The 115,343-nt window shown below is 69.3% G+C and carries 91 protein-coding genes, 1 tRNA gene and 2 pseudogenes (2 of these 94 cut by a window edge); 38 read left to right on the top strand and 56 right to left on the bottom strand.

Going from position 1 to position 115,343, the window contains the following annotated elements:
- The 3 genes from truB to pnp all read left to right on the top strand — a co-directional run.
- Nucleotides 1-375: the 3' portion of a tRNA pseudouridine(55) synthase TruB gene (gene truB, locus N799_RS03485; RefSeq protein WP_036207953.1), read on the top strand. Its footprint begins 567 nt before the window's first position; 375 of the gene's 942 nt are visible here — the last part of the coding sequence; its start codon lies beyond the left edge, outside the window; the stop codon is at nucleotides 373-375.
- Nucleotides 376-547: 172 nt separating this feature from the next.
- Entirely contained in the window at nucleotides 548-808 is a 261-nt protein-coding gene (rpsO, locus tag N799_RS03490) for a 30S ribosomal protein S15 (RefSeq protein ID WP_036207956.1), read from the top strand.
- Nucleotides 809-959: 151 nt separating this feature from the next.
- Entirely contained in the window at nucleotides 960-3,068 is a 2,109-nt protein-coding gene (pnp, locus tag N799_RS03495) for a polyribonucleotide nucleotidyltransferase (protein ID WP_036207959.1), read from the top strand.
- Between the two features lie 68 nt (nucleotides 3,069-3,136).
- On the opposite strand, the gene N799_RS03500 is transcribed toward pnp, so the two are convergent.
- From N799_RS03500 to dinB, 8 genes and pseudogenes are all read right to left on the bottom strand, one after another.
- Complete coding sequence (locus N799_RS03500; RefSeq protein WP_036207960.1) at nucleotides 3,137-4,513, bottom strand: aldehyde dehydrogenase family protein; 1,377 nt, start codon at nucleotides 4,511-4,513, stop codon at nucleotides 3,137-3,139.
- On the bottom strand, nucleotides 4,510-5,340 hold the full coding sequence (locus N799_RS03505; RefSeq protein ID WP_036207963.1) for an SDR family NAD(P)-dependent oxidoreductase: 831 nt from the start codon (nucleotides 5,338-5,340) through the stop codon (nucleotides 4,510-4,512). Before N799_RS03505 ends, N799_RS03500 begins: the two co-directional genes overlap by 4 nt.
- Nucleotides 5,341-5,410: 70 nt before the next feature.
- On the bottom strand, nucleotides 5,411-6,157 hold the full coding sequence (locus N799_RS03510; protein WP_036207966.1) for a DUF4336 domain-containing protein: 747 nt from the start codon (nucleotides 6,155-6,157) through the stop codon (nucleotides 5,411-5,413).
- A gap of 108 nt (nucleotides 6,158-6,265) precedes the next feature.
- A complete protein-coding gene (locus N799_RS03515) occupies nucleotides 6,266-9,409 on the bottom strand; it encodes an error-prone DNA polymerase (protein ID WP_036207969.1) in 3,144 nt (1,047 codons plus the stop codon).
- Nucleotides 9,410-9,417: 8 nt separating this feature from the next.
- Nucleotides 9,418-10,842, bottom strand: a complete 1,425-nt coding sequence (locus N799_RS03520; RefSeq protein ID WP_036207972.1) for a Y-family DNA polymerase — start codon at nucleotides 10,840-10,842, stop codon at nucleotides 9,418-9,420.
- A gap of 156 nt (nucleotides 10,843-10,998) precedes the next feature.
- Nucleotides 10,999-11,598 (bottom strand): annotated as a pseudogene (gene imuA / locus N799_RS03525) (translesion DNA synthesis-associated protein ImuA); the annotation flags it as partial.
- Complete coding sequence (gene lexA / locus N799_RS03530; protein ID WP_036207975.1) at nucleotides 11,598-12,272, bottom strand: transcriptional repressor LexA; 675 nt, start codon at nucleotides 12,270-12,272, stop codon at nucleotides 11,598-11,600. The pseudogene imuA and the gene lexA, both read right to left, overlap by 1 nt.
- Nucleotides 12,273-12,610: 338 nt before the next feature.
- Nucleotides 12,611-13,696 (bottom strand): DNA polymerase IV, encoded by a 1,086-nt coding sequence (gene dinB, locus N799_RS03535; RefSeq protein ID WP_275040604.1) that lies wholly within the window; start codon nucleotides 13,694-13,696, stop codon nucleotides 12,611-12,613.
- Between the two features lie 119 nt (nucleotides 13,697-13,815).
- On the opposite strand from dinB, the gene N799_RS03540 reads away from it, so the two are divergent.
- The 10 genes from N799_RS03540 (at nucleotide 13,816) to N799_RS03605 (ending at nucleotide 30,839) form a co-directional block, all read left to right on the top strand.
- The gene (locus N799_RS03540; RefSeq protein ID WP_036207981.1) at nucleotides 13,816-15,981 is read left to right on the top strand and encodes a type I secretion system permease/ATPase; all 2,166 of its coding nucleotides are present in this window, start codon (nucleotides 13,816-13,818) and stop codon (nucleotides 15,979-15,981) included.
- A complete protein-coding gene (locus N799_RS03545; RefSeq protein ID WP_036207983.1) occupies nucleotides 15,978-17,399 on the top strand; it encodes an HlyD family type I secretion periplasmic adaptor subunit in 1,422 nt (473 codons plus the stop codon). Before N799_RS03540 ends, N799_RS03545 begins: the two co-directional genes overlap by 4 nt.
- Nucleotides 17,400-17,467: 68 nt before the next feature.
- Nucleotides 17,468-18,049 (top strand): hypothetical protein, encoded by a 582-nt coding sequence (locus tag N799_RS15125; protein ID WP_152597796.1) that lies wholly within the window; start codon nucleotides 17,468-17,470, stop codon nucleotides 18,047-18,049.
- A gap of 14 nt (nucleotides 18,050-18,063) precedes the next feature.
- Entirely contained in the window at nucleotides 18,064-26,280 is an 8,217-nt protein-coding gene (locus N799_RS14610; RefSeq protein WP_275040605.1) for a calcium-binding protein, read from the top strand.
- A gap of 116 nt (nucleotides 26,281-26,396) precedes the next feature.
- Nucleotides 26,397-27,020 carry a CDP-alcohol phosphatidyltransferase family protein gene (locus N799_RS03580; protein ID WP_036208004.1) on the top strand — a complete coding sequence of 208 codons (624 nt, stop codon included), beginning with the start codon at nucleotides 26,397-26,399 and terminating at the stop codon, nucleotides 27,018-27,020.
- Between the two features lie 78 nt (nucleotides 27,021-27,098).
- Entirely contained in the window at nucleotides 27,099-28,349 is a 1,251-nt protein-coding gene (gene phaE, locus N799_RS03585) for a class III poly(R)-hydroxyalkanoic acid synthase subunit PhaE (protein WP_036208257.1), read from the top strand.
- Between the two features lie 2 nt (nucleotides 28,350-28,351).
- On the top strand, nucleotides 28,352-29,458 hold the full coding sequence (locus N799_RS03590) for a class III poly(R)-hydroxyalkanoic acid synthase subunit PhaC (RefSeq protein WP_036208009.1): 1,107 nt from the start codon (nucleotides 28,352-28,354) through the stop codon (nucleotides 29,456-29,458).
- A gap of 73 nt (nucleotides 29,459-29,531) precedes the next feature.
- On the top strand, nucleotides 29,532-29,741 hold the full coding sequence (locus N799_RS03595; protein WP_036208012.1) for a PspC domain-containing protein: 210 nt from the start codon (nucleotides 29,532-29,534) through the stop codon (nucleotides 29,739-29,741).
- 17 nt (nucleotides 29,742-29,758) lie between these two features.
- Nucleotides 29,759-30,223 (top strand): hypothetical protein, encoded by a 465-nt coding sequence (locus N799_RS03600; protein WP_238978720.1) that lies wholly within the window; start codon nucleotides 29,759-29,761, stop codon nucleotides 30,221-30,223.
- A gap of 112 nt (nucleotides 30,224-30,335) precedes the next feature.
- Complete coding sequence (locus N799_RS03605; RefSeq protein WP_036208019.1) at nucleotides 30,336-30,839, top strand: hypothetical protein; 504 nt, start codon at nucleotides 30,336-30,338, stop codon at nucleotides 30,837-30,839.
- 84 nt (nucleotides 30,840-30,923) lie between these two features.
- Here the strand turns inward: N799_RS03605 and N799_RS03610 are convergent.
- The 13 genes from N799_RS03610 to N799_RS03670 all read right to left on the bottom strand — a co-directional run bounded on the left by N799_RS03610 (nucleotide 30,924) and on the right by N799_RS03670 (nucleotide 40,190).
- Nucleotides 30,924-31,009: transfer RNA gene (locus N799_RS03610), tRNA-Leu, on the bottom strand.
- A 43-nt stretch (nucleotides 31,010-31,052) separates the two neighbouring features.
- Nucleotides 31,053-31,646, bottom strand: coding sequence for a cysteine dioxygenase family protein (locus tag N799_RS03615; RefSeq protein ID WP_036208022.1), 594 nt, complete (start codon nucleotides 31,644-31,646; stop codon nucleotides 31,053-31,055).
- A 21-nt stretch (nucleotides 31,647-31,667) separates the two neighbouring features.
- Entirely contained in the window at nucleotides 31,668-32,801 is a 1,134-nt protein-coding gene (gene metX / locus N799_RS03620) for a homoserine O-acetyltransferase MetX (protein ID WP_036208025.1), read from the bottom strand.
- 4 nt (nucleotides 32,802-32,805) lie between these two features.
- Nucleotides 32,806-33,825, bottom strand: coding sequence for a tetratricopeptide repeat protein (locus tag N799_RS03625; RefSeq protein ID WP_036208027.1), 1,020 nt, complete (start codon nucleotides 33,823-33,825; stop codon nucleotides 32,806-32,808).
- The gene (locus N799_RS03630) at nucleotides 33,819-34,280 is read right to left on the bottom strand and encodes a cytochrome c-type biogenesis protein (protein WP_036208030.1); all 462 of its coding nucleotides are present in this window, start codon (nucleotides 34,278-34,280) and stop codon (nucleotides 33,819-33,821) included. The genes N799_RS03625 and N799_RS03630 overlap by 7 nt, the downstream gene beginning before the upstream one ends.
- Nucleotides 34,280-34,831 carry a DsbE family thiol:disulfide interchange protein gene (locus tag N799_RS03635; protein WP_036208033.1) on the bottom strand — a complete coding sequence of 184 codons (552 nt, stop codon included), beginning with the start codon at nucleotides 34,829-34,831 and terminating at the stop codon, nucleotides 34,280-34,282. Before N799_RS03635 ends, N799_RS03630 begins: the two co-directional genes overlap by 1 nt.
- Nucleotides 34,828-36,789, bottom strand: a complete 1,962-nt coding sequence (locus tag N799_RS03640; protein WP_036208036.1) for a heme lyase CcmF/NrfE family subunit — start codon at nucleotides 36,787-36,789, stop codon at nucleotides 34,828-34,830. The genes N799_RS03635 and N799_RS03640 overlap by 4 nt, the downstream gene beginning before the upstream one ends.
- The gene (gene ccmE / locus N799_RS03645) at nucleotides 36,789-37,277 is read right to left on the bottom strand and encodes a cytochrome c maturation protein CcmE (RefSeq protein WP_036208038.1); all 489 of its coding nucleotides are present in this window, start codon (nucleotides 37,275-37,277) and stop codon (nucleotides 36,789-36,791) included. The genes N799_RS03640 and ccmE overlap by 1 nt, the downstream gene beginning before the upstream one ends.
- Nucleotides 37,274-37,462 (bottom strand): heme exporter protein CcmD, encoded by a 189-nt coding sequence (gene ccmD / locus N799_RS03650; protein ID WP_036208041.1) that lies wholly within the window; start codon nucleotides 37,460-37,462, stop codon nucleotides 37,274-37,276. The genes ccmE and ccmD overlap by 4 nt, the downstream gene beginning before the upstream one ends.
- Nucleotides 37,459-38,208 carry a heme ABC transporter permease CcmC gene (gene ccmC, locus N799_RS03655; protein ID WP_036208042.1) on the bottom strand — a complete coding sequence of 250 codons (750 nt, stop codon included), beginning with the start codon at nucleotides 38,206-38,208 and terminating at the stop codon, nucleotides 37,459-37,461. Before ccmC ends, ccmD begins: the two co-directional genes overlap by 4 nt.
- A gap of 26 nt (nucleotides 38,209-38,234) precedes the next feature.
- A complete protein-coding gene (gene ccmB, locus N799_RS03660) occupies nucleotides 38,235-38,930 on the bottom strand; it encodes a heme exporter protein CcmB (RefSeq protein ID WP_036208045.1) in 696 nt (231 codons plus the stop codon).
- Entirely contained in the window at nucleotides 38,927-39,586 is a 660-nt protein-coding gene (gene ccmA / locus N799_RS03665; protein WP_036208047.1) for a heme ABC exporter ATP-binding protein CcmA, read from the bottom strand. The genes ccmB and ccmA overlap by 4 nt, the downstream gene beginning before the upstream one ends.
- Before the next feature lie 91 nt (nucleotides 39,587-39,677).
- Entirely contained in the window at nucleotides 39,678-40,190 is a 513-nt protein-coding gene (locus tag N799_RS03670) for a DUF3293 domain-containing protein (protein ID WP_052101180.1), read from the bottom strand.
- 103 nt (nucleotides 40,191-40,293) lie between these two features.
- On the opposite strand from N799_RS03670, the gene N799_RS03675 reads away from it, so the two are divergent.
- The 4 genes from N799_RS03675 to N799_RS14280 all read left to right on the top strand — a co-directional run bounded on the left by N799_RS03675 (nucleotide 40,294) and on the right by N799_RS14280 (nucleotide 43,303).
- The gene (locus N799_RS03675; protein WP_036208050.1) at nucleotides 40,294-41,448 is read left to right on the top strand and encodes a pyridoxal phosphate-dependent aminotransferase; all 1,155 of its coding nucleotides are present in this window, start codon (nucleotides 40,294-40,296) and stop codon (nucleotides 41,446-41,448) included.
- 9 nt (nucleotides 41,449-41,457) lie between these two features.
- Nucleotides 41,458-42,258 carry an amidohydrolase gene (locus tag N799_RS03680; RefSeq protein ID WP_036208262.1) on the top strand — a complete coding sequence of 267 codons (801 nt, stop codon included), beginning with the start codon at nucleotides 41,458-41,460 and terminating at the stop codon, nucleotides 42,256-42,258.
- A 98-nt stretch (nucleotides 42,259-42,356) separates the two neighbouring features.
- Nucleotides 42,357-42,695, top strand: a complete 339-nt coding sequence (locus N799_RS03685) for a thioredoxin family protein (protein WP_036208053.1) — start codon at nucleotides 42,357-42,359, stop codon at nucleotides 42,693-42,695.
- Nucleotides 42,692-43,303 (top strand): COG4315 family predicted lipoprotein, encoded by a 612-nt coding sequence (locus tag N799_RS14280; protein WP_081974676.1) that lies wholly within the window; start codon nucleotides 42,692-42,694, stop codon nucleotides 43,301-43,303. The genes N799_RS03685 and N799_RS14280 overlap by 4 nt, the downstream gene beginning before the upstream one ends.
- A 34-nt stretch (nucleotides 43,304-43,337) precedes the next feature.
- Here N799_RS14280 and N799_RS03695 read toward each other — a convergent pair whose 3' ends face one another.
- Nucleotides 43,338-44,741, bottom strand: a complete 1,404-nt coding sequence (locus tag N799_RS03695; RefSeq protein WP_036208056.1) for a GntP family permease — start codon at nucleotides 44,739-44,741, stop codon at nucleotides 43,338-43,340.
- A 162-nt stretch (nucleotides 44,742-44,903) separates the two neighbouring features.
- On the opposite strand from N799_RS03695, the gene N799_RS03700 reads away from it, so the two are divergent.
- Both N799_RS03700 and N799_RS03705 read left to right on the top strand, forming a co-directional pair.
- Complete coding sequence (locus tag N799_RS03700) at nucleotides 44,904-47,126, top strand: TonB-dependent receptor (protein WP_052101184.1); 2,223 nt, start codon at nucleotides 44,904-44,906, stop codon at nucleotides 47,124-47,126.
- Nucleotides 47,127-47,232: 106 nt separating this feature from the next.
- Entirely contained in the window at nucleotides 47,233-50,640 is a 3,408-nt protein-coding gene (locus tag N799_RS03705; protein ID WP_081974677.1) for a hybrid sensor histidine kinase/response regulator, read from the top strand.
- 217 nt (nucleotides 50,641-50,857) lie between these two features.
- Here the strand turns inward: N799_RS03705 and N799_RS03710 are convergent, their stop codons facing one another.
- Nucleotides 50,858-51,547: a response regulator transcription factor gene (locus tag N799_RS03710; RefSeq protein ID WP_036208059.1), complete on the bottom strand. Its 690-nt coding sequence runs from the start codon at nucleotides 51,545-51,547 to the stop codon at nucleotides 50,858-50,860.
- 118 nt (nucleotides 51,548-51,665) lie between these two features.
- On the opposite strand from N799_RS03710, the gene N799_RS03715 reads away from it, so the two are divergent.
- Nucleotides 51,666-53,465, top strand: coding sequence for a 3-hydroxybutyrate oligomer hydrolase family protein (locus tag N799_RS03715; RefSeq protein ID WP_238978722.1), 1,800 nt, complete (start codon nucleotides 51,666-51,668; stop codon nucleotides 53,463-53,465).
- Between the two features lie 311 nt (nucleotides 53,466-53,776).
- Here the strand turns inward: N799_RS03715 and N799_RS03720 are convergent, their stop codons facing one another.
- From N799_RS03720 to N799_RS03730, 3 genes and pseudogenes are all read right to left on the bottom strand, one after another.
- The gene (locus N799_RS03720) at nucleotides 53,777-55,345 is read right to left on the bottom strand and encodes a pseudouridine synthase (protein WP_036208065.1); all 1,569 of its coding nucleotides are present in this window, start codon (nucleotides 55,343-55,345) and stop codon (nucleotides 53,777-53,779) included.
- Nucleotides 55,346-55,395: 50 nt separating this feature from the next.
- Nucleotides 55,396-56,121: pseudogene (scpB, locus tag N799_RS03725) on the bottom strand (SMC-Scp complex subunit ScpB); the annotation flags it as partial.
- 83 nt (nucleotides 56,122-56,204) lie between these two features.
- Nucleotides 56,205-57,137, bottom strand: coding sequence for a segregation and condensation protein A (locus N799_RS03730; RefSeq protein WP_036208069.1), 933 nt, complete (start codon nucleotides 57,135-57,137; stop codon nucleotides 56,205-56,207).
- A gap of 387 nt (nucleotides 57,138-57,524) precedes the next feature.
- Here N799_RS03730 and N799_RS03735 point away from each other — a divergent pair, with 387 nt between their 5' ends.
- The 8 genes from N799_RS03735 (at nucleotide 57,525) to gyrA (ending at nucleotide 70,339) form a co-directional block, all read left to right on the top strand.
- Nucleotides 57,525-57,824 carry a YciI family protein gene (locus tag N799_RS03735; RefSeq protein ID WP_036208072.1) on the top strand — a complete coding sequence of 100 codons (300 nt, stop codon included), beginning with the start codon at nucleotides 57,525-57,527 and terminating at the stop codon, nucleotides 57,822-57,824.
- A gap of 20 nt (nucleotides 57,825-57,844) precedes the next feature.
- Nucleotides 57,845-58,126, top strand: coding sequence for a BolA family protein (locus N799_RS03740; protein WP_036208275.1), 282 nt, complete (start codon nucleotides 57,845-57,847; stop codon nucleotides 58,124-58,126).
- 172 nt (nucleotides 58,127-58,298) lie between these two features.
- On the top strand, nucleotides 58,299-61,802 hold the full coding sequence (gene smc / locus N799_RS03745) for a chromosome segregation protein SMC (protein WP_036208075.1): 3,504 nt from the start codon (nucleotides 58,299-58,301) through the stop codon (nucleotides 61,800-61,802).
- Nucleotides 61,803-61,856: 54 nt separating this feature from the next.
- A complete protein-coding gene (gene zipA, locus N799_RS03750) occupies nucleotides 61,857-62,603 on the top strand; it encodes a cell division protein ZipA (protein ID WP_036208078.1) in 747 nt (248 codons plus the stop codon).
- A 233-nt stretch (nucleotides 62,604-62,836) separates the two neighbouring features.
- Nucleotides 62,837-65,200 (top strand): NAD-dependent DNA ligase LigA, encoded by a 2,364-nt coding sequence (gene ligA / locus N799_RS03755; protein ID WP_036208081.1) that lies wholly within the window; start codon nucleotides 62,837-62,839, stop codon nucleotides 65,198-65,200.
- A gap of 205 nt (nucleotides 65,201-65,405) precedes the next feature.
- Nucleotides 65,406-66,389 (top strand): EF-P lysine aminoacylase EpmA, encoded by a 984-nt coding sequence (gene epmA, locus N799_RS03760; RefSeq protein WP_036208084.1) that lies wholly within the window; start codon nucleotides 65,406-65,408, stop codon nucleotides 66,387-66,389.
- A 31-nt stretch (nucleotides 66,390-66,420) separates the two neighbouring features.
- A complete protein-coding gene (mtnA, locus tag N799_RS03765; RefSeq protein WP_036208089.1) occupies nucleotides 66,421-67,482 on the top strand; it encodes an S-methyl-5-thioribose-1-phosphate isomerase in 1,062 nt (353 codons plus the stop codon).
- 214 nt (nucleotides 67,483-67,696) lie between these two features.
- A complete protein-coding gene (gene gyrA / locus N799_RS03770) occupies nucleotides 67,697-70,339 on the top strand; it encodes a DNA gyrase subunit A (RefSeq protein WP_036208279.1) in 2,643 nt (880 codons plus the stop codon).
- Nucleotides 70,340-70,406: 67 nt separating this feature from the next.
- Here the strand turns inward: gyrA and N799_RS03775 are convergent, their stop codons facing one another.
- Entirely contained in the window at nucleotides 70,407-70,886 is a 480-nt protein-coding gene (locus N799_RS03775; protein WP_036208092.1) for a peroxiredoxin, read from the bottom strand.
- A gap of 175 nt (nucleotides 70,887-71,061) precedes the next feature.
- On the opposite strand from N799_RS03775, the gene N799_RS03780 reads away from it, so the two are divergent.
- A complete protein-coding gene (locus N799_RS03780) occupies nucleotides 71,062-71,970 on the top strand; it encodes a DnaJ C-terminal domain-containing protein (protein ID WP_036208094.1) in 909 nt (302 codons plus the stop codon).
- A gap of 2 nt (nucleotides 71,971-71,972) precedes the next feature.
- Here N799_RS03780 and N799_RS03785 read toward each other — a convergent pair whose 3' ends face one another.
- From N799_RS03785 to purB, 10 genes are all read right to left on the bottom strand, one after another.
- Nucleotides 71,973-72,338 (bottom strand): response regulator, encoded by a 366-nt coding sequence (locus N799_RS03785; RefSeq protein ID WP_036208095.1) that lies wholly within the window; start codon nucleotides 72,336-72,338, stop codon nucleotides 71,973-71,975.
- 86 nt (nucleotides 72,339-72,424) lie between these two features.
- Complete coding sequence (locus N799_RS03790) at nucleotides 72,425-73,417, bottom strand: acrylyl-CoA reductase family protein (RefSeq protein ID WP_036208097.1); 993 nt, start codon at nucleotides 73,415-73,417, stop codon at nucleotides 72,425-72,427.
- 66 nt (nucleotides 73,418-73,483) lie between these two features.
- Nucleotides 73,484-74,077, bottom strand: coding sequence for an LOG family protein (locus N799_RS03795; RefSeq protein ID WP_036208099.1), 594 nt, complete (start codon nucleotides 74,075-74,077; stop codon nucleotides 73,484-73,486).
- Nucleotides 74,078-74,087: 10 nt separating this feature from the next.
- A complete protein-coding gene (locus N799_RS03800) occupies nucleotides 74,088-75,185 on the bottom strand; it encodes a calcium:cation antiporter (RefSeq protein ID WP_036208101.1) in 1,098 nt (365 codons plus the stop codon).
- A 78-nt stretch (nucleotides 75,186-75,263) separates the two neighbouring features.
- Nucleotides 75,264-76,706: a dihydrolipoyl dehydrogenase gene (gene lpdA / locus N799_RS03805; protein ID WP_036208103.1), complete on the bottom strand. Its 1,443-nt coding sequence runs from the start codon at nucleotides 76,704-76,706 to the stop codon at nucleotides 75,264-75,266.
- A gap of 62 nt (nucleotides 76,707-76,768) precedes the next feature.
- Nucleotides 76,769-77,998, bottom strand: coding sequence for a dihydrolipoyllysine-residue succinyltransferase (gene sucB, locus N799_RS03810; RefSeq protein ID WP_036208106.1), 1,230 nt, complete (start codon nucleotides 77,996-77,998; stop codon nucleotides 76,769-76,771).
- Nucleotides 77,999-78,057: 59 nt separating this feature from the next.
- Nucleotides 78,058-80,880, bottom strand: a complete 2,823-nt coding sequence (locus N799_RS03815) for a 2-oxoglutarate dehydrogenase E1 component (protein WP_036208109.1) — start codon at nucleotides 80,878-80,880, stop codon at nucleotides 78,058-78,060.
- Between the two features lie 173 nt (nucleotides 80,881-81,053).
- Nucleotides 81,054-81,956 (bottom strand): GNAT family N-acetyltransferase, encoded by a 903-nt coding sequence (locus N799_RS03820; protein WP_036208111.1) that lies wholly within the window; start codon nucleotides 81,954-81,956, stop codon nucleotides 81,054-81,056.
- Nucleotides 81,953-83,200 carry a cupin domain-containing protein gene (locus tag N799_RS03825; protein ID WP_036208114.1) on the bottom strand — a complete coding sequence of 416 codons (1,248 nt, stop codon included), beginning with the start codon at nucleotides 83,198-83,200 and terminating at the stop codon, nucleotides 81,953-81,955. Before N799_RS03825 ends, N799_RS03820 begins: the two co-directional genes overlap by 4 nt.
- 1 nt (nucleotide 83,201) lies before the next feature.
- Nucleotides 83,202-84,578, bottom strand: coding sequence for an adenylosuccinate lyase (purB, locus tag N799_RS03830; protein WP_036208117.1), 1,377 nt, complete (start codon nucleotides 84,576-84,578; stop codon nucleotides 83,202-83,204).
- A 108-nt stretch (nucleotides 84,579-84,686) separates the two neighbouring features.
- On the opposite strand from purB, the gene N799_RS03835 reads away from it, so the two are divergent.
- Nucleotides 84,687-86,081, top strand: coding sequence for a class II fumarate hydratase (locus tag N799_RS03835; protein ID WP_036208120.1), 1,395 nt, complete (start codon nucleotides 84,687-84,689; stop codon nucleotides 86,079-86,081).
- A gap of 1 nt (nucleotide 86,082) precedes the next feature.
- Here N799_RS03835 and N799_RS03840 read toward each other — a convergent pair whose 3' ends face one another.
- From N799_RS03840 to N799_RS03865, 6 genes are read right to left on the bottom strand one after another with little or no spacing between them, the layout of a single operon-like run.
- Nucleotides 86,083-86,928, bottom strand: a complete 846-nt coding sequence (locus N799_RS03840) for a YggN family protein (protein ID WP_036208123.1) — start codon at nucleotides 86,926-86,928, stop codon at nucleotides 86,083-86,085.
- 16 nt (nucleotides 86,929-86,944) lie between these two features.
- On the bottom strand, nucleotides 86,945-87,601 hold the full coding sequence (locus tag N799_RS03845) for a hypothetical protein (RefSeq protein ID WP_036208126.1): 657 nt from the start codon (nucleotides 87,599-87,601) through the stop codon (nucleotides 86,945-86,947).
- A 25-nt stretch (nucleotides 87,602-87,626) separates the two neighbouring features.
- Complete coding sequence (locus N799_RS03850; RefSeq protein WP_238978725.1) at nucleotides 87,627-88,682, bottom strand: hypothetical protein; 1,056 nt, start codon at nucleotides 88,680-88,682, stop codon at nucleotides 87,627-87,629.
- The gene (locus tag N799_RS03855) at nucleotides 88,679-89,566 is read right to left on the bottom strand and encodes an ABC transporter ATP-binding protein (protein ID WP_036208128.1); all 888 of its coding nucleotides are present in this window, start codon (nucleotides 89,564-89,566) and stop codon (nucleotides 88,679-88,681) included. Before N799_RS03855 ends, N799_RS03850 begins: the two co-directional genes overlap by 4 nt.
- The gene (locus N799_RS03860) at nucleotides 89,563-89,937 is read right to left on the bottom strand and encodes a GntR family transcriptional regulator (RefSeq protein ID WP_036208130.1); all 375 of its coding nucleotides are present in this window, start codon (nucleotides 89,935-89,937) and stop codon (nucleotides 89,563-89,565) included. Before N799_RS03860 ends, N799_RS03855 begins: the two co-directional genes overlap by 4 nt.
- A gap of 4 nt (nucleotides 89,938-89,941) precedes the next feature.
- A complete protein-coding gene (locus N799_RS03865) occupies nucleotides 89,942-90,223 on the bottom strand; it encodes a hypothetical protein (protein ID WP_036208131.1) in 282 nt (93 codons plus the stop codon).
- Between the two features lie 216 nt (nucleotides 90,224-90,439).
- Here N799_RS03865 and N799_RS03870 point away from each other — a divergent pair, with 216 nt between their 5' ends.
- The 4 genes from N799_RS03870 (at nucleotide 90,440) to N799_RS03885 (ending at nucleotide 93,261) form a co-directional block, all read left to right on the top strand.
- Complete coding sequence (locus N799_RS03870; RefSeq protein WP_036208133.1) at nucleotides 90,440-91,390, top strand: FKBP-type peptidyl-prolyl cis-trans isomerase; 951 nt, start codon at nucleotides 90,440-90,442, stop codon at nucleotides 91,388-91,390.
- Nucleotides 91,391-91,517: 127 nt separating this feature from the next.
- On the top strand, nucleotides 91,518-92,303 hold the full coding sequence (locus tag N799_RS03875) for an FKBP-type peptidyl-prolyl cis-trans isomerase (RefSeq protein WP_052101185.1): 786 nt from the start codon (nucleotides 91,518-91,520) through the stop codon (nucleotides 92,301-92,303).
- Between the two features lie 53 nt (nucleotides 92,304-92,356).
- Entirely contained in the window at nucleotides 92,357-92,554 is a 198-nt protein-coding gene (locus tag N799_RS03880; RefSeq protein WP_425476948.1) for a SlyX family protein, read from the top strand.
- 35 nt (nucleotides 92,555-92,589) lie between these two features.
- A complete protein-coding gene (locus N799_RS03885) occupies nucleotides 92,590-93,261 on the top strand; it encodes a DUF2058 domain-containing protein (RefSeq protein WP_036208137.1) in 672 nt (223 codons plus the stop codon).
- 36 nt (nucleotides 93,262-93,297) lie between these two features.
- Here N799_RS03885 and metH read toward each other — a convergent pair whose 3' ends face one another.
- Genes metH through N799_RS03900 form a run of 3 tightly spaced genes read right to left on the bottom strand, consistent with a single transcriptional unit; the run spans nucleotide 93,298 to nucleotide 98,035 of the window.
- A complete protein-coding gene (gene metH, locus N799_RS03890) occupies nucleotides 93,298-95,988 on the bottom strand; it encodes a methionine synthase (RefSeq protein WP_036208140.1) in 2,691 nt (896 codons plus the stop codon).
- Entirely contained in the window at nucleotides 95,985-97,091 is a 1,107-nt protein-coding gene (locus tag N799_RS03895) for a homocysteine S-methyltransferase family protein (RefSeq protein WP_036208142.1), read from the bottom strand. Before N799_RS03895 ends, metH begins: the two co-directional genes overlap by 4 nt.
- Nucleotides 97,088-98,035 (bottom strand): ArsR/SmtB family transcription factor, encoded by a 948-nt coding sequence (locus N799_RS03900; protein WP_036208146.1) that lies wholly within the window; start codon nucleotides 98,033-98,035, stop codon nucleotides 97,088-97,090. Before N799_RS03900 ends, N799_RS03895 begins: the two co-directional genes overlap by 4 nt.
- A 121-nt stretch (nucleotides 98,036-98,156) precedes the next feature.
- On the opposite strand from N799_RS03900, the gene N799_RS03905 reads away from it, so the two are divergent.
- The 4 genes from N799_RS03905 to N799_RS03920 all read left to right on the top strand — a co-directional run bounded on the left by N799_RS03905 (nucleotide 98,157) and on the right by N799_RS03920 (nucleotide 106,512).
- A complete protein-coding gene (locus N799_RS03905; protein WP_425476949.1) occupies nucleotides 98,157-99,365 on the top strand; it encodes an acyl-CoA dehydrogenase family protein in 1,209 nt (402 codons plus the stop codon).
- Nucleotides 99,366-99,566: 201 nt separating this feature from the next.
- Nucleotides 99,567-104,597 (top strand): NAD-glutamate dehydrogenase, encoded by a 5,031-nt coding sequence (locus N799_RS03910; RefSeq protein ID WP_052101186.1) that lies wholly within the window; start codon nucleotides 99,567-99,569, stop codon nucleotides 104,595-104,597.
- A gap of 142 nt (nucleotides 104,598-104,739) precedes the next feature.
- A complete protein-coding gene (locus tag N799_RS03915; protein ID WP_036208151.1) occupies nucleotides 104,740-105,513 on the top strand; it encodes an NAD kinase in 774 nt (257 codons plus the stop codon).
- 66 nt (nucleotides 105,514-105,579) lie between these two features.
- Nucleotides 105,580-106,512, top strand: a complete 933-nt coding sequence (locus N799_RS03920; RefSeq protein WP_036208153.1) for a 5'-nucleotidase — start codon at nucleotides 105,580-105,582, stop codon at nucleotides 106,510-106,512.
- Nucleotides 106,513-106,631: 119 nt separating this feature from the next.
- On the opposite strand, the gene N799_RS03925 is transcribed toward N799_RS03920, so the two are convergent.
- The 10 genes in view from N799_RS03925 to N799_RS03970 are tightly spaced (at most 45 nt apart) and all read right to left on the bottom strand, a layout consistent with a single transcriptional unit that may run on beyond the window.
- On the bottom strand, nucleotides 106,632-107,180 hold the full coding sequence (locus N799_RS03925; protein ID WP_036208155.1) for a DUF2939 domain-containing protein: 549 nt from the start codon (nucleotides 107,178-107,180) through the stop codon (nucleotides 106,632-106,634).
- A 1-nt stretch (nucleotide 107,181) separates the two neighbouring features.
- Nucleotides 107,182-107,868 (bottom strand): DUF2461 domain-containing protein, encoded by a 687-nt coding sequence (locus N799_RS03930; RefSeq protein ID WP_036208158.1) that lies wholly within the window; start codon nucleotides 107,866-107,868, stop codon nucleotides 107,182-107,184.
- Between the two features lie 45 nt (nucleotides 107,869-107,913).
- Nucleotides 107,914-109,356: an exodeoxyribonuclease I gene (sbcB, locus tag N799_RS03935; protein WP_036208161.1), complete on the bottom strand. Its 1,443-nt coding sequence runs from the start codon at nucleotides 109,354-109,356 to the stop codon at nucleotides 107,914-107,916.
- 3 nt (nucleotides 109,357-109,359) lie between these two features.
- Nucleotides 109,360-110,739: an FAD-dependent oxidoreductase gene (locus N799_RS03940; protein WP_036208166.1), complete on the bottom strand. Its 1,380-nt coding sequence runs from the start codon at nucleotides 110,737-110,739 to the stop codon at nucleotides 109,360-109,362.
- A gap of 33 nt (nucleotides 110,740-110,772) precedes the next feature.
- Nucleotides 110,773-112,050 (bottom strand): kynureninase, encoded by a 1,278-nt coding sequence (kynU, locus tag N799_RS03945; RefSeq protein WP_036208170.1) that lies wholly within the window; start codon nucleotides 112,048-112,050, stop codon nucleotides 110,773-110,775.
- 40 nt (nucleotides 112,051-112,090) lie between these two features.
- Nucleotides 112,091-113,116 carry an amidohydrolase family protein gene (locus tag N799_RS03950; RefSeq protein ID WP_036208173.1) on the bottom strand — a complete coding sequence of 342 codons (1,026 nt, stop codon included), beginning with the start codon at nucleotides 113,114-113,116 and terminating at the stop codon, nucleotides 112,091-112,093.
- Nucleotides 113,117-113,141: 25 nt separating this feature from the next.
- On the bottom strand, nucleotides 113,142-113,693 hold the full coding sequence (locus N799_RS03955; protein WP_036208176.1) for a 3-hydroxyanthranilate 3,4-dioxygenase: 552 nt from the start codon (nucleotides 113,691-113,693) through the stop codon (nucleotides 113,142-113,144).
- A 12-nt stretch (nucleotides 113,694-113,705) separates the two neighbouring features.
- Nucleotides 113,706-114,131 (bottom strand): RidA family protein, encoded by a 426-nt coding sequence (locus N799_RS03960; protein ID WP_036208179.1) that lies wholly within the window; start codon nucleotides 114,129-114,131, stop codon nucleotides 113,706-113,708.
- 1 nt (nucleotide 114,132) lies between these two features.
- Nucleotides 114,133-114,795, bottom strand: coding sequence for a carbonate dehydratase (gene can / locus N799_RS03965; RefSeq protein WP_036208182.1), 663 nt, complete (start codon nucleotides 114,793-114,795; stop codon nucleotides 114,133-114,135).
- An 8-nt stretch (nucleotides 114,796-114,803) separates the two neighbouring features.
- Nucleotides 114,804-115,343, bottom strand: the final stretch of a protein-coding gene (locus N799_RS03970) for an aldehyde dehydrogenase (RefSeq protein WP_036208185.1). The gene runs 885 nt beyond the window's last position; 540 of the gene's 1,425 nt are visible here — the last part of the coding sequence; the start codon falls outside the window, past its right edge; the stop codon is at nucleotides 114,804-114,806.

Genomic DNA, 115,343 nt, shown 5'->3' on the forward strand with positions numbered 1-115,343 from the left:
GGCGAAGCCCTGGGATGCGGCGCCCACGTCGAGGTCCTGCGACGGCTCTGGGTGGACCCGTTCAGGCAGCCCGCCATGCACACCCTCGATGCGCTGCAGGCGCTGGCCGGGGCCGGCGGGACCGGCCTGGATGCCTGCCTGCTGCCGGTCGAGGCGGGACTGGTCGATTTCGCCAGCGTGCGGCTGGGACCGGACGAGGCGCGGCGCTTCGGCCAGGGCATCCAGCTGCATCCCGCCGGCCCCGCTGCGCCGGCCGACCCGGTGGCGGTCTACGACGGCGACGGGCGGGTGCTCGGGCTGGGCCGGGTCGACCCTGAAGGGCGGTTGCACCCCCGGCGCCTGTTCACATGGGCCACGCCGCACGCCGGCGGCTGACGGACGGTGCCCGCGCGGCTTGTGACGCCGGTCCCGCGCGGCTACAATTCGCGGGCTTTTTCAAGCAAACCTGCAACATTCTTCCAGCAAGCGGCGGACCGTGCGGTGCGTCGGCGTCGGCATTTCCGGCGACGACTGCGTTCTGCGGGTCGCGCATCACGAGGCAATACAGATGTCCATCGACACCAGCAAGATCATTGAAGACAACAAGCGCGGCGACAAGGACACCGGCTCCCCGGAAGTCCAGGTCGCCCTGCTCACCGCGCGCATCGAGCAGCTCCAGGGTCACTTCAAGGAGCACAAGCAGGACCACCACAGCCGTCGTGGCCTGCTGATGATGGTCAACCGTCGTCGCAGCCTGCTCGACTATCTGCATCGCAAGGACGCCGAGCGCTACAAGGCCCTGATCGCCAAGCTCGGTCTGCGCCGCTGATCGAAGTACCCACCGCGGCGCAGTGATGCGCCGCGGTTGTTTCCGGGGTCGGCCGACACAACGGCCGGCCGTCCCCCAGGTCGCGAGCCGGCGACCGACCGGACAGGGCAAGGGCGCTGTCCGGACCGCACCGAACCGATAGGAACCCAACGTGGCAAAAATTACCAAGACCTTCCAGTACGGCAAGCACCAGGTCACCCTGGAAACCGGCGAGGTCGCCCGCCAGGCCGGCGGCGCCGTCATCGTCAAGGTTGAAGACACCGTGCTGCTGGTCACGGCCGTCGCCAACAGGACCGCGCGCGAGGGCCAGGACTTCTTCCCCCTGACCGTCGACTACCAGGAGAAGTTCTACGCCGGTGGCCGCATCCCGGGTGGCTTCTTCAAGCGCGAGGGCCGTGCGACCGAGAAGGAAACGCTGATCTCGCGCCTGATCGACCGCCCGATCCGCCCGCTGTTCCCCGACGGCTTCCGCAACGAGGTCCAGGTCATCGCCACGGTGATGTCGATGAACCCGGAGATCGACGGCGACATCCCGGCGCTGATCGGCGCCTCGGCCGCCGTCGCCCTGACCGGCGCGCCGTTCGCCGGCCCGATCGGTGCCGCCAAGGTCGGTTACAAGGACGGCCAGTACATCCTCAACCCCAGCAAGACCGAGCTTGAGGATTCCAAGCTGGAGCTGGTCGTCGCCGGTACCGCCGACGCCGTGCTGATGGTCGAGTCCGAAGCCGACGTGCTGTCCGAGGACGTGATGCTCGGCGCGGTGATGTTCGGCCACAAGGAAATGCAGGTCGCGATCAACGCGATCAACGAGCTGGTCGCCGAGGCCGGCAAGCCGAAGTGGGACTGGCAGCAGCCGGCCGCCGAGCAGGCCATCGTCGATGCGCTCAAGGGTGCGATCGGCGGGCGCCTGGCCGAAGCCTTCCAGATCCGCGACAAGCTGGCCCGCCGCGACGCGATCTCCAGCCTGAAGAAGGAAGTGGTCGCTTCGCTGGAGTCGCAGATCGAGGCCAACGGCTGGAACCCGGCCGAAGTGTCCAAGGAGTTCGGCGAGCTCGAATACCAGACCATGCGCAATGCGGTGCTGGAAACCAAGGTCCGCATCGACGGCCGCGCGCTCGACACCGTCCGCCCGATCAGCTCGAAGGTCGGCGTGCTGCCGCGCACCCACGGCTCGGCGCTGTTCACCCGCGGCGAGACCCAGGCGATCGTGGTCGCCACCCTCGGCACCGCGCGCGACGGCCAGATCATCGACGCCGTCTCGGGCGAGTACAAGGAACACTTCCTGTTCCACTACAACTTCCCGCCGTACTCGGTCGGTGAAGCCGGCCGCATGATGGGCCCGAAGCGCCGCGAGATCGGCCACGGCCGCCTCGCCAAGCGCGGCGTGCTCGCCGTGATGCCGACGATGGAGGAGTTCCCGTACACCATCCGCGTGGTGTCGGAGATCACCGAGTCGAACGGCTCGTCCTCGATGGCCTCGGTCTGCGGTTCGTCGCTGGCGCTGATGGATGCCGGCGTGCCGGTCAAGGCGCCGGTCGCGGGCATCGCGATGGGCCTGGTGAAGGAAGGCGACAACTTCGTCGTCCTGTCCGACATCCTCGGTGACGAGGACCACCTCGGCGACATGGACTTCAAGGTCGCCGGCACCAGCGAGGGCATCTCCGCCCTGCAGATGGACATCAAGATCCAGGGCATCACCGAGGAAATCATGAAGACCGCGCTGGCCCAGGCCAAGGCCGGTCGCCTGCACATCCTCGGCGAGATGGCCAACGCGCTGACCGCCCCGCGCGGCGAGCTGAGCGAGTTCGCGCCGCGCCTGCTGACCATGAAGATCCACCCGGACAAGATCCGCGAAGTGATCGGCAAGGGTGGCTCGACCATCCAGGCGATCACCAAGGAGACCGGCACCCAGATCGACATCCAGGACGACGGCACGATTGTCATCGCCTCGGTCAATGCCGCCGCCGCCAACGCCGCCAAGGACCGCATCGAGCAGATCACCTCGGACGTCGAGCCGGGCCGGATCTACGAGGGCAAGGTCGCCAAGATCATGGACTTCGGTGCGTTCGTGACCATCCTGCCGGGCAAGGACGGCCTGGTGCACGTCTCGCAGATCTCCAGCGAGCGCGTCGAGAAGGTGTCCGACAAGCTCAAGGAAGGCGACGTGGTCAAGGTCAAGGTGCTGGAAGTCGACAAGCAGGGCCGCATCCGCCTGTCGATCAAGGCCGTCGAGGAAGGCGAGGGCGCCTCGGCCGAGTAAGCCGGAGCGTTGCATCGCTGGACACGGAAAAGCGGGCTTCGGCCCGCTTTTTCTTTGGCTGGAGCAGGCTAGAGCAGCTTCCGCAGCAGCGCCGCCTTGAACCGCGAATACGGCGGGTAGGCGAACCGAAGCGTGTCCAGCAGCGTGCCTTTCGAGAACACCGGCCGCAGCTGGCTGAAGGTGTCGAACGAATGCCGGCCGTGGTAGCGGCCGATGCCGCTGGCGCCGACGCCGCCGAACGGCAGGCCGGGCACCGCGAGGTGGGCGGCGCACACGTTGACGCCGATCGCGCCGGCGCGGATGCCGCGTTCCACGGCCTCGCGCACCCCGGCGCTCCGGGTGAACACGTAGGCGGCCAGCGGTGGCTCGTCGCGGTTGACCTGCGTGATCGCGGCCGCGAGGTCGGGCACCCGCAGCACCGGCAGGATCGGCCCGAAGATTTCCTCGCGCAGCAGCGGCGAGTCCGCCGGCGGGTCGACCACCACGGTCGGCGCGATATGAAGCCGTTCGCGATCATGGTCGCCGCCGATCGCCACGCGGGCGTCGCCCAGCGCCGCGACCAGCCGGTCGAAATGGCGGTGGTCGACGATCCGGCCGTAGTCGGGGCTGGCCGCCGGATCGGGGCCGAAGAACTCGACCAGCACCGCGCCCAGGTGCCGGACCAGTTCGTCGGCAAGTGGCTCCAGCACCAGCACGTGGTCGGGCGCGACGCAGGTCTGGCCGGCGTTGAGGAACTTGCCGTGGACGATGCGCCGGGCGACCGCGCGCAGGTCGCCGTCGTGGACGATGGCCGGCGACTTGCCACCGAGTTCGAGCGTCACCGGCGTGAGGTGGCGCGCCGCGGCGGCCGCGACGACCCGCGCCACCCGCGCGCCGCCGGTGAAGAAGACATGGTCGAAGCGCTGCTCCAGCAGCGCGGTGGCGGTATCGGCATCGCCTTCGACCACGGCCACCGCGCCGGGGTCGAGGTAATGCGGAATCCATTCGGCGAGCGCGCGCGAGGTGGCCGGCGCCATTTCGCTCGGCTTGAGCAGTGCGCAGTTGCCGGCCGCCAGCGCGCCGCACAGCGGCGCCAGCAGCAACTGCAGCGGGTAGTTCCACGGCGCGATCACCAGCACCACGCCGAGCGGCTGCGGTTCGACCCGGGCGCGCGCCGGCTGCAGCGCCAGCGGCACGGCCACCCGTGCGCCGGCGGCCCAGCGGCGCAGGTGTCGCAGCGCGTGGTCGATTTCGCCGATGGTGAAGCCGATCTCGGTGACGAAGCTTTCCAGTGCCGGCTTGCCAAGGTCGCGCTGCAGCGCCGCGGTGAACTCGTCCTCGCGTTCGACCAGCATCCGCCGCAGGGCCTGCAGCTGCCGGCGACGCCAGGCCAGCGGCCACGTGCGGCCGTCGCGGAAGGTTGCGCGCAGGCGTTCGACCGTGGCGGCCGGCGACTCGGCGATCATCGCTGCACCTGTCGCCCGGTGAAGTGGTCCATCGACGAGTAGACCCGGAACACCCGGCCGGCCAGCCAGTCCCACGCCGGTTGTGGCAGCAGGCCGCGCAGGGCGCCGCTGAGCGCGACGGTCCACGGCAGCATCACCCGCGCGCGGCCGCGCTTCATCGCCGCCCAGGCGGTGTCGACCACGTGGTCCGGTTCCAGCAGCGGTGTCAGCAGGGGCGCGCGCGCACCGTCGAACATGCCGGTCTTGATGTAGCTGGGGATCAGCGTGGTGACCCGGACGTGCCCGTGGCCAGCGCGCAGCAACTCCAGCCGCACCGAATCGCTCCAGCCGATCACCGCCCACTTCGATGCGGTGTAGACACTCATCATCGGCACAGACAGCATCCCCGATGCCGAGGCCACGTTGAGCAGGCGCGACGCGCGGCCGCCGGCGACCATCGCCGGCAGGAACTCGCGGGCGACGTGCATCAGCGCCAGCGTGTTGATGCGGATGACGAACTCGGTGTCGCGCACCGGGTCGTGCTCCCAGAAGTGTTTGCTGCGGACCACGCCGGCGTTGTTGATGACGATGTCGGGGTCGCCGACCTCGCTGCGCACCCGGGCGGCAGCGGTGCCGATGTCGGCCAGCGAGGCGAGGTCGACCACGTGGGCGTGGACGTTGCCGCCGAGCCGGACCAGTTCGTCGCGGGTGGCGGCCAGCGCCTCGCCGTCGACGTCCCACAGCACCACCGCGGCGGCGCGTTCGGCCACGGCGCGTTCGGCGTACAGCCGGCCCATCCCCATGGCCGCCCCGGTAACCAGGACGATCCTGCCTTCGACGGTCCGCATGCGGTTCTCCCCTTGGTGCGATCGATTATGCATCGACCGGGCCGGCCCCATGCGCCGGCGTACTGGAGGGTCAGTCCAGCAGCCAGCGGAAGGCGCGGCGCAGCTCGGCGGCGCCGTCGCGCTCGTACCAGCGGCCGTGGGCGAGGATCACGCGTTCGGGGTTCCACGCGATCATCTGTTCGACGGCGTCCTTCAGCGCGGCCCGCTGCGGCCCACGGAAGGTCAGGCGCATGTCGCGCGGCATCTGGCCGTCGGGGTCGCGCGAACCGGCAAAACGGGTAAGCCAGCGCGCCGGAAGTTCGAGCTTGCCGGGCTCGAAGTTCTCGATGAAATCGGTCAGCACCAGGGTGCGGCTGGGGCGATGGAAGAACTCGACCTCGGTCATGAAGCTGCCGGAGACAGGGAGGGTCGCGACCGTGGCGTCCCAGGGGTAACCGCGGGGGCGGTCGAGCTCGGAGGCGGGAAAGTCGATGCGGCCGTCGGCCTGCTCGCGGATACGCGGGGCGAGGTACACGCGGGCGTCGGGGAAGACTTCGTGCCACTCCGGGATCCACCAGTAGTGGATGCGGTTGGGGCCGACGATCCAGCGCGGCGTGCCGATGGCTTCCACCTCACGCATCAGTCCGCGGGTGAGCGGCGTCGGCGAGTGGATCAGCAGGTCGTCGCCGATGCGCAGCACGGTCATGCGGGTGGGGAAGCGCATCTTCGGCCACGGCATGCCGAACTCGATCGCCGGGCCGTCGACGATCCAGACGTCGTCGGCGACCGGCTTGAGGGTGTCGAGCGGCGGATAGGTGACGGGGTCGTGGCGGGTCACGGGGTCTCCCTTGGCTGGCGCGGCGAGGAGTGTCCGGCGGTTCCGCGGGGCGATGTCGCCGGCCGGACGATTCCATCATGCCATCGACGGGTTACGCAGCCCGCGTCGTCAATGGAAATCGCGCGAGCGTGCATCGAGGCCGCCCAGCAGCGGCGTCAGGTTCTCGAGCCGGTGGGCGACCAGGTGCTGCACGCCGTCGCGGCGTTCCAGCCGGCCCTCGACCGCGAGCAGGCGCGACTCCAGCAGCTCGCGCCGTTGCCGCTCGACGAGGCTGCGCCAGACCACCACGTTGGTCATGCCGTCCTCGTCCTCCAGCGTCATGAAGACCACGCCGCTGGCGGTCTGCGGGCGCTGGCGCAGGGTCACCAGCCCGGCGACGCGCACGGTGCGGCCGTGCGGCAGCTTCGCCACCTCGCCCGAACGCCGGCAGCGCCGTGCCGTCAGGACCTTGCGGAGCATCGCCAGCGGATGCCGGCCGAGTGTGGTGCCGACCATCGCGTAGTCGGCGCGCACGTCCTCCCCGGCGCTGGGCAGCGGCAGCACGACCGGGTCGTTGTCGGCGGCCGGGGGCGCATCGGCGAACAGCGGCAGCTGCGGTTCGACCCCGCCGATCGCCCAGCGCGCCCGGTGGCGATGGCCGGCGAGGCCGCGCAGGGCACCGGCATCGGCCAGCACGGACTGTTCGCGGCGATCGAGGTGGCTCCGCGCGCACAGGTCGGCAACGTCGGTGAACGGATGGCGCGCGCGGGCGGCTTCGATGCGTGTCGCGGCTTCGGGCGGCAGGCCGCGGACCATGCGCAGGCCGAGACGGATGGCCGGTTGATCACGCCGGTTCCCGATCGCGAGTGAAACCGCTCCTACGGAACGCGACGGCGCATCGTCTTCGAGGCTGCAGTCCCAGTGGCTGTAGCGCACGTCGACCGGCAGCGTGCGGATACCGTGCCGGCGGGCGTCCTGCAGGATCTGGTCGGGCGAATAGAAGCCCATCGGCCAGGAGTTGATCAGCGCGCAGGCGAACGCGGCCGGCTCGTGGCACTTCAGCCAGCTGCTGGTGTAGGCGACGAGGGCGAAGCTGGCGGCGTGCGATTCGGGGAAGCCGTAGTCGCCGAAGCCCTTGATCTGCTCGAAGATCCGTTCGGCGTACTCGCGCGTGTAGCCGTTGCGCAGCATGCCGTCGGTCAGCTTCTGCCGGTGCGGCTCAAGCCCGCCGCGGCGCTTCCATGCCGCCATCGAACGGCGCAGCTGGTCGGCCTCGCCGCCTCTGTAACCGGCCGCCACCATCGCGATCTGCATCACCTGTTCCTGGAACAGCGGCACGCCGAGGGTACGTTCCAGTACCGCCTTGAGTGCCCCGGACGGATAGTCGACCGGCTCCTTGCCGGTGCGGCGCAGCAGGTAGGGATTGACCATGTCGCCCTGGATCGGGCCCGGCCGGACGATCGCGATCTGGATCACCAGGTCGTAGAACGTCTTCGGCCGCAGCCGCGGCAGCATCGCCATCTGCGCGCGCGATTCGATCTGGAACACGCCGATGGTGTCGGCGCGGCTGATCATGTCGTAGGTCGCTCCGTCCTCCTTCGGGATGTCGCCGACGGTGAGGTCGCGGCGGCCGCTGGCGCGCAGCAGGTCGAGGGTCTTGCGCACCGCGGTCAGCATGCCCAGCGCGAGACAGTCGACCTTCATCAGGCCGACTTCGTCGAGGTCGTCCTTGTCCCACTGGATCACGGTGCGGTCGTCCATCGCGGCGTTCTCGACCGGCACCAGCGTGTGCAGCGGGTGCTCGGAGATCACGAAGCCGCCGGGGTGCTGCGACAGGTGGCGCGGCATGCCGACCAGCTCGGCGGTCAGCGCGACCACCTGCCGCAGCACCGGCGAGTCGGGATCGAAACCGCGCTCGCGCAGGTGCTCGGCGATCGGTGCGCGGCCGCTCCAGCGGTTCATCGTCGACGCCAGCTCGCCGACCACGTCGGGCGGCAGGCCGAGTGCGCGGCCGACATCGCGCACCGCACCGCGGCCGCGGTACTGGGTCGCCACCGCGGTCAGCGCGGCGCGCTCGCGGCCGTAGCGGTTGAACACGTACTGCAGCACCTCCTCGCGGCGCTCGTGCTCGAAGTCGATGTCGATGTCGGGTGGTTCGTCGCGCTCTTCCGAGATGAAACGCTCGAACAGCATGTTCATCCGCGCCGGGTCGATCTCGGTCACGCCCAGGGTGTAGCAGATCACCGAGTTGGCGGCCGAACCGCGGCCCTGGCAGAGGATGTCCTGCGAGCGGGCGAAGCGGACGATGTCGTGCACGGTCAGGAAGTACGACTCGTAGCGTTTTTTTGCGACCAGCGCGAGCTCCTTCTCGATCAACCCGCGGGCCTTCCCGCTCATGCCTTCCGGCCAGCGCCAGCGCGCGCCTTCCTCGACCAGGTGGCGCAGCCAGCTGGCGGCGTCGTGGCCGGGCGGGACCAGTTCGTGCGGGTACTGGTACTGCAGGTCCCTGCGCATGTCGAAACGGCAGCGGTCGGCGATCCGCACGGTCTCGGTGAGCAGGTCGGACGGGTGGATGGCGGCGAGCGCGCGGCGGCTGCGCAGGTGGCGCTCGCCATTGGGGAACAGCCGGTGGCCGGCCTCGGCGACGGTGACGTGGTGGCGGATCGCGGTCATCGTGTCCTGCAGGGCGCGGCGGCCGCGCACGTGCATGTGGACGTCGCCGGCGGCGACCAGCGGCAGGCCGAGGCGGGCGCCGGCTTCGCGCAGTTGCCGCAGGCGGGCGTCGTCGTCGGGACCGCGGTGCAGCTCGACCGCCAGCCAGGTGCGGCCGGGGAAGGTGTCCGCGGTCCAGCGCGCCTGCGCGTCGTCGATTGGGGCGTCAGTTGCGGCGCCCGGCACCCACAGCGCAAGCAGGCCGTCGGTGGCGCCGAAGTCCTCGCGCAGCAGCCGGTATTCGCCCTTGCGCGCACGCCGGCGGGCGCGGGTCAGCAACTGGCACAATGCGGTGTAACCGGCCTTGTCCTCGACCAGCAGGACCAGCTTGGGCCCGCCTTCGACCTGCACCTCGCTGCCGACGATCAGCTTCACGCCGAACCGCTCCGACGCTTCCAGCGCACGCACGATGCCGGCCAGCGAGCACTCGTCGGTGATCGCCAGCGCGGTGTAGCCCTGCTGTTTCGCGCGCTCGAACAGCTCCGGCGCGACCGAGGCGCCGCGCTGGAAGCTGAAGGCCGACAGGCAGTGCAGCTCGGCGTAGTCGGGCAGGTCGTGCATGGCGTCGCTCAACCGAACCAGCCGTGCAGCATGAAACCGTCGGCGCGGCCTGCGACCGCCGGATCGCCGGCGGCGCGGAACGCCCAGGCGCGCTGGCCGGGGCTGGTCTCGACCAGGTAGTAGTCGCGGCGCACGTCGCCGTCCCACCAGCCGGTTTCGATCCGCTCGGGGCCGGCGAGGATGGTCAGGTGGTGGTCGCGCAACGGTGCCGGTTGCGGCAGCAGCCAGCCGGGTCGCGGCACCGGCGCGGCGGTGGCGGCTCGGCCGGCTTCGGTCTGCCACGCGCGCTCGGGGCGGTGGTCGGCGCGCACGGCCAGGCCATGCACCGCGTCGTCGCCGAGCCGGGCGCGCAGGCGCTCGCGCAGTTGCTCCCACGGCACCGCCTGTTGCGGACGGGCATCGAACAGGTCGCGGCCGGCCGGCACGAACGGCGGCAGCTCGCGCGCGACCAGCCGCACGCCACGCACCGGCGCCGGCACGCGGGCCTGCTCCAGCCGCCCGCGGGCGAGCTCGAACAGCATCGCCGGGCTGCGCTCGGGCGCCAGCAGGCCGATGGTGATCTCGCTGTCGGCGCAGCGCTCGTGCTCCAGCACGACGGTGAAGCGCTGCACGCCGCCATCGCGACCGGCGAGGTAGGCGGCGAGGTCGGTGGTCAGCCGGCGCAGCGGGAACAGCAGGGCCTGGCTGGATTCGACGTCGTAGTTGAGCTCGATCCGCGACTCGAACGAATCCGGCGGCTGGTAGCACTGCAGCGGCGCCGGCAGCGCGCCGGTCAGCCGGTCCAGGTGGGCGAGCGCGTCCGGCCCGATCCGCTTGCCGAGCGCCGCGCGCGGCAACGCCAGCACCTGCCGCAGCTTGCGCAGACCCATCCGTCGCAGGGCGGTGGCGACGTCCGGCGCCAGCCCGCTGCGCTCGACCGGCAACTGGCCGAGGGCGTTGTGCAGCGGCGCCGCGTCGGTGACCGCGAGGCCGTCGTGCACGTTCGCCAGTGCGCGCGCGGCATGCGGGTGCGGGGCGAGGGTGATGCGGTGGTGGAAGCCGAGTTCGGCCAGGTCGGCGCGCAGCTGCGCCTCGAACCGTGGCCACGGGCCGAACAGCTTGAAGCTGGCCTCGACCTCCAGCAGCAGCGCGGACGGCATCGTGCGGCAGACCAGCGAGCTGTAGCGGTAGGCCCAGGCGGCGAGGAAGTCGTGCCAGCGGTCGGTTTCCGCCGGGTCATGCTCGACGGTGGCGAAGCGCCCGCACAGCGCCTGCGCGGTGCCGAGCGGCTGTCCGGCGCGCAGGCCGGCCGCCTTCGCCGCGGGATTGACCGCGTGCAGCACGCGCCGCTGCGCCGGCCCGGTGACCAGCGCCAGCGGGGCGTCGGGGTCGGGATGGCGGCGCAGGACGCCGTCGAGCGCCAGTTGCGGCAGGAGGATGCAGGCCCAGAGCATGGATCACCGCGCGGAGGAGTCCAGGGGGCTCGCCGTGGAAACCACCTGTAGGAGCGACGTAAGTCGCGAACCGGCAGGCAATGGAGCGACGGCGTGTGTTCGTGGTTCTGCGCGTTCGCGACTTACGTCGCTCCTACGGGAAGCCAAGGACGGGAATGGGATCGCCCGCGTCGGCGGGTTGCCGCCGCGGCACTTGAGGACACGCAACTGCGCCGGCCGGGCATCGATCGCGATCCGCAGCGCGGCGGGCGAAGGGTTGGCCCCGGCTTTCAAGGGGCGCAGCGCGAAGCCGAGGCACTGGCCGGTCTCTGCCGCCACCTGCAGCCGGCGCAGGGCACGGTCATCGGCGGTCCGCGGCCAGCACAGCACCGCCGGGCAGGCGGCCGAGCGCAGGCATTGCTCGGTCGCCCACAGGGCGTTGCGCGGGTCGGTGCGGACCACCTGCAGACGCCTGAGGTCGATGCCGGCATTGGCCCAGGCCGGGGCGAACGGCAGGTAGGGCGGGTCGACCAGCACCACCATGCCGTCGGCCTGCGACAGCCGGGCGAGGGTCGGCCACAGCAGGCGCAGTTCGCCGATGCCGTCGGCAGGCAGCAGCAGTTCGGTCAGCGCGTGCTCGGGCCAGCCGCCGTCGGGCAGGGCCTCGTCGAGCAGGGCGTGGCCGGTCGGCTGCCGCGACGGCGGGCGCGGGGCCGGCTGGCCGCGCCAGACCCGGCGGGACTCCAGCAGGCTGTCGAGAGCGACCACGGCGCCCATCAGGACGGCCTCACGAGGCCCGCGAACAGGCCTTCGATCGCGAAGTCGGTGATGCGCGCGTCGATCTCGATCGGGGCGTGCGCGGGGTTGCGCGGCAACAGGCGCAGGTGGTCGCGGCCGCTGTCGAGCCGCTTGACCGTCAGCTCGCCCTCCACCCGCGCGACCACGGTCTGGCCGCTGCGTGCCTGCGGCGTGCGGTGCACCCCGATCAGGTCGCCGGGCAGGATGCCGTCGAGCAGCATCGAGTCGCCCTCGACCTCCAGCAGGTAGTCGGGGCGCAGGCGGAACAGCGAGCGGTCGAGCGCGACCTCGCGGCGGATTTCGGGGTCGGAGCCGATCGGCGTGCCGGCCGCGACCCGGCCGAGCAGGGGTACCTGCAGCAGGTTCGGGCGGTCGGTCGGAGTGGGTGCGGAAACGCTGTCCGCGAACGCCCCGGTGGACCTGCGGGCAGTGCGGCCGGGAGCGGGTGCGGTGAGCCGGATCCCGCGCGCGCGCCCGGTCGACAGCTCGATCAGCCCGGCCTGCGCCAGCGCCTCCAGGTGGTAGCGCGCCGAGCGGTTCTGGCGGAACCCGAACGCCCGCGCGATCTCCATCTGCGACGGCGGATAGCCGTGCGTGGCGGTGTGCTCGCGCAGGAAATCGAGCAGGCGGCGCTGGGTGTCGGTCAGGTGCATGGTACTAATTCTAGTAACAAATGGATGCGTAAAAAGTGAGGCCCGACGGGTCAGGCAGTTACGACCGGAAGCTCAGGCGGGATCGACGTCTGTTAAGCATCCACGCCGCCGTCTCAGGCGCTGGGACGTCGCAGGAGCGACGTGAGTCGCGACCTGTTCATCGCCTCCGAAGTCCGCCAACCTGCTTGCGGGAAAAAACCTTCCGGAAGCGCTCCTGTCACCTGCGGAGTGGCCCGATTTCCGGTGCTCTAGCCGGGTTCGGCGGGTCGCGACTTGCGTCGCTCCTACAGCGGGAGCCGGCGTCGCAGGTCGGGTGTGAGGCACATACGCGAACCACCTCACGCCACCTCGAACAGATCCGACTGCGCGCGCACGTCGTCGGCGTCGACAAACCCGCCCAGTCCGACGCCGACCAGCCGGTAGCGGGTCCGCGCCGGCAGGTCGATCCGCGCGCGCAGCTCGCAGGCGATGTCGGCCAGCGCCTGCAGCGTGGACGGCCGTACCGGCGGGGTCAGGCTGCGGGTGAGGATGCGGAAGTCGGCGGTCTTGAGCTTGAGCACCACGGTGCGCGCCAGCCGCGGGTGGGCTTGCCCGCGCTCGCGTTCGTACGCCGCCCAGGTCTTTTCGGCGAGGCGGCGGATGTGCGGTTCCAGCTCGTCGAGCGGCAGGTCGTGCTCGAAGGTGTCCTCCGAGGAGATCTGCACGGTCGGGCGCTCGGGGCGGACCGGGTTGTGGTCGATGCCCTGCGACAGCTCGTGCAGGCGCCGGCCCCAGCGGCCGAAGCGGCGCTCCAGTTCGGCCCCCGGCACGCCGCGCAGGTCGCCGACGGTGGCGATGCCGAGTTCGGCCAGCTTGCCCTGCATCACCTTGCCCACGCCCGGCAGCCGGCCGACCGGCAGCGGCGTCAGGAACGCCTGGACCCGGTGCGGCTTGACCACGCACAGCCCGTCGGGCTTGTTCCAGTCCGAGGCGATCTTGGCGATGAACTTGTTCGGCGCGACGCCGGCCGAGGCGGTCAGCGCGGTCTCCTCGCGGATCGCGGCGCGGATCGCCTCGGCGGTGGCGGTGGCCGACGGCAGCCCCGAGGCCAGCGCGGTGACGTCGAGGTAGGCCTCGTCCAGCGACAGCGGCTCGACCAGCGCGGTGTGGCGGGCGAAGATCCCGCGCACCTGCCGCGACACCGCCTTGTAGCGGCTGAAGTCCGGCGGCACGAACACCGCCTGCGGGCACAGCCGCTCGGCCCGCACCGCCGGCATCGCCGAGCGCACGCCAAACCGCCGCGCCTCGTAGCTGGCCGCGCATACCACCGAGCGCGCCCCGCGCCAGGCGACCACCACCGGCTTGCCGCGCAACGACGGATCGTCGCGCTGCTCCACCGACGCGTAGAACGCGTCCATGTCGACGTGGAGGATCCTGCGGCTCACATCAGTGATCGGTGGCTGTAATGCACTTGTAGTTGACAGCGGTGAGCATGAGGCGAATCCTAATAAGCTGAATGAGCGTGTTCCAAGGTTGGAACGCCAGAGCTTGAAGGATCAATGATATGTCGCAGGGAAGCGCGGCGCTGGCTGTCGTGGAGACGGCCGCGCCTGATGGGGAACGCCCGGATCTGGCGTTGCACGGCTTGGTGCTGCTTGCTCAGTTCCATGGCGTCGCGGCGGATGCCAGGCAACTTGCCCACGAGTTCGGTCGCATCGGCGAACGTTTTGACGAAACAACGTTGCTGCTGGCGGCCCGGAAGCTCGGACTCAAAGCAAAGGTTGTGGTCCAGCCAGTATCGCGCATGGGCATGGCCAGCCTTCCAGCGCTGGCGTTGGTTCAAGAGGGCGATGCCTTCATCGTCGCCCGGGTCAACGATGACCAAATACTGATCCACGACCTGGTCGAGAAGCGGCCGCGCGCGATCACACAGGAAGAATTCGAAGCCCGATACGCAGGTCGCCTGCTGCAACTGGCATCGCGCGCCTCGGTGCTGGGTGATCTGGCGAAGTTCGACTTCAGCTGGTTCATTCCAGCCGTGTTCAAGTACCGCAAGTTGTTGCTGGAAGTCTTCATCGTTTCGTTCTTCATCCAGATGTTCGCGCTGATCACGCCCTTGTTCTATCAGGTGGTGATGGACAAGGTGTTGGTGCACCAAGGGCTGACCACACTGGATGTGATTGCGATTGGCCTGGTATCGATCGCCGTGTTCGATGTGGTGCTTTCAGGTTTGCGGACGTACGTGTTTTCGCATACCACCAGCAAGATCGATGTCGAGTTGGGGGCGCGTCTGTTTCGGCACGTCCTGACGCTGCCGTTGGCCTATTTCGAGTCGCGACGCGTGGGCGACACCATCGCCCGCGTCCGCGAACTCGAAAACATCCGCAGTTTTCTGACCGGTCAGGCGCTGACTTCGGTACTGGATCTGTTCTTCACCGTCGTATTCCTGGCGGTGATGTTCTGGTACAGCGGCTGGTTGACGCTGATCGTGGTGTTGTCGTTGCCGGTTTACGCCTTGATCTCGGCAGGCATCACGCCGGTTCTTCGCAAGCGCCTCAACGACAAATTCGCCCGCGGTGCCGACAACCAGTCGTTCCTAGTTGAAAGCATCAGTGGCATCGGCACCATCAAGGCCACGGCGGTCGACCCGCGTGTCACCCGCACCTGGGACAACCAGTTGGCCGGGTATGTCGGTGCGAGCTTTGACGTGACCAAGGTGGCCACTGTCGGTCAGCAGAGTGTCCAGTTGGTCCAGAAGCTGGTCAGCATCGGCATTCTGTTCTGGGGTGCCAAGCTGGTGATCGGGGGCAAGCTTTCGATCGGTCAACTGATTGCGTTCAACATGCTGTCGGGTCAAGTCGCCGCACCGATCGTGCGCTTGGCGCAGCTATGGCAGGACTTCCAGCAGGTAGGCATTTCGGTCGAGCGACTGGGCGACATCCTCAACACCCGCACCGAGGTGCCGGGCAGCCGGATGGCGTTGCCGCCTATCAGGGGCCAGGTCGCATTCGAGCGGGTTTCGTTCCGGTATCGGCCCGACACCGCCGAGGTGTTGAGCGGTATCGAGCTGGATATCAAGGCCGGGGAAGTCATCGGCATCGTCGGTCGTTCCGGATCGGGCAAGAGCACGCTGACCAAGCTGGTGCAGCGCCTGTACACGCCCGAGCGCGGCCGTGTGCTGATCGACGGCCATGACTTGGCGTTGGCCGATCCCGCTTGGCTGCGGCGTCAGTTGGGTGTGGTGCTGCAGGAGAACTTCCTGTTCAACCGCAGCGTGCGCGAGAACATCGCGCTGTCCGATCCGGGCATGCCGCTCGAACGGGTGATCCAGGCGGCCAAACTGGCGGGTGCTCACGACTTTATCGTCGAGTTGCCGGAAGGGTATGACACCAGGGTGGGTGAGCAGGGCGCCGGTCTGTCGGGTGGGCAACGCCAACGTATCGCAATTGCCCGCGCCCTGATCACCGATCCGCGCATCCTGATCTTCGATGAGGCCACCAGTGCGCTGGACTATGAGTCCGAACACGCAGTGATGGCCAACATGCGCTCCATCTGCAAAGGGCGCACGGTATTGATCATCGCCCATCGCCTGTCCACGGTACGACGGGCAAACCGCATCGTCGTGGTTGAAAAAGGACGGATCGTCGAGAGCGGCTCCCATGCCGAACTGGTTGATCGCCCAGATGGCCACTACGCCCATCTGTATCGTTTGCAACAGGGGCCGGAATGAAGCACATCTTCCAAGGCCTAGCCGACTTCGTTTCGCGCTATGTCGCGATCTTCCGGTCCGCCTGGAAGGTGCGCCACCAGTTGGAGCCGCCCAAACGCAGCCCCGACGAGCTTGCGTTCCTGCCGGCGCATCTGGAGCTGACCGACACCCCGGTGTCACCCGCCCCGCGTTGGGCCATGCGGATCATTATCGCGTTCTTCTGCGTGGCTTTCCTTTGGGCTTGCTTTGGCAAGCTCGACATCGTGGCGGTGGCGCCAGGCAAGACCGTGGTCAGCTCCCGCACCAAGGTCATCCAGCCCATCGAAACCGCGGTGGTGCGGCGCATCTTGGTTCGCAATGGCGAAACGGTGAAGAAGGGGCAGTTGTTGATCGAATTGGATGCCACGGCTACTGGGGCGGAGAGCGAGCAAGCGGAAGAGGCTCTGATCAACGCTCAGCTTGCGGCCACACGCCTGACCGCATTGGCTGAGGCCATCGATTCCGGGGATCTCCCCGCGATGTCGCCACACGAAGCGTTGCCCGACGCGCGCCTTGCCAACGAGCGACAACTCGCGGTGAGTCAGTTCGAAGCCTTCCAGGCCAAGCACGAAGGCCTCACTGCTGCCATCGCACAGCGACGAGCCGAATTGCATACCGTCAAAGCGATGATCGGGCCGCTGGAAGAGAGCGCCCGTATAGCAACAACTCGCGCCGAAGACTACGCGGAACTGGTCAAGGACAAGTATGTGGGGCGGCATGACTACCTGCTGCGTGAGCAGGAGCGCATCGCTGCCGAGCGTGATGTAGCTGCGCAACGAAACCGCTTGCAGGAAGTCCGATCTGCGCTGAGCGCTTCGCAGGAAGAGCTGCAGGTGCTGGTAACCGACACCCGTCAGCAGACCCTGGATGGTCTGCGCGAAGCGCGCGAGCAGATACGGCAGTTGACCCCGGAGGTCGCGAAAACCGCCCGTCGCGATCGGTTGATGGAGTTGCGGGCGCCCGTCGATGGCACCGTGCAGCAACTAGCGGTGCATACCGTAGGTGGCGTGGTAACGCCGGCCCAGGCGCTTCTAGCCGTGGTTCCGAGTGAGGAATCACTAGAGATCGAGGCCACCGTACTAAATAAAGACATAGGCTTTGTGAGGCCGGGGCAAACGGTCACGGTCAAGATCGAAAGCTTCCCCTACACCCGCTATGGCTACTTGACCGGAACCATAGCCAGCGTGTCGCACGACGCGGCACAGGACGAGAACCTGGGGTTGGTATTTCCGGCGCGAGTTAGGCTTGATGATGCAAGGCTGATGATTGATGGAGTCCAGGTTCAACTGACCTCCGGTATGAGCTTGAGTGCGGAGATCAAGACGGGAAAGCGAAGGGTAATTAGCTTCTTGCTTAGTCCGCTGCAACAGCACAGTTCCGAATCATTGAGGGAACGCTAGTGCTAGTAATAACTCTAGCTAAGCGCGCACGAGTGCTGCAAAGATATTCAAAGCATTGTGGTGACGGCATGAAATTACAACATATATTTTCGGCAATGGTACTTGTGCTAAATGTCCTTATGGCGGATCCGTCAGTAGCTGCTGTAGGTCATCCAAGGGTGACGGCAATAAATGTTGAACTACCGGCAAAGTCCGGGCGCTATGCGGCAATGCCCCCAGAGATTGAGGCTGAGCAGGCCGAGGACGCCAGAATGCTGAATGTTGCGATAGCGGCAAGATCGAAGCTGAATGCGATGAATGCCAAGAGAAGAATAGATAGAATCATTCAAATTCTGCTCGTCGCGCTATTTATTGGCGGCGTCGCTTCTTACATAACTGCGATTTCTCCAGCCCGGCCTCGGCTTAATCGAGTGGCGATGTGGCTATTTTTTGGCGTGGCCATCTGTGCTTCAGCGTACAGCGCGGTTGGAATCTATTTCGATATTACTATCGGTGTTGCCTCTGCAACGAGCCGCTCAGGGGCAGAGCTCGTGAAGACGCGTGATTCACCAATGTTCTGGATGATAGTTTTCGTAAAATCACTGGCGGTCCCGGTTTTTATTCTGGTGGGCGTTCGATTGCTGCAAAAGAGTGGGCGCAATAAAAATTAAACAGGGAGAGTTTCATGTCATTCGAGTATGGATCAGAAGCGATTGGGCTGAGGTTGGCAGAGCTGTCTGCCGCGCTGACTGCGAACTTTGATCGTGTGTATTGGTCGGAATCGAACTCCGAGCAGGCCTCAGATGTCGAATTCGCGCAGAAGTTGGCTGACGCAGCAGCACAATCCGCCGAAATGGCGGATATGTTCTGCGCGCAACTTAGTGCCGCAGGTAACTCCGCCGAAGCGGCAATTTGCCAGGCATGGGCTGATGGGTTTCGAGACAAGGAGCAGTCGATAGAAGACGCAATTGCTCGTTCCGAAGAGGGGGGTGATGAATGGCGTAAGCGAATCGTCGGAACCCTGGATGGCGACGCCTTGGATGCCCTGGTTGGAGGGAATGCAGGGGCGGCGCTTAAGAAGACCTTTGGCATCGCTAACAATCTATTTACGTTAGATGATCTTTGGGGTGCATACAAATCGGGAGATTCTACGAAGATTGCGGGCATCATTGGCGGGTACGTGGTTGGCGCCCTTGTGGCAGCCGCGGTAGCTCCACTAATCGTCGCAAGTTCTTTTGCAGCGGCTGGGACTGCAATCGTTTTAGGTGTAGTAGGTTTCGTCGCCACGATTTCTGGCGAGGTGGCTGAAAAGGGAATCGATGGGTTGTTGGAGATATTTGGCGGCCAGGATGATGAAGATGTTGCCGCAATTGTGTCCCGCGCCATTTTGAGCAACGGTGCAGCCAGTTTGCCCAATCTAGGTTACAGGTTGACGTTCGGGACAGACGTTGGCGACGTACTGACGGGTTTTTCTGGTGAATCTAATGCAATAACGGGCGGTGCGGCGGACGACATCATTTATGGGGCCGAACTTGAAGACTTCATCAGCGGTGGCGATTCCAACGACACGCTTAGAGGAGAGGGTGGGAAAGATGTCCTGAAGGGTGGGACTGGTAACGATACGTTGATGGGCGGACTCGACGGTGATGTGCTCACGGGAGGCGAGGGATTTGATACCTATGAGTTCACGGCGTCAGATCTCGAGAATAGCGACGTCGAGGACGTGATCATTGATGCGGACGGCCTTGGCAAGATCACCTTTGATGGATTGGATATTTCCGGCACCGGTATCGGATTCGATAACATTCGACATGCTTCTCTGGGTGCTTGGGAGACAGCGGACGGGTCGTTTCGACTGGCGGTTGTTGGGTCGGGCGAAACTGCCTCGTTGCTTATTGTTCGGCTTTTGGGTGATGGAAAGGTTGGCGGCCGGGTAGTAATTAAGAATTGGAGCAACGGCGATCTCGGGATAACGCTTCCAGGCTTGGAGGATTCCGGGCAGGTTTCCGCTCCACTTAGCGGAGATAACGATCTCTTCGGTTCCGGTGGCGAAAACAATGGCGATGATTCGGTTGCTGGCCTGGCCGGGAACGACGGTCTCAGCGGCGGCATCGGAGATGACACGCTAGATGGTGGCGTGGGCGCTGATCTGATTTTCGGTTTCAGCGGTAATGACAAGCTCTACGGCGGCGACGGTAACGACATCATCTTTGATGGTTCGGAATCGGTCAGCATGCGCGAGTGGAGCGAGACGGCTAAGGTCGGCGACAAAATCGAGACGCAGTACCACGAGGATGAGATAGCAAGGCTTGGCGCCTCGATCGTGGCTCGCGGTAAAGCTTGGTATGTGTACACCAGGGATGGAAGTGCCGCCACGGGGGATGCAACCACGAACCCAGGTAACGTTATCAATATTACGGCAAGTTTTACGGTTGATCCAAATCTATATGCGAGCGGTGATGACTTTGTCGACGCAGGCGCGGGATCGGATGAAGTCTGGGCGGGTGAAGGTGACGACATTATCGTGGGTGGGACCGGCAACGATTTCCTTGTCGGCGGGCACGACAACGACGTCATCAGCGGCGGTGACGATAACGACAAGATCTTCGGTGATCAGCTGGAGTCCGTGGTAGCGGGTGTGCATTTCAACGGTTTGGCGTCGGATCAGGCGAACGAGAACGGCCACGACATCATTGATGCCGGTGCAGGCGACGACGTAGTTCTGGGCCAAGGTGGTAACGACGTCATCTACGGCGGCGACGGTAATGACATGTTGCGAGGCAGCGGCCTTGAACGCGCGATCGATGAAGACGATCAAGACAGCGACTATATCGACGGCGGCATGGGCGATGACCGGATCGGCGGCGACGACGGTAACGACACCATAGAGGGCGGAGCGGGTAATGACACGGTCGAGGGCGATGCGGGGGACGATGTCATTTCTGGTGGTGACGGCATCGATATCCTCATCGGTGACAGCCAATCGCTCGCTGGAGGCCGGCACGGTCAAGATGTAATCAGTGGCGGCCTCGGTAATGATGAACTGCAAGGAAGCGGAGGAGATGATGTCCTTTTCGGTAACGAAGCGGATGACTTCCTGATCGGCGACGACTCTGAGACCCGCCTTGGAGCCGAGTTCCACGGCAACGATCAGCTCTTTGGCGGGGCCGGCAATGACAAGTTGCAGGGCGGAGGCGGCGACGACCTGTTGGATGGCGGCGCCGACAACGACGTGTTGTTTGGTCAGTCCGGAAACGATCGTCTGTTGGGAGGTGCCGGTGACGACATCCTCAACGGTGGCAACGGCACTGCCGGCGGCGTCGACGGTGACGACTATATCGTTGGTGGCGCGGGCGACGACAGGTTATATGGCCAGGATGGTGATGACCAGCTGATCGGCGGAGCGGGCGCGGATACGCTCGGGGGTGGTGCTGGAAACGACCAGCTTAGTGGTGGAGACGGCAATGATCAGATGTCTGGCCATGAGGGCAACGACAGCCTCGACGGTGGTGCTGGCGACGACAAGCTGTCGGGTGAGGCGGGCGACGACGTGCTACGCGGCGGCATCGGAATCGATCAAATGGCCGGCAATGAAGGCCACGATGAGTTGGACGGCGGCGCTGATGACGACAAGCTGTGGGGCCAGTCGGGAAATGACGTCCTGCGCGGTGGTGCAGGTGTCGATCGACTCTACGGCGGCGCCGGCGACGACTTGCTCGACGGCGGCGCTGGTAATGACTACCTGTCGGGTTCTGATGGCTTCAACATTTATATCGTTGGCCCGGATACTGGAAGCGACTATATCGACTCACTGGGCGGGTCGGTTCCTCTCGGTACAGTGGTTGGCGGCGAGCTTAGGCTGGGCGGTGGCCTGACATCAGCGGATGTGCGCTTTGAGATGTCCGGAGCTTCGCTGAAACTCTTCTACGGAAGCAGTTCAGTTGTTATCGAGAACTATTTCCTTCAGGGTGGTTACGACCCGCAGAACGGTACGTATTTTTCCAACCTTGCGCCGGTCACTTCTATCTCCTTTGAGGATGGAACGATCTGGTCGGTCGCGGAGGTGAAAGCCGCGCTGATCGCCTCGACCCCCGGCAACGACGTTATCATTGGATTTGAAGACGATGAGATCATTTCTGGTGGCGATGGCGATGACACCATCTCCGGTATGTACGGGAATGATGTGTTATCCGGCGACGCCGGAGACGACAAACTCGACGGTGGAATGGGTAACGACCGCCTGAACGGTGGTGGCGGCAACGACCATCTGATTGGCGGCATGCATTCAGACGTGTACGTGTTTGGTCGTGGTGATGGCCAGGACACCATTGAGAATTTCGATGGTGGCACCGGATTGGATGCCCTGGAGTTTACGCCCGATGTTGCCGCAAGCGACGTTGATGTAGAACGTTTAGGCGATGACCTGTATCTGAAGGTTCGCGGCACCACTGATCAAGTCAAGGTGCTGCGTTTCTTCGAGGGCGACGGCGAGGCCGGGTATGCCTTGGATGAAGTGCGCTTCTCCGATGGCGCGATATGGACACTGGACGAGATCAAGGCCATGGTCTTGCGTGGCGGCGATGGGGACGATGCTCTGCGTGGATATTCCAGCGCCGATCTGGTGACTGGTGGCGCCGGAAACGATGTGCTGGAAGGCGCTGGCGGGAATGACACCCTCCAGGGCGATGAAGGTCTGGACGTGCTGCGGGGCGGGGATGGTGAGGATGTTCTCGAAGGCGGCGGAGCTGCTGACTCACTTTACGGAGGTGCTGGTAATGACGTCCTCAGAGGTGGCGCGGGCGCGGATGTTCTGGAAGGTGGTGACGGCAACGACATCTACCGTTATGCGCTAGGCGATGGTGTCGATAACGTAAACGATGAGAGTGGGCACAGCACTCTGGTCCTTGAGGGGGTTGTTCGAGCGGATGTGTACTTCCGACGTGATGGCGAGCGCTTGGTGCTGTACTTCCGCGGAAATCCGGCTGATCAACTGGCATTCTCCGCCCAGTTTGATGCGGTCACGGGCTTGGCTAAGTACGGCCTGACGGTTGACTTTGGCGACGGTGACCCGGTGACCTTGGATGCCGCTGCGATCGATCAAGAGGTACTGAAGGCCGGCGAGGCCGACGATGTGATTTATGGCAACGAAGCCGCCAACACGATCGTGGGTTACGGCGGTGACGATGTTATTTATTCCGGTGGAGGCGATGACATCGTTGCTGGTGGAGACGGTACTGATCAGCTCTTTGGTGATGCCGGGAACGATGACCTGAGGGGCGATGTGGGCGACGATCGTCTGGAAGGTGGCATCGGCAATGATCACTTGCGCGGTGACGAAGGCAATGACCATCTTTTCGGCCAGTTCGGTGACGACACGCTTGAAGGCGGTCTCGGTCAGGATCGTCTGGAGGGCGGTGACGGCGTCGATCAACTCCTCGGCGGCTCCGACGAGGACACCCTATTGGGGCAGGTCGGCGACGACGTTCTAGAAGGGGGTGCTGGCAATGACCAACTCGATGGCGGTATCGGCCAGGATCAACTCATCGGCGGCACCGGCAATGATATCTACCTTGTAGACGACGCGTTGGATCAAGTGATCGAAATGGCTGGAGAAGGCAAGGATTTACTCCAAAGCTCGGTCAGCTATTCGTTGCCGGTGAACGTCGAGACGCTGGAGCTTGTGGGCACTTCCGATATAAATGCGACCGGCAACGATGCCGTAAATGAGCTGTTGGGCAACGATGGCGAGAACCAGCTCGAAGGTCTTGGTGGAGATGACGTTCTCCGCGGGCGGTCCGGCAACGATGTATTGCTGGGTGGAGCCGGAAATGACTTGCTGGACGGCGGGACGGGTGTTGACCATCTTGGTGGCGGCGCCGGCAATGACGTATTCCTCGTCGACAGCACACAGGATGTCGTCGTCGAGCTTACCGGCGAGGGCGTGGATAAGGTTCAGGCCACCGATGACTACACCCTGTCCGCGAATATCGAAGAGCTCCTGTTGGTCGAGGGAAGCAACGCCAATCAGGGCGCCGGCAACGCCGGCGACAACCTGATCACCGGCAACTCCTCCTCCAACTACTTGGATGGGGCCGCCGGTGCCGATCAAATGGTCGGCGGCGAAGGCAACGACACCTTCGTCGTCGACAACGCCGGAGACGATGTCGTCGAGCTGGCCGATGAGGGGTCGGATACTGTCGAATCCAGCATCGACTACACCCTTGGTTCAACACTGGAGAACCTCACCCTGACCGGCACGCATAATCTCCAGGGCACCGGTAACGCCGGCGATAACGTCCTGGTGGGCAACACCGGTGACAACCGTCTCGACGGCGGCCTGGGTGGCGACGACATGCACGGCGGCGCCGGTAACGACACCTTCATCAACGATTCCAGCAGCGACTGGATCTACGAGAACGAAGGTGAAGGCCTCGACACGGTCGAGCGCCGGTACGAAACCAACCTTGTGCTGTCCGACAATGTCGAGAACCTGATCCTGGCCGATGGCATCACGACCGGCAATGGCAATGGGCTGGGCAACCTGGTCACCGGCAATGCCGAAGACAACACTCTGGGTGGCTGGGACGGCGATGACGAGCTCCACGGCCTGAACGGCGACGATGCGTTGTTTGGCGGCTCCGGCAGCGATGTTGTGCTCGGCGGCACCGGGGACGACTACCTGGACGGTGGCGACGGCATCGACCGCCTCGAAGGAGGGGTCGGCAACGACACCTACATTGTCGACAACAGCGCCGATGTGGTGGTGGAAGTCGCCGGTGCCGGCGATGACAAGGTCCAGTCCACAGCGTCCTACACCCTGAGCACCAATGTGGAGACCCTGTTCCTGCAAGGGGGCGCCGCGATCGACGGCACCGGCAACGGGTTGGACAACTACATCGCCGGCAACGCGGCGGCCAACGTGATCTACGGCGCGGGAGGCCACGATACCCTGGCCGGTGGCGGCGGCAACGATACGCTGATTGGCGGAACCGGGGACGACAAATATGTCGTGAATGACGGCACCGGATCCGACGTCATCAACAATGCCGATGGCGGCTTCGATGGCGTGTTCTTCACCAATGGCATCACCCGCGAGCAACTGTCGTTCAGCCGCGACGGAAACGACCTCCTGATCACCATCGACGATGCGACGACGCCTGCAGTCCGCGTGCAGGATCACTTCCTAGGTGGCAATGCGGCTATCGACTATGTCATGCCGGAAGGCGATGACTCCTATCTCACCGCAGCGCAGATCAATCAAATCGTCGCCGGGGGTGATACCGGTGGCGAGTATGACCAAGTGATCGAGGGCACCATTTCCAGCGAACAACTGGTGGGCAATGTTGGGAAGGATTTGATCAAAGGACTCGGCGGGAATGATTACCTGTTCGGCATGGGGGGCGACGACACTCTGCAGGGTGGAGAAGGCAACGACCATCTCACCGGAGGCAATGGAAGCACCCTGGGATCCGGTTCGGACCGCCTGGAAGGGGGTGCCGGTGACGACACTCTCGCTGGACAGGATGGAACCAATGACCTGATAGGTGGCGTCGGTAACGACAAATACACCTACGGCGGCGGCCAGGACACCATCGATAACAGTGATGGAGGCTACGACGGGATCTTCTTCAATGACGGCATCAGTATGTCCCGCCTGACTTTCAGTCGTGATGGCGATGATCTGCTGATTGTCGTCGACAACGATCCGGACAGCTCTGTTCGGGTGAGCAGCCATTTCGTCGGTGGCGACCTGGCGATTGACTACGTGCAATTGCAGGATGAACCACTGCTCGACACCGCAGCGATTAATGCACTGGCGGGAGAAGGTGACTCTGGCGATGCTCCGGAGGACGGCACGCCGGGGGATGACAGTGACTATGCCAACCTGGTGGAGGGAGGTGCTTCCTCCGAACAGTTGTTGGGTACCTATGGCCGTGATCTGATGCGCGGCCTCGGTGGCAACGATCGGCTGTACGGCTTCAACGGCGACGATAAGATTGAAGGTGGCGACGGTAACGACGACTTGTATGGCGGGAACGGTTCTTTCAGTGGCTCCGGTAATGACATCCTCGTCGGTGGAGCCGGATCGGACAGCCTCAAGGGGGAGGACGGCGACGACTTCCTTATGGGCGGCACCGGGGACGACAGTTACTACTACGCGATGGGGTCGGGTAGCGACACCATCGACAATCGTGGTGGTGGCATGGACTACATATACTTTGCCGGCATCGGTCCTGATCGCCTCAGTTTCCATCGGGACGGAGATGACCTGATCGTCCGGGTTGACGGAGACCCCAATGAGCAGGCGCGGGTGCTGAAGCACTTCCAGGGCGGCGAATATGCGATTGCCTTCGTGCAGCCCGGAGTCCCTGATACCTATGCGATCCCGGCGTCACAGTTTGAGAGCCTGCTCACTCCGCTGAACGGAATGGCTTCGGCATCCAAGTCATTCCTGTTTGAATCTCTCGAAGAAGCAGCGGGCCACGGGGGCGACCAACATTTCCGCTATCGTCAGGCGGGGCACCTGAGCTACCTCGATCTCGACAATGGACTGTTCGAGGACCGTCTCCGGCTGATCAGCAACTGGAACCGTCAGGAGCGGCTCGCGGGTCAAGGGCTGAGTGTTCCCGATCTGGTGCCTGATCCGGCGTCCTCAGTTAATGATCGCGAGGTGCAGCAGCACGTTGCGGCGTTGCGGATCGATCAAGCTTGGGCAGGCAATTCTCTTGCCGAGATGAACCGTGAGTTGGGTTTGCTGGTGGAGGCTCTTTCGTCACCGTCTGTCGTGACTGGTTCGGAGCAGTATGTCCCGGACTTTACGGGCCAGGACCTCGGTTGGAGCTCACCCGCTTCGAGTCGGAGGGTCGTGATGTCCGAGCGTGCACCGGTAATGATGTTCTAGGACCTCCAGTCCAGCAGCTCGTCGGAGCCCGGTGTTTCACCGGGCTCTTTTCTATAGACCTACCTTTTTCCCCTGCGGTTTGGCAGTCTGGCGGCCACGCCTTCACGGAGCGCCGCATGCAGCGCCAGCGCCGCCACTTCTCGATGTTCCGCGAGTTCCACCTCGCCGACTGGTTCACCCTCGCCAACGCCTTCTGCGGCACCGGCGCGATCTTCGCGGCGATGCGCTTCCTGCAGGAGGGCGGGGTGCGCGACCTGATGATCGGGATGGCGCTGATCCCGCTGGCCTTCATCTTCGATGCGGTGGATGGCCGGGTGGCGCGCTGGCGCAAGTCGGCGTCGACCCTCGGCCGCGAGCTGGACTCGCTGGCCGACGTGATCTCCTTCGGCGTCGCGCCGGCCGCGCTGGCCTACGCCTGCGGCCTGCAGGGCGGCTGGGACTGGGTGGTGCTGAGCTACTTCGTCGGCTGCGGCGTGAGTCGGCTGGCGCGCTACAACGTCACCGCCGAGCAGCTGTCGGGCGACGAGGGCAAGGTGAAACACTTCGAGGGCACCCCGATCCCGACCAGCCTGGTGCTGGTGGTGGTGCTGTGGATCGCCGCGGCGCAGGGTGCGATCGGTTCCGACCTGTGGCTGGGCATGGTCAAGCTGGGGCCGTGGCAGTTCCATCCGCTGGTGCTTATGTTCGCGCTCTCCGGCTCGCTGATGGTCAGCAAGACGCTGCGCATCCCCAAGCCGTAGTTGCAGCCGCCCGCAGCCACAGCCGCGACGGGCTGAAACACCGGCGGCGCTATCATCGCGGGGACGATGGAGGACGCCATGGCCAATCAGGGTTTCGGGGGCGCCGGTTTCGGCGGCGAGGACTTCGAGGCGCTCGCACGCGAGTACTGGAGCCGCTGGGGCGAGATGCTGCGGGCGGGCGGGATGGCTGCGCAGGCGCCCGGCCACGGTCCGGGATTCAACGCCGGTCCGGGGTCGCCGTTTGGCGGCCCGACGGGTCGTGCGGGGTCCGCGTCGGTGCCCGGCTGGAACGAGGCGCTCGCCTGGTGGTCGCAACTTGCTGGTGGCGGTTCGCCGGGTGTCGCCGACGAGGCGATGCGGCGCTTCGGTGCGCAGGCGCAGGGCTGGTTCGGGCAGATGCAGCAGCTCGCGACGCAGTTTGCCGGACAGGATGCCGCCGCGGCCGACATCGCCGCGGCATGGAAGCGCACGCTCGGTGGCCATGGTGCCAATCCGTTCGCCGATGCCCTCAAGGGCATGCATGGCCCCGGCCAGCAGGGCTTCGAGCAGTGGCTCGCGCAGGTGTCGCCGTGGCTGGAGCAACTCGCCGGCAGCGGACGTTCATGGCTCGGCATGCCGGCGTTCGGCTTCACCCGCGAGCACCAGCAGCGCTGGCAGCAGCTGGCGCAGGCGCATATCGACTACCAGCAGCAGGCACGCGCCTACCACGCGCTGATGGCCGAGGCCGGGCAGGACGCGTTCCGCCGGTTCGAGGACAAGCTGTCCGAGCGCAGCGCACCCGGCCGCCAGCTGCAGTCGGCGCGCGCGCTGTTCGACCTGTGGATCGACGCCGCCGAGGAGGCCTACGCCGAGGTCGCGCTGTCGCCGCGCTTCCGTGACGTCTACGGCGCAGTGAGCGATGCGCAGATGCGCCTGCGCGCCGCGGTGCAGAAGGAGGTCGAGCAGGTTGCCGACGCGCTGGGCATGCCGACCCGCGGCGAAGTCGATGCCGCGCATCGCAAGGTCGCGCAATTGGAACGCGAACTGCGGCGCTTGCGCGAGCGGCTGGGCGGGGCGGATGCGCCGACACCGGCCGCCGCTGCCAAGGAACCGTCGACCGCGACCGCGCGCCCGGCACGTGCCACGGCGAAGAAGGCGGGCCCGAAGGCGCCCTCGACGCCGCGCAAGGCCAAGCCGACCGCCAGCGGCACCACCGGCAAGACCGCCGCCCGCAAAGCGCCCACGCGGAAAACCACCGTCCGCGAGACCGCCGCTGGTCAGGGCACGGCAGGCAAGCCCGCCCGCAACACCGCCACCTCCAGAACCGCCCCGCGCGGCAAGGCGCGCTGAGCATGGACAACACCCACACCGGCTCCATCGGCCCGCTCGACATCACCCCCGAGTCGCTCGCGCAGGAGGCCATGCAGTTCCAGGCCAGGCTCGGCGCGGGCCTCGACACCCTGCGCCAGCTCGGCGACACCGGCTACGGCGCCACCCCGAAAGAAGAGGTCTGGCGCGACGGCAAGGTCGTGCTGTACCGCTACCGCGGCGATCGTCTCGACAACGGTCGCGCGCCGACCGCGAAGGTGCCGCTGCTGATCGCCTACGCGCTGGTCAACCGGCCGTACATGGTCGATCTGCAGGCCGACAAGTCGATCGTCCGCGGCCTGCTCGAGCGCGGCGAGGACGTCTACATCCTCGACTGGGGCTACCCCGACCGCTCCGACCGCTTCCTCGACCTGGAGGACTACATCCAGCGGTACCTCGGCGGGGCGGTCGACCACCTGCGGCGCGAGTACCGCCTCGACGCGGTCAACCTGCTCGGCATCTGCCAGGGCGGCGCGTTCTCGCTGTGCTACGCCGCGCTCAACCCGCGCAAGGTGCGCAACCTGGTGACGATGGTGACGCCGGTGGACTTCCACACCGCCGACAACATGCTGGCCCACTGGGTGCGCGGGACCGACATCGACCTGATGGTCGACACGCTCGGCAACATCCCGGCCGACGTGATGAACTTCACCTACCTCACGCTCAAGCCGTGGCGGCTGTTCGTGCAGAAGTACGTGGGGCTGGTCGACATCCTCGACGACCCGCGCGCGCTGGAGGACTTCCTGCGCATGGAAACGTGGATCTTCGATTCGCCCGACCAGGCCGGCGAGGCGTTCCGCCAGTTCGCCAGGCAGTTCTACCAGGCCAACGGCTTCGTCAACGGCGGCATCGACATCGGCGGCCGCGCGGTCGACCTCGGCGATGTCGACATGCCGGTGCTGAACGTCTTCGCCCAGGCCGACCACCTGGTGCCGCCGTCGTCGTCGCAGGCGCTCGGCGGGCTGGTCGGCAGCCGCGACTACAGCGAGCTGTCGTTCCGCGGCGGCCACATCGGCATCTACGTCTCCAGCCGCGCCCAGCGCGAGGTGCCGCAGGCGATCCACGACTGGCTGGCGGAGCGTTCGCGCTGAGCCAACCGGCTTACGCGCCCGTCACGACGCCGCCGACAGACTGGTTCCAACCACACGCAGCCATATCGAGCCCATGGAACACACCCACCGCCCCTTCGTCCGCTCCCGCAACGACCGCATGCTGGCCGGCGTCCTGGGAGGCATCGCGCGCCGGTTCGGCTGGAACTCGACCCTGTTGCGCGTGGTCTTCGTGGTCGTGTCGATCGCCTCGGCCGCGTTCCCCGGCATCCTCGTCTACCTGATCATGTGGCTGCTGATGCCGGAAGAAGGCGAGGTCGCCTGACCGCCGCGGTGCCGCGCGTGTCCGGCATCGCGCGGCGGCTGCTGGTGTTCGCCGGTGCGCTGTGGACCTCACCCAATACCGCCGCCGGGCTGCTGCTCGGTCTCCTTGGCCTGCCTTTCGGCGCGCACGCACACTGGCGCCGCGACGACCTGGCACTGGTGTTCCATGGCTGGCCGTGGGGGCCGGGCGGGGCGCTCACGCTGGGCAACGTCATCCTCCATACCGGCGCTGATCTCGACGGCAACTGCCGCACCTATGCCCACCGCGCCGGCTGGTGCGAGGAGGCCGCCGTCCGGCTGGCCGACCACGAGCGCGCGCACGTCTACCAGTACATGGTGTTTGGCCCGCTGTTCCTGCCGGTGTATCTCGCGTTCGGCGGTGTCAGCGTGCGCAACCGGTTCGAGCGTGCCGCCGACCGCTACGCGCTGACCGGCCGTGGATGGTGGCCGTGGCCCGCGCCGCCGGGCCGGCCCAAGCGCTAGACGACGGCCTTCACGCGCCGTGAGCGGTGTCCCATAATGCCGCGACGGTTGCGCGCGGGGAGGCCGCAACCCTGCAGGCGCCGTGGTGGCGCTTCGAACAGGGGGAAATGGAATGCTCAAGTACGTGTTGCTCGCGATCTTCGCGGGCCTGGCGTGGTTCGTGTTCGTCGACGGCAGCAAGCTCGACGAGGACGATGTAAGGGCATACTACGCGGCCGGGCGCGATGCGACCCTGGCGCTGGACGCCGACGCCGTGTGCGGAATGCTCGCCAAGGACCTGTCGGGTCGGGCGACCTCGTACATCGGCCCGCGCGAGCAGATCCGGCTTGTTTCGCGCGACCAGGCGTGCCGGGAGACGGAAGCCCTGTTCCGGCAGATGAAGCCGCTGATGGAACTGCTCGGCAACGACATCCCGTTTGGCTACACCTACGAAATCAACAAGATCACCCTGTCCGAGGACCGCAAGACCGCCAAGGTCGAGGTCCGCAGCGTGCTGGACATCGTCGGCATGCGGTTCGTCTCGCGCTCGGTGGACACCCTGGTGCGCGACCGCCGCGTGGTGCTGACCAGGCACACGGAGGGACGCGTCTGGGTCAGCGAAAGCCCGGGCATGTAGCCGGCCCGATCCCGGCTGGCGCGACTCCCGCCGCAATGACCCCCTGGAGCGAAAAAAGGCCTGCGCGATGCAGGCCTTTTTGCTTGGTACCGGAGGCGGGACTCGAACCCGCACGCTTTTAAGGGCGGCGGATTTTGAATCCGCTGCGTCTACCATTCCGCCACTCCGGCGCGGGCGCGCAGTATAGCCGAGAAGCCCCGGCCGGCAGAGGTTTCAGTGGGTCGCGTCGACCGGCAAGGCCTTGTCGGCGCGGGTGAACCATTCGCCGTCCTGCGGGATGAACATCGAGCAGCCTTCCATCGCGGCTTTGTAGATGTGCACCGACACCGCGACTTCGTTGCTGCTGGTGTTGCGGATGGAGTGGTACTCGTGCGGCGGGATCAGGCTGCCGGCACTGCCGGGGCCGGCCACCATGCCGCCGGCGGCGCGGAAGCGGAAGCGCTCGGCATCGGCTTCCAGCAGCTCGTACTGGGTGATTTCCAGTTCGCCGTCCCAGACGCCCTCCACGCACCACAGCCCGCAGTGGTCATGCACCGGAGTGCCTTGGCCCGGGCCCCAGGTCATGGCGACGACGCTGTAGCCATGCTCGGGGCTGCGGTAGATCTCGCGGCGCGCGTAGTGGTCGTCGATCGGCTCGAACACGCACTCCGGCAGGCTGACGTCACGGTCGCGGATCATCCGGCACAGGGTGTTGCGCAGCGCCTTGGTGATGGCGTGCTCGTCGCCGGCGGTGACCGCGGCGTCGAGCGCGTCCACCAGCTTGTCGTGGCCGGGGAAACGGATGTCGGGCAGGGCTTGTGCGTTCATCGGTCGGATTCTACCCGGCTGTCAGAGGCTGTCGAGGAACCCGCGCACGGCCGGCCCGAAACGGTCGAAATCGACCAGGAAGGCGTCGTGCCCCTGCGGCGACGGCAGTGGCAGGAAGGCGGCGTCGGCCCCGCCGGCGCGCAGGCCTTCGGCGATCTCGCGCTGTTGCTGCAGCGGGAACAGGATGTCGGTCGTCGCGCCGATCGCCAGCGCCTTTTCCAGCCGGATGGTGGCGAGGCCGGCGCGGGTGTCGGCTTCGGCGTCGCCGCCGCGCGCCGGGCAGTGGTCGCCGAGGTCGAACCAGTCCATCGAGCGGCTGAGGTAGAGGTAGCTGTTGGGGTCGAAGCGGCGGACGAAGCGGCGCGCGTGGCCTTCCAGGTAGCTCTCGACCTCGAACTCCAGCCCGAACGGCTCGTCGTCGGCGCGGTCCGAATCCAGCCGCACGCGGCCGAAGCGGCCATCCCACTCCAGCGCCGAGCGGTAGGTGATGACGCCCATCTTGCGCGCCATCCGCATGCCCGACTCGGGGTAGTGGTCGTCGTCGTAGTGGCCGTTGTTCCACTGCGGGTCGAGCCGGATCGCCTCGCGCTGCAGCGAGCGGATCGCGATCGAGAACGGCAGCGCCTTGGCCGCGCCGGAAATGTTGATGTGCGCGCGGGCGATGCCCGGGTTCCGCGCCAGCATCGCCAGCGACACCATGCCGCCCATCGAGTTTCCGACCACGCAGGCCAGCTGCCCGATCCCCAGCGCGCGGACCACGTGCGCGGCGGCTGCGGCGCCGTCCTCGATCGACAGCTCCGGGAAGTCGAGGCGGTAGGGCTCGCCGGTCGCCGGGTTGATGGAGGCCGGGCCGGACGAGCCCTTGCAGCTGCCCAGCGCGTTGCTGCAGATGACGAACCAGCGGTCGGTGTCGATCGGCTTGCCGGGGCCGACCATCGCCTCCCACCAGCCCGGCTCGGGGTTGGCGTCGCTGGCGGCGGCGTGGGCGTCGGGCGACAGGCCCGTGACGATCAGCAGCGCGTTGTCGCGCGCCGGCGACAGCGTGCCCCAGGTCTCGTAGGCGATGCGGGCGCCGTGGACCTCGCCGCCACGTCGCATCGGGAACGGCGAGGGCAGGTCGATGAAGCGGCTGCCGGGCGGGATGAATTCGGTCATGCGGTTATTCGACCACCCGGTCGATCATCAGCGCCGCCGCGGCCTCGGGGCCGTTTTCGACCACCACCGGCGCGGACTCGAAGTCGCCGGCCTGCGATGTGGCGTCGCCGCTGGCCGACACCCGCGCGCTGAGCTCCACCTGGGCGAGGTCGGAGAGCTTCGCGGTCGGCATCAGGCTGTCGGCGTCGGTCAGGGTGACCGTCAGCGGGAAGCCGGCCGGTTGCAGCTTCTCCACCGCGACCGGCATCGGCGGGCCGCCCGGGCGACGCGCGATCACGAACACGCTGGCGCCGTCGGGGTACTGCATCGCCAGTGCGGGGTCGAGCGAGATGCTGGCGGTGATGGTGACCGGCGATGCGGCTGCGGCCGGAGCTTTGGGCGCGGGAGGCAGCGGCTCCATCCCGGCGTCGACGCGGGCCAGGTCGATCTGTTCGCGCAGGCTGGCGGCGGTGGCGGCGTCGACCTGCGCCAGCAGCGGCTCCCAGATCGCCACCGCTTCCGCCGGCTGGCCGGCCTGGCGCCGGGCGATGCCGAGGAACCAGCGGGCGCGCTGGTGCTGCGGCTCGATTTCCAGTGCGTGGCGCAACATCGCCACCGCCTGCTCGTCGAACAGGCGCTTGGGGTCGGCCTTGGCGCGCGCTTCGGCGGCTTCGGCCAGCAGCGCCGGTTCGTCGGGCGCGAGCTGCACGGCGCGGGCGTAGGCATCGCGCGATTCGACGAACGCGCCCTCCGCCGCGTGGGCGCGCGCAAGCAGGCGCCAGCCTTCGATCTGGTTGGGGTCGCGCTCCAGTTCGGCGGTCAGCTGGGTGATCGCCTCGGACAGTGTCGCCGGGGCGCGGCGCTGGGCCGGGTCGAGCGCGCGCGGGGTGCCGACCAACATGTACAGCAGCCCGGTGGTGGCCAGCAGGCAGGCCAGCATGCCGACCCCGGCGAGCGGGCGGTCACGCCAGACAGGGCGCAGCACCCAGGCCAGTACCAGCACGGCCAGCAGCAGGCTGGCGATCACGAAAACGGTCATCACCATTCCTGCTCGTCGTCGATGGGCGTGGCGTCGCGGCGCGGCGCGCGATGGCGGCGCACGATGCCGACGACCACGATGCCGCCCACCAGCAGCAGCGCCGCCGGGCCGAACCACAGCAGCCACGTGGTCGGCTCGACCCGCGGCCGGTACAGCACGAACTCGCCGTAGCGCGCGACGAGGTAGTGCTTGATCTGCTCGTCGGTCATGTCCTTGCGCATCAGCTCCAGCACCTCGTTGCGCAGGTCCTGCGCGATCGCGGCGTTGGAGTCGGCCAGCGACTGGTTCTGGCACTTCACGCAGCGCAGCTCCTCGGTCAGCGCGTGGAAGCGCTCGGCCTCGGCGCGGTCCGTGAACTTCGGCGGCTCGACCGTGGTGGTGGCCTGGGCAAACGCGGCCACCGGCAATGCCAGCGCGAGCAGGGCGACGAGCAGCAAGGCGACGGCGCGCGCGCGAGGCATCAGCCGTCCACCTCGTCGAGCAACGGAACCAGCTCGTCGGCGATGACCTGCTCGCTGACCGGGCCGACGTGTTTCCAGCGGATCACGCCGGCGGCGTCGACCAGGAAGGTCTCCGGCGCACCGTAGATGCCCCAGTCGATCGCGTTCTCGCCGGTGTAGTCGGTCAGCACCAGCCAGTACGGGTTGCCGAACTGCTCCAGCCAGCGCAGCGCGTCGGCGTGCTCGTCCTTGAGGTTGTAGCCGATCACGCGGATGCGCTTGGTCTCGGCGAACCTGGTCAGCACCGGATGCTCGACCCGGCACTCCGGGCACCAGCTGCCCCAGACGTTGAGCAGGTAGGGCTCGCCGAGCAGTTCCTGCGACGACACCAGCCGGCCGGCCTCGTGCAGCACCGGCAACTCGAACGCCGGCGCCGGCTTGCCGATCAGCGGTGACGGCAGCGCCTCGCGGTTGCCCTGGCGGCTCAGGATCACGCCGGCCAGCAGCAGTGCGGCGAGCAGGCCGAAGACGATCAGCGGCAGCCAGCGGGCCTTCGATGTTTGCCGGGTCATTGCGTGCTCCTCGCGGTGTCGGTGGTGCCGGGGCGGCCGTCGAGCCGGCGGAAGCGGCGGTCGGCCGCGGTGACGAAACCGCCGAGCATCATCAGCAGCGCGCCGGCCCAGACCCAGCGCACGAACGGCTTGACGTGCACCCGGATCGCCCAGGCGTCGCCGCCGAGCGGCTCGCCCAGCGCGACGTAGAGGTCGCGGGTGAAGCCGCGCAGCAGTGCGGCCTCGGTCATCACCTGGCCGCCGCTGAGGTAGGCGCGCTTCTCGGGGTGCATGGTCGCCACCGGGGCGCCGTCGCGGAACACCTCGACCGTGCCGAGGTCGGCCTCGTAATTGGGGCCGACGCGGTGCTCGACGCCGTCGAAACGGAACACGTGGTCGCCCAGTTCGACGGTCTGCCCGGGCTTCACCGCCAGCTCCTTCTGCAGGCTCAGGCCCTCCACCAGCAACGCGCCGACCAGGAACACCGCCACACCGAAGTGCGCGAGGGTCATGCCCCACATCTCGGCGGTCATGCGGCCGCTGTTGGCGAACCGCGACCAGGCGAAGCGCAGCGTGCCGAAGCCGACCCAGACCGCACCGGCGACGCCGGCAGCCACCTTCCACTGGCCCTGCGGCGCGAGGAAGAACGCGAGGACGCCTCCCAGCAGCGCGAGGGCGGCCCACGGCGCCAGCAACGCCAGCGGCCGCGAGGCCTGCTCACGCTGCCAGCGCGTCACCGGCCCGAACGGCAGCAGCAGCACCAGCGGCGCCATCAGCAGGGTGAACAACAGCGCGAAGTAGGGCGGTCCAACCGAGATCTTGCCCAGCTCCAGCGCATCGGCCAGCAACGGGTACAGCGTGCCGAGCAGGACCATCGCGCAGGCGGTCGACAGCAGCAGGTTGTTGCCCAGCAGCAGCGTCTCGCGCGAGCTGGCGGCGAAGTACTGGCGCGGGTCCGGCGCACCCTCGCCGTCGCCCGGCGCGCGCAGCGCGTACAGCACCAGCGAGCCGCCGATGACGATGCCGAGGAAGACCAGGATGAACATGCCGCGGGTCGGGTCGGCGGCGAACGCGTGCACACTGGTCAGCACGCCCGAGCGCACCAGGAAGGTGCCCAGCAGCGACAGCGAGAACGTCGCGATCGCCAGCAGCAGCGTCCAGCCGCGGAAGCTGCCGCGTTTTTCGGTGACCGCCTGCGAGTGCAGCAGCGCCGCGCCGGCCAGCCACGGCATGAAGCTGGCGTTCTCGACCGGGTCCCAGAACCACCAGCCGCCCCAGCCGAGCTCGTAGTACGCCCACCAGCTGCCCAGCGCGATGCCGAGCGTCAGGAAGGCCCAGGCGATGTTGGTCCATGGCCGGGTCCAGCGCAGCCAGCGAGCGTCGACGTGCCCGTCCAGCAAGGCCGCGATCGCGAACGCGAACGGCACCGAGAAGCCCACGTAGCCGAAATACAGCATCGGCGGGTGGATGATCATCCCCGGGTCCTGCAGCAGCGGGTTGAGGTCGCGGCCTTCGGCGGCGGCCGGCAGCAGCCGGTCGAACGGGTTGCTGGTGAAGATCAGGAACGCGAGGAAGCCGATGCTGACGATGCCCATCACCCCGAGCACCCGCGCGATCACCTGTGGCGGCAACGCGCGCGAGAACCGCGCCACCACCGCCGTCCACAGCGCCAGCACCAGCGTCCACAGCAGCAGCGAGCCCTCGTGCGAGCCCCAGACCGCGGTGTAGCGGTATATCAGCGGCAGCAGCGAGTTGGAGTTCTCGGCGACGTAGCGCACCGAGAAGTCCTGCGTCACGAACGCTTCGGTGAGGATCGCGAACGCCACCGCCACAAGCACCAGCTGCGCGTACGCCGCAGGCCGCGCGGCCGCCATCCACGACCCGATGCCGCGCTGCGCGCCGACCAGCGGCAGCGCCGCCTGCAGCGCCGCGACCAGCAGCGCCAGGACCAGCGCGACCTGGCCGAACTCGGGCAGCATCAGTTGGCCGACCCGGAAGCGCCTGCGGCCGGCGCGTCCACGTCGTGCTTCCTGTGCGCGGCACCCATCTTGTCGGCGACTTCCTTCGGCATGTAGGTCTCGTCGTGCTTGGCCAGCACTTCCTCGGCCACGAACACGTCGCCGCGCATGCGGCCCGTGGCGACCACCGCCTGGTTCTCGCGGAACAGGTCGGGCAGGATGCCGGTGTAGGTGACCGGCATCCGCGCGTCGCCGTCGCTGACCTCGAAGCGCGACTCCAGCGTGCCCTCAACCCGCTGCAGGGAGCCTTCGGCGACCATGCCGCCGAGCCGGAACCGGGCCTGGCCGGATGCCACCTCCGCGCCGGCCGCGCCCGAGATCACCTCGTCGGGCGTGTACAGGTAGGCGACGTTGCGTTGCAGGGCCATCGCGACCAGCGTCGCGGCGATGGCGGCGGCGACGACCAGGGCAAGCACCCAGAGCAGTCGGCGTCGGCGGGCAGGGTTCATCGGGTCAACTCGTCGGGAACGGAATTCGGGGCCGGCGTGGTCGCGCGGGCGGCGGCCTGGCGGGCGGCGCGGCGGCGCGCGGCGCGCAGCTCGCGGCGGATCTGCAGTTGGGGCGAGACGAAGTCCCAGGCCATCACCACGGCGAACACTGCGTAGGCGGCGACCACGTAGCCGAGGTAGCTCATCGCGCGCCTCCTGCCAGCTGCGTCACCCAGGCCTTGCCGCCTTCGCGACGCAGGTTGTCGGCGCGGGCGCGTGCGAGCAGGGCACCGACGAACCACAGCTTGGTGCCGACCAGCATCCAGACCAGCGGCTCGATCATCGAACCGTGCAGGCTCGACTCGCCGAACACGCGGATCGTCTGGCCCTGGTGCAGCGAGTTCCACCACACCACCGAATAGCGGATCACCGGCAGCAGCACCACGCCGACGATCGCCAGCAGGCCGGCCGCGCGGGCGGCGGCGCGGCGGTCGTCGATCGCGTTGTAGAGGCCGATCACGCCCAGGTACAGGAACAGCAGGATCAGTTCGGTGGTCAGCCGCGGGTCCCAGTCCCACCAGGTGCCCCACATCGGCTTGCCCCAGATCGCGCCGGTGACCAGCGTGACCAGGGTGAAGCCGGCGCCGATCGGCGCGCAGGCCATCGCCAGGATCTCGCACAGCTTGATGCGCCAGACCAGCGCGATGGCCGCGTAGAACGCCATCAGGCCGAACACGAACATGCTCATCCACGCGCTGGGCACGTGGATGTAGAGGATCCGGAAGCTGTCGCCCTGCTGGTAGTCGGCCGGCACCACGAACAGCGCGCCGTACGCGCCCCACAGCATCACCAGCAGGCCCAGCCCGTAGCCCCATGGCGCCCAGCGGGCGGCGAAGCGGTCGAAGTAGGGGGGCGAACCGAGTTTGTGGAACCAGCGGATCAGTGGATTCATCGTTTCAGCGACCGCTCCGGGCGGTATCAGTCCAGCGCGATGCGGATCGCGGCGGCCGCGGCCAGCGGCGCGAGCACCAGTGACAGGGCCAGTCCGGCACCCATCAGGAGCAGCGCGCCGACCGGGTCCAGTCCCTGGGCCGAAGCCGCCACACTGCCCGCCCCGAACACTAGCACGGGCACGTACAGGGGCAGTGCAAGCAAGGCCAGAAGTATACCGGAGCGCCTCATTCCGACGGTCAGCGCGGCGACCACCGCGCCGAGCAGGCTCAGCAGCGGCGTACCCAGCGCCAGCGAGGCCATCAGCACCGGCAACTGCCCGCGTGGCAGGTGCATCAGCTCGGCCAGGAACGGCGCGGCGACCAGCAATGGCAGGGCGGTGGTGGCCCAGTGCATGAACGTACGCACACCGACCAGCCACGCCAGCGGGACCGGCGCCAGCATCCATTGCTCCAGCGAACCGTCCTCGGCGTCGCCGCGGAACAGCGTGTCCAGCGCCAGCAGTCCCGACAGCAGCACCGCCACCCACAGCACCGCCGGGGCGACGCCGGCCAGCACCTCGGCCTCGCCGCCGAGGGCCAGCGCGAACAGCACCACCACCAGCAGCGCGAACAGCGCCGGCTGGAACGCGTCGCCACGGCGGCGCCACAGCAGCCGCAGGTCGCGCAGCATCAGCGCCCAGGCGGTGCCGGCGAGCCCCGGGAGGGACGAGGCCGACTTCATGCCGCCTGCTCCGCGACCGGCCGGGTCATCGACAGCAGCCGGGTCCGGACCGGCGGTGCGGCGTAGGCGCCGTGGGTGGTCACCAGTGCCGCGCCACCGGCGCGCAGGTGCGCCTGGACCATCCGGTTGACCAGTTCGATGCCTTCCAGGTCGAGGTTGGCGTAGGGCTCGTCCAGCAGCCACAGCGGTGCGGGCGACAGCCACAGGCGGGCCAGCGACAGGCGCTTCTTCTGACCGGCCGAGAGCTGGCGCGCGAGGGCGTCCTCATACCCGGCCAGTCCGACGATCGCCAGCGCGTTGACGATCAGCTGGCCGCGCCGGCGCCCTTGCAGCCCGCACAGGAATTCCAGGTTCTCCAGCACGCTGAGGTCCGCCTTCAACCCCGGCAGGTGGCCGAGGTAGGCGATCGCCCGGGCGCGGCGGGCCGGTCCGGCGGCGCCACCGTCGATGTCGATCGTGCCGCCGTCGGCGCGCAGCAGCCCGGCCAGCACCCGCAGCAGGGTGGTCTTGCCGGCGCCGTTGTCGCCCTGCACCAGCAGAGCCTCGCCGGCGTCGACGCTGAAGTCGAGCGGGCCGAACACGGGCTCGTCGTTGCGCGCGAAACGCAGGCCGCGGGCCTCCAGCAGGGGCGGGGCGGAACGGTCGGTCAGGGGCATGGAGCGGGGCGGATGCTCGCCGGCGCGGCGGCCGGCAGGTCCGCGATTCTAACGTGGGCGGCGGCGGGCCCGGTCCCGCGGGTCGAGCGGGTCAGGCGGGGCACGCGGCTTCGCGGGTGACGTCGCCGGGCCAGTCGGTGTAGCGCGCGAGCGGTCCGCCCGGGTGGAACGGGTCGGGACGCTCGACCAGCATCCGCAGCCGCACCGGCTCGCCGCGCGCCCAGCACAGCACCGCCGCTTGGCCGAACTCCCGCGCGAGGCGGTCGGCCTGGTGGTCGTCGACGTCGGCCAGCAGCCATCCGGGTTCGCGCCAGCCACCGTCCGGTGCCGCCGCCCAGGCCGGCTGCCGGGCGATGCCGTCGGCGTCGAGCTGGGCCACCAGCAGCGCATCGGCCGAGGTGTTGGCTGCCTCGGAATGCGGTTCGGAGGCGGGGTTCCAGGCGGTCAGGAAGACGTAGCGATCCGCGGGCCAGTAGGCCTCCAGGTCGCCCGCCGGTCCACCCACGCGCAGGCGCAGCGCATCGCCGTCGAGGGAGACGCGATAGTCAGCGGCCGCATAGGCGTCGGCCAGCTCGGAAGCATCGACCACCCGGTAGGTACGCATGAACGGGAGTGTCGACCGCCCCGCCGTGGGATGCAAGCCGCCCCGCGGGCCGCGCGCGGCGGGATTTCGTAGACTCGTGTTCCCCCTCGAACGCCGTGATCCGATGACGCCCGTACCGCGAACCAAACTGCCCCGCGTGGGCACCACGATCTTCGCCGTGATGTCGCAGCTGGCCGCCGAACACGGCGCGGTCAACCTCGGCCAGGGCTTCCCCGATTTCGACATCCCGCCGCGGCTGGTCGACGCGCTGGCGCGGGCGATGCTTGACGGTCTCAACCAGTACGCGCCGATGACCGGTCTGCCGTCGCTGCGCAAGGCGATCGCCGACAAGACCGAACGCTGCTACGGCTACCGCCCCGACCCGGACGCCGAGATCACCGTCACCTCCGGCGCCAGCGAGGCGATCCTCGACGCGATCCACGCGGTGGTGCGGCCGGGCGACGAGGTGATCGTCCTCGACCCCTGCTACGACTGCTACGAGCCGGCGATCGAGCTGGCCGGCGGCGTCCCGGTGCACGTCCCGCTGGACCCGCGGACCTTCGCGCCGGATTGGGACCTCATCCGCAGGGCGGTCACGCCGAAGACGCGGATGCTGATGACCAACACCCCGCACAACCCGTCCGGGGCGATGTTCGACGCCGACGACATCCGCCAGCTGACCGGGCTGCTGCGTGGCACCGACATCTTCCTGCTGTCGGACGAGGTCTACGAGCACATCGTCTACGACGGCCGCCGGCACGAGTCGGCGCTGCGTTACCCCGAGTTGCGCGAGCGCGCGTTCGTGGTGTCGAGCTTCGGCAAGACCTACCACTGCACCGGCTGGAAGGTCGGCTACTGCGTGGCGCCGCCGGCGCTGAGCGCCGAGTTCCGCAAGGTCCACCAGTACAACACCTTCTGCACCTTCACCCCGGCGCAGGCGGCCTTCGCCGAGATGATCGAAGCCGAGCCGGAGCACTACGAGCAGCTAGGCGAGTTCTACCAGCCGCGGCGCGACCGCTTCCGCGAGCAGCTGCTGACGACGAAGCTCAAGCCGCTGCCGGTGCCGGGCGGCTACTTCCAGCTGGTCGACTACTCCGACGTCAGCGACCTCGACGCCGCCGCGTTCTGCCGCTGGCTGACGGTCGAGCACGGCGTGGTGGCGATCCCGCTGTCGCCGTTCTACGGCACGCCGCCGCAGGGCCAGCGGCTGGCGCGGCTGTGCTTCGCCAAGAACGAGGCGACGCTGGATGCCGCGATCGAGCGGCTGGCAAGACTCTGAGTGGCCACCATGAACAGCAACCTCCGCATTTCGCTCGTGCAGGGCGCCACCGTCTGGCACGACCCGGCCGCCAACCGCGAGTACTACGGCGAACTGATCGCGCCGCTGCACGACACCACCGATCTGGTCGTCCTGCCGGAAACCTTCACCAGCGGCTTCTCCAACGAGGCGCTGGACACCGCCGAGACGATGGACGGCGCCACCGTCGAATGGATGCGCGCGCAGGCCGCGCGGCTGGACGCGGCGGTCACCGGCAGCGTGCAGATCCGCGACGGCGACGGCGTCCACAACCGGATGCTGTTCGTCACCCCGGACGGCGGCGTCTCCCACTACGACAAGCGCCACCTGTTCCGTTACGCGCATGAGCACGAACGCTACGCCGCCGGCCGGGACCGCATCACGCTGGAGTGGCGCGGTTGGCGGATCTGCCCGCTGGTCTGCTACGACCTGCGCTTCCCGGTGTTCTCGCGCAACCGCTACGACGTCGAGCGTCCCGGCGAGCCGGACTACGACCTGGCCATCTACGTCGCCAACTGGCCGGCCGTGCGCGACCACGCCTGGAAGACCCTGCTGCGCGCCCGCGCGATCGAGAACCTGTGCTACGTCGCCGGCCTCAACCGGGTCGGCACCGACGGCAACAACATCCGCTACAGCGGCGACAGCGCCGTGATCGACTTCCTCGGCCACCCGGTGACCGAGTGCGCCGACATGGAAGTGGTGACCACCAGCACGCTGCTGGGCTCGGAGCTGGCGCGGCACCGGCAGAAGTTCCCGGCGATGCTCGACGGCGACCGCTTCGAACTGCGCTGACCGGACGCGCGCGGGCCGCGGCGCGTTCACGCCGCGTCGCCCGCCGTCGCGGTATTCCGGGTGCATACGGAGATCGGCCCCATACGGAGATCAGCCCGATGCCATTCAACCGCGTCTACATCGACAACGAACCCAGCCGCGCCGACGTCGACGCGATGGCCGGCCCGCTGGTCATCGAGTTCGGTACCGACTGGTGCGGCCACTGCCAGGCCGCCGAGCCGGAGCTGCGGGAGGCGCTGGCCAGGCACCCGGGCGTCGACCACCTGCGGATCGAGGACGGTGCCGGGCGCGCGCTGGGCCGCTCGTTCAAGGTGAAACTCTGGCCGACCTTCGTGTTCCTGCGCCACGGGCGCGAGGTGGCGCGGCTGGTGCGACCGACCGAGCCCGGCCCGTTCGCGGACGCGTTCGCGCAGCTCGACCCGAAGGAGGCGACATGACGAGGTCCAGCCACCCGATCGCCCCATGTACGCTGAGGCTTCCCATCGCCCTGCTGTTGGTGGTTCCGCTGCTGCAGGCCTGTGGCGGCGACGCCGACCGCCAGCCGATGCTCACCGACGCCGCGGAAACCCCGTCGGCCACCGCCGACACCGGCGCGCTGGTGACCCAGCGGACGATGACCGCCGACAGCCTGCAGGTGATGTCGGCCGGTGGACCCGGGCCGTTCGTGGCCGACAGCGACCGGCGCGCGGTCTACATGCTCGCCGGCGACACCGATGGCAGCGCGTGCACCGGCGACTGCCTGCAACAGTGGGCGCCGGTCTACGCCCCCGCCGGCGAGCCCGACCTCGGGGACGGACTGGCGCCTGCGCTCGTCGGCGTGGTCACCCGAGCCGACGGGACCGCGCAGATGAGTTACAACGGTCACCCGCTGTACCACCACGCCGACGACGCCGCGCGCGGCGACACCACCGGCCACGGCGTCCACGACGCGTGGGGCCACTGGACCCTGCTGACGCCGCAGGGCCAGCCCGTCGGCGAGCCGGTCGGGACCCTGCAGGACGGCGTCGACACACCGGCGGCACCGGAGCCCGGCGCCGCCGATTGAAGCCGGTCGGACGATCCGGACTGCGCAATCCCGGTCAGACGATCCCGGTCGCGTAGAACACGCCGATGATCACCATCACCGCCAGCGTCTTGATGATGGTGATCGCGAAGATGTCCTTGTAGGCCTGCCGGTGGGTCAGGCCGGTCACCGCCAGCAGGGTGATGACCGCGCCGTTGTGGGGCAGGGTGTCCATGCCGCCGGAGGCCATCGCGGCGACGCGGTGCAGCACCTCCATCGGGATGCCGGCGGCGTTGGCGTTGGCGATGAAGGTGTCGGCCATCGCCGCCAGCGCGATGCTCATGCCGCCCGATGCCGAACCGGTGATGCCGGCCAGCGCGGTGACGGTGACCGCCTCGTTGACCAGCGGGTTGGGAATCGCGCCCAGCGCGTTGGCGACGACCAGGAAGCCGGGCAGGGCGGCAATCACCGCGCCAAAGCCATATTCCGACGCGGTGTTCATCGCCGCCAGCAGCGCGCCGCCGATCGCGGTCTTCGTGCCCTCGGCGAAGGTGGTCATCACCGGCTTCCAGGCGAATGCCAGCACGGTCAGGATGCCGACCAGCAGCGCGCCCTCGACCGCCCAGATCGCCGTCACCGACGACACCTGCTGCACCACCGGCGCGGCATCGCCGATCACCGCCGGGTCGAACGCGTGGGCCTCGCCGTAGTAGCGTGGGATCCAGTCGGTGAACAGCTTGTTGGTCACGCCCACCAGCACCAGCGGCAGGACCGCGATCGCCGGGTTGGCCAGCCGGCCGCCGAGGAAGGGCGCCGGCTCGTTGACCAGCGTCGCGGTGTCGCCGTAGCCCTCGCCCTTGCGCAGTGCCGCGCGCCGGCGCCAGTCGAGGTACGCCAGGCCGGCGATCAGGATGAACACGCCGCCGATCGTGCCCAGCCACGGCGCCGCCCAGGTGTCGGTGCCGAAGAACGTGGTCGGGATGATGTTCTGGATCTGCGGGGTGCCGGGCAGCGCATCCATGGTGAAGGTGAACGCGCCCAGCGCGATCGTGCCGGGAATCAGCCGCTTGGGGATGTCGCTCTGGCGGAACAGCTCGGCGGCGAACGGGTACACCGCGAACACCACCACGAACAGCGACACCCCGCCATAGGTCAGCACCGCGCAGACCATCACGATCGACAGGATCGCGCGGCTGGCGCCGAACAGCCTGATGGTGGCGGCGACGATCGACTTGGAGAAGCCCGACAGTTCGATCACCTTGCCGAAGATCGCGCCGAGCAGGAACACCGGGAAGTAGTTCTTCAGGAACCCGACCATCTTGTCCATGAACAGGCCGGTGAACATCGGCGCGACCAGCGACGGGTCGGTCAGGAGTACTGCTCCAAGAGCAGCAACGGGGGCGAACAGGATCACGCTGTAGCCGCGGTACGCGACGAACATCAGGAACGCCAGCGCCAGCAGCACGATCAGGAACGACATCAGGCCCCATCCCCCGGTTTTCGGTGTCCGGCAGTGTCGGCGCGGGCCGGCGGCGGGGGCATTGTCCGAAGGTACAGCTGCCGGCCACCCGGGCCGCACCTAGTCTTGCCTGCAATGGCGGATCGTCCGCCGGTTCGCATCCGTTCCTGGGGAGAGGTTGAGATGGGTCGCAATCGCTTGAACCGCACCACCCTGGCCGTGGCCGTCGCCGGCGCACTGCTGGCACCGGCCGCCTGGGCGCAGGACACCGCGCCGGCGCAACAGGCCGAAACCGAGGCCAAGGCCACCACGCTGGGCGCGGTCACCGTCACCGCCCGCAAGCGCGAGGAGACCATCCAGGACGTGCCGGTCGCGGTCACCGCGTTCACCGCCGACGCGTTGGACCGGCTCGCGGTCGAGGACCTCGGCGGGCTCGACGCGCAGGTGCCCAACCTCACCATCTACGCCGCGCGCGGCTCCAGCAGCACCATCACCGCCTACATCCGCGGCGTCGGCCAGTCCGACCCGCTGTGGGGCGTCGACCCTGGCGTGGGCATCTACATGGACGACGTCTACATCGCCCGCCCGCAGGGCGCGCTGCTCGACGTCTTCGACGTGCAGCGGGTCGAGGTGCTGCGCGGCCCGCAGGGCACGCTGTACGGCAAGAACACCATCGGCGGCGCGATCAAGTACATCTCGAAGGGCCTGCCGCGCGAGACCGAGGGCTTCGCCGAGGTGACCATCGGCAATTACGACCAGCTCGACGTCAAGGCCGCGGTCGGCGGCCCGATCACCGGGAACGACGCGGTACGTGCCCGGGTCGCGGTCGCCAGCCTCAACCGCGACGGCTTCGGCGAGAACCGCTACAACGGCCAGCCGGTCAGCGACAAGGAGATCCTCGCCGCCCGCGCCCAGCTTGGCGCGTGGATCAGCGACGACCTCGACGTGCAATTCGCGTTCGACTGGATGGACGACCAGTCCGGCGTGCGCGGCGCCAGGATGCTCGCGCCCAACAAGTTCGTCCCCGGCGCCGACCCGCTCGACAGCCGCTACGACATCCGCAGCGGCATGCCCAACGTCAACGACACCACCCTCAGCGGCGCCTCGGCGACGGTGAACTGGCGGGCGAACGACGACTGGGCGTTCAAGTACGTGCTGGCCCGGCGCGAGTCCGACACCGAGACCAACATCGACTTCGACACCCTGCCGGCGAAGATCGCCGACGTGAAGGCGTTCTACTCCGACGAGCAGACCAGCCACGAGCTGCAGGCCAACTACGACGCCGGCGGCCGCTCGCGCGGCGTGATGGGCATCTACGCCTTCGACGGCGAGGCCGGCGGCCAGGTGCTCAACAACTTCTTCAACCTGCTGTTCGGAGACACCCAGGGCACGGTCTACACCGAGAGCGTCGCGTTCTATGCCGACTGGACCTTCGACCTGACCAGCAAGCTGGCCCTCAACGTCGGCGCCCGCTACACCGACGAGGACAAGAACGCGGTGGTCTTCAACCGCGGCTACACCGACGCGACCTATACGGTGCCGACCGCGGTGGTGGCCGACTTCGACAAGACCATCAACTTCAAGAACACCTCGCCGAAGATCGCGCTCGACTACCAGGTGACGCCCGACATCATGGTCTACGGCTCGGCGTCGCGCGGGTTCAAGTCGGGCGGCTACAACATCCGCGCGCAGGCCACGGCGGTGCCGCGTTCGGCCGAGCCGTTCGACGACGAGGTGGTCGACAGCTTCGAGATCGGCAGCAAGATGGGCTTCCTCGACCAGACCCTGTTCCTCAACCTGTCGGCATTCCACAACAAGTACGAGGACATCCAGCTGTCGGTGTTCACCGCCTACGACGGCGACGGCGACGGCACCGAGGAGTCGTTCTTCGGCGACTTCACCAATGCCGGGTCGGGCACGGTCAACGGCCTGGAGGTCGAGTACCAGTGGCTGCCGACCCGCAACTGGCTGGTGTCCGGCAACCTGGCGTGGCTGGACGCGAAGTACGACGAGTTCCTCTACGCCGGCGCCAACATCGCCGACGAGCAGGAGTTCACCAACGCGCCGGATTTCTCGGGCGCACTGAACCTGGAGTACCGCACCGGCCTGGCCAGCGGCGGCAACCTGTCGACGCGGCTCGGCTACAGCTACCAGAGCGACGTGGTGGCGACCACCGAGATCGTCCGCACCGGCGCGCTGCCGATCACCCAGGACGGCTACGGGCTGGTCAATGCCGGCATCACCTGGGACGACGCCGGCCCGTGGTCGGTGACCCTGCAGGGCACCAACCTGGCGGACAAGGAGTACCGCACCACCGGCTACAACCTCAACACCGCGCTGGGCGTCCTGACCGGTTTCTACGGACCGCCGCGTCAGTATTCGTTGAGCGTGCGCTACGACTTTTGACCGGTGACCCCCGGTCACGGCGGCGGCGGGCTCCGGCCCGTCGCCGTCGTTCTGCCAGCCGACCGCGGCTGGCGGGGCGGGTGTCGATCCCGGCTATCCTGCGGCCATGCTGAATTTCTCCACCGTCGCGCTTGCCAGCCTGGCGTGGCTCGGGCTGATGTTCGGCGTCGCGCTCTACGCCGAGCGCCGGCCGGCGATCTGGGGCCGCCACTGGCACCACGTCTACGCGCTTTCGCTGGCGGTGCACTGCACCTCGTGGACCTTCTACGGCACGGTCACCCAGGCCGCGCGCTACGGCTGGCCGCTGCCGCCGACCTTCCTCGGCGCGATCCTGCTGTACGCGCTGGCGGTCGGCTTCATGGTGCGGCTGGTGCGGCTTGCGCGCGAGACCAACGCCACTTCCATCGCCGACCTGATCGCGACCCGGCTGGGCAAGGACGCGTGGCTGGCGGCGACGGTGACGCTGGTCGCCGCGCTCGGGCTGATCCCCTACATCGCGCTGCAGCTCAAGGCGGTGGCGATGAGCTTCGCGATGCTGACCAGCCGCGACGCCAGCGGCGCGGTGGCGCCGGCGTGGCAGGACAGCGCGCTGTACGTGGCGCTGGCGATGGCGGTGTTCGCGATGCTGTTCGGCACCCGCCGGGCCAGTGCCACCGAGCACAACCGCGGGCTGGTGCTGGCGATGGCGGCCGAGTCGGTGTTCAAGCTGGCGGCGATGCTGGCGATCGGCGGGTTTGTCTGGTTTGGCCTGGATGCGGGGCTGGACGCACTGCCGCCGACGGTCACGCCGGCGGGCTCGGCCGCACCTGCCGGTGGCTTCGTGCCGCTGGTGCTGCTGGGCGCGCTGGCGATGTTCATCCTGCCGCACCAGTTCCATATCGGCGTGGTCGAGTGCCGCGACCCGCGTGACGTGCGGACCGCGCGCTGGCAGTTCCCGCTGTACCTGGTGCTGATCGCGCTGCCGGTGCTGCCGCTGGCGACGGCGGGTGCGGCGCTGCTGGGCGACACGGTTCCCTCGGACCTGTATGTGCTGGCGCTGCCGCTGTCGCAGGGGCAGCAGGGGCTGGCGCTGTTCGCCTTCCTCGGCGGCCTGAGCGCGGCGACCGGCATGGTGGTGGTCAGCACGCTGACGCTGAGCCTGATGATCGGCAACCACTGGTTTGCGCCGGGGCTGCTGCGCGGGGCGTGGTCGCGCAATGACGGCAGTGACCTGCGCGGCAGCGTGCTGGCGCTGCGCCGCACCGGCATCGTCGTGATCATGCTCATGGCGTGGGCGTACAGCCGGCTGGTGGCGGGCAGCGAGGCGCTGGCGGATGTCGGCGCGGTGTCGTTCTCGGCGCTGGCGACACTGGCACCGGCGCTGGCGTTCGCCGTGTGGCGGCCGCAGACGCCGCCGCGTGCGGCGGTGGTCGGCGTGGTGGTCGGGTTCGCAGCCTGGGCCTGGGTGTTGTTGCTGCCGACGATGTCCGGGTTGCAGGGCGGCGAGGGTGCATGGGTGCGCAGCGGGCCGTTCGGGCTGGCGTGGCTGTCGCCGGACGGGCTGTTCGGCCTGACCGGCTGGAGCCGGCTCGGGCGCGCGGTCGGCGCGAGCCTGTTCCTGGGCACGCTGGCGACGGTGCTGGCGTCGGTCTGGCGCCGCGATACCCCGCAGCGCACCCGTCGCGGTCTGGATGCGAAGGCGCTGCGAGACGCCGGCCTGCGGTTCCTGCCGCGCGACCGCATCGCCGGGCTGCTGGTCGACGTGCCCGAATCCGGCGCGGTGCCGGCACGGGTGGAGGCCGCGGTGGAGCGCGAGCTGGCGGCGGTGCTCGGCTCGGCCTCGGCGCGGGTGCTGCTGGATGCCGCCCGCCGCGAAGCCGGCGACCTCGACACCGTCGCGGCGATCGTCGGCGAGGCCTCGGCCGACCTGCGTTTCAACCAGCGCGTGCTCGAAGCCGCCCTGCAGAACATGAGCCAGGGCATCAGTGTGGTCGACGCCGACCTGCGGCTGGTGGCATGGAACCGGCGCTACGCCGAGCTGTTCGGCTTCCCGCCGGAGCTGCTGCAGGTGGGCCGCCCGATCGCAGACCTGTCGCGATGGGCGCTGCAGCAACTGCCGCCGCGCGGGGACCTCGAACGCGCACTGCAGCGGCGGCTGGCGTTCATGCGCGCCGGCACGCCGCACCTGACCGAGCGGGTCATGCCCGACGGCAGCATCATCGAGATCCGCGGCAACCCGATGCCCGGTGGGGGTTTCGTCGCCACCTTCACCGATGTCACCGCGTTCCGTCGCGCCGAGGCCGGGCTGCTGCAGGCCAACGAGACGCTGGAGCAGCGAGTGGTCGAGCGCACCGCCGACCTCGAGGTCGCCAAGCGCCAGGCCGAGCGGGCGAACGACGCCAAGAGCCGCTTCCTCGCCGCGATCGGCCACGACCTGATGCAGCCGCTGCACGCCGCGCAACTGTTCACCGACTCGCTGTCTGGCCAGCTGGCGACGCCGGCGCAACGCGAGGTGCTGGCGCAGATCGGCGGTGCGCTGGATTCCACCGGTGACCTGCTGACCGGCCTGCTCGACATGTCGCGGCTGGAGGCCGGCGGGCTGGTGCCGCAGCCACGCGACTTCCCGCTGGCCGAGGTGCTGGAGCCGCTGGCGTCGGAGTTCGGCGCGATTGCCGCCGCGCGCGGGCTGGGCTTCCGCTTCGTCGGTACGTCGGCGTGGGTCCACAGCGACCCGCAACTGCTGCGGCGCGTCCTGCAGAACTTCCTCGCCAACGCGGTCCGCTACACCGCGTGCGGCGGCGTGCTGCTGGGCGTGCGACGCCACGGGGGTGGCCTGCGGATCGAGGTGCACGACACCGGTCCGGGCATCGACCCGGCGCAGCAGGCGGCGATCTTCGACGAGTTCCGCCGCGGCGACGACGCACCGGGGCAGGGGCTGGGGCTGGGCCTGTCGATCGCCGACCGCATCGCCCAGCTGCTGCATGCGCCGCTTTCGTTGCGTAGCGAGCCGGGCCGCGGCGCCTGCTTCGCGGTGTCGGTGCCGGTGGTCGCGGTGCCGCCGCTGCCGGTCGCGGGTGCCGCCACGCGCGGCATCGCAGGACTGCGGGTGCTGGTGGTCGACAACGACCCCCATGCGTTGGCGGCGCTGTCGCGGGTGCTCGCGGGCTGGGGTTGCGACGTCGCCGCCGCCGACGGCCGCGCGGCCGCCGAAGCGCGGCTGGCCGGGGCGCCGGCGTCGCTGTGGCTGTTCGACTACCACCTCGACGACGGCGACACCGGCGTCGCGCTCGCAGCGGATCTCGCCGCGCGTCATGGCGCGCAGCCGACGCTGATCCTCAGCGCCGATGGCGGCCACGCCGTGCGCCACGCCGTGCTGGAGGCGGGCCATGCGCTGCTGGCCAAGCCGCTCAAGCCGCTGGCGTTGAAGTCGGTGCTGGACCGGTTGCTGGCGGGCCGCGGCGTGCGGGCGGGGACGCCCGCGGCGATGCCGGCGGAGGCCGCGCCGCTCGCGGACACCGCACCGCCGCGAATGTAGGAGCGACGTGAGTCGCGACCCACTGGCAATCCGATTGGCCGCGATCAACGCGCGCTGTCGGTCGCGCGAATGCGGCGGCCCTGTGTCCGGGCGATGCGCTACGACCTCCATGGTCAGTGGATCGCGACTTACGTCGCTCCTACGGAAGCTGAGCCGTAGCGGCGGAAGGTAAAACCGCGCGCGGAACCAGTTCCCACGGAACGCACGAAAAACACCGCTAACCGGGCGGCGACGCCCCGCCGGCCGTATCCACCTGCCGCGCCGGATCACTCAACTCCAGCTCACGCAGCACCACGCCGGCCTGGGTCCGGTTGCGCACGCCGAGCCGCTCGAAGATCGCCGACAGGTGCGCCTTCACCGTGCGCTCCTGCACGTCCAGGCGGTCGGCGATCTGCTTGTTCAACAGCCCCTCGGCGACCAGCGTCAGTACGCGGAACTGCTGCGGCGACAGGCTCGCCAGCCGGGCGGCGAGGTCTGCGTCGCCGCGGTCGCTGTGGGTGCGGGCGACCGCGGCGCGCAGGGCCGGCGGCAGCCACTGTTCGCAGGCCAGCACCGCGCGGATCGCGTCGCGCAGCTCGTCCAGGCCGGAACTCTTGGGCAGGTAGCCGGCGGCGCCGTGGTCGAGCGCGCGGCGCACCACGCGCGGGTCGTCGTTGGCCGACACCACCACCACCGCCACGCCGGGGTGCTGCGCGCGGATCGCGGCGAGGCCGGCCAGGCCGTGGTTGCCCGGCATGTGCAGGTCGAGCAGCACCAGGTCGATGTCGGCGCCGGACTCGAGGATGCCCAGCGCCTCGTCGAGTGAGCCGGCCTCGCGCACCTGCAGCTCGTCCACCGCGTCGGCCGCGGCGCCGCGCAGGGCGGCCCGGAACAGCGGGTGGTCGTCGGCGATCAGCAGGCTCGGCATGGCGTCGGTCGCGCCCGGGACCGGGCAGGGCGGTGCGGCCAGCCTAGCAAGCGGCGCCGGCCTGCGAGCGGTACGAAGGTACGATGGCCACGCCGCCCCGGCTTGCTACTGTCGGTGCATGAACATGCCCAGACTCGCCCTTGCCGTGGCCGCCACCGTCGTGCTCGCCGGTTGCGCGAGCGTCCCGCCGTCCAGCCCTTCCACCGCGATGGCCACCCGCTTCGAATCCGTCCGCGTCAGCGAACACCGCGGCAGCGACGACCTGCTGACCGCCGGCCTCGGCCTCGCCGGGTTGCGCGCGATGACCCCGCCCGTGTTTGCCGATGCCACCGCGCCGACGCCGGCGGAACTGCGCCGCCGCGCGGTCTGGGCCAACTGGCGCGGCATCGCCGACCTCGCTCCCGGCGGCGGCTACGGCGAGCTGTACGGCAGCGTTACGGCGGTGCCGGGGCGCGAGTTCCACGGGCTGGCCCGTGTGCCCGGTGCGACCCAGCCGCACCGCGTCGCCGTGCAGGTGCCGGACGCGTTCGACCAGACCGCCCGCTGCATCGTGGTGGCGCCGGCCTCGGGTTCGCGCGGCGTCCTCGGCGGCATCGCCGTGGCGGCAGCGTGGGCGTTGCCGAAGGGTTGCGCGGTCGCCTACACCGACAAGGGTGCGGGTACGGACTACTTCGACCTCGACGCCGGTCTCGGCGTGCGTGTCGATGGCACCGTCGGGACGCCGGCGGACGGGCTTGCGTTCGTTCCGGAGCCGGCGACCGGGAGCGGCATCGCGGTCAAGCACGCGCACTCGGGTGACAACCCCGAAGCCGACTGGGGTCGCCACGTGAAGCAGGCGGCCGAGTTCGCGCTGCAGTCGCTCGGCGACGCCTTCCCGGACGCGGCGCCGTTCGCGTTCGACAACACCACGGTGATCGCGGTCGGTATCTCCAACGGCGGCGGCGCCGTGCTGCGCGCGGCGGAGGAGGACGGCAGCGACTGGCTCGACGCGGTCGTCGCCGGCGCGCCCAACATCACCGTCGCCGGCGCACGCCCGCTGTACGACTACACCACCGAGGCCGCGCTGCTGATGCCGTGCGCGCTGCCGGTGCTGGGCATTCCGCCGTTGCCGACCGCTGCCGCGCATTGCGCCGCACTGGCCGACGCCGGGCTGGTCGATGGCGGCACGCTGGAGTCACGGCAGCGTTCGGCCTACGACACGCTGCGCGCCAGCGGCTGGACGGACGAGGCTCTGCGTGCCGGCTCGATCAGCGTCGGCTTCGACCTGTGGCGCGCGGTCGCGGTGACCTACGCCTCCGCTTACGGGCGTCATGGCGTCGGTGGTCACCCGTGTGGCTATTCGTTCTCCGTGCTGGCGGCCGATGGCACGCCGCGGCCGGCCGCCGACGCCGAACGCGCCGCGTGGTTCTCCGATGCCAGCGGCATCCCGCCGGGTGCCGGTGTCGGCATCGTCGGGCCCGCGGTCGACCCGGCTGCGCCGCTGGCCGGGCTGCAGTGCCTGCGCGCACTGTGGACCGGGCAGGGTGCCGACGCCGACCGCGTCCGCGCCGGCGTCGAGGCGGTCCGCGCCGGACTCCCGCGCGCCGGCCTGCCGGTGACCGTGGTGCACGGCCTCGACGACGGCCTGATCCCGTCGGCGTTCAGCAGCGCCCCGTACGTCGCCGCCGCACGAGCCGCCGGCCGCGACAACGTGCACCACTGGCAGGTGCGCAACGTCCAGCACTTCGATGCGTTCCTCGGCCTGCCGGCCTACGGCGCCCACTACCTACCGCTGCTGCCGTACGTGTACGAGGCGCTCGACCGGACTTGGGCGCACCTGCGGCACGGCGATCCGATGCCCGCCGACGCGGTGATCACGACGACCCCGCGCGGCGCCGGCAATGCGCTTGAAGCCACGCATCTGGCGATGCCGCGGTGACCGGACGCGGCCCGACGGCGTATATCCATTGCAGGTGTGGGAGCGACGTGAGTCGCGACCGGGTCATCGCAGCCAACCTCCGGTCCGCGTGCATGCTGTAACACCTGCCGAAGCCTCTCCGGACGTAACCCGGGTAGGTACATGCCACCGCACCTGGGATGTCTCCGCGGTCGCGACTTACGTCGCTCCTACGGGCGACTGGCTTCGGTGACAGATGCGGGTCGCCGAGGCTGGAAGCGCAGTCAACAAAAAAGGCGCCCGGTGGGGCGCCTTTTCTCGTCACATGCGGGCGAATCACCCGCCCGCACCAATCACGCACCGCGTGGGCCGCGACCGCCACCGGGTCGCCCGCCGCCGCGAGGGCCACCGGGACGCGGACCGCCCGGCTTGCCGCCCGCGGGTTTGCCGCCCGGGCGACCACCGGGCTTGCCGCCCGGTCGCGCGCCGCGCGGCTTGTCGCCGTACGGGTTGAAGCCGCCCGGGTTGGCGTGGTCGGACGGGAACACCGGTGCATTGCCCGGATGGCCATAGGGCCGCGGGCTGCGCTGCGGCTGGCCCTGGCCGCCACCCGCCGCACCGCGCTCGCCGCGACCCTGCGCGCTACCGCCGGGCCGACCGCCGCCACTGCCCGGCCTGCCGCCGGCACCCGGGCGTCCGCCCTTGTTGCCCCACAGCTTCTTCGGGCCGCGGCCATCGGCGTTGCGGTGGCCGCTCGGCCCCGTCTCCACGCCCTCGGGCACGTACCAGGTGCGGAACGCGGCCGGGTTGCCTTCCGGCAGGGCACGCGCGGCGCCCTTGTCCTTGCGCTGCTTGAACGGCTTCTGCGACTGCTTGGCCGCTGCTTCGCCGCTGACGGTCAGGCCGCCGTGGCGCTTGGGTCCGCGGCCGCGGCCACGGTCCTCGCGCACATTGTCGAACCGGCGCAGCTCGCGCCCCTCGTCGGCGGTGGTGACGTGGCCGCTGACGTAGGCCGGCCCGTGGCTTCGGCCGGACAGGTTGATCGTCGACTTGGCCGCCTTGCGCTGGCCGATCACAGGCTGCAGGGTCAGCGCCGACGGCGTGCCGTCCTCCAGCCCGAGGTCCTTGCGCAACTTCTCGACCTTCTCGCCGATCACTTCCTGCGACTGTCCGCGCAGCAGTTCGCGCGGCAGCGATACCTCGCCGTAGCGGATGCGCTTGAGCCGGCTGACCTGGCAGCCCTGCGATTCCCACAGCCGGCGCACCTCGCGGTTGCGACCTTCCTTGACCACCACGCGGAACCAGTCGTGCGAGTCGGTGCCGCCGATGCGCTCGATCTCGTCGAACTTGGCCGGACCGTCGTCCAGCGCGACGCCGCGCTTGAGGCGGTCGGGGATGTTGTCGGGCACGCGCTCGGCACCCTCGGGCGCGCGCACGCGGCAGACGTATTCGCGCTCGACCTCGTGCGAGGGGTGCATCAGCGCGTTGGCCAGCTCGCCGTCGGTGGTCAGCAGCAGCAGGCCGGTGGTGTTGATGTCGAGCCGGCCAATCGCGATCCAGCGCGAGCCCTTCAGCGCCGGCAGCGCCTCGAAGATGGTCGGGCGGCCCTCGGGGTCCTCGCGGGTGGTGACCTCGCCCTCGGGCTTGTTGTACATCAGCACGCGGGCCGGCTCGGTCAGCGCGCTGGCGACGAACTGGCGGCCGTCGAGCTCCACCTTGTCGCCGCTGCCGATCGACATGCCGACCTGGGCGACCTCGCCGTTGACCTTGACCAGCCCCTCGGCGATGCGCTGCTCGAGCGCGCGGCGCGAACCGAGCCCGGCCTGTGCCAGCACCTTGTGCAGGCGCTCTTCCAGCCGCGGGGCGCCGCTGGCGTCGCCGCCGCGCTTCAGGGACAGCTTGTTGCGTGTTTCTTCACTCATTTCTCTTGCTCCGACGAGGCCAGCTCGGCGTCGTCATCCTTGGGTTGCGGTTCCGGCTCGACCGGCTGGTCGGCTTCGGTTTCGGTATGGGCATCGACGGGAATCGGGTCCCCGTCGACGGGTGTTTCGGTGTCGGGCTCCGCGGCATCGCCCCCGTGGCCGATGCCGCCGGCCGCGATCGCTTCGCCTGCGGCGGGCGCCGGCTTGCGCTCCTGTTCACCGTCGAACTGGAACTGGGGTTCCAGCTCGCCGATCTCTTTCAGCTCCGACAGCGGCGGCAGCTCGTCCAGCCGCTTCAGCCCGAAGTAGTCGAGGAAGCCCTTGGTGGTGCCGAACAGCGCCGGCTTGCCCGGCACGTCGCGGTGGCCGACCACGCGGATCCACTCGCGCTCCTCCAGCGACTTGATGATGTTGCTGCTGACCGCCACGCCGCGGACCTGCTCGATCTCGCCGCGGGTGATCGGCTGGCGGTAGGCGATCAGCGCCAGCGTCTCCAGCGTCGCACGGGTGTAGCGAGTCTGGCGCTCGGTCCACATCCGCGCCACCCACGGGTGGACGTCGGCCTTGACCTGGTAGCGGAAGCCGGAGGCCAGCTCGACCAGTTCGACGCCGCGGTCGGCGCAGGCCGCCTGCAGCGTCTCGATCGCCTGCGCGACGGCACCGGCCGGCGCGGGCTGGTCCTCCGGGAACAGGCCGTTGAGCTGGGCCGGCGTCAAGGGCTGGTTGGCCGCCAGCAGCGCGGCCTCGACGATGCGGGTGATCAGGTTTTGATCCATAGGGTGTCGTTTATTGCGTCATGCCCGCAGGTACGGGCCGGTTGTCGTTGCCTTGCCGGATGGACCGACCGGGCGCGAGGCGCTCAGGCGTCGTCGTTGGCCGCCTCGTCGAACTCGCTGCTGAGCTGGATCTCGGTCGGGTCGGTGCCGATGGCCAGCGACTTGACGTAGATCGGCGCCAGCGGCGCCTCCTGCACGATGTCGACCAGCTGCTCCTTGGCCAGGGTCAGCAGGCCGAGGAAGGTCACCACCACGCCGAGCTTGCCTTCGCGCGCCTCGAACAGGCTCTCGAAGCGGTGGAACGCGCCGTCTTCCAGCCGGGTGAGCAGCTCGCCCATGCGCTGGCGGACGCTGAGGGCGTCGCGCTTGATCGCGTGCTGGGTGTACAGCTCGGCGCGCTTGAACACGTCGTGCAGGGCCAGCAGCATCTCGCGCAGGTCGACCTCCGGCGGCAGCCGCACCGAGGCGCGGTCCGGCACGAACGCCTGCGCCGGGGCGGTGTCGCGGTCCTGCCGGGGCAGGGCGTCGATGTCCTCGGCGGCCTTCTTGAAGCGCTCGTACTCCTGCAGCCGGCGCACCAGCTCGGCGCGCGGATCCTCCTCGTCGCCCTCCTCGTTGACCGCGCGCGGCAGCAGCATGCGCGACTTGATCTCGGCGAGGATGGCGGCCATCACCAGGTATTCGGCGGCGAGCTCGAAGCGCATCTCGTGCATCGCCTGGATGTAGTCGACGTACTGGCGGGTGATCTCGGCGACCGGGATGTCGAGGATTTCGAGGTTCTGCCGGCGGATCAGGTACAGCAGCAGGTCGAGCGGGCCCTCGAACGCGTCGAGGATGACCTCCAGCGCGTCCGGCGGGATGTACAGGTCCTGCGGGATCTGCAGCACCGGCTGGCCGTGCACCATCGCCAGCGGCATTTCCTGCTGGCGCGGTCCGGCCGGCGCCGCATGCACGGGCGCGGCGTCGGGCGTGGCCTGGTTGTCTTGGTTCGCGTCGGACGCGGGATCGTTGGTCATGCGAGGCCGGCCCCTCCGGGCCGTGGCGCTGCGTTTGCCGCGAATGGACCCGCCGGACGGAGGCGTCCGTGGGGAGCCGCGGTGTTGAACCTGTCGTTGGGCAATCGGCTGCCCGGTGTGGCAAATCGGCTGATCAGGCAGTGATGCCTGCCACCGCGCACGGGCGCCGGCGGGGGCTGGCGGCGGGTGTCGGAGGCGTCGGGGTTTCCGGAGCGGTCGGGCAGCGCCGTGCTGGGTCACGGCCGTCGCGATGCCTGTGCGGGTCGCGACGGGTCCCTGCCTGGACCGTCAATGAAAACAGGGTACGGGCTGCCGAAACCGCTGTCCAGCCTGCCCGTGGCTACAATTCAGCAGCCCCGTCCGGGGCGCAACGCGAGGAGAGGCGGCATGTGGTACGTGATCGAGGGCCATGACGGTGCGGATGTACTGGCCAAAAGGCAGGCCGCGCGACCGGACCACGTGGCGCGGCTGACCGCGTTGCGCGACGAGGGCCGGCTGCTGCTGGCCGGGCCGTGCCCCGCGATCGACGCCGAGGACCCGGGACCGGCGGGCTTCAGCGGCAGCGTCGTGGTCGCCGAGTTCGAGTCGCTCGAGGCCGCCCGCGCCTGGGCCGACGCCGACCCCTACGTGGCCGCCGGCGTCTACGTGCGCACCGACGTCCGCCCGTTCCGCAAGGTGCTGCCGTGAGCAACGCCAGCACCGGACCGCTGCCGCGCGAGCAGCGCGTCGCCGCCATCCGAGCCGCGCTGGAAGGTGCCCTGGCCCCGGTCGCGCTGGACGTGGTGGACGACAGCGCCCGCCATGCCGGCCACGCCGGCGCGCGTGACGGCCGCGGCCATTTCAATGTCGACGTGGTCAGTGCGGCGTTCGCCGGCATGGGTCCGCTGGCCCGGCACCGCGCGATCTACGCCGCGATGGGCACGCTGATGGACACCGACATCCACGCCCTGTCGATCCGCGCACGGACGCCGGCCGAGGCCAACGGCTGAAGGGCGCCGGCGGGCGGGCGGCGAGGCCCGGCGGCGCTCGCTATACTCGCGAGGACCTTCCGCTTTCATTGCCGATGGTTTCCTGCAGGATCAACGGCTTGCGGTAGAAACCTAATCCATTTCCGAATCAACGACGCACCGCTGCCGGGTGCGCCAGAGGCTTCCGCGACGCATGCGTCTGTCCACGATCAAGCTCTCCGGCTTCAAATCCTTCGTCGACCCCACCACGCTGCACCTGCCGACCAACATGACCGGCGTGGTCGGCCCGAACGGTTGCGGCAAGTCCAACATCATCGACGCGGTGCGCTGGGTGATGGGCGAGAGCTCGGCCAGCCGCCTGCGCGGCGATTCGCTGACCGACGTGATCTTCGCCGGCTCCTCGGCGCGCAAGCCGGTGTCGCAGGCGATGGTCGAGCTGGTCTTCGACAACGCCGACCACACCATCACCGGCGAGTACGCCTCGTTCAACGAGATCTCGGTCAAGCGCATCGTCAGCCGCGACGGCGCCAGCCAGTACTACCTCAACGGCGGCAAGTGCCGGCGGCGCGACATCACCGATCTGTTCCTCGGCACCGGCCTGGGCCCGCGCAGCTACTCGATCATCGAGCAGGGCATGATCAGCCAGATCATCGAGGCCCGGCCCGAGGACCTGCGCGTTTACCTGGAGGAGGCCGCCGGCATCTCCAAGTACAAGGAGCGCCGCAAGGAGACCGAAACCCGCATCCGCCACACCCGGGAAAACCTCGATCGACTCAATGACTTGCGAGATGAAGTTGGCAAGCAGCTCGAACACCTGAAGCGGCAGGCCCGGCAGGCCGAGCAGTACCAGGCCATCCAGGCCGACCGCCGGGTCCGCGACGCCGAATGGAAGGCGCTGGAGCACCGCGCGCTGGACCGCAAGCTGCAGGCCCAGCGCGAGAAACTGGCCCAGCAGGAAACCCGCCTGCAGCAGCTGATCGCCGAGCAGCGCGAGGCCGAGCGCGAGATCGAGACCGGCCGCGTGCGCCGCGAGGAAGCCGCCGAGGCGCTCAACCGGGCGCAGGCCGAGAGCTACGAGGTCGGCGGCGCGCTGGCCCGGATCGAACAGCAGATCCAGCACCAGCGCGAGATGTCGAGCCGCCTGCAGAAGGCCCGCGACGAGGCCCAGAGCCAGCTGGCCGAGATCGCCGCGCACATCGGCAGCGACCAGTCGCGGCTGGACGTGCTGAGCGCCGCGATCGAGCAGGACGAGCCGCGGCTGGAGCAGCTGCAGGCCGAGGACGAGGCCCGCCAGGACGCCCTGCGCGAGGCCGAGACCGCGCTGGCCGGCTGGCAGCAGCGCTGGGACGAGCACAGCCGCGCGCAGGCCGAGGCCGCCCGCGCCGCGGATGTCGAGCGCACCCGGATCGAACACCTCGACCGCCAGGCGCTCGACGCGGACCGTCGCCGCGAGGCGCTGACCGCCGAACGCACCGGGCTGGACCTGACCGCGCTGGCCGAGGCATTCGAGAGCCTCACCGAGGAGCACGAGACCCGCAAACTGTCGCTCGACAGCCTCACCGAGGCGCTGGAGACCCGCAAAAGCCACGTCGGCGAGCTGCAGGAGCAGCAGCGCGGCGCCCAGTCCGAACTGGCCGACGTCCGCAAGCAGGCGCAGGCCGCGCGCGGCCGGCTGTCGTCGCTGGAAACCCTGCAGCATGCCGCGCTCGGCCAGGAGCAGGGCGCCGCGCTCGACTGGCTGAAGGCCCGCGGGCTGGATTCGGCCACGCGTGTCGGCGAGACCCTGACGGTCGAGCCGGGCTGGGAGAACGCGGTCGAGGCCGCGCTCGGCCAGCTGATCGAGGGCGTGCTGGTGGAGGCGCCGGAGGCGCTGGTCGACGCGCTGGGCGAGTTCGGCGAGGGCCGCATCGCGCTGGTCGCCAATGACCGCGACGACACCGCGTACCCGGCTACATCGCTCGCGGCGAAGGTGCAGGGCCCGGCCGCGATCCGCCGGCTGCTGGCCCGCCTGCACGCCGCCGAAGACCTGGCCGGCGCCCGCGCGCTGCAACCGAGCCTCGGCGAGGGCGAATCGGTCATCACCCGCAACGGCGAGCGCCTGGGCGCCGGCTGGGTGCGGGTGCTGCGCTCGGGCGCGGCGAAGCAGGGCGCGCTGCTGCGCGAGCGCGAGATCCAGACCCTGCGTGGCGACATCGAAACCCTGCAGGCGCGCGAGCAGGAGCTCGAATCGACCCTGACCCAGCTGCGCGACCGCCTGCTTGCCGCCGAGCAGCAGCGCGAGGACGCCCAGCGCACGCTGTACATGGCCCACCGCAGCGTGTCGGAACTGGCCGGCCAGCTGCAGAGCCAGCAGGGCCGGCTGGATTCGGCGCGCGGCCGGATCGAGAAGATCGAGGCCGAACTGGCGCAGCTGACCGAATCGCTCGACGCCGCCCGCGAGCAGGGCCGCGAGGCCCGCAGCCGGCAGGAAGAAGCCGTCATCCGCATGTCCGAGCTCGAGGACGCCCGCCAGGCGCTCGATGCCGAGCGCCGCCGCCTCACCGAGGCGCGCGACCAGGCCCGCTCGATGGCCCGCGAATCGCGCGACACCGCCCACGCCCTCGCGTTGACGCTGGGCTCGCAGCGCGCCCAGATCGCCTCGCTGACCCAGGCGCTCGACCGCATGGGCGGCCAGCGCGGGCAGCTCGACTCGCGCCTGGGCGACCTCGCCGCCCAGCTGGCCGACGGCGACGCCCCGGTGCTGGAGCTGGAGGAGCAGCGCCAGGTCGCGCTCGAACAGCGCGTCCAGTCCGAACAGAAGCTCACCACCGCCCGCACCGCGCTGGACGGCATCGACAACGACCTGCGCCGCTTCGAGCAGACCCGCCAGCAGCGCGACGAGCAGGCCCTGCAGCAGCGCGAGGCGATCGGCCAGCGCCGGCTCGACCAGCAGGCGCTGGTGCTCAAGGCCGAGACCCTGGTCGAGGCGCTGACCGAGGCCGGCTTCGTGCTGGAGGACGTGGCCAACACCCTGACCGACGAGATGGACGCCGACGCCTGGGGCCGCACCGTCGCCGAACTCGACGCCAAGCTGCGCCGGCTGGAGCCGGTCAACCTGGCCGCGATCGCCGAACACGCCGAGGCCGCCCAGCGTGCCGAGTACCTCGACGCCCAGAACGTCGACCTGACCAGCGCGCTGGAGACGCTGGAGGAGGCGATCCGCAAGATCGACCGCGAGACCCGCGGCCGCTTCAAGGACACCTTCGACCGGGTCAACTCCGGCGTGCAGCAGCTGTACCCGCGCCTGTTCGGCGGCGGCCACGCGTATCTGGAGCTGACCGGCGAGGACCTGCTGGACACCGGCGTTGCGATCATGGCGCGCCCGCCGGGCAAGCGCGTATCCAACATCTCGCTGCTGTCCGGTGGCGAGAAGGCGATGACCGCGGTGGCGCTGGTGTTCGCGATCTTCCAGCTGAACCCGGCGCCGTTCTGCCTGCTCGACGAGGTCGACGCGCCGCTGGACGAGGCCAACGTCGGCCGCCTCGCGTCGATGGTCAGCGAGATGAGCGAGCAGGTACAGTTCCTGTTCGTGACCCACAACAAGGCGACCATGGAAGTGGCGCAGCAGTTGTCGGGCGTGACCATGCGCGAGCCGGGCGTGAGCCGCCTGGTATCGGTCGACCTGGCCGAGGCGACCCGCCTCGCCGGCGCCGCGTGACCGGCCGCGTCGCCGGTGCGACGTGCCGTAAAACCAGACTGAAGGAGTAGCCCAGTGTCCGACGTGACCCTGCTGCGGATCGGCATCCTGATTGCAGGCCTGATCCTGATCGCCGCCATCGTGTTCTTCGGCCGGCCGCGCAAGCCCGGACAGGGCCGCCGCGTGCCGCGCGAGGGGAAGGGCGAGGACACCCGGGTCGAGCCGACGCTCGGCGAGCAGTTGGAAGGCGAGCTCGGCGCCGACGGGCGCACGCCGGCCGACGCCACCACCCAGGCCGAGCTGGAGCTGTTCGAGCGCACGCTGGAGGCGCCGGGCACGGCCGCTGAACTGGGCAAACGCGTCAGCGACGAGTTCGACAAGATCGTCACCATCTACCTGGCCGCCCGCGCCGGCGAAAAGCTGCACGGCCCCGACATCGTCGTCGCCGCCGAGAAGGCCGGGCTGGTCTACGGCCACATGGGCGTGTTCCACCGCCTGGTCGAGCACCACCCCGAGCGCGGCCCGGTGTTCAGCGTCGCCAACATCATGAAGCCGGGCAGCTTCGACATGGCCGACATCCAGTCGCTGGAGACCCCGGCGATCGCGTTCTTCCTGACCCTGCCGGCGCCGGGCCCGGCGCTGGATGCGTGGGAGAAGATGCTGCCGACCGCCGAGCGCATGGCCGAGTTGCTCAACGGCCTGGTGCTCGACGAGCAGCGCAACTCGCTTGGCCGCCAGCGCATCGGCCAGATCCGCGAGGAACTGCGTGCCTACGACCGCCAGCGCGAAGCGCCGCCGCTGACCAAGCCGTCGCGGTGGTGATCCCGGTGTCGTGGCTGTCTGCGAGCACCACCGGCGTTCGAGGCTTCACGTAGGAGCGACGTCAGTCGCGACCCACTGACCCGTGGTTGGCTGCGGTCAACGTGATGTCCTGATCGCGCGACCGGCCAACGCGTTGCCCGCCGTGCTCCGGTCGCCAGTGGGTCGCGACTGACGTCGCTCCTACGGCCATGCCACCCCCTACGAGCGCCGGACCCAGACAAATCGAGCGATCCATGATCCCCAACCCTGCCGCCCGAATCAGCGAACTGCGTCGCCAGCTCGACGACGCCAACCACCGCTACCACGTGCTCGACGACCCCGCGATCCCGGACGTCGAATACGACCGCCTGCTGCGCGAACTCGACGAGCTCGAAGCCGCGCACCCGGAGCTGGTGACGCCCGACTCCCCGACCCAGCGCGTCGGCGCCGCGCCGTCGGGCGCGTTCGCCACGGTCCGCCACGCGATCCCGATGCTGTCGCTCGGCAACGCCTTCAGCGACGAGGAGGTCGCCGACTTCGTCCGCCGCATCGAGCAGAGGCTCGGCGACGACGCGCTGGTGTTCTCGGCCGAGCCCAAGCTCGACGGCCTCGCGATCAGCCTGCGCTACGAGCACGGCCGCTTCGTCCGCGGCGCGACCCGCGGCGATGGCGCCACCGGCGAGGACGTCACCGCCAACCTGCGCACCGTCCGCGCGATCCCGCTGCAGCTGCGCGGCGCTGGCTGGCCGGAGGTGCTCGAGGTGCGCGGCGAGGTCTACATGCCGCTGGCCGCGTTCCGCGCCTACAACGAGCACGCGCTGGCCGAGGGCGGCAAGGTGCTGGCCAACCCGCGCAACGGCGCCGCCGGCTCGCTGCGCCAGCTCGACCCGCGCATGACCGCGCAGCGCCCGCTGGCGTTCTACGCCTACGCCGTTGGCGCGGTCGAGGGCGGCACGCTGCCGGAAAGCCACTCCGAAACCCTGCGCCGCCTGCGCGACTGGGGCCTGCCGGTCAGTGCCGAGAGCGCCGTGGTGCAGGGCATCGACGGCCTGCTCGGCTACTACCGCCGCATCGGCGAGCGCCGCGACGCGCTGCCGTTCGACATCGACGGCGTGGTCTACAAGCTCGACGACTACGACGCGCAGGCGGAGATGGGTTTCGTCTCCCGCGCGCCGCGCTGGGCCATCGCGCACAAGTTCCCGGCGCAGGAACAGACCACCGTGGTCGAGTCGATCGAGGTCAACGTTGGCCGTACCGGCGCGGTCACGCCTTGGGTGCTGATGCAGCCGGTCCACGTCGGCGGCGTTACCGTCACCCGCGCGACGCTGCACAACGCCGACCAGGTCGCCCGGCTCGACGTGCGCGTCGGCGACACCGTGGTGGTACGCCGCGCCGGCGACGTGATCCCGGAGGTGGTGCGGGTGCTGCCGGACCAGCGCCCCCCCGGCGCGCCCGAGTGGCGGATGCCGACGGAATGCCCGGTATGCGGCTCGGAGATCGTGCGCGAGGAGGGCGCGGTGGTCTGGCGGTGTTCCGGCGAGTTGACCTGCGCGTCGCAGCGCAAGGAGGCGGTCGGCCACTTCGCCTCGCGCCGGGCGATGGACATCGAGGGCCTGGGCGAGCGCTTCATTGCCGCGCTGTCGGACCTCGGCTACGTGCGGTCGGTGGCGGACCTCTACAAGCTGACCCTCGACGACCTGCTGGAGATGAAGCAGCGCGCCGACGAGCGCGACGGCACCACGCCGGAGACGGTCAAGGTCGGCAAGGTCGCCACCCGCTGGGCCGAGAACCTGATCGAGGCGATCGACCGCAGCCGCCAGACCACGCTGGAGCGCTTCCTGTACGCGCTCGGCATCCAGCACGTCGGCGAGAGCACGGCCAAGGCGCTGGCGGCGTGGTTCGGCGACCTCGAACTGATCCGCCGGCTGCCGTGGCCGCTGTTCAAGCGCGTGCCGGACATCGGTGGCGAGGTCGCGCGGGCGATCGGCCACTTCCTCGACCAGCCCGGCAACCAGCGGGTAATCGACGACCTGCTCGCGCGCGGCGTGACGATCACCGATACCCATCCGCCGTCGCCGAAGCTGCGCGAGAGCCTCGGGCTGGCGCAACTGCTGGTCGACCTGGAGATCCCGAAGGTCACGCCGATCCGCGCCGAGCAGCTGGCGGCGGCGTTCCCCCCGGTGGCCGGCGCGCCCGACGCGACCGCCGGCCTCCGCGCCGCGCAGCAGCACAACCTGGTCACCGCCGGGCTGCCCGCCGACACCGCGGCGGCGTTCGCCGGCTGGCTGGAGGACGGTGCGAACGCCGCGCTGCTGGCCGCGTCGGGAGCTGCGCTGGCGCGGCTCGATGCGATCGTGCCGGCGGCGGATACCATGCCGGCCGGGCCGCTCGACGGCCAGACCGTCGTGCTGACCGGCACGCTGTCCGCCATGACCCGCGACGAAGCGAAGGACCGGCTGGAGGCGCTCGGCGCGAAGACCGCCGGCAGCGTGTCGAAGAAGACCAGCTTCGTCGTCGCCGGCGAGGCCGCCGGCTCCAAGCTGGCCAAGGCCGAGCAGCTGGGCATCGAAGTGTGGGACGAAGCACGGCTGCTGGCGTTCCTGGCGGAGCACGCGTGAGCACGCGCGTCCTCCCCTGTAGGAGCGACGTAAGTCGCGACCTGTACATCGTCTCCGGCGGGCGCGCGAATCCCGCACGCGACGGATCAGCCCGGAGAAAATTCGCGAGTTCGGGTCTGACGCCGGACCCCGGAACCCTGCCCGTTCGCGACTCACGTCGCTCCTACAGGCGGGCGGACGCCTGCCGGGTGCCGGACTGCTCCGCATGACCACCGACGACTGGCGTCCCACCGCCACCTTCGACGCCCTGCGCCTGCGCGCCGCGCTCAACACCGCGATCCGCGATTTCTTCGCCCGACGCGGCGTGGTCGAGGTCGAGACGCCGGTGTTCTCCGCCGCGGGCAACACCGAGCCGAACATCGCGCCGTTCGCGCTGGAGTTCAGTGGCCGCACCGACGGCGGCCCGCGCACGCGCTGGCTGCGGACCTCACCGGAATACGCGCTCAAACGCCTGCTCGCGGCCGGCTTCGGCGACTGCTACGAGCTTGGCCGGGTGTTCCGCGACGGCGAGGCCGGCGGCCGCCACAACCCCGAGTTCACCATGCTCGAGTGGTACCGCGTCGGCTGGGACCACCGCCGTCTGGCCGTCGAGACCGCCGAGCTGGTCAACGCCGCACTGGCGCTGGTCGGTCGCGAGGCGCCGCTGGTCGAGACCACCTACCGCGGGCTCTACCGCGACCGCCTCGGCATCGACCCGATGACCGCCAGTGACGACGAATTGCGCGCCGCGCTCGGCGAGGTGACCGTCGACCCGGCCGGGCTGATCCGCGACGACTGGCTCGACCTGCTGATGACGCACCGGCTGCAGCCCGGGTTCCCCGGCGACCGCATGCTCGCCATCCACGACTGGCCGGCGACCCAGTGCGCACTGGCCCGCCTGCGCCGCGGCGACGACGGCATCGCGGTGGCCGAACGCTTCGAGCTCTACCTCGGCCCGCTCGAGCTGGCCAACGGCTACCACGAGCTGACCGACGCGGCGGAGCAGGGCGCCCGTTTCGAGCGCGACGCCGCGGTGCGCACGGGCCGCGGCGACGTGGTTCCGCCGGTCGACCGGCACCTGCTTGACGCACTCGCCGCGGGCCTGCCGGACTGCGCCGGCGTCGCCCTCGGCGTCGACCGGCTGATGATGGCGATGCTCGGCACCGGTCGGATCGCAGACGTGCTGGCCTTCGACTTCTTCCGTGCGTGAGGCGATCACACCCACCCGCTAGAATCACCGCATGAACGACACCGCCTTCGACTTCGACCGCTACGACCGCATCCGCCCGATCCGCTGGACCGGCGACGCGCTGGAACTGCTCGACCAGCGCAAGCTGCCGTTCGAGGTCGGGTACGTGCGCTGCGACAGCAGCGAAGCCGTCGCCGATGCGATCCGCGCGCTGACCGTGCGTGGCGCACCGGCGATCGGCATCGCCGCGGCGTGGGGGCTGGTGCTCGCGGCCCGCAGTGTCGACGCGGCCGACGGCGCCGAAGCCGCCGCGAAGCTTCAGCCGGCGATCGACCACCTCAACGCCGCACGTCCGACCGCGGTCAACCTCGCGTGGGCGCTGGCCCGCATGCGCCGGGTGCTCGTGTCCGCCGGCAGCGACTGGCGCGATGTCATCGAGGCCGAAGCGCGCGCGATCGCCGACGAGGACCTCGCCGCCAACCGCCGCATGGGGGCGCTCGGCGCCGCGCTGATCGAGCCCGGCAGCAACGTGCTGACCCATTGCAACACCGGCTCGCTGGCCACCGCCGGCTTCGGCACCGCGCTCGGCGTGATCCGCGCCGGCGTGGCCCAGGGCCGCATCGACGAAGTGTTCGCCGGCGAGACCCGGCCATGGCTGCAGGGCGCGCGCTTGACCGTCTGGGAGCTGCAGCAGGACGGTATCGCGCCGACCCTGATCGCCGATGCCGCCGCCTCGCACCTGATGAAGTCGGGCAGGGTGCAATGGGTGGTGGTCGGCGCCGACCGCATCTGCGCCAACGGCGACGTCGCCAACAAGATCGGCACCTACCAGCTCGCCATCGCCGCGCGCCACCACGGGGTGAAGTTCATGGTCGCCGCGCCGTCGTCGACGGTCGACATGGATACGCCCTCCGGCGAGCTGATCCACATCGAGGAGCGCGACCCCGGCGAGCTGTTCGGCATCGGTGGCAACCGCACCGCGGCGGACGGCGTCGGTGCGTGGAACCCGGTGTTCGACGTCACCCCGCACGATCTGGTCGACGCGATCGTGACCGAGCGTGGCGTGATCGAAAACCCCGATGCGGGGGCGATGCGCGAGGCGTTCGGCGGCTGATCGCGGGCGTTTTCCGCCGCACCTGCGTGGCGGGGGCGAAAACCGCGCCTAAGTTGTTGTTTATGCGCGGGAAACGGGGTGTCTCGAACCCCCGATCCGTGCTATCATTTCACGTCTTTTTCATCTGCCCGGAAATCGCCCCGGAATGCTGCTGCAATGCGGCTTCCAGGGCGGTTCCCGGAGCAACTTCGACCTTGCCCAAGACGGAAACCCGATGGCCGAATCCGCCAAGGAAATCATCCCGGTAAACCTCGAAGACGAGATGCGCCGCAGCTACCTCGATTACGCCATGAGCGTGATCGTCGGCCGTGCGCTTCCGGACGTCCGTGACGGCCTCAAGCCGGTCCACCGCCGCGTGCTGTACGCGATGAACGAGCTCGGCGCGCACGCCAACAAGCCGTACTACAAGTCCGCGCGCATCGTCGGTGACGTCATCGGTAAGTACCACCCGCACGGCGACCAGTCGGTGTACGACACCCTGGTGCGCATGGCGCAGCCGTTCTCGCTGCGCTACATGCTGGTGGACGGGCAGGGCAACTTCGGTTCGGTCGACGGCGATTCCGCGGCGGCGATGCGCTACACCGAGGCGCGCATGTCTCGGCTCACCCATGAGCTGATGGCCGATATCGACAAGGAAACGGTCGACTTCCAGCCCAACTACGACGAGAAGGAACTCGAGCCGTCGGTGATGCCGACGCGCGTGCCCAACCTGCTGGTCAACGGTTCGGCCGGCATCGCGGTCGGCATGGCCACCAACATCCCGCCGCACAACCTGTCGGAAGTGGTCGACGCGACCGTCGCGCTGATCAACGATCCGGAGATCGGCATCGACGGCCTGATGGAGTACATCCCGGGCCCCGATTTCCCGACCGCCGGCATCATCAACGGCACCTCCGGCATCGTCAGCGCCTACCACACCGGCCGCGGCCGGGTGCGCATGCGCGCCAAGGCCGACGTGGAGGTCGCCGACAACGGCCGCGAGTCGATCATCGTCACCGAGATCCCCTACCAGGTGAACAAGGCGCGGCTGATCGAGAAGATCGCCGAGCTGGTCAAGGAAAAGAAGATCGAGGGCATCAGCGAGTTGCGCGACGAGTCCGACAAGGACGGCATGCGCATCTACATCGAGGTCAAGCGCGGCGAATCCGCGGAGGTCGTGCTCAACAACCTCTACCAGCAGACCCAGATGGAGTCGGTGTTCGGCATCAACATGGTGGCGCTGGTCGACGGCCGGCCGCAGCTGCTGAACCTCAAGCAGGTGCTGGAGGCGTTCGTCCGCCACCGCCGCGAGGTGGTCACCCGCCGCACCATCTTCGAGCTGCGCAAGGCCCGCCAGCGTGCGCACATCCTCGAAGGCCTGACGGTCGCGCTGGCCAACATCGACGAGATGATCGAGCTGATCAAGACGTCGGCCAACCCCAACGAGGCGCGCGAACGCATGCTCGCCCGGACCTGGGAGCCGGGGCTGGTCGGCGCGCTGCTCGGCGCCGCCGGTGCCGAGGCCTCGCGCCCGGAGGACCTGCCGCGCGGCGTCGGCCTGGTCGATGGCGGCTACCAGCTGACCGAGAACCAGGCCCAGCAGATCCTCGAGATGCGCCTGCACCGCCTGACCGGGCTGGAGCAGGAAAAGCTGACCGAGGAGTACAAGCAGCTGCTCGACACGATCCGCGGCCTGATCGAGATCCTCGAGGACCCGAACGTGCTGCTCGACGTGATCCGCACCGAGCTGGAGAACGTCAAGGCCGAGTTCGGCGACGCGCGCCGCAGCGAGATCCGCGAGAGCGAGGAAGACCTCGACATCCTCGACCTGATCGCGCCGGAAGACGTGGTCGTGACCCTGTCGCATTCGGGCTACGCCAAGCGCCAGCCGGCCAGCAGCTACCGCGCGCAGAAGCGCGGCGGCCGCGGCCGCAACGCGGCGTCCACCAAGGACGAGGACTTCATCGCGCAGCTGTGGCTGGTCAACACCCATGACACGCTGCTGACCTTCACCAGCGCCGGCCGCGTGTTCTGGCTGCCGGTGCACCAGTTGCCCGACGCCGGCCCGAACGCCCGCGGCCGGCCGATCATCAACTGGATCCCGCTGGAGGAAGGCGAACAGGTTCAGGCGGTGCTGCCGGTGCGCGAATACCGCGAGGACTGCTTCGTGTTCTTCGCCACCCGCAACGGCACCGTCAAGAAGACCCCGCTGCCGGAGTACGCCTACCGCCTGCAGCGCGGCAAGATCGCGATCAACCTCGACGAGGGCGATGCGCTGGTCAACGTCGAACTGTCCGACGGCACCCGCGACATCATGCTGTTCGCCAGCAACGGCAAGGCGGTGCGCTTCGCCGGCGAGCAGGTGCGCCCGATGGGCCGTACCGCGCGCGGCGTGCGCGGCATGCGGCTGGCCGAGGGCGAGCACGTGGTCAGCCTGGTCGTGCTGGACGGCGACGGCGACATCCTCACCGCCAGCGAGCGCGGCTACGGCAAGCGCACGCCGGAGGCCGAGTATCCGCGCAAGGGGCGTGGTACCCAGGGTGTGATGGCGATCAAGACCAGCGAGCGCAACGGCAAGCTGGTCGGCGCGATCCAGCTGACCGAGCACCACGACGTGTTGCTGATCTCCGACGGCGGCACGCTGGTGCGCACGCCGGCGGCGGCGATCTCGCAGGTCAGCCGCAACACCCAGGGCGTCACCCTGATGCGGCTGGCGAAGGACGAGACGCTGCAGGCGATCGAGCGGCTGGACGCGTCGCTGGAAGGCGACGACGAGGACTCCGACGAGGCCGAAACCGCCATCGGCGATGCTGCCGTCCCGGTCGACGCGCCGGCGGAAGCTCCGGCGGATTCGCCCGCCGCCGACCCGGCTTCCTGACGGACGCCGGTGCCACGAAAAACGCCGCCTCCCGGGGCGGCGTTCTTCGTTGGGCCCGGGCCGGCCGTCAGCCGATCTGTTCGAGCATGTGTTCGGCCGAAGACACGCGGTACTCGCCCGGCGCCTCGACGCACAGGTTGCGGACCACGCCATCCTCCGCGTAAAGCGCGAATCGCTTGGCCCGCGTGCCCATGCCGTAGGCGCTCGCGTCGAGCTCCAGCCCCAGCGCCCGGGTGAAGTCGGCGTTGCCGTCGGCCAGCATCATCATCCCGTCCGGCACGTTCTGGCTTTCGCCCCAGGCCTGCATCACGAACGGATCGTTGACCGAGATGCAGGCGACCTCGATGCCCTTGTCGCGGAACTGCCCGAAGTGCGCCACGTAGCTGGGCAGGTGCTTCTCCGAGCAGGTCGGGGTGAACGCGCCGGGCACGGCGAAGATGACGACCTTGCTGTGGTCGAACAGGGCGCTGGTGTCGACGGTTTCGACGCCGTCGCGGATACGCTGCAGGGTGACTTCGGGGAGGTGGTCGCCGACCTTGATGCTCATGGGGTTCTCCTTGAGGGAAGGCGCAGTGTAGGCGCGAACGCTTGAAGCCGGTGTCGGCGCGACGCGCCGGGGGGACGCGCTTGCCCTTGCGCCGGCCCCGTCGATGCATACCCTGTGTCGACGGCCGCTGTGCCTTGCTGGTGCGGTGCGCGCCAGCCGATGACCGGAGCGACAGATGCAGTTCAAGGATTACTACGACATCCTCGGGCTTGAGCCCAGCGCAGGCGAGGCCGAGATCAAGACCGCCTACCGGCGGCTTGCGCGCAAGTTCCACCCCGACGTCAGCAAGGAGGCCGACGCCGAGGAGCGGTTCAAGGCGATCAACGAGGCCTACGAGGCACTGCGCGACCCGCAGAAGCGCGCCGCCTACGACCAGCTGCGTGCCCGCGGCTACCGGCCGGGCGACGACGTCCAGCCGCCGCCGGGTGGCTTCGGCGGCGCCCCGGGCGGCGTCGATTTCGAGGAGATCTTTGCCGGCGGCGGCGCCGGTGGTGGTTTCAGCGACTTCTTCGAAAGCCTGTTCGGCCGCGGGCGCGGCGGCCCCGGGGTGCAGCCCGGTTTTGGCGGTGCGCCCGGCGGGCGGCCGCGCGCCGATACCCGCGCCAAGCTCGCGGTGCCGCTGGAGACCGTCTATTCCGGTGACAGCGTGCGGATCGGGATCAACGGCAAGACCCTCGACGTGCGCGTCCCCAAGGGTATCCGCGAGGGCCAGGCGATCCGGCTGGGCGGGCAGGGCGGCAACGGCGGCGACCTGCTGCTGGAGGTCGAGTACGCCGCGCATCCGCAGTTCGAGGTCGACGGCCGCAACATCATCCACGTGCTGCCGGTGGCGCCGTGGGAGGCCGCGCTGGGCGCCAGCATCAGCGTGCCGACGCTGGGCGGGGCGGTGGAACTGAAGATCCCGCCGCGCTCGGAGGCCGGGCGCAAGCTGCGCCTGCGTGGCCGCGGCCTGCCGGGCAAGCCGGTCGACGGCGACCAGATCGTGGAGCTGGAAGTTCTGGCGCCGACCCCGGCCAGCGGTGAACAGACCGCCGCCTACGAAGCCCTGCGCGATGCGTTCGGCGGCGACTGGCGCCGCGCCTGAGTTCAGCCCGGCAGCAGCTGGCCGATGACCTCGGCCAGCTCGTCCTCGTTGAACGGCTTGGTGATGTAGGCCTTCGCGCCCTGGCGCATGCCCCACACGCGGTCGGTGTCCTGGTCCTTGGTGGTCACCAGCACGACCGGGATGTGGCGGGTGCTATCGTCACGGCAGATCGAGCGGGTCGCCTGGAAGCCGTTGAGGTTCGGCATCACCACGTCCATCAGGACCAGATCGGGCAACTCGCGCTTGGCGGCCTCGACGCCGGCGGCGCCGTCCTCGGCGGTCATGGCTTCATGGCCCAGCTTTTCGACGATGCGGCGAATGCCCATCAGCTGCGACGGCGAGTCGTCGACGATCAGAATGCGCGCCATGTGGTTTCCCCGGTTGAACGGGGCGATTGTAGCGAGGCGCGCCGCCGCCGCAAACGGCCGGCCCGGATCGCGGGCCGCGGCGGGGACTACAGCCGGACCACCGTCCGGCCCAGCGAGCCGCCCCTAAGCATCGTCGCAAACACGTCCGGCAGCTCCTGCAGGGTCGCCTCGCGGGTGCAGATGCGGTCCAGGTGTCGCGGCTTCCAGTCGCTCGCGAGGTGCTGCCAGACTGCTTCACGGACGTCGCGCGCGGTGCCGGCAGAGGCGACGCCCAGCAGCGAGACGCCACGGATGATGAAGGGCATGACGGTGGCGTCCAGCGCCGGCGAGGCGGCCAGCCCGGCGCTGGCGACGTTGCCGTAGGGAGCGGTCTGCGCCAGCAGGCTGGTCAGCATCGGCCCGCCGACGTTGTCCAGCCCGCCGCCGAAGCGGGCCGACTCCATCGGACGGGTGGTGGCCAGCGCGTCGCGGCCGAGCACCTCGCTGGCGCCGATCGACTTCAGGTAGTCGTGCTGTTCGGCCTTGCCACTGATCGCGTGCACCTCGTAGCCGGCGCGGCTGAAGATGTCGAGCGCGAGTGAACCGACGCCGCCTGTCGCGCCGGTCACCGCCAGCGGGCCGAGCTCGGGTGTCTGCCGGTTCTCGCGCATCCGGAACAGCGCCAGTGCCGCGGTGAAACCGGCGGTGCCGATCACCATGCTCTCGCGCAGGTCGAGGCCGGGCGGTAGCGGGATCGCCCAGCGTGCCTCCAGCCGGGCGTACTCGCTGTAGCCGCCGTCGCGGGTCTCGCTCAGGCCGGAACCGGTGGCCACCACGGCGTCGCCTTCGCGGAACGCCGGGTCGGCCGAGGCCACCACGTGGCCGGCGACGTCGATCCCGCCGACGAGCGGGAAGCGCCGCAGGATCTTGCCTTCGCCGGTACCCGCCAGCGCGTCCTTGAAGTTGACCGACGACCACGCGGTCCGGATCACGATCTCGCCGGCGGCGAGGTCGTCGATGGACACCGGCTCGATGCCGCTGCGATAGCCGGTGTCGTCGTTGTGGATGCGGAAAGCGTTGAAACGGGCGGGGATCGACATGTCGCGGGCACCGTCATGGGGGACCGTCATTGTGCGACAAACGCGCGGGTGCCTGTCCCGCGGCGGTCAGCGCAGCTCGCCGCGGCGTTTCCCGTCGAGCCACTTGTCGGCGCGGGCGGGGCGGTAGGCGCGCATCCAGCCGAGCATCGCGTCGATGTCGTCGCCGTGCCACAGGTCGCGGCGCTGGTCGGGGTGCAGGAAGCGCTCGGCCACCATCGTCTCCATCATCGCCACCAGCGGCGCGAAGAAGCCTTCGACGTCGAGGAACGCGCACGGCTTGTCGCCGATCCCGAGCTGGCGCCAGGTCAGCATCTCGAACATCTCGTCCAGGGTGCCGAAGCCGCCGGGCAGGGCGATGAAACCGTCCGACAGGTCGAACATGCGCGCCTTGCGCTCGTGCATGTTGGCGACGACCTCGAGCCGGGTCAGCCCGGTGTGCGCGACCTCCCAGCCGACCAGCTGCTCGGGGATGACGCCGATGACCTCGCCGCCGGCCGCCAGCGCGGCATCGGCGACCACGCCCATCAGCCCGACGTTGCCGCCGCCGTAGACCACCGCGACGTCTTCGCGGGCCAGCCGGGCACCGAGGGCGGCGGCGCGCTCCGCGTAGACCGGGCGGGCGCCGGTGTTTGAACCGCAATAGACGCAGACGGTACGCACGCTGGCCTCCTCAGGGCACGAAACTCAGGAACAGGTAGGCCGCGAACATCACGATGTGGACCAGCCCCAGCAGGATGTTTGTGCGGCCGGTGCGCAGCGACAGCGACGCGACGAACAGGGTCGTGACCAGCAGCATCGTCGACTTGTCGTCGAGGCCGAGCGCGAGCGGCCAGCCCATCAGCAGCGACAGCACCGCCACGGTGGGCACGGTCAGCCCGATACTGGCGATGGCCGAGCCGATCGCGAGGTTGAGGCTGGTTTGCAGGCGGTTGTGGATCGCCGCCCGCACTGCTGCCACGCCCTCCGGCAGCAGCACGATGCCGGCGATCAGGATGCCGAGCGTGGCCGCCGGCGCACCCAGCACGTCCAGCAGGTACTCGATCGACGGCGAGATGCCCTTGGCGCTCAGCACCACCGCGACCAGCGCGACCAGCAGCATCCCCAGGCTGGCCAGCGCCTCGCGGGTGGTCGGCGGCTCGGCGTGCTCGCCCGGGTCGTCCCCGTCCTCCTCGTCGGCGGGAAGGAAGTAGTCGCGGTGACGCACCGTCTGGATGAAGGTGAAGCCGCCGAACAGTACCAGCGTCGCGACCGCGATGAAGACCAGTTGGCTGGAGGTGTACGTCGGGCCCGAGGCGCTGGTGGCGTAGTTGGGCAACACCAGGGTGAAGATCACGATCACCGTCAGCGTCGCCAGCCCCGAGCTGACGCCCTTCAGGCCGAAGCCCTGCTCGTGGTGGCGCCGGCCGCCGGCCAGCAGGCTCACGCCGATGATGCCGTTGAGGATGATCATCACCGCGGCGAAGACGGTGTCGCGGGCGAGCGCGCTGGTGGCCTCGCCGCCGGAAAGCATCATCGAGACGATCAGTGCGACTTCGATGACGGTGACCGCCAGCGCCAGCACGATGGTGCCGAACGGCTCGCCGATGCGGTGGGCGATGACCTCGGCGTGGTGGACGGAGGCGATGACACTGCCGCCGAGCCCGAGGACCAGCAGCGGCACCAGGCCTGGGAGACCCGGCGCCAGCCAGGACAGCAACAGGATCAGGACGCTGGCAAGCGGGACCGCCAGTGTCCAGAGGGGGGTGTGGTCGATTGCGTGTTTCGTCATGCAGTGGCTGCTCCGGTGCGCGTCAAGGCACGACGCACCGGGGCAGCCGCATGATCCCAACGCAGTCTGTGTTTACGGTCAGTTGGCCTTGTGGATGGCGCGCTTGCTGACCGCCATGGCCGCGTCGTGGATCGCCTCCGACAGGGTCGGGTGGGCGTGGCAGATGCGGGCGAGGTCGTCGGCCGAGCCGTTGAACTCCATCGTCAGCACGCCTTCGTGGACCAGTTCGGAAACGCCGACGCCGACCAGGTGCATGCCGAGCACGCGGTCGGTTTCCTCGTGCGCGATCACCTTGACGAAGCCCGCGGGCTCGCCCATCGCGACCGCGCGGCCGATTGCCGCGAACGGGAAGCTGCCGGTCTTGTACGGGGTGCCTTCGTCCTTGAGCTGCTGCTCGGTCTTGCCGACCCAGGCGATTTCCGGCTCGGTGTAGATCACCCACGGGATGGTGTCCAGGTTGACGTGGCCCGGCAGGCCGGCGATCAACTCGGCGACCGCGATGCCTTCCTCGAAGCCCTTGTGCGCCAGCATCGGGCCGCGCACGCAGTCGCCGATCGCCCAGACGCCGTCGACACCGGTGTGGCAGTGCTCGTCGACCTCGATCCGGCCGCGGTCGTCAAGCTTGACACCGGTGCCATCGGCCAGCAGGTTCTTGCTGGCTGCGCGACGGCCCACGGCGACCAGCAGCTTGTCGACCACGATCGACTGCTCGCCCTTGCCGTCGGTGTAGGTCAGGTGGACTTCCTTCGACTTGCCCTTGCCCTTCACTTCGGCCTTGCTGACCTTCGCGCCGAGCCTGATGTCCAGACCCTGCTTCTTGAACTCGCGCGCCGCGGTCTTGGCGACCTCGGCATCGGCCGCGGCGAGGAAGTCGGGCAGGGCTTCGAGGATGGTGACTTCGGCGCCGAGGCGCTTCCACACACTGCCCAGCTCCAGGCCGATCACGCCGGCGCCGATCACGCCCAGGCGCTTGGGCACCGACTCGAAGTCCAGCGCGCCGGCATTGTCGACGATGGCCTCGCCGTCGAACTTCGCGAACGGCAGTTCGATCGAGTCCGAACCGGCGGCGATGATGACGTTGGTGCCCTTGAGCTCGACTTCCGAGCCGTCGTGCTGCCTGACCTTGACCACGTTGCCCTTGTGCAGGGTGCCGAAGCCATAGAACGCGCTGACCTTGTTCGCCTTGAACAGCATCGCGATGCCGCCGGTGAACTGCTTCACGATCTTGTCCTTGCGGCCGACCATCTGTCCGACGTCCATCTGCGCATCCTTGAAGCTGATGCCGTGGTCGCCGAACAGGTGGCCCATGTTCCAGAACTGGCGCGAGGAGTCGAGCAGCGCCTTGGACGGAATGCAGCCCACGCGCAGGCAGGTGCCGCCGAGGGCCGGCTTGCCGTCCTTGCCGAGCGCGGCGTCGATGCACGCGGTCTTCAGGCCCAGCTGGGCGGCGCGGATCGCCGCGTGGTAGCCGGCCGGGCCGGCACCGATCACGACGACGTCGAAGTTCTGCTGTTCGCTCATTTCAATGATCCTTGTGGCTCGTTGCGTAAAGCCCCGCGCAGGGCGGGGCTTTGGGCGGGCAATTACATGCCCAGCAGCATGCGGTGCGGGTTCTCGAGCTGGTTCTTGATGTCGACCAGGAACAGCACCGCGTCCTTGCCGTCGATGATGCGGTGGTCGTAGCTCAGCGCGATGTACATCATCGGCGCGGCGACGACCTGGCCGTTCTCGACGATCGCGCGCTCCTTGATGGCGTGCATGCCGAGGATCGCCGACTGCGGCGGGTTGATGATCGGCGTGGAGAACAGCGAACCGAAGGTGCCGCCGTTGGTGATGGTGAAGGTGCCGCCCTGCAGGTCCTCGAGCTTGAGGCCGCCCTCGCGCGCCGCCCGGGCGTAGCCGTCGATGGCCTGCTCGACCTCGGCAAAGCCCATCGACTCGGCGTTGCGCAGCACCGGCGTGACCAGGCCCTTGTCGGTCGACACCGCGATCGAGATGTCGGCGTAGCCGTGGTAGATGATGTCGTTGCCGTCGACCGAGGCGTTGACCAGCGGGTAGCGCTTCAGCGCGTTGGCGGCGGCCTTGACGAAGAAGCTCATGAAGCCGAGCTTGATGCCGTAGGCCTTCTGGAAGGCCTCGCCCTGCGCCTTGCGCATGTCCATGACGGCCTTCATGTTGACCTCGTTGGAGGAGGTCAGCATCGCGGTCGAGTTCTTCGACTGCATCAGGCGCTCGGCGATGCGGGCGCGCATGCGGGTCATCGGCACGCGCTCCTCGGCGCGGTTGCCGCTGGCCTTGCCGACGCCTGCGTTCCTGGCGTAGTTCAGCAGGTCTTCCTTGGTGACCGCGCCGCGGCGGCCGGTGCCTTCGACCTGCGACGGGTCGATGCCCTCCTTCGCGGCGGTGAAGCGCGCGCCCGGCGGCAGGTCGTTGCCGGCGGCCGGCTTCGAGGCCGGCTTGGCGGCTTCGGCCTTGGCCTGCACCGGCTTGGCTTCGGCGGTGGCGGCGGCGTCGTTCTTGGCGTCGGCGCTGGCGTCGGCCTTGGCCTTGGCACCGTCGGTGTTGCCGCCGGCCGCGCCTTCCTCGACCAGCGCGAGCACCTGGTCGCTGGTCACGGTCGCGCCGCTGTCGAACTTGATCTCCTTGAGCACGCCGTCGACCGGCGACGGGACTTCCAGCACGACCTTGTCGGTCTCGAGGTCGACCAGGTTCTCGTCGCGCTTGACCGCGTCGCCGGGCTTCTTGTGCCACGTGGCGATGGTGGCGTCGGAGACGGACTCGGGCAGGACCGGAACTTTGATCTCGGTGCTCATGGGGCGGGCATCCTGGATTGCGTGTTAAAGGGAAAGTCGAAGGGTGGAGGGCAGGGCGATCAGTCGGGCGAGTTCTCGCCCTGCGGCGGGTTGACCAGTGCGTCGGCGACGAGCTTGGTCTGCTCGGCCACGTGGTCGGCGAAGTGGCCGGCGGCCGGCGACGGCGAACGCGCGCGTCCGGCGTAGTGCAGCGACTGGCCCTTGGCGAGGCAGGCGGTCAGGTGGTGGCGGATCTGGTACCACGCGCCCTGGTTCTGCGGCTCTTCCTGGCACCAGACCACGTCGGCGGCCTTGCCGAAACGCTTGAGCTCGGCGGCCAGCTCCTCGCGCGGGAACGGGTACAGCTGCTCCACGCGGACGATGGCGGCGTCCTCGGCGCCGCGCTTGGCGGCGTCCTCGACCAGGTCGTAGTAGACCTTGCCGGAGCACAACACCACGCGCTTGACCTTCTTCGCGTCGGCATTGGCGTCTGGGATGAGCTTCTGGAAGCTGCCGGTGGCCAGTTCGTCCAGCGTCGACACCGCCAGCTTGTGGCGCAGCAGCGACTTGGGCGTCATCACCACCAGCGGCTTGCGGGTCGGCATGCGCATCTGGCGGCGGATCATGTGGTACGCCTGCGCCGGGGTGGTCGGCACGCAGACCATCATGTTGTCGAGCGCGCACAGCTGGAGGAAGCGCTCCAGCCGCGCCGAGCTGTGCTCGGGGCCCTGGCCTTCGTAGCCGTGCGGCAGGAACAGCGCCAGGCCGCACAGCCGGCCCCACTTGGCCTCGCCCGACGACAGGAACTGGTCGATCACGACCTGGGCGCCGTTGGCGAAGTCGCCGAACTGGGCTTCCCAGATGTCCAGCGTCATCGGGTCGGCGGTGGAGTAGCCGTACTCGAACGCCATCACCGCCTCCTCGCTGAGCAGCGAGTCGATGATGGTCAGGTCGGTCGGGTTCTTGACCAGCTGGCGCAGCGGCAGGTGGTAATCGTCCGTCGCCTGGTCGTGCAGGATCGCGTGGCGGTGGAAGAAGGTGCCGCGGCCGCTGTCCTGGCCGACCAGGCGCAGCTTGTAGCCCTCGCTCAGCAGGGTCGCGTAGGCGAGGTTCTCGGCGAAGCCCCAGTCGCCGGACTGCTCGCCGGCGGCCATTTTGCGGCGGTCGTCGTAGATCTTGGCGACGCGGGCGTGCAGCCTGACCTCGTCCGGGATGTTGTTGATCGCGGTGGCGAGGCCGTCCAGCGCGGCGCGGTCGAAGGTGGTGTCGACCGGATCGGACAGCTTGCCGGTCAGGTACTTCGACCAGTCGATGGTGAACTCGTCGTCGCGGCTGTCGGCCAGGTCGGTGGTGACCACGCCCTGGTCGAGCTTGTCACGGTAGGCGTCGACGACGGCCTTGGCGTCGTCGTCCGACAGGGTGCCCTCGGCGACGAGTTGCTGCGCGTAGAGGTCGCGCGGCGTCTTGTGCTTGCGGATCACCTGGTACATCAGCGGCTGGGTCGCGGCCGGCTCGTCGGCCTCGTTGTGGCCGTGGCGGCGGTAGCAGACCAGGTCGATGACCACGTCCTTGCCGAACTCGTTGCGGAAGTCCAGCGCCAGCTCGGCGCAGAACACCACGGCTTCCGGGTCGTCGCCGTTCACGTGCAGCACGGGCGCGCCGACCATCTTGGCGACGTCGGTGCAGTACAGCGTGGAGCGGGCGTCCTGGCGCTCGGAGGTGGTGAAGCCGACCTGGTTGTTGATGACGATGTGCACGGTGCCGCCGACGGCGAAGCCGCGCGCCTGCGACATCTGCAGCAGCTCCATCACCACGCCCTGGCCGGCGAACGCGGCGTCGCCGTGCATCAGCACCGGCAGCACCTGGCCGCGGCCCTTGTCACCACGGCGGGTCTGGCGCGAACGCACCGAGCCGGCGACCACCGGGTCGACGATCTCCAGGTGCGACGGGTTGAACGCCAGCGCCAGGTGGACCGGGCCACCCGGGGTGGCGACGTCGGCCGAGAAACCCATGTGGTACTTGACGTCGCCGGTGTGGGCGAGGTCGGCGTGGACGTGCTCGAACTTGCCCTCGAACTCGTCGAACAGCTGCCGCGGCGGCTTGCCGAGGGTGTTGACCAGCACGTTGAGGCGGCCGCGGTGGGCCATGCCGATGACGACGTCCTTGATGCCCTGCTCGCCGGCGCGGCGGATGGTGGTGTCCATCAGCGGGATCAGCGCGTCGCCGCCTTCCAGCGAGAAGCGCTTCTGGCCGACGTACTTGGTGCCGAGGTAGCGCTCCAGGCCCTCGGCCGCAGTCAGGCGCTCGAGGATGCGCTTCTTCTGGTCGACGCTGCGGCCGTAGTTGCCGCCGGCCTTCTCCAGCCGCTCGTAGATCCAGCGACGCTGGCCGGCGTCGGTGATGTGCATGAACTCCGCGCCGATCGAGCCGGTGTAGGTCGCCTTGAGGCGGGCGAGCAGGTCGCCGAGCTTCATGCGCTCGTGGCCGGCGACGCCGCCGGTGCTGAATTCGGCGCCGAGGTCGTTGCCGGACAGGCCGTGGAAGCCCAGGTCCAGGTCCGGTGCGTCGGGGTTCTCCAGCAGGCCCAGCGGGTCGAGGTTGGCGCCCAGGTGGCCGCGCGAACGGTACGCGGTGATCAGCTTGCCGACGGCGCGTTCGCGGGCGTCGCCGCCGCCGGTCGCAACCGTCGTGGTGCCGCGCTTGCCGGCGTCGGCCATCGCGTGGATGACGGCCGAATGCGGGACGTCACCGGCCTCGTGGCCCTTGAACGTGTCGAAATACGCCTGCCATTTCGGACCCACGCTCTCGGGCGCGACCAGATACTGCTCATACAGGTCTTCGATATAGGCGGCGTTGGCGCCGAGCTGCGAAGACTGGGAGAACTGCTTCAGGAGACTGTCCACAATGGCAACGGAATACTCGAGTGGGAGAGGCGGGGATCGCCCGATCGCGTCGCTGGACCGCTATTCAGGCGCTCAGAATCCCGAATTATAGCCCCCACCGACAGGGTTCCGGCCAGTGAAAAACGGGCGGAACGGACTGTTGCCGTTTTCTGTGAAGGCGGGTTTGGTGGGGTTCAGATCTGCAGGGCACGGAACTCGGTGCAGGGGCGGGCGCGCTCCCAGACCGGGTCGAAGGCGTACCGCAGTTGCCGGGTGCGCGCGGGCGCGTCGAGCCGTGTTTCGCCGTCGAAGCGATGGCCGAGCGGCCGGAAGTAGAACCCGCCGGCGTCGTTGCCCAGATAGGCCGACGGGTAGGCGCGGTCGGCCGGTTCCTCGATCGCGCGGAACGCGAACGCGCTGGACAGGCGCTGGCCGAGGTTGATCAACGGCGCCAGCGCGCGGCGTGGTTCGGCCGGGTCCTGAAGCAGGATCCGGATGTCCGCGCCGGCGACGGCCAGCCGGCGCAGCGCGGCCACGACCTCGGGGACGTCGAGCAGGCCGGGGTCGAGCTCGCGGCTGTAGATGTCCAGCCGCCGCCGGGCCCCCGCGACCACCCCGAGGGTGGCGGCGATGGCGGCCTCGCGGCTGTCCACCGGGTTGGGCGCGTCGACCAGCAGCCGCATCGACTGGTGCGCGATGCCGGCCTCCATGAAGCGCTCGCCGAATGGCAGGAAGCCGTGGCGGGCGTAGAAGCCGATCGCCGCGACCTGCGCGTGCAGGGACAGCTCGCGCCAGCCCAGTCCGCGCGCCTGCGCGACCAGCGCCCGCAGCAGGGCGTCGCCGACGCCGCGCCCGCGCCAGTCGGCGAGCACCGCCATGCGGCCGATGGTGTGGCGCGGGGTCAGGCGGCCGGTGCCGATCGGGTGGCCGCCGTCGTCGCGGGCGATGACGTGGTGGCACAGCGGGTCCAGCTCGTCCCATTCGAGCGCCAGCGGCACGCCCTGTTCCTGCACGAACACGGTCTCGCGCACCTGGCGCAGGGCGGGCAGGCCGTCCTCGTAGCCGATCGGCTGGACGGTGAAGCCCGGCGTGTTCATTCGTCGTCCTGCCTGAGGTCGAGGTGGTAGTGGCCTTCGCGCATCAGCTCGAACACGCGGTCGCGCCCGGCTTCCGACAGGCTGGCGTAGAGCGGGCCGTCGAGCACCGCGTTGTCGGCGATTCGGGCGGCGTCGCGGGCGGGCAGCGCGTGTCCCGCGCCGTTGACATAGAGCCGGGCGCCGCGTTTTGCCTTGCGCCACGCCATCCGCGAGAACGGGTGGCGGTGCAGGCGCGCGCCCTGTTGCAGGTCCCATTCGACCTCGATCCGCGACCGCGCATCCTCGCCCGGCATCACCTGGCCGCCGCTGCGATAGACCGTGATGAAGCGGCCGAACCAGTCGCCCAGCCGCTCCGGGTCGTTCATGCGCAGCAGGTTGAGCGCCTCGACCACGCGTTCCATGGCGTCGGCGTCGATCTCGCCCGGGCTCTTCGGCGGCGCCAGCCCCGGGTCGCGGTAACGCAGCGCGTCGTCGGCATCGGCGGCGAGGGTGTCGACGAAGTCGCCCAGCAACTCGGCCGCCGACGGCGCGCGCATGCCGACCGAGAAGGTCAGGCAGGCATCGACCGCGACCCCGTGGTGCGGCACGCCCGGCGGCAGGTAGAGCATGTCGCCGGGGCCGAGCACCCAGTCATGGGTCGGGTTGAAACGCTGCAGCAGCCGCAGTTCGACGTCGTCGCGGAAGTCCAGCGGCGGCGCCGTCCGGCCCATCGCCTCGCTGGCGTCGATCTGCCAGCGGCGCTGGCCCTGGGCCTGCAGCAGGAACACGTCGTACTGGTCGACGTGGGCGCCGACCGAGCCGCCCGGTGCGGCGAACGACACCATGACGTCGTCGATGCGCCAGCGCGGCAGGAAGCCGAAGTGCGCGAGCAGGGCGGCGACGTCCGCGTCCCACTTGTCCACGTCCTGGACCAGCAGGGTCCAGTCATGGTCGGGCATCTCCGGGAACATCTCCTCGGGGAACGGGCCGTGGCGCAGCATCCAGCGGTCGTGTGCGGCGTCGTGGGCGACGAGGCGTGACAGCGCGGCCTCCTCGCAGGCCAGCCCGGCGAGGTCCTCCGGCTGGATCGGCGACACGAAGCCAGGGAAGGCGTTGCGGACCAGCAGCGGGCGCTTCTGCCAGTAGTCGCGCAGGAACTCCGCCGGCGGCATGCCCAGCGGCGGCAGGCGGGCGGCGTCGACCTCGAAGGCCGGGCCGGACGTGGTACGCGCCTTCGGCGGCGCCCGCCGCGTGCGCGTGGCCATGTCAGACCTCGCGGGCCAGCTGTTCGGCGCGGCCGGTGTAGCTGCCCGGGGTCATCTCCAGCAGGCGCTGCTTGGCGTCGGCGGGCAGGTCGAGGCCGTTGATGAACCCGCGCATCGAGGTTTCGTTGATGCCCTGGCCACGGGTCAGCGCCTTGAGCTGCTCGTACGGGTTCGGCAGGCCGTGGCGGCGCATCACCGTCTGCACCGCCTCGGCCAGCACCTCCCACGAGGCGTCGAGGTCGGCGGCCAGTCGCTCCGGGTTGGCCGACAGCTTGCCGAGCCCGCGCAGCAGCGCGTCGAAGCCGATCAGCGCGTGGCCGAAGGCGGTGCCGAGCGCACGCAGCACGGTCGAGTCGGTCAGGTCGCGCTGCCAGCGGCTGACCGGAAGCTTGGCGGCGAAATGCTCGAACAGCGCGTTGGCGATGCCGAAGTTGCCCTCGGCGTTCTCGAAGTCGATCGGGTTGACCTTGTGCGGCATGGTCGAGCTGCCGACTTCGCCGGCCTTCACCGCCTGCTTGAAGTAGCCCAGCGAGATGTAGCCCCAGACGTCGCGGCACAGGTCGATGCAGACGGTGTCGATGCGGCGCTGGGCGTCGCAGGTCTCGGCGATGCCGTCGTGCGGCTCGATCTGGGTGGTGTAGGGCTGCCAGTCGAGCCCCAGCGAGGTCACGAAGCGCTGCGCGAAACCGTGCCAGTCGAAATCCGGGTACGCCGCCAGGTGGGCGTTGTAGTTGCCGACCGCGCCGTTGATCTTGCCCGGCATCGGCGCCGCGGCGAGGGTTTCGCGCTGGCGGCGCAGGCGCGCGACGACGTTGGCCAGCTCCTTGCCGACGGTGGTCGGCGAGGCGGTCTGGCCATGGGTGCGCGACAGCATCGGCAGCGCGGCGTGGTCGTGCGCCATCGCGCGCAGCCTGTCGACCAGCTCGTCGAGCTTCGGCAGCAGCACCGCCCGGCGCGCCTCGGCAAGCATCAGCGAATAGGACAGGTTGTTGATGTCCTCGGAGGTGCAGGCGAAGTGGACGAACTCCAGCGCCGGACCCAGCTCGGCGTCGTCCTTCAGCCGCTCCTTGATCAGGTACTCGACCGCCTTGACGTCGTGGTTGGTGGTGCGCTCGATCTCCTTGACCCGGGCTGCGTCGGCGACGCTCAGGTCGTCGGCGAGGGCGCGCAGGCGCGCGACGGCGGCATCCGAGAACGGCTGGAGCTCGGCGATCGCCGGCTCGGCCGCCAGTGCCAGCAGCCACTCGACCTCGACCTTCACCCGCGCCCTGATCAGCCCGTACTCCGAGAAGATCGGGCGCAGCGCGTCGACCTTGCCGGCGTAGCGGCCGTCAAGCGGGGAAAGGGCGGTGAGCTGGGTTTCGACGTTGGCGGGCATGGGGCGCGGCGCGGTGGTGGACAGTCGCGCATTCTAGCGCGGGCCGCCGGCGGGACCGGGCGCCCACGGGCACCCGCGTATGCTCGCGGCAACCGACGGAGGAGCGCCATGGCCAGCCACGACTACCGCATCGAACACGACAGCATGGGCGAGCTGCAGGTGCCCGCCGACGCGCTGTGGGGCGCGCAGACCCAGCGCGCGGTGCAGAACTTCCCGGTCTCCGGCCAGCCGATGCCGCGGGGCTTCATCCGGGCGCTGGGGCTGGTCAAGGCGGCCGCGGCCGAGGTCAACGGCGGCTTCGGGCTGCTGCCGAAGAACCGCTCGACGGCCATCCGCAGGGCCGCGCTGGCGGTGGCGGCCGGCGAGCACGACGGGCAGTTCCCGGTCGACGTGTTCCAGACCGGCTCGGGCACGTCGAGCAACATGAACGCCAACGAGGTGATCGCCACGCTGGCCTCGCGCGCCGTCCGCGGCAAGGCGGGCGTGCACCCGAACGACGACGTCAACCTCGGCCAGAGCTCCAACGACGTCATCCCGACCGCGCTGCGGGTCTCGGCGCAACTGGCGGTGGTCGAGGACCTGCTGCCGGCGATCCGGCACCTGCGCCGGACCATCGACCGCCGCGGCCGCGCGCTCGGCAAGGTCGCCAAGACCGGCCGCACCCACCTGATGGACGCGATGCCGCTGACCTTCGGACAGGAGTTCGGCGCCTGGTCGTCGCAACTGGCGTCCGGCCAGGCCCGCGTCGAGGACGCGCTCAAGCGGCTGCGGCGGCTGCCGATCGGCGGCACCGCGATCGGCACCGGCATCAACGCCGACCCGCGTTTCGGCGCGGCAATGGCGAAGGCGCTGTCGAAGCTCGCCGGTACCCGGTTCGAATCGGCCGACGACAAGTTCGAGGGACTCGCCTCGCAGGACGACGCGGTGGAGCTGTCCGGCCAGCTCAACGCGCTGGCGGTGGCGCTGATGAAGATCGCCAACGACCTGCGCTGGATGAACTCGGGGCCGCTGGCGGGACTGGGCGAGGTGGAACTGCCGGCGCTGCAGCCGGGCAGCTCGATCATGCCGGGCAAGGTCAATCCGGTGGTGCCGGAGGCGGCCTGCATGGTCTGTGCGCAGGTCATCGGCCACCACGCGGCGATCACCGTGGCGGGGCAGAGCGGCAACTTCCAGCTCAACGTGATGCTGCCGCTGATCGCCGCCAACCTGCTGGACTCGATCCGGCTGCTGGCCAACGTGATGCGGCTGCTGGCCGACAGCACCATCGACGGGCTGCACGTGCGGCGCGACAAGGTTGCCGAGGCGCTCGACCGCAACCCGATCCTGGTGACCGCGCTGAATCCGGTCATCGGCTACGAAAAGGCCGCGGCCATTGCGAAACAGGCCTACCGCGAGGGCAGGCCCGTGCTGGACGTCGCGGTCGAGGTGACCGGGATGCCGGAGAAGGAGCTGCGTCGGCTGCTCGACCCCGCCGCGCTGACCCGCGGCGGGATCCAGGGCTGAGTTACGGGGTGGCGGGTTCCGTGGTGGACTCGCCCGCCGCCTCGGCCTCGGCGGCTTCGGAGCTGCCGGTGCCGGAGCCGCCGGTCCCCGTTGCGCGGACCGCGTTCCGGATGGATTCGCGGATGCCGCTGCGGATGTCGTCGCGCACCCCGGCCCGCAGCTCGGCCCGCTCTGCATGGCTGCCGCGACTGCCATCGCGGCACTCGTCGATGTCCTTCGCCTCCATCGTCGCGTAGGGGCGGAACTCGGGCAGCGAGGCGGCCAGCTGCTGCTGGGTTTCCAGCATCGCGGGCAGGCCGTCGCAGAGCTTCATCGCCTCGGCCTCGATCTTCGCGGCCTCCGCCTCGATGCGCTGCTCGAAATCGGCCGTGCCACCGGTGATAACGCTCTTCAGCGCCTCGCCGGCGGCCTGCATGCCCAGATCCGCACCCTTGACGCCCAGCGCCATGCCGGTCTCGACCAGCTCGACCACGTGGCCGCGGTAGTCCAGCAGCAGGGCGCGTTGCTCCGGCGTCACCGCGACCGCTTCGCCACCGATCAGCAGGTCGCCGTCGGGACTGATCTCGGCTTTGGGCAGCGGGTTGCCGTCGGCGTCGCGGGGCGCGTCGCGGCTGATGCGGGTGCCGCCGACGTGGATGTCCAGCTCGCCGCCGATGCCGAGGTTGCCGGTGGCCATCTCGGCGCGGGCTTCCTCCAGCGCGTTCTCGACGGTGCGGCCCAAGGCGGTTTGGGCGCCGGTGGAGCTGTCCTCGCCGTTGGCGGGCGGGGCGGGCTGGTCATTGCTGCAGGCGGCCAGTGCAACGATGGCGAGGCAGGCGAAAACGGCAAAGCGGTATGTGCGGGTCATGGTCGGGTCCCTGCGGTCAGAGCGAAGCGAATTCTTCCTGCATCATGTTTTCGCAGTCATCGACGTCGCCGGATTCAAGCGTGGCGTAGGGCCGGAACTGCGGCAGGCTGGTTGCCAGTTGCTGCTGCGAAGCCATCACCGCAGGCAACTGCCGGCAGAGGTCGTGCATGGCGGGTTCGAGCTCCTGCTTGACGACGTGCTCGATGCGACGCTCCAGCCGCCCGCTCATCGCCCCGAACAGCAGGCCGATCCACGACGAGTTCTCGACTTCGGCCAACGCCGCGTCGGCCGTGCGCTGGCCGATGTCGATGCCCGCCAGCGCGATCCCGATCACCTGGCCGCGGTAGGCCAGTAGCTGCCGGCGCTGCCCGGCGTCGATGGCCTGTGCCTCGCCCTCGATCAGGAGATCGCCCTGCGGGGTGATCTCGGCGCGGACCGGCGGATCGGCGTCGGTGTTGTCGTGGTGGCCGAACTGCAGGCCGTTGTCGATGCGCAGGTTTCCGGTTGTCAGTTCCAGCCGGGCCTCGGCCAGGTCGGCGGCCACCTCGCGGCGTGCTTCGCCCAGTTCGCGGCTCACTTCCTCGCCGATGCCGGCGGGGCTGGCTTCTTCCCCGGCCTGCGCGACCAGGGGCAGCAGCAGGCACAGGGTCAATGCGGCGTTGCGGATGCTCATCTGCGTGTCCTCCTGTGGGTCGGGCTCAGCCTTCGTCGCGCCAGCGGCGCAGGCGGATGGCGCCGAGGATCATCACTGCGCCGGCGATCGCGCCGATCCACAGTTCGGGCATGGCCAGGCTGGCGATCTGGTGGCTGAAGGACAGGTCGCCGACGATGTTCTCCAGACCGTTGTTGGACATCGATTCGGCCAGGTCGTCGCGGTAGATCTGGTCGATGGCCGGCACCGTGCCCAGCAGCAGGCGGCCGACGATGTGGGTCCAGAACCACGAGGCGTCCATGTTGAAGACGTCCATCAGCTTGAACCAGCTGACGAATACCCCGGCGAACACCGGCACCATCACCGCCCAGAGGAACGGCGCGCTGCGGGCCCAGACCGAGCACAGCAGCAGCCAGCCGACGGTCGGCAGTGCCCACAGGGCGTAGACCGGGATCCAGGCGATGTGGCCGGCGACGATGCTGAGCGGGCTGGCCGGCTCCCAGATCAGGGTCCAGGCATTGCCGCCGTGCAGCACCACCACCGCGCTGATCAGCACCATGAAGGCGAACATCGTGACCACCGCGACCGCGACCGCGATGGCCGGCGCCACCAGCACCGCGCTGGCGACCTTGGAGAGCACCGTCTGCGCGTCCGACAGCGGCAGCGACTTCCAGAACAGCACGCTGCGGTCCTTGCGCTCGTCGTACAGCGCGCCGAGGCAGTAGAAGAACACCACGAACGCCAGCACGATGAAGGGCCAGCCGGAGCCCAGGAACAGGCTCAGGTTGATGCCGTCGGCGAACTCGGCCATGTCCTGCGGGCTCATCTGCTGGGTGAGCTGGCCGAGGTCGAGGCCGCTGACGTTGACGCCGTCGAGTTCCAGCGTGCCGGCCTCGGCGGCGCGGTTGGCGGCCACCAGCCCGACGATAATCGCCATCAGCGTCAGCAGCAGCGAGATGCCGCCGGCGATCACCGGCGCCCAGAAGAAACCGCCCCGGTGCTCCCAGAACTCCCGTCGCAGCAGCAGCTTGAACTTGTGGGTCGGGTGTGCCGGCGCGATGGTGCGCGGGGCGGCGGGCAGGGTGGTGTCGAGGGCGTTCATGCGTAAGTCCCCTTCATGGTGGCGACGAACAGGTCGGCCAGGCCCGGCGTGCGGGTTTCGCCCAGGCCGGCCAGACGGTCGCGCGGGATGTTGTCGAACAGCATTACGGTCTTGCCGAACGGCAGGGTCCGCTCGTCGACCGGCTTGAGCGCGCGGGCGGCGTCGGCCTGCTCGGCGTTGACCAGCACCTCGGTAAAGCGCTCACCCAGGGTGTCCATTCCGGTGTCGAGCACGACCTTGCCGTCGCGGATGAACATCACGTCGGTGAGGATGTGCTCGACCTCCTCGACCTGGTGGGTGGTGATCAGGATGGTCTTGTCCTCGTCGAAGTAGTCCTCCAGCAGGCGCTGGTAGAACTGCTTGCGGTAGAGGATGTCGAGGCCCAGCGTGGGCTCGTCGAGCACCAGCAGCTTCGCGTCGATCGCCATCACCAGGGCCAGGTGCAGCTGCACGATCATGCCCTTGGACAGCTCGCGCACGCGCATCTGCGGCTTGAGCTGGGTGCCGGCGAGGAAGCGTTCGCAGCGGGCGCGGTCGAAGCGCGGGTGCACGCCGGCGACGAACTCGATCGCCTCGCGGACCCGGATCCAGCGCGGCAGCACGGCGACGTCGGCGATGAAGCAGACATCGCGCATCAGCTCGTCGCGCTCGGTGCGCGGGTCGCGGCCGATCACGCTCATCCGGCCCTCGAACGGGATCAGCCCGAGCATCGCCTTGAGCGCGGTGGTCTTGCCGGCGCCGTTGGGGCCGATCAGGCCGACGATGCGCCCGGCGGGGATCTCGAAGGTGGTGTCGTCCAGCGCGACCTTGTTCTTGTAGACCTTGCGCAGGCCGCTGGCGTGCACCACGACGTCGCCGGCTGCGACGGGGTTGGCGGCGTTCATCGGGTGCCTCCCTGGGCCGGCGCGGCGGCCAGCAGTTCCTCGGTGCTCAGCCCCAGCCGCAGGATGCGTTCCAGCACCAGCGGCCATTCCTCGGTGAGGAAGCGTTCGCGTTCGTTCACGAGCAGTTTCTTTGCGGCCTCTTCGGTCACGTACATGCCCAGACCCCTGCGTTTTTCGACGAGAGCCTCGTCCGCCAGTTCCTGGTAGGCGCGCGAGACGGTGATTGGATTGAGCTGGTAGTCGGCGGCGACCTGCCTCACGGAGGGCAGGGCGTCGCCGGGCTTGAGCACGCCGTCGAGCATCATCGCGACGACGCGCTCCTTCAGCTGGCGGTAGATCGGAGCGCCGTCGCTCCACTGGATAGCGGTCATGGGATCAACCCCGCGGGACAAATGAGAAGTACGGCATGACGAGGGCCTGCCGGCGGCTGCGCTTCGTCCCTGTGGAGCGCGTGGGGGATTCGGAATCCAGGGTCTCGATGGCGGCGGCCTCGATGGCCCCGGCCAGGGCGGCCGCCGGGTTCAGTTCGGCGGCAGCGGGGCTGGCGGCCAGCGAGGCCGCGCCCGGGGGCGCCGGGACCGCTGCAACAAGGCCGAGCACCAGCAATGCACCGCTGGCCGTCAGGGCGAACATGGTGTTGTGGAGCTTGCGGTTCATGGCGACCTTCCTGATCGTTGGTAGACCGGTGTTGTAGGTGACTATAACACCATCATGCCGGGGGTCAAGCGCCGGAGTACCCAACTGAAGTCATGGTGTGCCGCCGCGGCCATCGGCCGGTCGGGGCCTTCGTGGCGGGCGCATTGCCGGGGCGGGGCAGGCTCGCGACAATGGGCGCCCTTGCGCCCCGCGGGCGCCCGACAGGAGCAGTACCGGATGAATGTTTTCGCGCGCGGCCTGGCCGTGATGTTGACCGCCGCAATCCTCGTCGCCGGCGTGGCCGCCCCCGTGACCGCAGCCGCGCAGGAACCGGCAACGCTGGGCAGCGAGCGCGCCCGGGTCAGCTACATGGTCGGGCACGACGTGGCGCGGTCGATCGAGGCTGCCGGCCCGGATATCGACATGGCCGCTTTCGAGCAGGCGATCCGCAACGCCTTCCAGGGCGGCGACCCGCTGATCGCCGAATCCGAAGTGCCGGCGGTCGGCCAGGCGCTGATGATGCGCATCGCCTCGCGCGCCGGCCGTGCCCCGGCCGATGCCAAGGTGCCGGACGTCGACCGCACCAGGGTCGGCCACCTCGTCGGTGCCGACGTCGGCCGTTCGCTGGTGCCGATCAAGGACGAGCTGGAGCTGCCGGTGCTGCTGCAGGCGGTCAAGGCCACCTTTGCCGGCGGCAAGCTGGCGATGGACGCGGCCCAGCTCGACACGACCCGCCAGGCGTTCGCCCAGCGCATGCGCGCCACGATGGCCGAGCGCGCGCGCGCCGAGGGCGAGAACAACCGTGCCGCCGGCGAGAAGTTCCTCGCCGCCAACCGCCAGAACAAGGGCGTGTTCACGACGCCGTCGGGCCTGCAGTACTCGGTGCTGCGCCAGGGCTCCGGTCCGCGCCCGTCGATCACCGACACCGTGCGCGTCAACTACGAGGGCCGGCTGCTGGACGGCACCGTGTTCGACAGCTCCTACGCACGCGGGCAGGCCGCCGAGTTCGGCCTCGGCCAGGTGATCGCCGGCTGGACGGAGGGCGTGGCGATGATGCCGGTCGGTGCCAAGTACCGCTTCTGGATCCCGGGCGACCTGGCCTACGGCGCGAAGGGCGGCGGCGACGGCAAGATCGGCCCCAACGCCACGCTCGTGTTCGATGTCGAGCTGCAGGCGATCGTCGAGTAGGGCGCCGCAGGTCCGACGCAAGCAATCGGAACACGGCTGCAACCACGCACCGTTCATCATCGTGTCCGCACAGTGACGGGTCGGCACCGCGACGGTGCCCCGCCACAACCCCAAGGAGTTCCCCCGAATGATCCAGTTCCCCCGCGCCGGCGTCGTGCTGGCCATCTCCGCGTCCCTCGCCCTGTCGGCCTGCAACCAGACCGACGCCGACAAGCCCGCCGCGGCCGAAACCGCCGGGTCGTCCGAGGCCGCGGCCGAAGGCGCGGTCAAGATCGACGGCCTGCCGACCGAGAAGGAGCAGGTCAGCTACATGATCGGCCGCGACGTCGCCCGCTCGCTCGAGGAGGTCAAGGACGAGCTGGACGTGAAGGTGCTGGTCGACGCACTGCAGTCGGGCCTCGCCGGCGAGGACTCGAAGATGACCGAGGAGCAGGTCACGACCGTGCGCGAGGCGTTCGCCCAGCGCATCCAGGCCGAGCGCATCGCCGAGATGATGGCCGCGGCCAAGAAGAACAAGGAAGCCGGCGCCGAGTTCCTGGCCGCCAACAAGGCCAAGCCGGGCGTCGAGACCACCGAGTCGGGCCTGCAGTACCAGGTCATCACCAAGGGTGACGGCCCCAAGCCGACCGCCGAGGACGTGGTCCGCGTGCACTACAAGGGCACGCTGCTGAACGGCGAGACCTTCGACAGCTCCTACGAGCGCAACGAGCCGGCCGTGTTCGCGCTGCCGCAGGTGGTGCCGGGCTGGCAGGAAGGCATTGCGCTGATGCCGGTGGGCAGCAAGTACCGGTTCTGGATCCCGAGCGAGCTGGGCTACGGCGAGCAGGGTACCCCGGGCGGCCCGATCGGCCCGAACGAAGTGCTGGTGTTCGAGGTCGAGCTGCAGGACATCGTCGAGCGCCCGGCGCAGTAAATGGCCCGGGGGTGGTGGCGATGAGTACCGACATGGAATAGCGGCTGGTCGACCTGGAAACGCGGGTCGCCTTCCAGGAGCACGCGCTCGGTGAGTTGAGCGATGCGCTGGCGGCCGCCCGCGACGAGGAAGCCCGCAATACACTGCTGCTGCGGCGCGCGCTGGACGAGTTGCGGCAGATGCGCACCTCGCTGGCCGCGGGCCCGCACACCGCCGATCCGGCGCTCGAACCGCCACCCCCCCATTACTGAAGGCGCCAGGGCCGCGACCGGCCCGGCCGCACGACATGACCGATTCCCTGCGCAACCAGTTGCTCGGCCTGGGCTTCAAGCCGAGCCCCGAAGCCCCGAAGAAACAGTCGGACCGGCGTGCCGACGGCAAGCCGCACCCGCGCCGCGACGGCGGCAAGGGCGGCGGCGACGGCAAACGCGACGGCGGCAAGGGCGGGCCAGCCGCCCGGCACGCCGGCAAACCGGGCGGGAACCGTCCGCCCGGTGGCCAGAAGCGTGGTCCGGGCGCGCCGCGCTCGCGCGAGGACATCGACCTCGCCAAGGCCTACGCGATCCGCGCCCAGCGCGAGAAGGACGAGCGCATCGCCGCCGAGAAAGCCAAGCAGGAGGAGGCGCGCCAGCGCCGCGAGGCCCGCGCGCGGCTGGCCGGACTGGTGAAGGACAAGGCGCTCAACGCCGCAGACGCCGACATCGCCCGGCACTTCCCGTACGGCGGCAAGATCAAGCGCATCTACGTCACCGCCGACCAGCTCCGGGCGCTCAATGCCGGCGAGCTCGGCGTGCTGCAGATGGATGGCCGCTACCTGCTGGTGACCGCGGAACTGCTGGCGCAGGCCGAGCAGGTGTTCGCGCCGGCGGTGGCACTGAAGGTCGACCCCGACGCGCCGGCCGTGGACGACCCCTACGCCGACCCGAAGTACCAGGTCCCGGACGACCTGGTCTGGTAGGCGAACCCGGCGCGGGTGGCCGTCGAAGCGGCCCCGCTATTCGGGGTCGTAGTCGAGGTTGGACGCCAGCCACCGTTCGGCCTGCGCCAGCGGCACGCCCTTGCGCCGGGCGTAGTCGGCTGCCTGTTCCTTCGAAACGCGGCCGACCACGAAGTACTGGCTGCGCGGGTGGCTGAAGTAGTAGCCCGACACCGCCGCCGCCGGCGTCATCGCGAAGTGGTCGGTCAGGCGAATGCCGGCTTTCGCTTCGGCGTCCAGCAGCCGGAAGATCGTCGACTTCTCGCTGTGCTCGGGGCAGGCCGGGTAGCCGGGGGCCGGCCGGATGCCGCGGTACTTCTCGTCGATCAGCGCCTCGGTGTCGAGTGATTCGTCGGCGGCGTAACCCCAGAACTCCGTGCGCACGCGCTGGTGCACCCGCTCGGCCATGGTCTCGGCGAGGCGGTCGGCCAAGGCCTTGAGCAGGATCGCGTTGTAGTCGTCGTGGTCGGCCTCGAACCGGCGCACGTGCTCCTCGATGCCGATGCCGGCGGTGACCGCGAACGCGCCGATCCAGTCCTTCCGCCCGCTGTCGTGGGGCGCGATGAAGTCGGCCAGGCAGAAGTCGGGGCGCTCCGGCGGCTTGTCGGCCTGCTGGCGCAGGAAGTGCAGGGTGACCGCCTCCCCATCGACCTGTGCGACCACGTCGTCGCCGTGGCTGTTGGCCGGCCACAGCCCGAACACTGCGCGCGCGGTCAGCCACTTCCCGGCGACGATGCGCTCCAGCATCGTCCGTGCGTCGCGGTACAGCTCGCTGGCCTGGGTGCCGACGACTTCGTCGGTGAGGATCGCCGGGTAGCGGCCGTGCAGTTCCCAGGCCTGGAAGAACGGGGTCCAGTCGATCAGGTCGATCAGCTCGGACAGCGGGTAGTCGTCGAACACGTGCAGCCCGGGCTGCAGCGGAGTCGGCGGCTCGTAGGCGTCCCAGCCGCCATCGAAACGCTGGCCGCGGGCGTGTTCCAGCGACACCAGCCGCTTGCCGCCGTCGCGGTTGCGGTGGCGCTCGCGGATCTCGGCGTAGTCCGACGCGTTGGCGGCGACGAACGCCTCGCGCAGCTCGACGCTGATCAGCGACTGCGCCACGCCGACCGCGCGCGAGGCGTCCTTCACCCAGACCGTGGCGGATTTGTAGTGCGGGTCGATCTTCAGCGCGGTGTGCGCGCGCGAGGTGGTCGCGCCGCCGATCAGCAGCGGGGTGGTGAAGCCCTGCCGCTGCATCTCGCGGGCGACGTGGCTCATCTCCTCCAGTGACGGCGTGATCAGGCCGGATAGGCCGATCAGGTCGGCGTTCTCCGTCCTGGCGACATCAAGGATCTTCTGCGCCGGCACCATCACCCCGAGGTCGACCACCTCGAAGTTGTTGCACGCCAGCACCACGCCGACGATGTTCTTGCCGATGTCGTGCACGTCGCCCTTGACCGTGGCCATGACGATCTTGCCGTTGCTCTTGCCGGTGTCGCCGGTGCGCAGTTTCTCGGCCTCGATGAAGGGCAGCAGGTGGGCGACCGCCTTCTTCATGACGCGGGCCGACTTGACCACCTGCGGCAGGAACATCTTGCCGGCGCCGAACAGGTCGCCGACGACGTTCATGCCGTCCATCAGCGGGCCCTCGATCACGTCGAGCGGACGAGCCGCTTCGAGGCGCGCCTCCTCGGTGTCCTCGATCACGAACTGGTCGATGCCGTGCACCAGCGAGTGGGTGATGCGCGCACGCACCGGCTGCTGGCGCCAGGCCAGGTCCTCGACCTTCTTCTCGCCCTGTTTGCCGCGGTAGCGCTCGGCCAGCGTCAGAAGGGTCTCGGTGGCCTCGGGGTTGCGGTTGAGCACCACGTCCTCGACCGCGGTGCGCAGCCCGGCGTCGAGGTCGTCGTACAGCGGCAGTGCGCCGGCATTGACGATGCCCATGTCCATGCCGGCGCGGATTGCGTGGTACAGGAACACGGTGTGGATCGCCTGCCGCACGGTCTCGTTGCCGCGGAACGAGAAGCTGACGTTGGAGACGCCGCCCGACACGTGACTCAGCGGGAAGCGCCGGCGCAGCTCGCGCGTGGCCTCGATGAAGGCGACGCCGTAATCGTTGTGCTCGTCGATGCCGGTGGCGATCGCGAACACGTTGGGGTCGAAGATGATGTCCTCGGGCGGGAAGCCGACCCGCCGGGTCAGCAGCTCGAACGCGCGCGAGCAGATCTCGACCTTGCGCGCGGCGGTGTCGGCCTGGCCTTCCTCGTCGAAGGCCATCACCACCACCGCGGCGCCATAGCGGCGCACCAGCCGGGCCTGGCGCAGGAACTCCTCCTCGCCTTCCTTCATCGAGATCGAGTTGACGATGCCCTTGCCCTGCAGGCACTTCAGCCCGGCCTCGATCACGCTCCACTTCGAGCTGTCGACCATCACCGGCACCCGCGCGATGTCGGGCTCCGCGGCGATCAGGTTGAGGTAGTCGACCATCGCCTTCTCGGAGTCGAGCAGGCCCTCGTCCATGTTGACGTCGAGCACCTGCGCGCCGTTCTCGACCTGCTGCCGCGCGACCGCGACCGCCTCGTCGAAGCGCCCCTCCTTGATCAGCTTGCGGAACTGCGCGCTGCCGGTGACGTTGGTGCGCTCGCCGACGTTGATGAAGTTGGACTCGGGAGTGATCTGCAGCGGTTCCAGGCCGCTGAGGCGGGTCTGGCGGGCGAGCGGGGCGCTCATGCGGCGTCCTCCAGTTGCGGCGGGACCCGCGGCGGCAGGCCGGCGACGGCGTCGGCAATCGCGGCGATGTGCGCCGGCGTGGTGCCGCAGCAGCCGCCGACGAGGTTCAGCAGGCCGGCCTCGGCGAACTCGCGCAGCACCTTCGCCATGTCCTCCGGGGTCTCGTCGTAGCCGCCGAAGGCGTTCGGCAGCCCGGCGTTCGGGTGGGTGCTGACGTGGGTATCGGCGACCCGCGACAGCACGTCCACGTGCGCCCGCAGGTCCCTCGCGCCGAGAGCGCAGTTCAGGCCGATCGCGAGCGGCTCGGCGTGGCGCAGCGAGTACCAGAACGCTTCGGCGGTCTGGCCCGACAGGGTGCGGCCGGAGGCGTCGGTGATCGTGCCCGACACCATCACCGGCAGCCGCGCGCCGCGTGCCTCGAACGCCTCGGCGATCGCGAACAGCGCGGCCTTGGCGTTGAGCGTGTCGAACACGGTCTCGACCATCAACACGTCGGCGCCGCCGTCGATCAGGCCCTCGGCGGCCTCGCGGTAGGCGTCGCGCAGGCCGTCGAAGGAGATAGCGCGGAAGCCGGGCCGGTTGACGTCGGGACTCAGCGAGGCGGTGCGGCTGGTCGGGCCGATCACGCCGATCACAAAGCGCGGCTTGCCGGGCGTGCCCGCCTCGGCGGCGTCGCAGACCTCGCGCGCCAGCCGGGCGCCGGTTTCGTTCAACTCGCGGGCAAGGTGCTGCAGGCCGTAGTCGGCCAGCGAGATGGTGGTGGAGTTGAAGGTGTTGGTCTCGACCAGGTCGGCGCCGGCGGCGAGGTAGCCGGCGTGGATCGCGCGGATGATGTCGGGGCGGGTCAGGCTCAGCAGGTCGTTGTTGCCGCGCTGGTCGTGCGCGCAGCCGCAGCCGGGGCCGTGCGCGTGGCCGTCGGGCACATTGTCGCGGTCGAAGCCCTCGGCGAAACGGGTGCCGCGGTAGTCGGCTTCTTCCAGCCCGTGCTGCTGGATCATCGTCCCCATCGCCCCGTCGATCACGAGGATGCGCTCGGCCAGCGCCTGCTGCAGCGCGGCGGCGCGTGACGGGTTGAGCCAGGGCAGGGTGTCGACGGTGCTCATGGACGGGCCTTCCCGGCGGCCTTGCGGGCGATCAGGGCGATCACCTCGAAATGCGGCGGGCGGCGCTCGCGGGTGACGGTCTCGCAACTGGTGATCTCGAAGCCGCCGCGGGTCGCGAACCTGCGCAGCTCCTTTTCGCTGAAGCCGAGATTGACGTGGCCGTAGGACTCGACCGCGGAGCGGTGCTCGTGGCGGGCGAGGCTGGTCAGCAGCAGGCGGCCGCCAGGCCGCAGCACGCGCCCGGCCTCGGCCACGGCCTGGGCGGGCTGGTCGGCGTAGGTCAGCGCGTGCATCAGCACCACCAGGTCGAAATGGCCGTCGTCGAACGGCAGCGCGTGCATGTCGCCCTCGCGCACTTCGACGTTCTTCAGCTTGCGCAGCCGCTCCGACGCCGCGAGCACGACTTTGGTGCTGGAATCCAGGCAGACGTAGCGGTGCGAGTGCGGCGCCAGCAACTCGGCCAGCACGCCGTCGCCGGAGGCCACGTCGAGCACGTCGCCGGGTTCCAGCAGCGGCAGCGCCGAACGCGCCATCGCCTCCCAGGTGCGGCCGGGCGAGTAATGGCGCTCCATGTCGCCGGCAACCGAGTCGGCCCAGTTCTGGTCGGCCGCACGGGTGGCCAGCACGGCCGGGACGCGCTCGGCATCCTGCCGCAGCAGCGGGTCGTCGCTGCCCTCGCGCAGGGTCTTCCACAGGGAATGCTGGGCGCCGTCGAGCGCTGCCTCGTCGAAGCGGTAGTAGGCCGACACGCCGGATCGGCGGTCGCGCACGAGGCCGGCGTCCTTCAGCCGCGCCAGATGGGTGGAGACCCGCGGCTGGGCCAGGCGCGTGATCGCCGAGAGTTCGGCGACGGTGAGCTCCTCACGTTCCAGCAGGGCCAGCAGCCTGACGCGGGTGGCGTCGGCGAACACCTTCAGGCGGGACGACCAGCCCTCGAGATCCATTGGATGCCTCCGGGTGCTTTCATGCACCTATCGCGATACAGCGATAAGTCTGGTCGCGTGGCCACGCATGGTCAAGCGGGGCGGGTTCGGTAAACGGTTGGGCAGGGATACAATTGCCCGGCTGCATGGAGCGCGTGCAGACCCTTTTCGCGACAACCGAGGTGCCGACGTGGATTTTCGCTTCACCGAAGAGCAGTTGATGATTCAGGACGTGGCGCGCCGCATCGCGCAGGACAAGATCGCGCCGAGCGCCGAGCACCACGACCGGACCGGTGAGTTCCCGCTGGAGAACATCCGCACCCTCGGCGAGAACGGCCTGATGGGCATCGAGGTGCCGACCGAGTACGGCGGCGCGGGCATGGACCCGATCTCCTACGTGCTGGCGATGGTCGAGATCGCCGCGGCCGACGCCGCCCACTCGACCATCGTGTCGGTCAACAACTCGCTGTTCTGCAACGGCATCCTCAAGTACGGCACCGAGGCGCAGAAGCAGAAGTACGTGCGCGCGATTGCCGAAGGCAAGGAAATCGGCGCCTTCGCGCTGACCGAGCCGCAGTCCGGCTCCGATGCCACCGCGATGCGCTGCAAGGCGGTCCGGCAGGACGACGGCAGCTACCGCATCAACGGCAAGAAGAGCTGGATCACTTCCGGCCCGGTGGCGAAGTACTTCGTGCTGTTCGCGATGACCGACGCCGACAAGGGCGCGCGCGGCATCACCGCCTTCCTGATCGACGGCGACCGCGAGGGCTTCGGCCGCGGCAAGACCGAGCCCAAGCTCGGCATCCGCGCCTCGGCCACCTGCGAGATCGAGTTCGACGACTACGTGGTCCAGCCCGACGAGGTGCTGGGCGCGGAGGGCGAGGGCTTCAAGATCGCCATGAGCGTGCTGGACGCCGGCCGCATCGGCATCGCCAGCCAGGCCATCGGCATCGCCCGCGCGGCCTACGAGGCCACCATCGAGTACGTCAAGGAGCGCAAGGCCTTCGGCGCGCCGATCGGCACCTTCCAGATGACCCAGGCCAAGATCGCCGACATGAAGTGCAAGCTCGACGCAGCGCTGCTGCTGACGCTGCGCGCGGCGTGGCAGAAGGGCGAGTTCGACAAGGGCGGCGCGCGCTTCAGCAACGAGGCGGCGATCGCCAAGCTCACCGCGTCCGAGGCGGCGATGTGGATCACCCACCAGGCGCTGCAGATCCACGGCGGCATGGGGTACTCGAAGGAGATGCCGATCGAGCGCTACTTCCGCGACGCCAAGATCACCGAGATCTACGAGGGCACCAGCGAGATCCAGCGGCTGGTCATTGCCCGCAACGAGACCGGGCTGCGCTGATCATGCTCGTAACCGCCCGCCGCCTCGCCGCCGCCTGCCATGTGCAGCGCGGCTGCGATCGCCGCGATATCCCGATCGCCGCCCGCGGCGCGGGTGCCCATGCCGGGTGCCCCGACGCCGCCGACGTGTCCCTCCCTCTCCACTGAACCCCGTGGCCTGCGCGAAAGCGCGGGCCTCTCTTTATCTGGACGATCCGTTCGCATGAGCACCAAATCCAAGACCTCCGCCAGCAAATCCTCCGCCAAACCTCCCGCAAAACCGGCCGCGAAGAAGAGCGCCGGACCTGCAGCGCGCAAGGGCGCCGCGCCGGCCACCGCGCCGGGCAAGCAGGAGGGCGTGTCGCTGAAGCCGATCATCGAGGTGATCCGCAAGCGCCTGCCCAAGGCGCGCCACGCCGAGGGCGAAGCGTTCTCCAATGCCTTCTACAAGCGCATGGGCGAGGACGAGCTGCCCAAGCACACGCCGGAGGGTTGGGCCGCGCTGGCCAGCGATTTCCTCGATTTCGCCCGCAGCCGCAAGCCGGGCACCGCGCAGATCCGCCTGTTCAACCCGACCCGCGCCACCCACGGCTGGGAGTCGCCGCACACCGTGCTGCAGATCGTCAATGACGACATGCCGTTCCTGGTCGACTCGGTGACGATGGCGCTGACCGAGCAGAACGTCGGCGTGCACGTGCTTGGCCACCCGGTGGTGTCGATCCGGCGTGACAAGGCCGGCAAGCTGGTCGGGGTCGGCGAGGGCCAGCCCGAGTCGCTGATGCACCTGGAGGTCGATCGCCTCGACGCCGACGGCATGAAGCAGGTACAGCAGGCGGTGGAGGCCGTGCTGGCCGACGTGCGCGCGATCGTGCGCGACTGGGACGAGATGCGCGGCCGGATGCTCGAGGTCGCCGACGACATCGGCGACCGCAAGCTGCCGGTGAGCGCCGAAGGCCGCAAGGAGGCGCAGGAGTTCCTGCGCTGGGCCGCCGACAACCACTTCACCTTCCTCGGCTACCGCGAGTACGAGGTGGTCAGCAAGGGCGGCGAGGACGTGCTGTCCGCGGTGAAGGGCTCCGGGCTGGGCCTGCTGCGCGGACAGGACACCCGCAAGCCGCGCCCGCTGGCCTCGCTGGCCGCCCACTACATGCCGCAGTCCGGCGCGGTCGACGCGCTGATCCTGACCAAGACCAACGCCCGCGCCACCGTCCACCGCCCGGGCTACATGGACTACATCGGCGTGCTGAGCTTCGACGGCAACGGCAAGCCGGTGCGCGAGGAGCGCTTCCTCGGCCTGTACACCTCCAGCGCGTACAGCCGCCGCCCGTGGGACATCCCGCTGGTGCGCGAGCGCCACAACTACGTGATGGAGAAGTCCGGCCTGCCCGCCGACAGCCACAGCGGCAAGGCGCTGCGCCACATCCTGGAAACCCTGCCGCGCGACGAGCTGTTCCAGTCCACCGGCGAGGAGCTGCTGAAGACCAGCACCGGCATCCTCGGCCTGCAGGAGCGCGTGCGCAGCAAGCTGTTCCTGCGCCGCGACCGTTACGGCCGCTTCTTCTCCGGCCTGGTCTACATCCCGCGCGACCGCTTCAACACCGACGTGCGCCTGCGCATCGAGGCGATGCTCAAGCGCGTGCTGCATGGCGAGCATGTCGACACCACCGTGGTGCTGGGCGAGTCGCCGCTGGCGCAGCTTCACCTGCTGGTGCGGCCGAAGTCCGGCGAGGCGATCCAGGTCGACAACGCCGCGATCGAGGCCGAGCTGGCCGAGATCGTGCGCAACTGGCGCGACGACCTGCGCGACCTGCTGGTCGAGCGCCATGGCGAGCAGAAGGGCCTGGCGCTGGCCAACGGCTACGGTCGCGCGCTGCCGGCCGGCTACATCGAGGACGTCACCGTCGCGATCGCCGCCGACGACGTCGAGCACCTGGCCGCGTTGACCGGCCCCGAGGACCTGCGCCTGAGCCTGTCGCGCGTGCGCCCGGGCGCCGGCGGCCTGCGCTTCAAGTTCTACCGCCAGAACGAGGACATCGCCCTGTCCGACGCACTGCCGATGATGGAGAACATGGGCCTGCGCGTGGTCTCCGAGCACCCGTACCGGCTCTACGCGCACAGCAGCCTGATGTACGTCCAGGACTTCGAGGTCGAGACCAGCAACCCCGATGCCGACGTCGCCGACGTCGACGAGAACTTCGAGGAGGCCTTCGCCCGGATCTGGCACGGCGACGCCGAGAACGACGGCTTCAACCGCCTGATCCTCGGCGCCGGCCTGTCGTGGCGCCAGGTCGCGATGCTGCGGGCGTACAGCAAGTACCTGCAGCAGGTCGGCGTGCCGTTCTCGCAGAGCTACGTCGAGGAAACCTTCAACCGCTACCCGGTGCTCGCGCGCCTGATGGTCGAGCTGTTCGAGGCCCGCTTCGACCCGACCACCGGCAAGGAAGGCAAGGCCGAGGTCAAGGGGGGGATGGACCGCCTGCGCCGCCAGTTCGAGCGCCTGGCCGCGGGCGATGAAGCCCTGCTGGCGGCGCTGGAGCCCGTGATCGCCTCGCGCACCGGCAAGCGCGAGGTGCAGATCGCCGCCACCCGCAACACCCTGATGGGCCTGCTCGACCGCGTGTCCAGCCTCGACGAGGACCGCATCCTGCGCAGCTTCATCGGCGTGATCGAGGCGACCCTGCGCACCAGCTACTACCAGCGGGGCGCCGGCGGCGCGCACAAGGGCTACGTCAGCTACAAGTTCGACTCGGCCGAAGTGCCCGACCTGCCCAAGCCCCGCCCGTACCGCGAGATCTACGTGTACGGCCCGCGCGTGGAGGGCATCCACCTGCGCTTCGGCCCGGTCGCCCGTGGCGGCCTGCGCTGGTCGGACCGCCGCGAGGACTTCCGCACCGAGGTGCTGGGTCTTGTGAAGGCGCAGATGGTGAAGAACACCGTGATCGTGCCGGTCGGCTCGAAGGGTGGCTTCATCAGCAAGAAACCGCCGGCCAACGGTGACCGCGACGCGGTGCACGCCGAGGGCGTGGCGTGCTACCAGATGTTCATCAACGGCCTGCTCGACATCACCGACAACCTGGTCGATGGCAAGGTCGTGCATCCGGCCAACGTGGTGCGCCACGACGCGGACGACCCGTACCTGGTGGTCGCGGCGGACAAGGGCACGGCCAAGTTCTCCGACATCGCCAACGCGATCGCGCGCGAGCACGGCTACTGGCTCGACGACGCGTTCGCGTCCGGCGGCTCGGTCGGCTACGACCACAAGGGCATGGGCATCACCGCCAAGGGCGCGTGGGAGTCGGTCAAGCGCCACTTCCGTGCGCTCGGCCACGACACCCAGAAGCAGGACTTCACCGCGGTCGGCATCGGCGACATGTCGGGCGACGTGTTTGGCAACGGCATGCTGCTGAGCAAGCACATCCGCCTGGTCGCGGCATTCGACCACCGCCACATCTTCCTCGACCCGAACCCGGACGCGGCGCGCTCGTTCAAGGAGCGCCAGCGCCTGTTCAAGCTGCCGCGCTCCAGCTGGGAGGACTACGACGCCTCGCTGATCAGCGAGGGTGGCGGCGTGTTCCCGCGCAGCGCCAAGTCGATCAAGCTCTCCCCGCAGGTGCGCGAGGTGCTCGGCATCGACGCCTCGGTGTCGGCGCTGAGTCCGGCAGAACTGATGAGCGCGATCCTCAAGTCGCCGGTCGACCTGGTGTGGAACGGCGGCATCGGTACCTACGTCAAGGGCAGCACCGAGACCCACGCCGAGGTCGGCGACCGTGCCAACAACGCCCTGCGCGTCGATGGCCGTGACCTGCGCTGCAAGGTGGTGGGCGAAGGCGGCAACCTGGGCTTCACCCAGCTGGGCCGCATCGAGGCCGCGCACAACGGCGTGCTGCTCAATGCCGACTTCATCGACAACTCGGCCGGCGTGGACACCTCCGACCACGAGGTCAACATCAAGATCCTGCTCAACCTGCAGGTGCAGGCGGGCAAGCTCAAGCTGGCCGAGCGCAACAAGCTGCTGGCGGCGATGACCGACGAGGTCGAGCAGCTGGTGCTGATCGACAACTACCGCCAGAACCAGGCCATCAGCCTGATGGAGCGGATGTCGGTGCCGCGGCTCGGCTCCAAGCAGCATTTCATCCGCACACTGGAGTCGCAGGGGCTGCTGGACCGGCAGATCGAGTACCTGCCGTCGGACGCCGAGATCGCCGAGCGCAAGGCGCGCGGCCAGGGCCTGACCCGGCCGGAGCTGGCGGTACTGCTGTCGTACAGCAAGCTGGTGCTGTTCCAGCAGCTGGTCGATTCGGACGTGCCGGAAGACCCGTACCTGTCGAAGGAACTGGTGCGCTACTTCCCCGAGCCGCTGCAGGCCAAGTACGCCAAGGCGATGGAGAACCACCGCCTGAAGCGCGAGATCATCGCCACCGCGGTGACCAACTCGATGGTCAACCGGATGGGCGCGACGTTCACCCTGCGCATGCAGGAGGACACCGGTCGCAGCGCCGGCGAGGTCGCCGAGGCCTACACGATCGCGCGCGAGGCGATCGACGCGCGGGCGCTGTGGGCGCAGATCGACGCGCTCGACGGCAAGGTCGCCGAGTCGGTGCAGATCGATGCGTTGCAGACGATCTGGCAGCTGATGCGCTCGATGTCGCGCTGGCTGCTGTCGCGTCCGGGCGCGATGCCGGAAATCACCGCGGCGATGGCGCGCTACGGCGACGGCCTCGAGGCGGTGCGCCAGTCGTTGCCGAGCACCATGTCGGACGTTCGCCGCGAGGTGTTCGTGGCGAGCCTGGAGGACTGGAAGGCCAAGGGCGTTCCGGCCGGCCTGGCCGAGCAGCTCGCGGCGTTGCCACTGCTGGAGTTCGGCTGCGACATCGTCGAGATCGCCCACGCCCGCAAGCTGCCGCCGGTCGACGTGGCCCGCGCGTACTTCGGGCTTGGCGCGGCGCTGCAGCTGCCGTGGCTGTACGAGCAGATCGAAGAGCTGCCGGTGGACGGCCGCTGGCAGGCCCTCGCGCGCGGTGCACTGCGTGACGAACTGGCCGCCCAGCACCGGGCACTGGCCGGGCAGGTCCTCGCCAGCGGCGGCAAGAAGAGCGCCGACGCGAAGATCGAGGCCTGGCTGCAGCGCGACGACGCCACCCTGCGGTTCACCCAGGCCATGCTTGCCGAACTGCAGAGCCAGAAGACGCTCGACTACCCGACCGTGTCGGTGGTGGTGCGGCGACTGGCACAGGTGGCCGCCGCGGGCGCCTGACGCTCCCCGTTGCAACCGGAACGGCGGCGATGATTCGCCGCCGTTTCCTTTTGTGCGGCGTGTTGTCACACGCCGCCGGGCATGTGGTGCTGCGGCGTCGCACGGTCGCGTTATCCTGCGTCGACCGACCCCGGAGCCGCCAATGACTGCGACGCCCCGCATCGCCTTCCTCGCCAGCACGGCCGCCGACGCGCGGGCTGCGTGTGCGACGCTGGTGCACCGCCACGGCGACGTGCCGCCCGAGGACGCCGACGTGCTGGTCGCCCTCGGTGGCGACGGTTTCATGCTGCAGACGCTGCACCGCCACGGTGGCCTCGGCAAACCGGTGTACGGCATGAAGCTCGGCACCGTCGGCTTCCTGATGAACCACCTCGAGATCGAGGGCCTGCTGGAGCGCATCCATGCCGCCGAACCGGCGGTCCTGCGACCGCTGGAGATGCTGGCCGAGACCGAGTCCGGCGCCAGCGTCGGCTCGCTCGCCTACAACGAGGTGTCGCTGCTGCGGCAGACGCGACAGGCCGCGCACGTATCGATCGAGCTCAACGGCCAGACCCGGCTGGACGAGCTGATCTGCGACGGCGTGCTGGTGGCGACCCCGGCCGGCAGCACCGCCTACAACTTCTCCGCGCACGGCCCGATCCTGCCGCTGGGCGCCAACGTGATGGCGCTGACGCCGATCGCCGCCTTCCGCCCGCGGCGCTGGCGCGGCGCCGTGCTCAAGGCCACTACGGAGGTGCGCTTCCGGGTGCTCGACCCCTACAAGCGGCCGGTCAGCGCCACTGCCGACTCGCATGAGGTCCGCGACGTGGTCGAGGTCACCATCCGCGAGTCGCACGACCGCACCGTGACGCTGCTGTTCGATCCCGAGCACAACCTCGAGGACCGGATCCTGGCGGAGCAGTTCACCAGCGGGTGAGGGGTGCGGGGGAGTTCGGGCGCCGGCGTCTCATCCCCCGCGACCCCGATCCGGCAGAATGCCTCCATGCCCGACGCCAACGCCGACCCGCTGATCGTCGCGATCTCCTCGCGCACCCTGTTCGACCTCGAGGACAGCCACGCCCTGTTCGAGCGCGAAGGCCTTGACGCCTACGCCGCCTTCCAGCGCAGCCACGAGGACGACCTGCTCGAACCCGGCGTCGCCTTCCCGCTGGTGCGCAAGCTGCTCGGCCTCAACGACGGGTCGCCGCCGGAAGCGCCGCGGGTCGAGGTGATCCTGATTTCGCGCAACTCCGCCGACACCGGCCTGCGCATCTTCAACTCGATCGCCCACCACGGCCTGTCGATCCGCCGCGCCGCCTTCAGCAACGGCGCGCCGCCGTTCCCGTACATCCGTCCCTTCGGCGCCGACCTGTTCCTGTCGACCCACGCCGAGGACGTGCGCAGCGCGCTCGCCGCCGGCGTCGCCGCCGCGACGCTGCTGCCGGCCAAGGCGCCGCAGCAGCGCCACGACCAGCTGCGAATCGCGTTCGACGGCGATGCCGTGATCTTCGACGACGAAGGCGAGCGGGTGTCGCGCGAGGGCGGGCTGGAGGCATTCGCCGAGCACGAACGCAGCCACGCCGGCGAACCGCTGTCGGGCGGGCCGTTCCGCGGGTTTCTCGATGCGCTGCACCGGCTGCAGGCGGCGTTCCCGATCGGCGAGGCTTCGCCGATCCGCACCGCGCTGGTGACCGCGCGCTCGGTACCGGCGCACGAACGGGTGATCCGCACCCTGCGCGAGTGGGGCATCCGACTGGACGAGGCGCTGTTCCTCGGCGGCCGCCCGAAGGGGCCGTTCCTGGAGGCGTTCGGTGCGGACATCTTCTTCGACGACTCGGAGCACAACATCGCTTCCGCGCGCGGGCTGGTAGCCGCGGGCCACGTGCCGCACGGAGTGGCCAACGTGGTGGTGAAGGTTCCGAAGACCGGGGATTGAACCGTGGGCGGTGGGGAGCCTGGCCGCTGATCTTCCCGCGCTCGCCGTAATCGGCCCGCCCTGCGCGTTCGCGACTTACGTCGCTCCTACAAGGTCCGGTGGGCGCGCGACGCGCCCGGCTACCCGGATGTGGTGAGCGGCAAGCGGATATCGGTGAGCTTCCAGCGCAGGCCGTCACGGCTCAGCACGAACGTCACCGGAGCCCCGCCGTCGCCGTGGACGGTGGCGGTGAAGCGGGACAACGATTCGAAGCCGTACTCCGGCTCGCGCAGTGGGTCCGTCGGCGCGGCGTGTTCGTAGGTGTTGTCGGTGACGCCGCCGCCGCTGGCGCGGTGCCAGACCGATCGACCCTGCAGCAACGCGCCGATGCCGGCCGGGGTCACCATGGTGTCCACCGCGCCGCCGGCCAGTCCGCTTGCGATGCGCACCGCCACCGCACCGAACAGGCTGGACTGCGCATCCACGCCTGCGCGGCGGACCAGGTAATCGTCGAGCTGGGCCTTGAGGTTGGCCCGCAGCTGCGGGAAGTCGACATGCCGCGACAGCACGGCGGTGTCCTGCGCCTGCACCGCGTCGCGGATGCCGTTGTAGGCCAGGAACGGCCCCGCGACGACATAGCCGAGCAGCAGCACGATGGCGAGGACGGGCAGGGCGAGCCACTTCTTCATCTCAGAACTCCAGGTCCAGCGCGGCGCAGAGGTAGTCGGTGAACGGCGCGAGCGTCGCCAGGTCGGTGCGCAGGGTCGACAGCAGCCGTGGCCCGGTTATGGTGTCCTCGTCGAGTGCGCGCCGGGCGACGAAGTTCTTGCGCCGCAGGTCCTCGGCGAACTCGAAGTCGGCCGGGAACCCGCGCGGCATCCGCACCAGCATCTCGCCCTTGTCGAGGGCGAAGCGGCGGCGCAGCTTCGGGCCGTGCGCGGTGGCCTTCCAGCTGGCCGGGTTGTCGAGGATGAACTGACGCACCCGGCGCACCGTGTCGGATGCCGGATGCCACAGCCCGGCGCCGACGAAGCAGCCGCCCGGACGGATGTGCAGGTGGAACGAGGGCGCCTCCACCTGGCGGTGGCGCTCGTGGAAGATCTTCGCGCCCTGCCAGGTCTTGTACGGCGACTTGTCGTTCGCGAAACGGGTGTCGCGGTTGATCCGGAACATCGAGCCGCCGACCGCCCGTGGGTCGGCGCGGTAGTGCAGGCTCAGCTCCGCCACCACCGGCTGCAGGTCGGTCAGCAGGCGCTGGTAGGGCGCGCGGATGTGTGCCTCGTAGTCGGCCTTGTGTTCGTGGAACCACTGGCGATTGTTGTTGCGGGCTAGCGCGCGCAGGAAGCGGAAGGCGGCATCGCTGAAGTAGGTGGCCATGCGCGCAATCCTAGCGCCCGGCCTGCAGGGACGGCTTGAGCCCGGTCACGCCAGGCTGCGTTCGATCCCATCGCGCCAGTCCGCCAGCTCGGCCAGCAGGGCGAGGTTGCGCGGGTTGTCGGCGTGGGTTGCGCGCAGCTCGGCGAGCTCGGCGTCGAACCGGGCGAATCCGTGCTCTGCGCCGGCGGTGTCGTCGCGCAGGCGCCGGCGCCGGTAGTCGTTCCAGCGCGCCTGTTCGGTCGGTGACAGGGTTTCGGGCCAGTTGCGGGCACGGTAGCGGAACAGCAGCTCGTGCAGGCGCGCATCGCGGAAGCCGAACTCCGCCGCGCCGAGCGCCTCCGGCGGGGTCGAGCGGACCTGGGGCAGCAGGCGCTTGTCGGCGCCGTCGATGAAACCGTCGTAGAGGCTGCCGTCGGGGTCGGACGGGCCGCGCTCGTGTGCGCGCGCGAACACCAGGCGGATCTTCTCGACCAGCGCCGGGCCGGCCGCGTGAATGCGCGCGGCACGCGCCTCGGCCTCGTCCGGGTCGATGCCGAGACGGTCGAAATCCTCCGGCCGCAGGTGCGCCCACGCCGACAGCGCCGGGCTGCGGTTGAGGTGGATCTCCTTCAGTGCGACCCGTTCCACGCCTTCGGGCAGGTCGGCATTGCGCACGTACAGCCGCGCCGCGATCTCCCCGGCGTCCAGCTCCAGCAGCGGTGCCGGGTCCTGGCCGAGGTCGAAGGCGATCACGCGATTGTCGATGTGCGGGTGGCGCGCCACAGGCACCATCGGCGCCGCGCACAGGCGGCTGGCGGGGAAGCGCTGGGAGACGTGAAGCACCGGCGTCATCGCCACGGTGTCGAGCAGGCTGGCCACGTAGCGCTTGTCGCGCAGGCGCAGCGCGTAGTCCCACAGCCGCGGCTGCGCGTGCTTGAGCTTGCGGGCAAGGCCGATCAGCGCACGCACGTCCGACAGCGCCTCGTGGGCGTCACCCTCGCGGACGTGGTTGGCCTCGGCCAGGTGTTCGAGCTTGAACGAGGTCGCGCCGTCCTCGCGCCTGGGCCAGACCAGCCCGTCCGGACGCAGCGCGTGGGCGAAGCGGAACACGTCGAGCAGGTCCCAGCGCGAGTTGCCGCCGCGCCACTCGCGCTCGTAGACGTCGAAGAAGTTGCGGAACAGCCCGTGGCGGACGAACTCGTCGTCGAAGCGCAGCGAGTTGTAGCCCAGCGTGCAGGTTTCCGGGCGCGACATCTCCTCGCAGATCAGCGCGAACGCGGCCGCCTCGGGCATGCCCTCGCGCAGCGCATGCTGCGGGGTGATGCCGGTGATCAGCGTCGCGGTAGGCGAGGGCAGCAGGTCGTCGGCCGGGCGGACGAAGATGCTGATCGGCTCCTCGATTGGGTTGAGGTCGCTGTCGGTGCGGATCGCCGCGAACTGGGCGATGCGGTTGCCACGCGGGTCGGAGCCGAAGGTTTCGAGGTCGTAGAACAGGAAGCTGGCGGGCATCGGTCAGCGGTCCGCGGGCAGCGGTGCCAGCTTCGCCCGCACGGCGGCGTCCACCTTGTCCCAGTCCAGCGTGGCGAGGCTGTCGTGGCCGCGGGTCAGCTGCACCAGCAACTCGCGCTGGAGATTGCCGCGCACCAGTGCGACGGCGTAGGGGATGTGGCGGAAAGTCACCATCGCGTAGCGCGGGACGAAGCGGTCCGGGTGGCGCTCGGCCAGCTTGTGCTCGAGGGCGCGCTGCAGCAGGTAGTCGTCGTCGTCGACCCGGTCGCGCATTTCCAGGTAGTTCTCCAGCGCCATGTGCTGGATCGCGCGGGCGTTGGGCAGCCGCTCGCGCTGGAACGCGGCGAAGGCTTCGGCGCGGTTGCCGTGCCGGTCGAGGTGGTCGGCCAGCGCGACGCAGTCCTCGAACGCACAGTTCATTCCCTGGCCGTGGAACGGCACCATCGCGTGGGCGGCGTCGCCGACCAGCACCGCGCGCCCGTCCAGGTGCCAGCGGTCGAGGTACAACGTGCCAAGCACGCCGGTCGGGTTATGGTCGAAGTCGTGCTCCAGCCGCGGGATCAGTGCCGAGGCATCCGGGAACTCGCGGTCGAACAGCGCGCGCGCATCGGCACCGCTGCGGATGCTGTCGAAACCCGGCACGCCGGCCGTCGGGTTGCCGGTATTGGGCAGGAACAGGGTGACGGTGAAGGTCTGCTCGTCGTTGGGCAGGGCGATGCACATGTAGCGGCCGCGCGGCCAGATGTGCAGGGCATTGGGTTCGATCAGGAAGCCGCCGTCGGCCGCCGGCGGGATCTCCAGCTCCTTGTAGGAGTGGTCGAGGAAGTCGGTGCGCTCGCCGAGGTCGGCCACCGTGCCCATCGACTGGCGCAGCTGCGAGCCGGCGCCATCGGCGCCGATCAGGGTGCGGAACGGGACGTCGTGGGTTTCACCGTCGCGACGGGCGTAGCGTGCGGTGCAGGCCTCGAAGTCGACGGATTGCAGGCCGAGGTCGAAATGCACGCGCGCGCCCGCGGCCTCGGCGATGTCGAGCAGGATGCGGTTGAGCTCGCCCCGGTGGACCGACCAGATCACCTCGCTGTCGTCGCGGCCGTAGCGCTGCAGGTCGGTGCGGCCGTCGGCGAAGTGCACCATACGGCCGCGCATCATCACCGCCTGTGCCATCACCGCCTCGTCGGCATCGGCGTTGCGCAGGGCGTTGCGGCCGCGCTCGGCCAGCGCCAGGTTGATCGAGCGGCCGCGTTCGAGGTCGCGCTTGCGCGGGTCGTCGCGCTTCTCGTAGACGTCGACCTCCCAGCCGCGGCGGGCCAGCAGGGTGGCGAGCAGGGCACCGGCCAGGCCGGCGCCGATGATCGTGAGGTGCTTGTCGTTCGGCGGATTCAACGGCACGGGCCTCTCGCGTCCGGTGGTGGCGGGCTATGCGCCGGCGTCGCGCCAGGCCGCGACGGACCGGGCGAAGCGGAACACGTCTTCGAAGGTGTTGTACAGCGGCGCCGGCGAGATGCGGATCACGTCCGGTTCGCGCCAGTCACCCAGCACGCCCTCGGCGGCGAGGTGGTCGAACAGCGCGCGGCCCTGTTCGCGCCCGCCGCGCACGCGGATCGACAGCTGGCAGCCGCGCTGGGGCAGGTCGCGCGGGGTCAGCACCTCGAGGGTGTCGGCAAGGCGGTCGTCGATCAGGCATTGCAGGTAGCCGGTGAGGCGCTGCGATTTTTCGCGCAGTGCCGGCATGCCGACGCGGTCGAACAGGTCCAGCGAGGCGCGCAGCGGCGCCAGCCCGAGGATCGGCGGGTTGCTGAGCTGCCAGCCGTCGGCGCCCTCGCTGGGCACGAACTCCGGCCCCATCCGGAACCGGCTCTCCTGCTCGTGCCCCCACCAGCCGGCGAACCGCGGCAGGCCGGCGCGCGCATGGCGCTCATGCACGAAACAGCCGGCCACCGCGCCCGGGCCGCTGTTGAGGTACTTGTAGTGGCACCAGACGGCAAAGTCGGCGCCGTCGTCGTGCAGCGACAGTTCGACGTTGCCGACCGCGTGGGCGAGGTCCAGCCCGCAGCGCGCGCCCTGCGCATGCGCCAGCCGGGTTATTTCGCCGAGGTCGAACGCCTGCCCGGTGCGGTACTGCACGCCGGGCCACAGCACCAGCGCCAGCCGTGGACCGTGCCGTTCGATCGCGTCGGCAATGGCCGGCATCGAGAACACCCCGCCGGGCTGGTCGGGCTCCAGCTCGATCAGGTCGGTGTCCGGGTCGAAGCCGTGGAAGGCGATCTGCGACGCCACCGCGTAGCGGTCCGAGGGGAACGCGCCGGCCTCGATCAGGATCGCCGGCCGCTCGGCGGTCGGCCGGTAGAAGCTCACCATCATCAGGTGCAGGTTGGCGGTCAGCGAGTTCATCGCGACCACCTCAACGGGCTTGGCGCCGACCAGCCGCGCCAGCGGCTCGCGCATCAGCCCGTGGTAGCTGAGCCACTGCGAATGGCCGCGGAAGTGGCCCTCGACCGCCTCCATCGACCACTTGTCCAGCACGTCCTCCACCTGCGCGCGGGCGCCGCGCGGCTGCAGGCCCAGCGAGTTGCCGACGAAGTAGGCCTGCTCGGCGTCGCCATGCATCGGCACGTGGAACTCGGCGCGCAGGGTGGGCAGCGGGTCGGCGGCATCGAGGGCACGGGCGTGGTCGAGCGAGTACGGATCGGTCACTTCGGCGAAGGTCCTTCTGGTGCGGGTGGGAGTATCGATGTCAGGCGAAGCGGGAGCGGGGCAGCCCCAGCCACTCGAGCGCGGTGCCGTGGAACAGGCGCGCCTGCCCGGCCTCGTCCAGCTGCAGGCGGTCGATGCCGGCGCCGGGTGCCTGCTCGCCGAGCGGGAAGGGGTAGTCGGTGCCGAGCATCACCCGGTCGACGCCGCAGGTGTCCAGCAGGTAGCGCAGCGCCGCCTGGTCGGCCACCCAGGAGTCGAAGAACAGTTGGCCGAGGTATTCGCGCGGGTTGCGCGGGTTGTCGGTCGCGACCAGGTCCGGGCGCATGTTGAAACCGTGTTCGATGCGGCCGATGGTGTACGGGAACGCGCCGCCGCCGTGGGCGAGGCAGATCTTCAGCTTCGGCAGCCGCTCCAGTACGCCGCCGAAGATCAGCGCGCACGCCGCGCGCGACTGCTCGGCGGGCATTCCGACCAGCCACGGCAACCAGTACTTGGGCATCGTGTCGGTGCCCATCATGTCCCACGGGTGGACCAGGATCGCCGCGCCCAGCTCGGCCGCGGCCTGGAAGAAGTCGAACAGCTCGGGCGCGTCGAGGTTCCAGTTGCCGCCGTCGGCGCGGACCACGTGGCTGCCGATCTGCACGCCCTGCAGGCCGAGCTGGTCCATGCAGCGCTCCAGCTCCTGCGTCGCCAGCCGCGGCGACTGCAACGGCACGGTGCCGATGCCGGCGTAGTGCCGCGGGTAGTCGCGGCAGGTCTGCGCCATGTGGTCGTTGAGCGCCTGGTGCAGCTCCAGCGCGTGGTGCGGCCGGGCCCAGTAGCAGAACATCACCGGCACCGTGCTCAGCACCTGCACCTGCACCCCGAACCGGGCGTAGTCGTCGATGCGCTCCTGCGGGTCCCAGGTCTTGGACCAGATCTCGCGGAAGAACCTGCCGTCCTTGTAGATGCGGTGGCGGCCGTCCTCGGTGTGGTGGATCACCGGGAAACGGTTCTCGCCGTACTTGCGCGCCAGGTCGGGCCAGTCGCGCGGCAGGTAGTGGGCGTGGGTGTCGATCTTCAGCATCGTTGCATCATGCCCCAGGCTGCGCTCAGGTGATGTCGGCCTGCGAGTCGGCGTCAAGCTCGTAGCGCGACGGCCGCGGGTTGAGCGTGCCGCACCGGTCGCAGGTGCGCAGGGTCTCGTCGCGGTAGAAGTTCTCGAACACGCGGAAGAAGTCCTGCTCGATGTCGACCAGGTGGAATGATTCCTCGTACAGCTTGTGGTTGCAGTCGATGCAGAACCACATCAGCGCGTCGTCCTCGTGCGCCAGCCGGCGGCGCTCGATCACCAGCCCGACCGAGCCGGGCATGCGCTGCGGGCTGTGCGGCACCCGCGGCGGCAGGTAGAACATCTCGCCGGCGCGGATGCGGATGTCGCGCGGGCGGCCGTCTTCCTGGATGCGCAGCACCATTTCGCCCTCCAGCTGGTGGAAGAACTCCGGGCCTTCCTCCCAGTGGTAGTCGGTGCGGGCATTGGGCCCTCCGACGATCATCACGATGTAGTCGTCATCGACGATGCACTTGTTACCCACCGGCGGCTTGAGCAGCTCGCGGTGCTCCTCGATCCAGGCCTGCAGGTCGATGGGGGCGGGCAGCGGCATGGCGGTTCTCCGTCAGTCGGGCAGGGCGGCGACGCACTTGAGCTCGATCGCGATCGGAGTCGGCAGGGCGTCGATACCGAGGGTGGTACGGCAGGGCGCGGCGTCGACGTCGGGGAAATACTCGGCCCAGACCGTGTTGTAGCGCGCGAAGTCGCCGGCCATGTCGGTCAGGTAGACGGTCACGTCGACCAGGTCCTCCCAGCGGGCGCCGCTGGCCTCCAGCACCGTGCGCACGTTGGCGAACACCGCTCGGGTCTGGGCGTCGATGTCGTAGCTGATCAGCCGGCCGTCGGCGTCGTGGACGTTGCCGACGATGGCGTTGGTGTCGGGGTCGCGCGGACCGATGCCGGACAGGAACAGCAACTGGCCGACCCGGCGGGCGTGCGGGTAGGCGCCGACCGGTTTCGGCGCGCCGCCGGCACGGACGACCCCGGCCATCTCAGCGGTCTTCCCGGTCGATGCGGATGCGGGCGAGGGCGTCTGCGTACTTGCCCGGCAACCGCTCGGAGGCGTCCACGTCGATGCCGAGGTCATGCACCTTGCCGTCGCGCAGGGTGTACACCCAGCCGTGCACGGCAAGCTGCTGGCCGCGCGTCCAGGCGTCGCGGACGATGGTGGTGTGGCAGAGGTTGGTGACCTGTTCGAGCACGTTCAGCTCGCACAGTCGGTCGTGGCGCAGCTCGTCGTCGTCGAAGCTGCCCAGCGTGTCGCGATGCTTCTCGCCGACATCGGCAACGTGCCGGACCCAGTTGTCCGACAGCCCGAGCCGGCGCCCGTGCAGCGCCGCGTGGACACCGCCGCAACCGTAATGGCCGACGACCAGGATGTGCTTGACCTTGAGCACGTCGACCGCGAACTGGATCACCGACAGGCAGTTGAGGTCGGTGTGGACCACGACGTTGGCGATGTTGCGGTGGACGAAGACCTCGCCCGGGGCGACGTCGATGATCTGGTTGGCGGGCACGCGCGAGTCGGAGCAGCCGATCCACAGGTACTCGGGGGCCTGCTGGCGCGACAGCCGCTCGAAAAAGCCGGGGTCCTCGGCGCTGACTCGTTCGGCCCAGGCATGGTTCTGTCGCAGCAGTTCGGAAAGTGATGGCATCGGGGTACTCAGTCCAGGTGGAGACCGACGTTCTTGGCGTCGGTGAAGAATCGCATCGCCTCGGCGCCGCCTTCGCGGCCGAGGCCTGACACGCCGGTGCCGCCGAAGGGCGTGCGCAGGTCGCGTTGCAGCCAGGTGTTGATCCAGACCATGCCGGCGCGCAGATCGCGGGCCAGCTGGTGGGCGCGGTTGAGGTCGCGCGTCCAGACCGACGCGGACAGGCCGTAGTCGCCGGCGTTGGCCAGCGCGAGCGCCTCGGCGTCGCTGTCGAAGGACTGCAGCGTCACGACGGGGCCGAAGATTTCCTCGCGGTTGGTCGCGCAGTCCGGGCCGAGGCCGTCAATTACGGTCGGGGCGATAAACCAGCCGGGCCGGTCCAGCGCATTGCCGCCGCACAGCACGCGGCCGCCCTCGGCGCGCGCCCGGGCGATTGCCGCGACCACCTTGTCGAAATGCGCCTGCGACACCAGCGGGCCGAGCTGCATGTCCTCGTCGATCGGGTCGCCGACGCGGATCGCCATCGCGCGCTCGACCAGCGCCTCGCGGAA

The sequence above is a fragment of the Lysobacter arseniciresistens ZS79 genome (genome assembly GCF_000768335.1).
In the GTDB taxonomy this organism is placed as follows: domain Bacteria; phylum Pseudomonadota; class Gammaproteobacteria; order Xanthomonadales; family Xanthomonadaceae; genus Novilysobacter; species Novilysobacter arseniciresistens.

Bases quoted from the DNA above. Each gene is read 5' to 3' on its own strand.
- N799_RS03635 (WP_036208033.1), bottom strand. From the start codon at position 34,831: ATGACCCGGCAAACATCGAAGGCCCGCTGGCTGCCGCTGATCGTCTTC.
- N799_RS03675 (WP_036208050.1), top strand. From the start codon at position 40,294: ATGACGCCCGTACCGCGAACCAAACTGCCCCGCGTGGGCACCACGATC.
- ccmD (WP_036208041.1), bottom strand. From the start codon at position 37,462: ATGAGCTACCTCGGCTACGTGGTCGCCGCCTACGCAGTGTTCGCCGTG.
- rpsO (WP_036207956.1), top strand. From the start codon at position 548: ATGTCCATCGACACCAGCAAGATCATTGAAGACAACAAGCGCGGCGAC.
- N799_RS03625 (WP_036208027.1), bottom strand. From the start codon at position 33,825: ATGGTGATGACCGTTTTCGTGATCGCCAGCCTGCTGCTGGCCGTGCTG.
- N799_RS03730 (WP_036208069.1), bottom strand. From the start codon at position 57,137: ATGACCAACGATCCCGCGTCCGACGCGAACCAAGACAACCAGGCCACG.
- N799_RS03720 (WP_036208065.1), bottom strand. From the start codon at position 55,345: ATGAGTGAAGAAACACGCAACAAGCTGTCCCTGAAGCGCGGCGGCGAC.
- metH (WP_036208140.1), bottom strand. From the start codon at position 95,988: ATGAGCGCCCCGCTCGCCCGCCAGACCCGCCTCAGCGGCCTGGAACCG.
- N799_RS03595 (WP_036208012.1), top strand. From the start codon at position 29,532: ATGGAACACACCCACCGCCCCTTCGTCCGCTCCCGCAACGACCGCATG.
- N799_RS03710 (WP_036208059.1), bottom strand. From the start codon at position 51,547: ATGCCGAGCCTGCTGATCGCCGACGACCACCCGCTGTTCCGGGCCGCC.
- ccmA (WP_036208047.1), bottom strand. From the start codon at position 39,586: ATGCCCCTGACCGACCGTTCCGCCCCGCCCCTGCTGGAGGCCCGCGGC.
- N799_RS03875 (WP_052101185.1), top strand. From the start codon at position 91,518: ATGATCCAGTTCCCCCGCGCCGGCGTCGTGCTGGCCATCTCCGCGTCC.
- N799_RS03605 (WP_036208019.1), top strand. From the start codon at position 30,336: ATGCTCAAGTACGTGTTGCTCGCGATCTTCGCGGGCCTGGCGTGGTTC.
- N799_RS03885 (WP_036208137.1), top strand. From the start codon at position 92,590: ATGACCGATTCCCTGCGCAACCAGTTGCTCGGCCTGGGCTTCAAGCCG.
- N799_RS03900 (WP_036208146.1), bottom strand. From the start codon at position 98,035: ATGGATCTCGAGGGCTGGTCGTCCCGCCTGAAGGTGTTCGCCGACGCC.
- lexA (WP_036207975.1), bottom strand. From the start codon at position 12,272: ATGCACCTGACCGACACCCAGCGCCGCCTGCTCGATTTCCTGCGCGAG.
- N799_RS03895 (WP_036208142.1), bottom strand. From the start codon at position 97,091: ATGAGCACCGTCGACACCCTGCCCTGGCTCAACCCGTCACGCGCCGCC.
- N799_RS03870 (WP_036208133.1), top strand. From the start codon at position 90,440: ATGAATGTTTTCGCGCGCGGCCTGGCCGTGATGTTGACCGCCGCAATC.
- N799_RS03685 (WP_036208053.1), top strand. From the start codon at position 42,357: ATGCCATTCAACCGCGTCTACATCGACAACGAACCCAGCCGCGCCGAC.
- can (WP_036208182.1), bottom strand. From the start codon at position 114,795: ATGCCATCACTTTCCGAACTGCTGCGACAGAACCATGCCTGGGCCGAA.
- N799_RS03715 (WP_238978722.1), top strand. From the start codon at position 51,666: ATGAACATGCCCAGACTCGCCCTTGCCGTGGCCGCCACCGTCGTGCTC.
- N799_RS03590 (WP_036208009.1), top strand. From the start codon at position 28,352: ATGGACAACACCCACACCGGCTCCATCGGCCCGCTCGACATCACCCCC.
- N799_RS03845 (WP_036208126.1), bottom strand. From the start codon at position 87,601: ATGAGCATCCGCAACGCCGCATTGACCCTGTGCCTGCTGCTGCCCCTG.
- N799_RS03580 (WP_036208004.1), top strand. From the start codon at position 26,397: ATGCAGCGCCAGCGCCGCCACTTCTCGATGTTCCGCGAGTTCCACCTC.
- ccmB (WP_036208045.1), bottom strand. From the start codon at position 38,930: ATGAAGTCGGCCTCGTCCCTCCCGGGGCTCGCCGGCACCGCCTGGGCG.
- N799_RS03835 (WP_036208120.1), top strand. From the start codon at position 84,687: ATGGCCAGCCACGACTACCGCATCGAACACGACAGCATGGGCGAGCTG.
- N799_RS03500 (WP_036207960.1), bottom strand. From the start codon at position 4,513: ATGATCGCCGAGTCGCCGGCCGCCACGGTCGAACGCCTGCGCGCAACC.
- N799_RS03855 (WP_036208128.1), bottom strand. From the start codon at position 89,566: ATGAACGCCGCCAACCCCGTCGCAGCCGGCGACGTCGTGGTGCACGCC.
- N799_RS03850 (WP_238978725.1), bottom strand. From the start codon at position 88,682: ATGAACGCCCTCGACACCACCCTGCCCGCCGCCCCGCGCACCATCGCG.
- N799_RS03840 (WP_036208123.1), bottom strand. From the start codon at position 86,928: ATGACCCGCACATACCGCTTTGCCGTTTTCGCCTGCCTCGCCATCGTT.
- sbcB (WP_036208161.1), bottom strand. From the start codon at position 109,356: ATGCCCGCCAGCTTCCTGTTCTACGACCTCGAAACCTTCGGCTCCGAC.
- sucB (WP_036208106.1), bottom strand. From the start codon at position 77,998: ATGAGCACCGAGATCAAAGTTCCGGTCCTGCCCGAGTCCGTCTCCGAC.
- N799_RS03775 (WP_036208092.1), bottom strand. From the start codon at position 70,886: ATGAGCATCAAGGTCGGCGACCACCTCCCCGAAGTCACCCTGCAGCGT.
- ccmE (WP_036208038.1), bottom strand. From the start codon at position 37,277: ATGAACCCTGCCCGCCGACGCCGACTGCTCTGGGTGCTTGCCCTGGTC.
- N799_RS03955 (WP_036208176.1), bottom strand. From the start codon at position 113,693: ATGCCGCTGCCCGCCCCCATCGACCTGCAGGCCTGGATCGAGGAGCAC.
- N799_RS03640 (WP_036208036.1), bottom strand. From the start codon at position 36,789: ATGCTGCCCGAGTTCGGCCAGGTCGCGCTGGTCCTGGCGCTGCTGGTC.
- N799_RS14610 (WP_275040605.1), top strand. From the start codon at position 18,064: ATGTCATTCGAGTATGGATCAGAAGCGATTGGGCTGAGGTTGGCAGAG.
- N799_RS03790 (WP_036208097.1), bottom strand. From the start codon at position 73,417: ATGTCGATCCCCGCCCGTTTCAACGCTTTCCGCATCCACAACGACGAC.
- N799_RS03865 (WP_036208131.1), bottom strand. From the start codon at position 90,223: ATGAACCGCAAGCTCCACAACACCATGTTCGCCCTGACGGCCAGCGGT.
- purB (WP_036208117.1), bottom strand. From the start codon at position 84,578: ATGCCCGCCAACGTCGAAACCCAGCTCACCGCCCTTTCCCCGCTTGAC.
- N799_RS03780 (WP_036208094.1), top strand. From the start codon at position 71,062: ATGCAGTTCAAGGATTACTACGACATCCTCGGGCTTGAGCCCAGCGCA.
- N799_RS03915 (WP_036208151.1), top strand. From the start codon at position 104,740: ATGACTGCGACGCCCCGCATCGCCTTCCTCGCCAGCACGGCCGCCGAC.
- N799_RS03930 (WP_036208158.1), bottom strand. From the start codon at position 107,868: ATGGCCACCTACTTCAGCGATGCCGCCTTCCGCTTCCTGCGCGCGCTA.
- ligA (WP_036208081.1), top strand. From the start codon at position 62,837: ATGATCCCCAACCCTGCCGCCCGAATCAGCGAACTGCGTCGCCAGCTC.
- gyrA (WP_036208279.1), top strand. From the start codon at position 67,697: ATGGCCGAATCCGCCAAGGAAATCATCCCGGTAAACCTCGAAGACGAG.
- N799_RS03615 (WP_036208022.1), bottom strand. From the start codon at position 31,646: ATGAACGCACAAGCCCTGCCCGACATCCGTTTCCCCGGCCACGACAAG.
- metX (WP_036208025.1), bottom strand. From the start codon at position 32,801: ATGACCGAATTCATCCCGCCCGGCAGCCGCTTCATCGACCTGCCCTCG.
- N799_RS03925 (WP_036208155.1), bottom strand. From the start codon at position 107,180: ATGAAGAAGTGGCTCGCCCTGCCCGTCCTCGCCATCGTGCTGCTGCTC.
- N799_RS03520 (WP_036207972.1), bottom strand. From the start codon at position 10,842: ATGCTCTGGGCCTGCATCCTCCTGCCGCAACTGGCGCTCGACGGCGTC.
- N799_RS03800 (WP_036208101.1), bottom strand. From the start codon at position 75,185: ATGACGAAACACGCAATCGACCACACCCCCCTCTGGACACTGGCGGTC.
- N799_RS03960 (WP_036208179.1), bottom strand. From the start codon at position 114,131: ATGGCCGGGGTCGTCCGTGCCGGCGGCGCGCCGAAACCGGTCGGCGCC.
- N799_RS03695 (WP_036208056.1), bottom strand. From the start codon at position 44,741: ATGTCGTTCCTGATCGTGCTGCTGGCGCTGGCGTTCCTGATGTTCGTC.
- N799_RS03785 (WP_036208095.1), bottom strand. From the start codon at position 72,338: ATGGCGCGCATTCTGATCGTCGACGACTCGCCGTCGCAGCTGATGGGC.
- N799_RS03950 (WP_036208173.1), bottom strand. From the start codon at position 113,116: ATGCTGAAGATCGACACCCACGCCCACTACCTGCCGCGCGACTGGCCC.
- smc (WP_036208075.1), top strand. From the start codon at position 58,299: ATGCGTCTGTCCACGATCAAGCTCTCCGGCTTCAAATCCTTCGTCGAC.
- N799_RS03670 (WP_052101180.1), bottom strand. From the start codon at position 40,190: ATGCGTACCTACCGGGTGGTCGATGCTTCCGAGCTGGCCGACGCCTAT.
- N799_RS03630 (WP_036208030.1), bottom strand. From the start codon at position 34,280: ATGCCTCGCGCGCGCGCCGTCGCCTTGCTGCTCGTCGCCCTGCTCGCG.
- N799_RS15125 (WP_152597796.1), top strand. From the start codon at position 17,468: ATGAAATTACAACATATATTTTCGGCAATGGTACTTGTGCTAAATGTC.
- N799_RS03680 (WP_036208262.1), top strand. From the start codon at position 41,458: ATGAACAGCAACCTCCGCATTTCGCTCGTGCAGGGCGCCACCGTCTGG.
- N799_RS03910 (WP_052101186.1), top strand. From the start codon at position 99,567: ATGAGCACCAAATCCAAGACCTCCGCCAGCAAATCCTCCGCCAAACCT.
- lpdA (WP_036208103.1), bottom strand. From the start codon at position 76,706: ATGAGCGAACAGCAGAACTTCGACGTCGTCGTGATCGGTGCCGGCCCG.
- N799_RS03820 (WP_036208111.1), bottom strand. From the start codon at position 81,956: ATGAACACGCCGGGCTTCACCGTCCAGCCGATCGGCTACGAGGACGGC.
- phaE (WP_036208257.1), top strand. From the start codon at position 27,099: ATGGCCAATCAGGGTTTCGGGGGCGCCGGTTTCGGCGGCGAGGACTTC.
- N799_RS14280 (WP_081974676.1), top strand. From the start codon at position 42,692: ATGACGAGGTCCAGCCACCCGATCGCCCCATGTACGCTGAGGCTTCCC.
- N799_RS03540 (WP_036207981.1), top strand. From the start codon at position 13,816: ATGTCGCAGGGAAGCGCGGCGCTGGCTGTCGTGGAGACGGCCGCGCCT.
- N799_RS03515 (WP_036207969.1), bottom strand. From the start codon at position 9,409: ATGCACGACCTGCCCGACTACGCCGAGCTGCACTGCCTGTCGGCCTTC.
- N799_RS03700 (WP_052101184.1), top strand. From the start codon at position 44,904: ATGGGTCGCAATCGCTTGAACCGCACCACCCTGGCCGTGGCCGTCGCC.
- N799_RS03920 (WP_036208153.1), top strand. From the start codon at position 105,580: ATGCCCGACGCCAACGCCGACCCGCTGATCGTCGCGATCTCCTCGCGC.
- ccmC (WP_036208042.1), bottom strand. From the start codon at position 38,208: ATGAATCCACTGATCCGCTGGTTCCACAAACTCGGTTCGCCCCCCTAC.
- N799_RS03505 (WP_036207963.1), bottom strand. From the start codon at position 5,340: ATGCGGACCGTCGAAGGCAGGATCGTCCTGGTTACCGGGGCGGCCATG.
- epmA (WP_036208084.1), top strand. From the start codon at position 65,406: ATGACCACCGACGACTGGCGTCCCACCGCCACCTTCGACGCCCTGCGC.
- N799_RS03735 (WP_036208072.1), top strand. From the start codon at position 57,525: ATGTGGTACGTGATCGAGGGCCATGACGGTGCGGATGTACTGGCCAAA.
- N799_RS03860 (WP_036208130.1), bottom strand. From the start codon at position 89,937: ATGACCGCTATCCAGTGGAGCGACGGCGCTCCGATCTACCGCCAGCTG.
- N799_RS03545 (WP_036207983.1), top strand. From the start codon at position 15,978: ATGAAGCACATCTTCCAAGGCCTAGCCGACTTCGTTTCGCGCTATGTC.
- N799_RS03705 (WP_081974677.1), top strand. From the start codon at position 47,233: ATGCTGAATTTCTCCACCGTCGCGCTTGCCAGCCTGGCGTGGCTCGGG.
- N799_RS03825 (WP_036208114.1), bottom strand. From the start codon at position 83,200: ATGGCCACGCGCACGCGGCGGGCGCCGCCGAAGGCGCGTACCACGTCC.
- mtnA (WP_036208089.1), top strand. From the start codon at position 66,421: ATGAACGACACCGCCTTCGACTTCGACCGCTACGACCGCATCCGCCCG.